We start from the raw sequence: 115,343 nt of genomic DNA on the forward strand, positions 1-115,343 counted from the left end.
GCCGTCGATGTCGTGCCCCCACTTCAGGGCGCGGAAGAACCACGCGTCGGGATCGAAGTAGTAGCGGCTGCCGCCGACCGTCTGCCAGCCGCTCACGGCGGCGCCGTCCGGCCCGAAGTAGGACTTCCCGCCGTCGGAGGCCCACGTGAGCAGACCGGTGAACATGGAGCAGTCGGAGTTGAAGTAGTAGAACTTCCCGCCGATCTGGACGTTCCACCTCGCACCGTGGCACGCGTTCGCCGGGTCGAAGTAGTATCGCTTGCCGCCGACCGTCTGCCAGCCCGAGAGCGCCACGCCGTCATCGCCGAAGTAGCTTCTCGTTCCGTCGGAGTTCCACGTCACCCATCCGGTGACCATGCGGGACTGCTCGTCGAAGTAGTAGCGCTTGCCGTCGATGTCGTGCCCCCACTTCAGGGCGCGGAAGAACCACGCGTCGGGATCGAAGTAGTAGCGGCTGCCGCCGACCGTCTGCCAGCCGCTCACGGCGGCGCCGTCCGGCCCGAAGTAGGACTTCCCGCCGTCGGAGGCCCACGTGAGCAGACCGGTGAACATGGAGCAGTCGGAGTTGAAGTAGTAGAACTTCCCGCCGATTTGGTGGCCCCATTTGAACGCGTAACCATCTTCTCCGAAGTAATAGCGCTTATCTTCTACATCTTTCCAAGAATTTATCAGCAAGGAGCCATCATCCAGAATGTACTTATAATTAGAACCCTCCTGGATCAACCCCGTTGCTTCTAAAGAGTCACCGAACCAAAAATTAATATCAATATTGCCAGAGATGCCATCGACTCCACCATTGGACATGCATTGCCACATTGAGTATTCGCCCGTATAGTCACACTGAGCGTTGTACTGAGCAACCCAGCGATCCCATTGGTTATATTCCGAGCTCGTAAGATAGTTATTCCACCAATTAAGATTTGCATATACGCCAACATCATAGCCGGCCGACTCGATAATGCTTGCAAATGCTTTCGTCATGGCAAGCAAATCACTATTAGAAGCGAGCTTTTCATTGCCCTGATCATCAATTCCACAAGGACCCTTGCCGCTCTTGCTCTCCTGCTCAAGGTCGTAATACACCGGATACGCCAAATCAGAAGGACTCAAGCCAGCGGATCGCAGCAATCTTAGAACATGCTCCGCTTCAGACCTTCCAGTCGCAGCATCCCATCCATATGAGTAAATATATACGCCTATATCAAGCCCAGCAGCTCGCGCACCGTTCACGTATTCATAGAAATACGGGTCGTCCTGAGAAGGATCATCGCCGCCGTATCCTATACGAATAATCGCATAATCAACGCCCGACGCTTTCACCCTGGACCAATCGATGTCACCATTCCATTGCGAAACATCTATGCCAAATGCGCTCGCGCCCTCAACGCGCATGCCATTGCTTCCAATATAAACGCCATCCTCTTCGGACCAAGTAACGGTCGAGGCTTTCGCAAATGCAGAAATCGCATTCGCTGGCACGCCATCGCTGAATCGCCAGCTATTGGCAAATTGCGCTAAATCAATATCCTCATCGGAATCATCCGGCTCGATGACTTCTTCTTTATCGTTCGCTGGTTGAGATTCAGGCGCAGCCGACTCTTCACCTTCAGAACCAGACGAAAGCTCATTTTCCCCTTGAGTAGAGGAATCCTCCACGATCACCTCGTCGCCCTCTTCGGAAAAATCCATCGCATTCTCTTCAGAGTTTTCAGCGCCCGAAGAACTAGATCCAACACCAGCGTCGTTAATGGCAGGCACGTCTTCTGATGGGTTCCCCATTTGCACGTTATCGACGCTGACGCCATCAGCCGCTTCTGCGGCATAAGCAATAGCAACCGGAGGCATCAGCTGGATAGTCAGCAATGATGCGACAAAGCAAGCTAGAACTTTAGAGCCAAATGACTTCTTCATGCTGCACCCTCAAAATGAGACTAGGACTTGAGCTCACGTTTCACATCGGTCGTGGAAATGCCTTCGGTACGATCAAGATAGACAACCTCGCAGTAGTCTTTGAGCGCTTCAAAGCGAGGATCGCCAGCCCAGTCGCCACCCATAACCACAACATCGATATTGTATTTTCGGATGTCATCAACTTTTTGTTCCCAGGTTTGCTCGGGTATTACGAGGTCAACGTAGCGAACAGCCTCGAGCATCTCTTTACGAACACCGTAAGAATAAAAACTCGACTTTCCTTTCGAGGCATTGAACTCATCAGTCGAAAGAGCGACAACGAGATAATCGCCCAATTGCGCAGCACGACGGAGCAAGCGTATATGTCCGTAGTGCAGCAAATCATACGTCCCGTACGTCAGAACGCGACGCAAACCTTTATAGTCATCCCCCGACGCAAAGCGAACCTGAGGTTCGGCGGTATTCAAATCGGTCATTCCATCTCCTTACAAACGGATGGTTTTACACGAATTTGATATTGTAGCCGATGAAGTCAATTAAATGCAGACATTCAGGCCCTCTTTAAGAAATACGGATGCAATCAACCCGTAGATACATGAAAGGATTATCAGAAACCAGCAATTCGATACCTCACGCGAATCCAAAACGGGAGGGAGCGAAAAAGAATCTCCTGTTTACGGCTGGCATCGAAATCCTTCTTTATCCGCTTTTTTAGCCCTTTTACCCAACTATCTCTGAAATACTTCTCGAAAATGAGGATGAAGTCTTTTTTGAACTGCTTCAAAATTGGAGAAGACATCTCAACGCTGCTGCATTTTCTTAGGTAGTAGCCCAAAAGAACATAGAGCAGCTGCTGCCTCGTTGACTCAAAAATGCCATTTTCCTGATATAGATGAATCACCTTTAAGCAGGCCTGAGGAATGTCAATTATCGTACTGTTTGCGCCAGAAATGGAATCAGGATTGCCAATGTAGTAATGATAGAGCGGCTCTCCAACCGCAGAAACACAAGAGGTATACAATTTGCATCTGCTGAGGAACAAAAAATCTTCCGCATGAGAGAAGTTGGTATCAAGACGGATGCCGTGCCCTTCGATTAATTGCCGTCTGATTATTTTGTCGCACATAAGCGGCCCGACACGTTTAACGATGCTCGGATTTGAGAAAGCGTTTCCATCCAACACATCATACTTAGGAACATGAGAACGCAGCTCAACGCCAGAGCTGGCATCCAAATACAAACGACCGCAAGACACAATATCCGAATTGTACTTATCACCGCTAGCAACCATTTTCTCAAGCATAGTGGCATCGATCGTGTCATCGGAGTCCACAAATGCAATATACCTGCCAGTCGAATTCAGGAGCCCTAGATTCCTTGCAGAGGATGGGCCGCCATTTTCCTGATGGAAAACCCGACACGTCTTTTTGCAGCCCGAGGCGTAATTCTTGGCAATTTGCAGGCCCCCATCCGTCGACCCGTCGTCAACCAGAACTATTTCAATATCCTGGAGCGTTTGGTTCTCTACGCTCTTGAGACACCTTAACAATGTCTCAGAAGAGTTAAAAAATGGGATGATCACAGAAACGCTCGGTTGTCTGGCTGTTTCCATAGTCTCAATACCTTTCGAAAGAACAGCGAGTCGGATAGCGTCAATTCAAATACACGCAGCCGATCGATTGTATGCCCGGTTATCAGAATAGCACCCGTCATCATGACGGCGATAGCCATCGATGTAAATCCGCCCATATCGCATTACCCAAGAATCTAAGCCGACGAAAAACCCTCCTTGTGGGAGATGACTCCAAGAATGGATTGTTTATGCTTCGTAACTATATTTACTGTTTCTTTGATATTCAAACCTTCAATACCGCATCAGTCAAAAGGTGGAAACGGAATGGCGATGAAAGAATGCATTCATTTCTTTGACTATCTTAAGGACATTCTTATCTTCCTTGTAGTGTTTAGGCACTACGCACTGCCAATCACGCATCGAGCCCAGCAATGGATGAACTATATGAGTATATTTACCTGTTCCATATGCCTCTATTCGTGTGTGTGTCGGGCTTTTTTGCAAAATCAACCGTCAAGAATGGCTGCCTTCGTGCCGAGTTGATTTCCTCAATCGTAGCATTGGCGATTTCGTTCCAGCTTGTGCTCATCACAATTGAGCATCATGGCGGCCCCATCACCAAAACGCCCCTGTCTTTCGAATCGGCTCCCTGGTACTTGATCGCGCTTGCCGTCTGGCACCAGCTCACTCCACTCTTCTCGTAGAAGCGTCCCATCGCAGCAATCGCTATATCCGTTTTCGCAGCGCTCGAAATCAACCGTTTGACTCAACAGGAAATTGTCTTGCTATTCTTGCTATCTTTCGTTCCGTAGTATTCCCTCTTTTTCCTGCTTAGCCATTACTTCCTGAGACCGAAAAGGCAGGATGCCTAGCACCCTGCCTCAGGCGCGCGAATGGCCAGCCTACTAACGTTATCGCCCGCTTATGACTATCGAGGCATAATCCTGACTTTGGTGGAAAATGTGCGAAATAACAATGCTATCGTCCTCTTTGAAATAGAGCACAATGCAATTCTTCATGATAACGGCCCTATACCCAAGTCGAGCCAGCACGTCAAATCTCGAAAGACCATGCTCCACGATACCGTCTTCGAGCTCCTGAAGGAGACCCTCCCATTCATCCAAGAAGGCCCCTGCGGTATTGGGGCCAAAAATTAGCAGATACGCAACGATAGATTCGAGTTCTTTCAGCGCAGTAGGCTGAATGCGCACTTTATAAACCATATTTATCCCTCAGGGATTTCGTAGCCTCTAGAGCATCGGAATGAAGTCCCTCGGCACGTTCGTGCTCAGAAATCATAATGCGCTCAAGCAGACGGGCACGTGCATCCGCCTGCTCCCAGCGACTGAAATCCGAGCTCTTGACGCACACGAAGCGATCGTATCCGTTTTTTGTCACCGTTACTGGAGTGGGGCTTTCTGCAACCATTTTGTCAAATGCGGCAGTATCTCTGAGATCTTTAATCGGAACGCAAAGGGACATGTCTCGCTCCTTTCAAGAGGCATAAATTAGTACATTATTATTGCACAATAATGACCATTTTGCCACTCTACCGCTCTTTTGTAAGCTCTCGTCCCATGAGACCCGCAGCAGCCTCTTCGATGGTCACATCTTTATTGAGAAGCTTCTTAACCATCTCCATAATGGGCAGCTCCACGCCCTTTTCATGGCCGAGTCGCAGCAGGGGCTCGAGCGCATGCGCGCCCTCCACAACCATGTGACGACGCTTCTCATAGTCCTCGACGCTAACGCCCTCGCGAGCAAACGCTTCGCCGTACATTCCATTACGCGAATGGAGGGAGTTGCATGTCGCATTCAAGTCGCCAACGCCCGCGAGCCCCATACACGTACTCAGCTTGCCTCCGCACGCTTCAGCAAGACGCACAATCTCTGCGAGGCCACGCGTAATGAGCACCGACACCGCATTGTCGCCAAACCCAGCACCGCGCGTGATGCCGCAGGCGATAGCAATAACGTTCTTGGAGGCGCCGCACAGGCTCACGCCCACCGGATCATTCGACACATACACGCGAAAGAAGTCGTTGGAAATCAGGTTCTGGAAGTACTCGGCAACCGACTCATTGGAACATGCAACCGTCGCTCCCGCATAAGCACCCCTGGACAGCTCCTCGGCATGATTGGGACCGGAGAGTACGGCAACTCTATCGCGATTGCCGATTTCCTCCACCACGGCATCGAGAAGAAGCTTGCCGCCCGAAAGATCGATACCCTTGGAAAGAATGACCACGGGGGTTTCGCTTGAAATAACGTCGGCAATGCCTAGCGCTGCATCGACCACCGCAAAAGAAGGCGTCACGATAATTACCGACTGACAGTTTTTTACTGCCTCAGCGACAACGCTCGTCGCTCGAACACCCGCAAGGTCGCAATCGCTCAAGAAGGAAGGGTTGTGAGCGGTCTCATTAATCGCCCGTGCGTCATCGGGATCGTAGCACCAGAGGTTGACCTCATATCCGGACTGGCGCAGCATCCACGAAACGGCGGTGCCGAACGACCCCGCCCCAATAACAGCAACGGGGGCAGAAGCATCAATAGAAGTCATGTGAAATTCCCTTCGCAGATATCACGCGTACACAGCAAAGCACAATGCAATGCGCTTGGCGCCAGCACAACCGATATAGCAAGCGATTGGAGCGAGAGCGGCCCCGGAGGCTACCGATTCTCCTTCTTACTTTCACCCGCGGTTTCACCTCGCCCCTCCCCCTTCAAGGGCTCGTTTGCGCGACGGACTGCTCGCGGGGAGCGCTTACTGTAGTGATGGCGCAACACCGGTTCAAAGATGCCCAGCTTAAGCAGCACAGCAAACGACACCACAGCCAGCAGCAGGAACACCAAAAACACCTTTACGCCCGAGGTATTGGAAATCATATACGCGCCCAATGCCAAAAACGCCGTCCACGCATACACAATCAGCACCGATTTACGCGGCGTGAAGCCCTCGCGCAAAAGCTTGTGGTGCAGATGCTTCGCATCGGCCTGCTGGATGGGCTGGTGGTTCTTCAGGCGCCGCACGATGGCAACGAAGGTGTCCATGATAGGAATGGCGGCAATGATGAGCGACGCCGCCAGCACCACGATAGTCGGCGATCGGATCACGCCTAAAAGCGAGATGACGCCGAGCATGGCTCCCAAAAACAGCGAGCCCGAGTCGCCCATGAAGATGCTCGCCGGGGCAAAGTTGTAACGCAAGAATGCAAGCGTCGCGCCCAAAAGCACGATGGCGAACATGGCCGTCTCGGCGCGGAACTTGCCGATGGCAATCATAAACAGCGCGAACGACGCAATAGCCGTAATGCCCGCCGCAAGCCCGTCCAAACCGTCTACCAGGTTGATCACATTCATGAACGCCACCAGGTAGAACACCGTGAGCGGATACGCAAACCAACCGAACTCGATGAAACCCGGCGCAAACGGGTTCTTGATGGACGCCAGCAAAACGCCGCTCGCCACGATGATGCAAGCACCCACGATCTGTCCGAGGAGCTTCATGCGCGGCTTGAGCGATTTCACGTCATCGATTGCGCCCACAAGGCACACCACCGTAAGACCCGCCAGCACCCCCACGTAATTCACCTGAAGGAAGCGCGCGGAACGATACAGCTCGTGCCAATCGAACACCACTTCGCCCACGAGCTCGAAGATCAATGCGGCCATAACGCCCATGAACATGGCGATGCCGCCCATGCGGGGCATGGGGGTCTTGTTCACGCGCCGCGCCGAAGGGTAGTCAATCGCATTGAACTTAAACGCGATGCGCTTTGCCAGCGGCACGCAGAGATACGTGACGACAAAAGCAATGCCGCCCAGGCACAGCAGGTGGATAATCTGTGGCGAGATGCTCATCTACGAATTCCGCTTCTCATAGAACTCGATGGCGCTCTTGATATCGCCCTCATAGATGTCCTTGCCGTGCTCAAGCACGATTCCGCGCTTGCAGAACTCCTTGGCGGATGCCGAGGAATGCGTTACGAACAGGACCGTCACGTGCGAGTCGGACATAATCTCATGCACGCGCTTTAAGCACTTCTTGGAAAAACGTCGATCGCCCACAGACAGCGCTTCGTCCACGACAAGAATATCGGGCTTGATCGAACTCGCAAACGCGAATCCAAGACGAGCCTTCATGCCGCTCGAATAGGTGCGCATAGGCTGATCGATGTAATCACCCAGCTCTGCGAATTCGATGATATCCGGCTCAAGCTCTTTGATTTCCTGATTAGAAAGGCCCCATAGCTGCCCGCGGAACGCGATATTCTCACGCCCGGAAAGCTGCGGATCGAAGCCGGCAGAAAGCTCGAGCAGCGCGCTCACGCGCCCATGGACCGTCACGCGCCCTTGCGTCGGATACGACACCCCTGTAATGATTTTGAGTGCGGTGGATTTGCCTGCGCCGTTGTTACCCAAAAACGCCACGGCCTCACCGCGTTTGATAGTAAACGAAAGGTCGTCATTGGCATTGACCCTCTTGAATGGAACCTTTTTCAAAAACGTTGCCAAAAAACGTGCACGATCGCTCTTAAACAGCTTGTACGTCTTAGTAACATGCTCAAATTGAATTGCCACTTCGGCATTGGAATCATTATCGCGCACCACCGAGGGGCGCGCAAACTCCTGCGGAATGGAGGCGGCAATGTTGGTATCGCTAGATGACATCGGCCACATCCTTCCTCAACTTGTGATAATTACGCAACGCCGCAACGGCGGTCAGCACGAACACGAGCAAAAACGGCACGAAAATACCCGGATTATCCCAAATCCAAAAGTGATCGCACAGCGCAGCGCGTTGAGCCGTGCAGAAAAAAGTAATCGGGTTGAACGCCATAATCTGGTGAATCAGGGGGATATTCATGTTTGCCACATTGTAGATAATGCCAGAAATCCAGAACAACGGCGTAGAAAGTGCCTTCAGAAGGTTGCTGAAATCCTTCGAGAGTGCCGAAAGCGGGGACACCATCACAGAGAAGCACACCCAGAAGAAATACATGAGCACCCAGATAAGCGGGAGTTGCAGGGCGTAAATCGTCAAGTGCACACCCGCAATGAGGCATAACACCAAAAGACCCGCCATCAAACAGAGGAAGATGATGAACTCGGCAAGCGCATAAAAGTTGGAGATGGCCGACAGCGGGAAATGTATGCGATTGACTAAGAAAGGATACCGCCGATACACATTGGCACCCGTGCCGAGCATGCTCTGCATAAAGAACCACGGAATAAGACCCGCTGAGAGCCAGAGAATATACGGATAGTCGCCACCCGTTGAATCACCTGCACGCAGGCCCAAATCCAAAGCAAACCAGAACACGGCAATATAGGTGAGAGGCTTTATGAACAGCCATGCCCAGCCTAGCACGGCACCACGCACCGTCTTATGCAAGTCGATAACCGCCAAATTCAGAATCTGACGGCGCCACTCCCAGTTCTCCTGGAATATCTCGCGAAGTGTGGCTAGCATGCCGCACCTCGATTCAATTCGAAATCAGACACGTGAGACGTCTCCTTGCTATAGGCATTCGCACATCGCGAAGCTTCGGTCATGTCACGGCGTTTGCACGCGGCGAAGAAAACCGGCGAATTCGTCAGTTTTTGCCTTTTCCGTTTCCGAATGTATCAAGATAGCATTCTTCGACGAATTCGGCCAACTTTGACGTGGCTCCCAGCTCCACATCACCGAAATAACGGATTATATACTCGGTGAACTTACGGGGCATCTTACCGCACCCTATTGCCGAGGCAAGCTCATCCGGATCGTCGAATGCGCCGTCGGGGAACTCCTTCAATGGATCAATGTTGAGACCAGGAGACTGACGATACTGTTCGACATCGGGAGCATAGAACCACACCGGCTTGCCCGCCAAGCCCGCCTCAAACGCAATGGCAGAATAATCCGTTACCACGCAGTCGGAGCTCGCAATAAGGTCGATGCTTGCGACTCCGGGAATCGCGGCCACGTTCGAAAGCTTCTCAAGCGTACCTGAATCGCATCCTTCATCAAGCGGATGGCCCGCCACGATAACGCGGCATCGATAAGGTCTAAACGCCCTCGAGAGCCGCTCGACCTCGCGCGTCATCCAGCCATGGGCGCCCTCCCCCTTGCGCAATGTGGGAACGTACAGGACACGCATAACACCATCGCCCAAGCAGCTAAAGCGCTCACGCAAATCGCTCGCTTTCGCCAATCGCTTGGATGCGGACGAATTGTCGAGAAGGTAGTCCATGCGGGGCATACCCAAAGGGCGAATGGCATCCCGAGAATAGCCGAACGCCTCAGCATAGGCCGAAACAGCCCCCGGACCAGCCGCGATAATCCAGTCATAATTCTTATGCATGCGAAGCGCCGTCGCTTCGTCAAGAGAGCGCCCGGCGGGAGTATCGATGGATTGGTATCCGAACTTCTTAATGGCGCCCAGCGCATGCCAGAGCTGAATCACGCGCGTTTGGGAATCGAGTTTTGGGATAGAGATGGCGGGAATATAGCCTTCGAGTACGCAGACACGGGATGTTGCTGCATGGTACAGCATCGAAGGCATAGACAGGATGAACGCCTTCTTATCTACATTCTCAGGGTCCGTCGCACAAATGCGAACGTCTATTTGAGGACACTTCTCACGAACGGCATCTGCCAGCATGCGAAAATCGAGTGAGCCACGTTTGCCTTGGCGCGAGAAAAAGGTAATGCGATTGCGCTTGGGAAAAAGGCGGCAAACCGCGTAGAAAAGCGCCACACATCGGGCAATAAGCTTGTACACAGTGCCTCCTTGTTTTCCCAAATGCCCTCTAGACGAACAACCGGATAATTATATGACAACGTATATCCCGATTCGTCAGAATGCTACAATGCTTCAGTTCTCATTTTTTTTTGACAGAATTTTACATTCGTTGTTCAGAATGCAAAAGAGACCATGGTTTGGTAGCACTGCCTCGCGAGCAACTTGTTGACAAGAAAGGAATGCGATGTCACTCGGCAGCATCTATAGAAAATTCCGCAAGCCAATTCTCGGCGTCATGCGCCATCTTCCCGGTGTTCGCCAGCGCTCTCGTGCAATGTACTACCGCAAGCGCGGCGAAAGCTACAACGCAATGGCCGTCGACGTCCCCACCGATTCCCAGATGGTCATATTTCAATGCTTCGGCGGACGTCAATTCGGATGTTCCCCACGTGCCATCTATGAGCGCATGCTAGAAGACTCTCGATTTGACGATTTCACGTTCGTGTGGACTTTTAAAGGCAAAAAGATGGAGCAATTCGCCGATGAGCCCCTTCTCCAACGCGCTCAGTTCGTGAAGGTCGGCTCCGACGAATACCTAGAAACCTGCGCACGCGCCAAATACTGGGTGTTTAACACGCGCGTTGCCGAGTACATTACGCCCAAACCCGATCAGGTATATGTTCAATGCTGGCACGGCACTCCGCTCAAGCGCCTGGGCTACGACGTGACTATCGAGACGCAGAACGCCCTCAACACCACCGACGAGCTGGCAGAACGCTTTGGCATGGACTCCAAGAAATGGACCTACCTGCTCTCCCCCTCCGCCTATACCTCCCAGCACCTGGCAGACGCCTTTGGCCTCAAGGAGGAGCGGCGCGCGAGCGTGGTGCTCGAAGAAGGCTATCCGCGCAACGACCGCATCGTGCGTGTTTGCGAGAACCCCGAAGCGCTGGATGCGTTCACCGGGGCTTTTCGCGAGGAACTGGGCATCCCCGCCGAGAAGAAAATCCTGCTGTATGCCCCCACCTGGCGCGATGACTCGTATCAAGCGGGCACGGGCTACGTGATGGAAGATACTCTGCTCGATTTCGACGCAATGCAAACCGCTTTGGGCGACGAATGGGTGGTGTTGTTCCGTGCGCATTACTACATTGCGAACCATTTCGATTTCAACGCATACGAAGGATTCGTGTATGACGTATCGAAACAGGCGGATATCAACGACCTCTACATTGTTGCCGACGCGCTCTTGACCGACTACTCCAGCGTGTTCTTCGACTACGCGAACACCGCGCGTCCCATCATGTTCTTCTGGCCCGATTACCAGCATTACGCCAACGACATCCGCGGATTCTACTTTGGATTGGACGAGCTACCGGGGCCGCACTGCTTCACCAATGACGAAGTAATCGCCGCCGTGAAAGACCTGCCCAACTATGACGAGAAATACGGCAAAGATTACGCCGCATTCCGGCAAACGTTCTGTCCCAAAGACGATGGGCATGCCGCAGAGCGCGTGATTGAGAAGGTATTTTTCGAGTAAATCCTGCCTCACTCCTCAATAATACGCGTCAGCTAAAGGCCGTCGCAGTTCAGCTCCGCGACGGCCTTTTTGACGGCAAAATTACAGCATTCCTTCTACGTGCCTGATACGGCGCTCTATGCCTTCGCAGATGAAATCAACACGTGATTCCAAGGCCGCGTTTTGCGACAGGATCTCCCTCGCTTGTTCGACAAACCCATCCAATGCCGCAGGATTGAACCAAGAATAGTCATTCACGAGTCGCAACTGCCTGTTTGCGTCCTCGAAAAACGGCTTCGTCCTAAAGGCGAAGTTCTTCGTTCTCACGGCGTTTTCCGTAGCCTCGTACCACAGACCGTTTCCCGAGTCGAACAATGGCGCCGGTCGGCATTCGAGCGTCTCCACGTTGCGAATCAACCCGAAATTGCGCCAATGCCTATCAGTGTTCGCAATGATGTCGTCGCAAACGATCATCTTCGAGAGCGCAAGCTCCGCATCTTCTACGCCTAAGGAAGCACAGCACTCGATATAGTGCTGGTAATCGTTCCGATGATTGGGCTTGCGCATTACGTTGCGCACATAATATGCAGGGATGAACTCCTCGTCAGAGCGCACGAAGCATTCCGATGCGCACACAACGTTCCCGCCAACAGAAGAGAGGAGATACGGCACGAACTCTCCTGCTCCAAGAAGCCTCACATGCAGCGCCGTGGCAATCGCCTCGTTATAAGGCTCCTGCCCCAACACGGTACCGCCCTTTAGAAGCGTCCGCACCCCATCGACGCACACCCATCGTTTTGAAAGCATGCCTTCAGACGTATTATCGGGCGAATCGAGGCCCACCTCTGCCAGCCAATCGGCTGAATCTATCGGGCCAGACAGCTCATCAAAATCATTCTCAAAATAGTTCACGTCCGACCAACAGACATCCGAGCCGAACTCCGGCCTAATCCAATATTGGTCGGAAAGCGAAAGCCCTAGGCTTTTAAAAGGAATCTGCGACGGTTCATCAAAACCCAGCTCATTCAACTTCTTAGCGATGCCGTCTCGATAATCGGGAATTGAACGGTGAGCCCACCAAAACGCCAAAGCGCTCCTGGAGACCGATTTCCCCCGCGGCGAAATGAGACCAAGAGGGGCGCGTGATGCGTCCTGGATGTCACCAGCTTCAATGAAGGCATTTCGCGCCACGTCGTATTTGAATGACAGAACCGGGTGATTACGGTTCATCAGGGTGTATTCCTGTATGTCGGCACAGTGCGCCTGACGCTTCGAAGGACGCCCAGCTCGAGGCGCGCTTTTCATGCGAGCGTGAACGCTTGCGTCGTCCACAAGCCACACGCTGCCCACCTTTTCTGCGGCAATGGCACCCGAGTGGATCAATTGATATATTCTGGTTCGTCCAACCCCCAAAAGCCTCATTGCCTCTTCAACGGTGAGATTGAACATTCGCGTCACCTCCCCCTACGTAATGCATTTAACCTGCGAATAAAAACAGTATTTATTATAGTATCGAAGAAAGAAAAAACCTGCGAGTAAACGCAGGTTTTCTTAGGTGATATGCAGCTTGTCGGCGAAATCAGCTCGCAGGGGCTACCCGCGGACGCCCCTACCACGCATCCGCAAGACATCCTCGAATCATCGGCTGTAAGCGAAAACGCTTTGCTTTCGCTTACGACGCTCCCTACAGCTCTACGCCAAGCTCGGTCTTCACCAGGTCAAATGCGGCGGCAATAGCCTTGTCCATGTCGTAGTACTTGTAGCCGCCCAAGCGTCCGGCGAACACCACGTCGCCCTCCTGAGCGGCAAGATCGGCGTACTTGGCATAGAGCGCCTCGTTTTTGGCATCGTTGAGCGGGTAGTACGGCTCGTCGCCCGGCTTCCAATCGGCGGGATATTCACGCGTAATCACGGTCTTGGGGAGCGGCTGGCCGTCAGCGCCCAAACCGAATTCGAAGTGCTTGTGTTCGATGATGCGCGTCCAGGGCACTTCTCGCTCGTTGTAGTTCACAACGGCCACGCCCTGGTGGTCGGCCTCGTCCAGGAGCTCGCTCTCAAAGCGCAGGCTCCTCCACTCCAGCTCGCCCAGCTTGAAATCGTAGAACGCGTCGATCGGTCCGCAGTAGATGGTGCGCGCAGCGATATCGGGCTCGCCCGCTACCAGCTCCTTGTACTCAACGCCCAGACGCACTTCCACGCCCTCCAGCATGCGCTCCACCATCTTGGTGTAACCGCCCACGGGAATGCCCTGGTAGCGATCGTTGAAATAATTGTTGTCGTACGTGAAGCGGCACGGCAGACGCTTGATGATGGACGCCGGCAGCTCCTTGCAGTCGCGACCCCATTGCTTTTCGGTGTACCCCTTGACGAGCTTCTCGAAGATGTCGCGCCCCACAAGCGAGAGCGCCTGCTCCTCGAGGTTGCTCGGCTCGCCGATGCCTTCGGCGGCAATCTGCTCGGCGATCTTGGCACGTGCCTGCTCGGGCGTCACCACCTCGGGCCATATCTTGGCAAACGTGTTCATATTGAACGGCATGTTGTACACCTCGCCCTTGTAATAGGCGATGGGGCTGTTCACGAAGTTGTTGAACTCGGCGAATTCGTTCACGTAATTCCATACGTTCGCAAGCGAGGTGTGGAAGATGTGCGCCCCGTATTTATGCACGTTGATGCCTTCGACCTCTTGGGTGTAAATGTTGCCTGCAACATGATCGCGACGGTCGATGACCAGGCATTTCTTGCCAGCCTTGGTGGCCTCGTGTGCAAAAACGGCACCCGTGAGTCCGGCGCCGACGATCAGATAATCATACTGGGGCATGCTTTCCTCCGTATCCGAGAACCCGCACTCGCTCCCGCGCATCCGGCGTGCGTTGCGATGCGACGCGTTTGCCGAGCGCCCGAATGCGGCACAACGCATATATCTTAGCGAATTTCGCAAGGCGCTTCTTGCGCGAATGACGCGGCACGGCGCGCTTTTAGAAGAAACTTTACACGAATTTGGCGTCCGAGAAACACGGAGACGCGCCCTTCGCAAACGCCCATATGCTTTCCCGATAAACGTCTTCAAATGCACACGAGCCCATCCGTCCAAACGCGGTAGAATCTTCTGATGCATTTTTCGCCTGCCCTGCGCGCGCGACATTCGCCGACCCACTCGGCCGGCTTTTCGAATGGCTCGCACAGCGTTTCGCCCATCGGCCGGTGCTCAGCGCCGCAGAGGCGCCGCGCGCCCCGCATCGCACGCGACAAGGCAGCCAGAAGCCGCCCGAAAGATTGGAGCAGCATCGTGACGAATGATTCCGGCATTACCGCCCCCGCGCCGCACGACATCGAGCACGATCCCGTGTTCGACCAGGAGCAGGCGCATCTCGACGAAACCTATGCGGCGCTCGAAGAACTTGAGCGCGTCCTGCTCGCCAAAATCGCCAAAACCCACGCGGCCGTCGCAGCCGACAAAGAGGCTATGGCCGACGAGTTCGGCGTCAACCTGGAAACCGACGACGATGCCTCGGAAACTTACGCCGACATCGCAGCCGCCAACCGCATCATCGACATGTACAACATGTCCGAAAACATCAACTTCCAGCGCCTGAACGACGCACGCCTCTTGCTGCATCAGCCGTATTTCGCCAAAGTGGTCCTGCAATTCAAAGAGGGGCAACCGCCCAAGGAGCTCTATATCGGCGCCGCCGGCGCGTCCGATGAATCGTACAAGCGTCTGGTGGTGGACTGGCGCAGCCCCGTTGCCGAGGTGTATTACAACCAGGACCTAGGTCCCACCACATACCGAGCCAACGGGCGCGACATCCACGTGGATATGCAGCTACGCCGGCAGTTCGACATCGACCATGCCACACTCAACGCCTATTTTGACACCGACGTGGCCATTCAGGACTCCCTGCTCCTGGCGTCGCTCTCGCGCCAGCGCGACGGGCGCATGCAGGCCATCACCGCCACCATCCAGAAGGAGCAGAACACGGTGGTGCGCCACGAGGACGTGCCCGTGCTGCTGGTGAGCGGCATCGCGGGCAGCGGCAAGACCAGCGTGCTTCTGCAGCGCATCGCGTACCTGTTCTATCAGCGCCGCGGCGAGCTCGACCCAAGCCAGGTGTTCTTGATCACGCCCAACCCGGTGTTCCGCCGCTATATCGACAATGTGCTACCCGACATGGGCGAGAAGAACCCCGAGTGCATCACCTGGGACGAATTCGCGGCCACGCTCATGCCCAAGGGGCGTGCAGGCGGCGAGCTCAACGTGCCCATTGAAGAGCTTTTGCGCATAGACGATCTGGTGCGCAACGTAGAATTCGAACAGCACGATTTCAAGGATATCGAAAGCTGCGGCGTGCGCCTGATTCCTGCGGCGCAGATTGCGCAGCTCGCCGCGAAATACCGTCGCATTCCCGCCGGCCCGCGCCTTGTGGCGCTCATGCGCGAGGAGCTCGAGATTCGCCTGGAGGCGCGCCTGAAGCAGATGGCAGCCACCGATGCCGCCCAGATGGAGGTCGAAGAGCTCTCTATCCCCGAGCAGGTGGAAATATTCCACGAAACCATTGCCCCCCAGACCGATGCCGAGGTGCGCTCCTACACGCTCGCCTACCTTCGCCAAAAACATGCAGACGCCTACGATACGGTCGCGCGCGACGAATGGCTGCGCGTCGACCGCATCGGCATGCGCCTGACCGGCCAGAAGAGCATCGAAACCGTCACATGGCTCTATCTGAAGATGGCCCTCACCGGCATGGGCAACGCTGACGCCAAGTACGTGATGATCGACGAAGTGCAGGACTACACCTGCGCCCAGCTTGCCGTGCTCGCGCGATTTTTCCGCCGAGCGCATTTCCTGCTGCTGGGTGACGAGAACCAGGCGATCAAGCCCAACACCGCCTCGTTTGCCGAGGTGCGCGCCGCGTTCGAAGCCATGCGCGGCGAGGTGGAAGAATGTCGCCTCATGACCAGCTATCGCTCGGCTCCCGGCATCACCGCGCTGTTCACGCGTCTCATGCCGCCCGACGATCGCGTGCGCGTGCAGTCCATCCAGCGCGCCGAAGAGGAGCCCGAGCTTATTGAATGCCCTGACGAGCAAAGGCTTTTGGCCGAACTGCGCAATGCGATCGAACGAACGCGCGAGGACGAGGGGCTTACCGCGATCATAGTGCCGTGGAAGCAGGAAGCACGCAAGCTGATCGCCGCGCTGGGCGACGATGCGCCGCTGCTGGTGGACGGAAGGCATTCCATGCCCGACGAGGGCGTGTTCGTGATCACGCTTCCGCTCGCCAAGGGACTGGAATTCGACCATGTGATCATTCCCGATGCGAGCGTGAAAACGTTCGGCGAAAACGACCTTGCTCGACGCCGCCTCTACACCACCATCTCGCGCGCCACGCGGAAAATCACCATCCTCGCCCAGGGTTCAATTACGCCCCTGCTTAAAGGCTGATATCTGCAAGAGAGCGTCCGGGCGCCAGCTGACCTGCCAGATGACGCCCAGCGCCCACAAGCCGGCCAATCTGCCAGGTGGCGCCCCGTGCCACAAGCCAGCCGACTTGCCAGGTGGCGCCCTGGAGACTTTTGCCTGCCGATGGGCGCCACTCCAAACACCCCTGAAGCCTCCTCGCCCACCGCGAAGCCTCGGGGGTCGCTTTTCCCTTTAACAAATTACGCGAATCCACTCTTCTTTTGTGGAATGTGCTTCAAATCACGATGTGCTTCTCGCCCTCGCGAAACGCTCTGGCCTTAACAAAACACGACCTACAATTCACCCTACGCTTCTGAAGCGCAAATCGCGCTCCGTTGCCTCACCCTGCCTCGCAAAACACGCCTCTCTCTTCACCCGCCGAACGCATCCCGCGAAACAAGCGGCACAAGCGGCGATATGCCGCAGCATAAACGTCATTCCGCAACCGCGTAAAAGTCACCCTGCAAACAAACGCCGATTTGATGTATCGCAAACGTTGCTCCGCAAACGAACGCCGATTTGCTGCAGCATGAACGTCACCCTGAAAACAAACGGCGATTTGCTGCAGTTTTTGAGGGATGCCCCGAGTACACCGCCGTTCTGCTTCGCGTTTCCCCAGGTCACGGCCTCGCTCCGATTGGGCTACTTCGGGAGGCGCGCGAAAACTGCAGCAAATCGCCGTTTGTTTCAATTGCATCGCCCTCATGGCACTTCCGATGAGGAAATCATGGTGGGAAGCGGCAAGTTGTCGAGATGTTTCAGACACACCCAGCCAAGGCACGGCATGAGAAAGTTGCGGCGCGATGAAATCGCAGGCATGACAAAACATTATACCCGCGAAGGACGACGCACGGCACGAACGAGGCGCAACATTGCGGACGATCGCAGCATGGCGAGAATGCGACGTGCGCAATGTTGTGCCACGAAAAAGCAGGCCGAGCGCAACGGGAAACTCTGCAGGACAAATCAAACCACGACGAGACATTGGAGTCGATTCGCACACCAGCACAATGGGCTTGCGGGGGCGTCTGCCCCAAGCTTATCCAGCCGCAGGGTCGACTAGCGCGCCGACGCAATGGGCTTGTCGGGCTTAGCGACCCCGAACGGCGGCGAGCATCTCGCGGGCGTGAGAAAGAGAGGCTTCGCTCGTATCGCCGGAGAGCATACGGGCGACCTCGGCCACGCGGGCTTCGCCGGCGATAAGCGAGAGCTCGGTCTCGGGGATGCCGTCGGCGCCATCGGGGTTCTTCCGAACCAGATAGTGAGCATCGCCGCGCACCGCCACCTGGGCGAGATGCGTTACCACGATGACCTGGTGCGTTTTCGCCAGGTCGGCAAGCACGCCGGCGAGCGCCACGGCGACCGAGCCGCCCACGCCGGCGTCCACCTCGTCAAACACGAGCGTCTCACGCTCGTCGGCCGCACCCAGAACCACCTTGCACGCAAGCATGACGCGGCTCACCTCGCCGCCCGATGCGATGCGCGCAAGCGGGCGTGCAGTCATGCCCGATGAGGCGCGATAGAGAAGCTCGACCTTCGACGCGCCGGTCCGCGTCCATTGCGCGCGGTCAAGCGCCTCAAGGTGGCACACCAGCTCGGCAGACCCCATTTCGAGACGGGCCATTTGGGCATTCACGAGCTCCGCGAACCTGGGGGCAGCCTCTGCGCGAGCATCGTCAAGCGCCTTCGCCGCATGCTGCAGCGCCTGTTCGGCCTCGTCGCACGCCCGCTGCGCCGCAGCCACCAGCCGATCGGCATCGTCAACCGCGGCGACGGTTCGCGCCGCCTCCTCGCGCTTAGCGAGCACGTCCTCCATCCGGGGGCCGTAAGAACGCATAAGACCCTGCAGCGCACTCGCGCGCTCCTGCATGCGCGCCAAAGCCGCAGGATCGTGGTCGATGCCATCGCGGTACACGCGCACCTCGCGCTCCGCATCCTCGAGAGCATACGACGCGTCGGTCAACGTTTCCACAAGGGGCGCCAGCGACGAGTCCATCTCGCCCGCCGACTCCAAGTGGCGCAACGCCGATCGAACCGCATCCACGGCACCGCCCTCGTGCGAAAGCTCCCAATAGGCGGCATCCGCCTCCTGCGCGAGCGCCTCGGCGTTCTCTACGCGTGGCAGCTCGCGCATGATGTCTTCGTACTCTTCGAGCGACGGAGCCGCCTCATCGATGCGCGCCAGCACGAATCGCGCCTGCTCGAGCTGTTCGGTCGAGGTGCGCGCGGCCTCTTTGATGCGTTCGAGTTCGCGCGCGGCCTCCGACTGCGCGTCAAACGCCGCTCGATAGGCATCCAAGACGGGCGCGATCGAATCGGCCGCCCACGCATCGAGCATTGCCACATGGTTCGCCGGCTTCAGGAGATGCTGGTGTTCGTGCTGTCCGCACAGATCGACGCTTTTGCCCACCGTTGCAGCAAGCTGTCCAACCGTGGCCATGGAACCATCCATCGTTACGCGGCTTCTCCCGTCGGCGCTCACCTTGCGCATGGCGACATGACCGCCGTCCTCGCCCGCATCGACTCCCTCGCCATCGGCCGAACCGGCAAAGAACCTACCTTCCACCAGGGCCGATGCCGCACCTTCGCGCACCGTTGCCGCATCGGCGCGATCGCCGACGATCAGCTTGAGCGCCGAGAGCAGCGCCGTTTTGCCCGCGCCGGTTTCGCCCGTGATGACGGTCAGGCCGGACGCCGGAGCAAATGATGCGTCGCGGATGAGTGCGACGTTTTGGACGTGAAGTTCATCGAGCATGGTGCACCTCTTCAGTTGCGTTTTGTGGCATTATCGCGCACCTTGGCCTCTCACCGTCCGGCAAATCGCTCGCGATGATAAAACTTCCGTGAAGCGAAAAGACGTCAATCGACGTAGTGCCCCGACGTACGTGCATTGGTAGAATGCTCGCAATCGTCAGGCAATCAGCGGCTGCGCGCCCGATCAAAGACCCGCAGGCCGAACACCAGCTCCGTTCTAGCGAGAACCCCGAAAGGAGTCCTCATGCTCAATCCCGTCCTGTTCGTATGCGCCTGGATCGCTTTAGGAATCGGCGCGCTGGGCGTATTCGTTCCCGTGCTGCCCACCACGCCTCTCGTGCTCCTTGCCACGTTTCTTTTTGCCAAGAGCTCTCCGCGCTGCCACGCCTGGCTGTGCAAGACGCGCATCTATCGATCCTACGTGCTCCCATTTCAGCAGCAAGGCGGCATCCCGTTCAAGCGCAAGCTGCATATCCTGGGCGTTTCGTTTGTCGTGATGGGCGTGAGCGCGGTGCTCGTGCAAAAACCTATCGTATGGGTCATTCTGGGCGCCGTCGCGCTGTTTTTGCTGTGGCTCATGTGCGTGCGCATCCCCACCGTTGGCGAGGCGCCCTCCGCACAGCCAATGGCGGCCGAGGAAGAGTAGGGGTCGGTCGCGCATACGGGAACGCTCGTGCGTGAGATGGGTTGTACCCAGCTAGATCGTCTTCATCGAAGTCCATTCGGGAATACTCGCGTGCGAGATGGGCGGTACTCAGCGCTAGGACATCTTCGTCGAAATCCATCCGGGAATGGTTGCGTGCGATGGGCGGCACGAACACTTCGCCAACACGAGCATTGCGCAACCAACGTGCTACCATAGGATGGTTGGCGCCTGCCCTGCGCTTCGCGCCCTATTAGCCGCAGACCCCCGAACGAAGGTGCACGATGATCCCCACCCATGTCGACCATGCCATCGATCCGGTTTTCGACGAGCACTCTCGCGTGCTCATGTTGGGCACTATGCCTTCACCCGCCTCACGCGCGGCGGGCTTTTTCTACGGGCATCCGCAAAACCGGTTCTGGCGCGTATTGGCGGCCGTTTTCGACGAGCCCGTGCCCGAATCCATCGAGGACAAGCGCGACCTGCTGCTTCGCCGGAGAATCGCGCTGTGGGACGTGCTTGCCTCGTGCGACATCGAGGGCGCAAGCGACGCGAGCATCCGCAATGCGCATCCGAACGATCTCTCGCGCGTCTTTGAGGCGGCAGACATCCAAGCCGTGTTCGCCACGGGGGCGAAAGCCGGACAGCTGTATGCAAGGTTCTGCCAAAAGGCATACGGCGTCCCATGCGTAACGCTGCCTTCCACGAGCCCCGCGAACGCGAAAGCACGGCTCGGCGACTTGGTCGAGGCGTATCGAGCGGCGCTTGCTCCCTATGCGCCAAGGGAGGAACCCATCACGCTGAGCGTGCCGCAGGTTGTGGCGCTTGAGCAGGCAATCGCCGCCTCGGGAACGCCGCTTTCCGCGCTTATGCGCCGAGCTGGACGGGCTCTGGCGAAATGCGCATTGGATGAGTTCGAAGCACGACGCGAGGCATCGACGAAAAGGCCCGTTCGCAGCAACGCGACCGGCGGAAACAACGAGCCGCCCGCCGAGACGGCGCCTTCGACGGCCGCGAACCTCCCCGAGGCCGATCGCCGCGCGCTCCCGCATGTCGTCGTGCTCTGCGGGTCGGGAAACAACGGCGGCGACGGCTGGGTGGCGGCGGAATACCTCGCACAGCGCGGGTGCGACGTGTGCGTGATCACGCCGCGCGCCCCCGAGGACATCGACGCCGAGCCCGCCCATGAAGCGGCGCTGCACGCGGCCGCGCAGCTCTCCCCCGCAAGCATTCTCGTGACGCCTGCGCATCGCGAACTCGCCCAAGCGCTCGATGCGGCGGATATCATCATCGACGCGATTCTGGGAACCGGCTTCTCAGGCAATACGGTGCGCGAGCCGTATGGCGCATGGATCGAGGCCGCAAACGCACGCAGGGCCAAAGGGGCTCTTGCGGTTGCCGCCGACGTGCCCAGCGGGCTTTCGGCGCAAACGGGCAAAGCCGCCGAACCCTGCATGAAAGCCGACCTCACCGTAACCATGATGACGCTCAAGCCCGGCCTTTCCACACCCTATGCGTTCGCCTTCTGCGGCGACGTGCGCATAGCTCCCATCGCCTACATCGAGCCCCATCTTCCGCATGTTCTCGAAGAGGGTGGCGCGAGCGGAAGGCGCGCCGAAAATTCCCAGCGTTCCGCCTCCGCGAAAGCGCACGGATGCGAGAACGCCAACGGCCACGCTGCGATAAAGCCCGCGTCCCCCGATTGCAAGCCCGCGGCGGCGCAAAAGGCAAACGCCGAGTTCATACGTGCAGAAGCCGAGGACGACGATGGGTACGACCCCTACTCCGACCGTCGTCCCGAACCCGAACCCCTCTTCGAGCGCGACCCGTGGGCCTAAAAGCCACGCACCATGCCTAAAACGCAAAAGCGCGGCACGATGCAACCCGCACTGTGCCGCGCTTCGACAATGCTTCCGACAGGCCCCAGACCTTGCCGCTAGTCCTCAGGCGCTAGCGTTACGGCGGTGCCGCTTGCGGTCACCATCAGCATGCTGCCGTCGGCACCCAGCACCTCGTAATCAAGGTCGACGCCCACAATGGCATGCGCGCCCATCTCTCCTGCGCGACGCTGCATCTCGCTCAACGCTTCGTCGCGTGCGCTCAGCAGCTCGTTCTCATAGCCGGCAGAGCGTCCGCCAATGAAGTTGCGAATGCCTGCGCCGATATCGCGCAGGAAGTTCACGCCGGTAATGACCTCGCCGAACACGATGCCATAATAGCCCGTAATACGATAGCCTTCGACCTCTTGGGTGGTAGTAACGATCATGGCCATTCCTTTCGTCGATTCGATGGCGATGCGCCTATCATACGGCTCATATGACAAGATTTCGTCAACAAAGCCGCAACATATCGATGAGATTGCCGTGGATGACAGAAATGCCGAACGACACCCGCAACGAACCTGCCGGATCGCAAGCGTCCCGCCTTCCCTATAGGACGTCGGTATCCAGCCACACGGTAAAGGGGCCATCGTTCACAAGCGCGACCTGCATCAGCGCGCCAAACGAGCCCGTCTCGACGTGCCCAAGGTCGCGGTGCACAAGCCCCGCGAAATACTCGTACAAGCGATTGGCCTCGTCGGGCGCGCCCGCATCGGTGAACGAGGGACGGTTGCCCTTCTTGCAGTTCGCATACAGCGTGAACTGGCTTACCACCAGCACCTCGCCTTCCACGTCGGCCAAGCTCAGGTTGGTCTTGCCGTTCTCATCCTCGAAGATGCGCATCTTGGAGATTTTCGCCCACAGCTTTTGCGCCTGCTCCTCGGTATCGTCATGCCCCACGCCGAGCAGGACGAGAAAACCTTTCCCGATTTTCCCGATGACCTCGCCCTCCACCGTAACGCTCGCCTGGGTCACGCGTTGCACCAGTGCCCTCATGATGTCCTCCTTGCTTGCTGCGACGCAACATATGTTGAATATGTCCGCAGCATCTTCCATACCGTAGAATTCGAAAAGCATCTTACGATACGATGCGGGCTCGGAGGGCGTGAAGCACCGCTTTTCGCGGAGAGCCCACGCGGCCCTCACGAGTGGCCGAGATGCCGCCTGCGTCCCACGCGAATCGCACGCAGCGCATCAAACACGGCGCCCCATGCGCATGAGACAAGCCGCACACGACGCGACCAGGCAGGAGCGGCCAGGAAAGAAAGGGTTCCCATGACAGACACGAACGAATCAACCGCCGTGCGAGCAATCCTTTTTGACAACGACGGCACGCTCGTCGACACCCACGACCTGCTGTTGGCGTCGTTTCGGCACGCAACGCACAAGGTGCTGGGGTCCGCGCTGCCCGACGAAGTGCTGATGGCGAAGGTGGGGCAGCCGCTTGCGGTGCAGATGCGTGATTTCTCCGATGACCCCGCCGTACAAAACGAGCTTTTACGCGTGTACCGCGAGTTCAATCATGCGCACCACGACGAGGCGGTGACGCTGTTCCCCGGCGTACGCGACGGCCTGGAACGCCTGCGCGAAGCGGGGTTCTCGATGGGCGTGGTCACGTCTAAAATGAGCCCGCTCGCGAAACACGGCCTTGAGATATTAGGCGTCGCCGAATACTTCGACTGCCTGGTGGGAGCCAATTCCTGCGAGCACCACAAGCCGCACCCCGAACCCGTTGAGCTTGGCGCAAAGCTATTGGGGATGAGCGCCTCCGAGTGCGCATTCGTGGGCGATAGCCCCTTTGACATGGAGGCGGGGCGCGAGGCGGGATGCATAACCGCCGCAGTCCTTTGGGGGATGTTCCCCGAAACCCGTCTGGCCGCCGAACGCCCCACCCATGCGTGCGGCACCTTCGACGAGCTGGTGGATGCGCTCTTGTCGCATCGCGAGCCCCGAAGAGCCCGCTGAAGAGCTCGATAGAATCGACCCCATAGGTACGCGAGTCCACGTTGACTCCCGACTACGCCATCAACGCGCACGAGGTCGACTCCGTAGGCGCATGGGTCCACGACGCCTCGTCCACGGCGTCGAACCGCTCGCCCGTCGACCCCGCGGGCACATGGGTCCATAGCGGGCGCCAGCTCGCGCCAGAGCGCTTATGCGATCGTCCCCACGGGCACATGGGGCCATGGCGAGATTCAATAGAAGTTTTGAGAACATATGTTTGTATTTTTATTGACATGCCGCCTTGCTCTGCGATAATGAAAGCATCAAACGAGCGCTCCCGTGGGACATGTGCACCATCATCCAAGGAGGGATTCCTATGCCTTCTCAGCACGAAATCGTTTTATTTCAGTCGTCGGATCAAACGATAAGCCTCCCCGTTGACTTCGACGGAGAAACGGCCTGGCTCAGTCAGGCTCAAATGGCGGAGCTGTTCGAGAAAGATCAATCGGTTATCTCCCGCCATATCCGCAATGCCTTCTCGGAAGGAGAAATCGACAGGGAGAGCAATATGCAATTTATGCATATTGCCAGCTCAGATAAGCCAATTACACTCTATAGCCTCGATGTGGTAATCTCCGTTGGATATCGCGTGAAATCGCAAAGAGGCGTTGAATTCAGGCGCTGGGCAACAAGCGTCCTGAAGCAATACGTCATAAAAGGCTACGCCGCCAACGAGAAGCGATTGGCGCAGCTCGGCCAAATCGTCAACGTCATGGACAGGCTTCCAGGCCGCCTCGATGCGCAGCAAGTGCTCGATGTGGTCAAGTGCTACACACGAGCACTTGACCTCTTGGATGACTATGATCATCAAACGCTCGCGCGCCCTCGGGGGAGCAAAAACGCCTATGTGCTCACATACGAAGAATGCCGCACATTCATCGATTCCATGCGCTTCGGTGAAGAAAGCAGCCTGTTTGGCAACGAGAAAGACGATTCGTTCAAAGGCACGCTGGGCGCTATCTACCAGGGGTTCGGCGGCGTGGAAATCTATCCTTCAATTGAGGAGAAAGCGGCGAACCTGCTGTATTTCATCGTGAAGAACCATTCGTTCTCCGATGGGAACAAGCGAATCGCAGCCGCCTTGTTCTTGTATTTCCTGGATAAAAACGGCGTGCTCTTCGGCGAAAGCGGAGAGAAGCGGCTTGCCGATAGCACGCTCGTCGCCGTAACGATCATGATTGCGGAATCGAAGCCCGAGGAGAAGGAAGCCATGATTTCGCTTGTGATGAACTTCCTAGTTCCGTAAAAGAGGATGCATCGCATGCCGGGGGCATACCTAGGCGTGGACGCGCCCGGCTGCTACGGCAAAGATGCATCGCATACAGAGGGGGCATAACCTGCCCCCTCGTGCCGTCTTTTTCTTGTTAGTGAAGAACGCTCAGCTGCGATTCTAGGCCTAATACACCATGCCCATCGCTTCGCGCACCTCGTCAAGCGTCGCGTTGGCGATTTCGTTGGCGCGCTTGTTGCCTTCGTGGAGCACGTCCTTGATGTAATCAAGGTCACGCTCGAGCTCGCGACGGCGCTCGCGATGCGGCGCGAGGAACGCATTCACGCTCTCGGTCACATACTTCTTGAGCGCGCCGGCACCGGCATCGCCGATTTCCTCGGCTATCTCAATCTCAGTGCGGCCCGTGCACAAAGCCGCAGTGGTCAGCAAGGCGGATACTCCCGGGCGGTTCTCCCTGTCGAAGGTAATGCGGCGCTCGCCGTCGGTCTTGCTTTTCTTGATGAGCTTGGCCGTCTCCTCCTCGGTGGCGCCGAGCATGATGGAGTTGCCGTAGCTCTTCGACATCTTACGCCCGTCAAGGCCGGGAATCTCGATGGCGTCGGACAGAATCCCCTCGGGCTCAGGAAACACCTGACCGTAGCGGTTGTTGAACGTGCGCGCAATCTTGCGCGTGACCTCAATGTGCGGAAGCTGGTCCTTACCTACCGGCACCACGTTGGCCTTGCAGAACAGAATGTCGCAGGCCTGATGCACGGGATACGTGAGCAAAAGACCGGTAAGCTCGTGTCCGCTGGCCTCCATCTCGGCCTTCACGGTTGGGTTGCGCAAAAGCTCCGCCTCGGTAACAAGACTCAAGAACGGAAGCATCAGCTGATTGCATGCGGGCACGGCGGAATGCGTGTATATGACGGTCTTTTCGGGGTCGATGCCCGCAGCAATGTAGTCCATCACCATGTTGTACACGTTGTCCTGAATGTTGGCCGTGGTGTCGCGATCGGTAATCACCTGGTAATCGGCGATAAGCACCATGCTATCGATGCCGGCGTTTTGCATCTGAACGCGATGCATGATGCTGCCGAAGTAATGGCCCAGATGCAGCCTGCCCGTGGGGCGGTCGCCCGTAAGCATGCGGTATTTGCCGGGATTCTCCGCGAAGTCGGCGCGAATGGCGTTCGAACGCTTGAGGCTGGCCTCAAAGCTTCCTTCATTAGGCATGGGAAGACCTCTCTATCTTGCGGAATACGCGTTTCACACAATAACGAGCGCTATGGTACCACGAACGAGCGCGGCGGCGCGCAAGGGCAAGAGCCGTACGACCAAAACGGCATCCCGCCAGACGCGATGCCCCGCACGTCCAGCACGCCACGCTCCGTTATCACGCCCCGCTCTGCTATAGTGGGCACCATGAATTCTTACACCACCATAGAAGGCCGCACGCAGGCCGAAATCATAGAGAAAAAGAGCCGCTTCATCGCAAGCCTCGCCCACGTGGAGACCGAGGACGCCGCGCTCGGCTTCCTCGAGGAGATCCGCACCGCGAATCGTATGGCGCGTCACAACGTGTACGCCTACGTGCTGCGCGAAGGCGGAGCCGGCGCTGTGGGGCGCGTCCGCTATTCTGACGACGGCGAGCCGCAGAAAACCGCAGGCCTTCCCACGCTGGAGGCCATTCAGCACGCCGGCCTCACGGACGTGGCCTGCGTGGTCACGCGTTATTTCGGCGGCGTGCTCCTGGGCACGGGCGGCCTGGTGCGCGCCTATACCCAAGCAACGCAGGCCGCCATCGAAGCGGCACAGATCGTGGTTGTTTCCCGCTGCGTTGACATTCGGGTACGCACGCCGTACGCACTCTACGAACAAACGGCGCGCTTGGCGGACGACTGCGGCGCGAAGACGCTCGATACCTCCTACGCCGAAGACGTGACGATCACGCTGCGCATGCTCGACGGCACGCAGGAACCCTTGCTCGCCAAGCTCACCGAGCTCTTCCGCGGCAAGGAGGATGTGCTCGTGAGCGGTCCCGTGGAAGCAGCGTTTTAGCCCCTCTCACAAACGACCGCACTATCGCCGCCCGCCGCTTTATCATCCCCCACTCCAGCGTTGCCCGTTTTGCCAACGCCGCCCAGCCGTCACGTCCCTCGCTTTCACGCCTTCGCCGCCGCATATGTGCGCCATCGCGCGCCTCTCTCACTGCCCGCCGCTCAGCCATCGCCCATTCGGCTACCGGCCGTTTCGCTATCGTCCGCCCCGCCACCATGCGCTCCAGCACCGCCCGTTCGGCTGCCGTGCGTACGTGCCCACCTATATACGCCTCAGGTTTTGCGCAAAAGCGCCGTGGAATGGCGGAAGCCCTACCCCATACGTAGGATTTCTTCGAACGGAATCAGAGATGCGTCGGAATCAATCCGATAGCACTATGAAGCGAAAACGAGGGCGAACCATGAGCGGACCGAAAACCAGCGATTTGAGTGTCGAGCGGCAAATCAAGGAGCGCCTCCAGCGCGCTCGCGACCGCGTGACAACCGCCGAGACAAATGCCCTCATCAGGGTTGAGGCCTTGGAGTCCGAGCTGCGCGCCTATGCAAGAACCCACGACGGGCTCGGTGAAGCATCTCGCCAACTTGAGCGCATCGCTTCGGAAGCGGTGGATTCCATCCATGCGGCAGCCGCCTTCGACATAGGAGACAGCCCCGATACGGCAGAGAGGCACGCACGGCACATCGCCGCAGACCTCGACGCCATCGTTTCCCAGGCGCATGAGAAGATGGCGCCCGTCATCGAGCATATCAGGCGCGCCCAAACGAGCGCCGCCGAAAACGAGAGCGTCTCGTCATTCGCCCACGCGATGAAGCGGGGCGATTCCTCCGACGAAGTAGCCGCAGCGTTGGACGCGTTGACCGCCGCGGCAGCCCGCGCCGAAACCGCAAAGACTTTGATCTCCGCTCGGCAGCCCGGGTCGCGCGCTTCCCTCGCCTCGAACGAGACCGACGTATCGCCCACGGCGTCCGCCTCGGCCGACGAGGTGGCATGCCTCATGGGCATCCTCGACGAAGCTCGCGCGATCATCACGCGTGCCGAGACGCTCGAAGCCGACCGCGCGGCGCTCGCATCCATTGCCCGATGCGCATCCAAGGCGGCGGAGAACGCCGCGGCTCACGGCGCGCCCCTCTCTTCGGCGGAGATCGCGGGGCTCACCGCCCAAGCGCGCATCATCCAATCCCGCATGGCATCGCAGGAAAAGCCGCTGGCGCAAGCGCTCGCACGCATCCGCGTGCTCGAGGCCCAGCTCGGCTCGGCCGCCGGTACAAGACCTCCCGCATTCAAAAATGCCGATGCCGTGTTCTCCCGGCTTGACGCATTGGAAGCCGTCGTACACGAGCGCGACGAGCAGCGCTATATCCGCACCTGCATCGATGAGGTCATGCGCGAACATGGCTATGACGTGGTACGTTCCGTGGATTTCTCCGGCACCGCACGCGGCGAACACCTGATGTTCACAAGCTCTGCCTCGAACGGCGATTCTGCCCCTACAGGCATCCATGCGTTTTTCACCAATGACGGCGACATGATGCTCGAGGTGGTGGGCGTGCGCGGCGAATCGGGGGCTTTAAGCCACGACCGCATGGATGCCGCAGCGAACGCGCCGGATGCGAAGGATCTGCTTGCCGCCCAGACGCGCTTCTGCGCGGTGTATGCGGAAATAGCCGACGACCTCGCGAAACGCGGCGTCGTGAACAAAGTGGTTCACCGTGCCGCGCCCAACGTGCGTCATTGCAAGGCCATCACCTTCGCGTCAGGCAAAACGCATGGCGCAGCGCCCGCCACCAAACGCATGGATCCAAAGGCAAAAGTGCGCGCAAACGCGCCGGGAAGCGGCACGGGCAAAGCGCGCGGATCAGCCAAGAAGAGCAGCACGGGCACGAAATACGTCACCGTTCCCGCACAACCTTCCGGCAGCCGTCGACGCCCCGCCCAAAAGCCGCGCACGAGAGAGATGAGGTAGGCCATGTGGGAATGCGGATGCGGATTCGCCAACAACGATAGCGCCGCCGTCTGCGCAGCGTGCGGCGCGCAAGCCCCCTCGCACAGCGAACACGCGGGCAGCCTCGTGCTGGTGAACCTGAGAACCAAGCAGCGTATAGAGGTCGCCCGACCCGGCGGCATCATCGGCCGCGCTGGCGATTTCTGCCCCGAAAGCTTTTCGCCGCGCGTATCGCGCGTGCATCTCGTTGCTGAAGCGCATGAGAACGGCACCTGGACGCTCGAGTTCGTGGGACGCCACAAGACCGAAATCGATGCCGCCGGAGTTTGGGCGCCGCTTGAGCCGGACATGCCGCGCGAGGTGATGGGCGGCGAGAAGCTCCGCATGGCCGACATGCTGTTTCGCATCGAGGTGGTGCCAGGTGCTCCGGCCACGCCCCCCGCGGCAACAGTCTACGCGCCGCGCGAAGCCGACCCCCCGCTCAACGTCTCGCGACGCTTCGAGAACGAAGCGGCAGACGACACCGAGGCACGCGAAGCCGTTACCGACCCCGAATACCCTGCAGAGCCGTGGGAAGACGAGTCTTACGAGCCCGATGCGGCTGCAGCGGGTTCTTGCGGCGAAGGGCATTCCACAGGCGACGCCCCGAATCCCGAGGAGGAGTCCGATGCGCCCAGGCAAATCGGGTGGGTGGTGCGATGCCCCGTGTGCGGCGCCGCTTATCCCATGGACGCGCCCGATGACCGCATCGATGCGTGTCCCGCATGCTTCGACCCCCTCGACGCCGCCAGCATCTCGCGCTGCGCTCCCCAACCGCTATACGCATAGCAAAAGCTCCGGCCGTTTTGCGTATAGCAACATTGCGCGGGCGCGAAACGCAGGCATCCGCCTTCCATGCCCGTCCGTAGCGCCTGAGGGAGTTGCCACAGGCATCTCCCTCAGGCGCCCCAAACCATCCAACCGCCTTCCACGTCAAGCTTCTTGCCACCCCAGGTGGGTTTTTGTTTGCATCCACCGCCAAGACCTCAGGAGAGAACCTCTCATGCTTATCGATCGCGCATACGCACCCGTCGAAACGCTAGGCCCCGGCACACGCATTGCCGTATGGACCGTTGGTTGCTCCAAGCGATGCGAAGGATGCGCGAATCCAGAGCTGTGGCGCAACGACCCGGCCAAAGACATCGACGATGCACGGCTTTCCGAGGCGCTCATCGGCATGGCGCGACAAGCCGGCATCCAACGCATCACATTCACGGGCGGCGACCCCTTCGAGCAGCCCGAATCGCTCGTGCGCGTGCTCGCCGCCATTCGCCCCCACTTCAAAGACATTCTCGTTTACACCGGCTACACGCTCGACAACCTGCGCGCCTTTGCCGATGGGTCCAAACGCGAACTCCAGGGAATGCCTCATGCCGCCGTACCTTGCGACACGCCGATTCACGCGCCATACGACAGCGAACCCCTCCGCACGCCATGCGCGCACGAGCCGAGCCGCACATCGAGCGACCGCGAGCGCCTCAGCGCGCTATACGAACGTGAATCCTGCTGCACGCCATGCGAACATGAATCCCGCGATGAGCCCGGCGCGAACGGACGACAGCAGTCCGACCGGATCGAGGACGCGCGCGTACGCGCCGCGGTAAAGGAGGCTCTCGATTGCGTTGACGCCCTTATCGACGGACCCTATGTCGAATCGCTCAACGACGGGGCGTGCCCCCTTCGCGGCTCTTCAAACCAAATCGTGCACGTGTTCTCCGAAAGCCTGCAGGGCGATTACGACGTCGCGCTTAAGCAGCCGCGCCGCATCCAGAACGTTCACTTCGGCGACACGTTCATGTCTATCGGCATCCACGGACGCCCAACCACAACGCAGCCGGCATAGAGCGGCGAAAACACCGAGTGCGAACGCTCGGCGCACCCCAATACGCCCCAATGTGCTCCATTGTGCACCCCATTAGGCACCCCATTAGGAACCCCGCTTGAAACAAACGACGATTTGCTGCAGTTTTCGGATACCCCTTCGAGTAGCCCAATTCGTGCGAGGCCGTGAACTGGGGAAACGCGAAGTCCAACGGCGGTGTACTCAGGGCACCTCGCGAAAACTGCAGCAAATCGCTGTTTGTTTGCGGGACGACTTTTACGCGGTTGCGAAGCGAAGTTTATGCGGCAGCAAATCGCCGTTTGTTTATCTGGCAATACCGCATAGCAAGCCTTTTTGCTGCAAGCGCGCTCCGAAATCCCGGTTTCAGCGTCGCGGAATGACCCCGCGCGCCCAACCTCAGCAGAGCCAGCCCGATTGGGCCGTGGAAAGGGTCCCAAGGCTCCAATCCGGCATCGTCCAGCCAGCCTTTGCCCGATGATCCAAATTGTCCACGAGGCAGTTGGCCTGCCGCACCCCCAGTTCCATCCCATTGCATCCTCACAACAACCGTCCTCATGGCTTAAGCGTCCGCCGAACTGCCTCCGCCGCGATTGGCGCGCGCCTGATAGCGCGCAGCCGAAAGAGAACCGCTGGTCAAGCTCCCGCGGACGACTTTCCCTCGCTCCGCTTGCTTTCGCCCGCGGACTGCGGTTTTGCACAAAAGGACGGAGGATTTCCGCCAACCCCAGCACGCCCCTAAGATGATCGCGACCGGATTATTTAGCGTCGAAGCACAGTCGAGCTCAAGAAGACGAACAGGGAGGTCACCATGGCACTCACCCCTCCGTGGCAGAAGGAAATCGAGAATTTTGTAGGCATCAAATCGGCGTTCATCATCGAGGGAAACGTTCACGATCGATACCCGTTTTACGAGACCGAAGCGCCCGGCGCCACGCCTGCGTTCCTCGAGCTCGAAGAGCTGCTGCCCCGCCTGTTCGAGCGCGGAGCGGCCCGCAAGCGCCCGCCACGAGACGGCAGCGGCATCGATCGGGACATGAGCGCCCCGACCTCCCGCCGAGGCACGTACGACCCAGGCGCTAACCAGGACGATACCGCTTCTGTCCTCCGCCAAAATCAAATCGACGCGCCCGCAAATCAAGGCATCCGCCAGAGCAGTGCGCTCAACGGCCAGAACCGAGTCGATGCGCCTGCCTATCGGTTTCTCTACTGCGACCCCCTACGTGGCATGACCAACCCCCTGGGCGACCCCGCGCTGCCCGATCTGCTGGAATCCGCCAGCCGCGAGGCCGATCGCCTGCGTAAAGAAACCGAGGCCCTCAACCCGTCGCGCCGCCAAGAATCCTATGCCGACAACCGCCTGGTTCACAACTCCCTCATCGTACGCGCCGCGCTCACGCGCCGCCTCGAGGAGCAACGAGGGATTGCGAGCCGCCTTCCCTTCGCGGGGCGCCCAGGCGGTACGGGGTCGGCGCCGCAAGCATCGCAGAGCGACCTCGGCACAACGCCGCAGGCCTCGCAGCCTGGCCGTCCGATTACAGAGTCCTCCCCCGCGGCTTCCAAGACGAACGAAACCCCCGCACAGCCCCAGTCCATCGCATGCGTGTTCTCGTTCGCCTCGCGTCTCTCGGCGCGCCCGAGCGACCTTTCGACCGAGGAAAACGCCGTATTCATGAACTTGATGCTGGGCGTCATGGACTCCATCCGCGGCGATGGCGCCAACAGAAACACGCTCATCCTCGTGGTGAACAAGGTTGCCGACGTACCCCCTTGGTTCTTCGCCGGCAACCCCGACGTACGCACCATAGCGCTCCCCAATCCCGATCGCGCCTGCCGCGCCGCCTTCGTTGCCGCGAGCTTCCCCGCCCTGCAGCCCTCCGCCATGGACAAGCAGCGCGAGAAGTTCATCGATGTGACCGACTCCATGAAGCTCGCTGAGGTTGACGAGCTGCGCCGCCTTGCGCTCAAAAGCAACACGATACCCGCCGACATGCCGCAGCTTGTTGACGTATACAAATACGGCATCAAGGAAAACCGTTGGGCCGATGTGGCAGACAAGCTGCGCGAGGACCCCGAAGAGGCGCTTCGCCGCCGCGTGAAAGGCCAGGACCGCGCCATCGAGAAGATCGTCACCGTGCTCAAGCGCTCGGTCATGGGGTTCTCCGGCATGCAGCATTCCTCGGGCACCAAGCCCAAAGGCGTACTGTTTCTTGCGGGCCCCACCGGCACCGGCAAGACCGAGGTGGTCAAAGCCGTAACCGAGCTTCTGTTCGGCGACGAGCGAAGCTATCTGCGATTCGACATGAGCGAGTACTCATCCGAAAACTCCGACCAGAAGCTTTTTGGCGCACCTCCGGGATACGTGGGCTATGAGCAGGGAGGACAGCTTACCAATGCCGTGAAATCCAACCCGTTCTCGGTGCTGCTGTTCGATGAGATCGAAAAAGCGCACCCCTCTATCATGGACAAATTCCTGCAGATCCTTGAAGACGGCCGCATGACCGACGGCCAGGGCAACACCGTGTACTTCAGCGAGACGATCATCTTCTTCACCAGCAACGTGGGCATTTCCGAGGAGGTGCTCGACGAGCACGGCCGCGCCGTGGGGCGCCGCAACATCGTGCAGCCCGGCGAGCCCTACGACCAGATTGAGCAGAAGGTCAAAGATGCCATGGCGGTGCACTTCAAACCCGAGGTGCTGAATCGCATCGGCGAGAACATCGTGGTGTTCGATTACATCAGCGAGGAGGCAAGCGGGCTCATCGTGCGCGCGCAGCTGGGCAAAATCGCGACCAACGTGGCGGCTCGCAGCGGCATCCGCGTAGATGTGGCCGATTCCTGCATCGCATGGTTCTGCCGCGAGGCCCTCGCGCCCGAAGTGCGAGAGAAGGGCGGGCGCGGCATTGGCAACCTGGTGGAGGCGCGGTTCCTCAACCCCCTTGCGAGCTTCGTATTCGATCGTGCATGCCGTCAAGGCGACACCGTGCGCGCCGAGGCATCGAACGACGGCGTGTCGTTCACGAAAGCGTAGCAATCGCAAGCAGCCGCATACACGCAGCGCGTCGATGCATAAATCGGCATGAATGCAGAACGGCGCGAGACGACATGACACGGCCGCCCCGCAAAACGAACCCATGCATGAGCCTACCAGCAGGAAGGACATCCCGATGAAACTCCAGTATGCAGCAATCAGCCTGCGCGGCACCCACCACGAGGCGAACGAAGACCGCGCGCTCGTTGGCATGCGATCGCTGCCGCCCGAGAGCGACGCCGTGGTATGCGGCGAAGACGAGGCGTCGCGAGCGTTCATCGTGTTCGACGGCGTAGGAGGGCACGGCGGCGGCGCGCAGGCGGCCGGCGCGGCCCTCGCCGGATTCAGCCTCGCGTGCGCCCAGGCGGGCCTGCAGCCGGGCAATGCGATGCGAACACCGCCTTCGGCGCAGCAGCAGGGCAAGCCGATGGAAGAATCCGAGAGCACGCCGCATGCCGATCGACGTTTGAGCCCCGAAGACGAGTGCGGCTACGCGAACGCGCGCGAGTCCCGTGCCTTCGCCTCGGGAAAGTGCGATCCGGCGGCGCCCGCCGAAGAAGAGCGTGCATCCGAGCAGGAAACCGAATGGCTAGGCGGACTAGCCTGCGCCCTTCGAGCGGCGAACGATATCGTCCTCGAAGCGAGGCACCGCGGCGAACGCATCGGGTTTTGCGCGGCAGCGGGAGTGGCCTTCGACGAGCAGGGCCGAGCGCACACGTTCCACTCGGGCGATGTGCGCGCCTACCGATACCGCGCCCCCTATGCGATGCGCCTGACCCACGATCACTCCCTCGCCGAGCAGTGGCGCGACGAGCATCCCGGCCATCCCGTGCCGGATGATATAGCGCACACGATAACCCGCAGCCTCGGACACCCTATTCCCAGCGCCCATATCAATGATCGCGCCTGGCCGTTTGACCTGGCCAACCCCATGCCGATCGCAAACGGCGACATCTATGCCGTTTGCTCAGACGGCATCTGGGAATACATAGAGGAAGAAGATCTTGAGCAGGCCCTCGACGGCGTAGCTTCGCCCGCCGGCCTGGCCGACGCCTTAAGCGCCATCGCGATAGAGGCGCGCGAGCGAGGCTCATACGACGATGCGACCATCATCGCCGTACGCGTCGCCGAGCAGTGCGACGAATGACGCATGCGGTCGACATACGCCAACTGGAGTGCGCCCAAGCAGCGCCTCAAACGCATGCGCCGCGCTCACTGCAATCGGCATACGCGCCAGCCGTGGCGCATCCGTGCTTCGACGCCTGCTCCGATACCTTCAGGCCCGAGGTTTTGCGCAAAAGAGGGCGAAACATGAGCACGAAAGGCTCGTTTTTTAGAATCGGTAGCCAGAACATGACGCACGACGCCGCAGCCATGCCCTGCCCGACGGGGCGGCAAGGGGAAAGGGGATCACGATGGCAATCGACCGAACGCCACGCAGAACGGCATCGGATACGCTGCTCGACATGCCGGACGAAACGCTGCTCACCATGCCGGGCGACACGCTTATGAACATGCCCGGCGAAACGCTGCTCGATTCGCCCGCTGCGATTTCTGCGCCATTTGCACACACCTGTCTGAATGACGAAAAAAGTCGCACGAGCAACCGCTTCGCCAACCGAAGCAATATGAGCAGCAGCGTGACCGGAGGCCCATCGAGCACATTCGCCCCCACGCGCCCGCCTCGATCCGACGCCGCGACAACGCTCGACATGCCCGCCGAAACCGTGGACGAGATGGGCGATTCGCCATACCTTTCGGGGTCCGACATCACGTTCGTAAGCGCCGACGGAGCAACCTATCAGCTGCACACGGACGACGTTCTGGGATCGGGAGCGCAGGGCACCGTGGTGCGCGCGACCGATGAAAGCGGCGCGCAGTTCGCCGCCAAAATCAGTTGGACGCCCCGCAGCGCAAAGGACCGCATGAATCGCAGCGCCGTGCTGTCGTTTTTGCGCAGCCTTATGACCGAGCACCCCCTGCGCGAGCGACACTTCACGCAAACCCACCTGATGCCCATCTATGCAACAGGCCAGGTGCGCGACGAGGTGGCAGGCATCGGCGAGACCCTCTACGACGTGGCCATCATGCCCATCTGCGACCCGTCGCTGGGCCACCGTACCGATGTGACCTTCGAGGAGATCCGCACGCTCATCCTTCCGCAGGCGGCAGGCGGCCTTCATCTGCTCCATGAGAACCGCATCGTGCATCGCGATGTAAAGCCAAAAAACCTCTATATGCTCGACGGCAGCCTGGTGCTGGGCGACTACGGCATCTCGAGCGTGCTCGACGCCGGACGCGACACGGGCTCCACCAAAATCGACCGCCGCACGCCGGGCTATTCGCCCCACTCGTCGGTGGTGCAGCGCGAGAACGACTGGTATTCTCTGGGCTACACCATCTGGACGCTCTACAACGGCGGACACCACCCCCATCAGGCGCTTATCGACGCCGATGACCTCTCGTCGGTGCTCGCCGGCGGACGCCCCGTTTCCTTCGCCGCGAAGGAGCCGGCGCACGAGAGCCTGGGCGAGCTGATATTCGGCCTCACCTACGCGTTCGCAGCGGGGCGCCTAGGTTACGACGACGTGGTGCGCTGGTGCGAGGACCCCACGGCATTCCATTATGCCGACCCCGTGCTCGACGGCACCGCGCGACCGCGCACGCATCGCGGCTACCAGTTCGAAGGAACCGAATACTTCGACCGCGCGTCGCTGGCCGGCGCGCTGTGCTCGCAATGGCAGCGCGCCCAGCGCCACCTGTACACGCATGCCCTCGAGGAGTACTTCCGCAACGTAGGCGAAACCGACCTTGCCGTGGCGCTCAACGATATCGTGGAGATGGACAAGGCGACCATTGCCAACCATGACCTGGGACTGGCACGCGCCATCGCGCTCATCGATCCGACGGGACCGGCCTTTCGCTGGAAGGGGCGCTCCTTCGAGCTCAACGGGTTTGCCGAATTCGCCGAAACGATGGGCGACGAAGGGGCGCTTGCGTTTATCGCCTCGGGCGCGATGTCGCGCTGGGCGCAGGAGAACGACGCCGAGGGCACCGCGATAGACGTGCTGCGTTCCGTAGAATCCGACGTGAAAAGCCAGCCCGAGTTCGTGCTGAGCTTCTGCCGCCAGAAGTTCTCGAACACGCCCGCCAATTTCCACGGAGCGTGCTCCGCCGACGAATGCTTTGAGGGAATCTCCTCTTCGCCGGCGGCCTTCTACGAGCTGATGGGCAATCCGTCCATCATGCATGAGCTCGCAGGATTCCTGGCAGCCATCGGCCTGTTCTCCCAGGCGGAGATGTTCGATTGCACGCTCGGCGAAGGCGGAACCATGGCGCGCGTCGGACGCCTGCTGGTTCTATTCGATGAAGCATGCGGCGATAAGGATGCCGTGCGCGCGTTCAATGCGCGATTCGGCCCCATGGGGCACGTGACCTGGATGGCACGCAATGCGGCGCTTTACGAGGCGCGCAGCGAAACCGCGCGCGATTTGCTCGCAAGAACCACCTCCGTGCCAGATTGCTCGCACGCCCCCGTGGCGCAGGCGCTCGACACCTTGACCTCGGCCGAGCATGCGGTGCTCGATGTGCAGGCGCACATGGCCGAAAGCCCCTATATGGCGCGCCTCGGTCTGACGCGCGAGAACGAGGACGTGTTCGCGCGCAATGCCGATGCGTATTTCACGGCGAATTTTTACGGGCACCTTGTGCCGCGCGGCTACATGCGCGAAATGGCGAACGCCTCGGCGTCAAACCCTATCGCCGCCGCAGCGCTGATGGCGAGCCACGTGAACACCCCCATGAAAGGACTCCGCTCCAAGGCCACCAAGGCGGCCAACGACGCGGTAGACCGCCTGCGCAAAGAAGCCGCGAAGCAGGCGGAAGCGCGAACCTCTGACGGCCGCCGCGCCCCCATGGCTATTGCGGCCGTTGGCCTGACCGTGCTCTTCATCCTGGCACTGGCCATGATCTGGCCCCATCTGACCATGGTTCTTCACGTTGGCAACCTGGAGTTCAACATGGGCGGGTTCCTCTCAGAGCCCTTGGCGAGCACTTCGACGCTGAGCGTGCTCGCATTCGCGGGCTTTCTGGCGGCGGCATGCGCGTCGATGAGCTACCGCATCGCCGACATCGCCACCCTCGGACGCGAACGAAGCATGGGGAATGCCACCGAGCAGCTCGCGGAGCGCGTCGCCCAAGAGGCGCAGGAAATCAACGCCGGCCTCGATGCGGTGACCTCGATGCTCGTCCGCGGCGAAACGCAGATGCCCTCCACGCTGGACATCGACGCGCACCTGCGCTCCTGCGATTCGTACACGCAGGGCGCCTCGCGCGTGCGACGCGGCCCCTGCGCCGTGCTCTTCTGGGCAGGAGCGGCGCTCTCGGCCGTATGCATATTCGCGCTCACCGTGACGTGGCTTCCCGCCTCTGCCGCCATTGAGCTGGGCCTTCAGAACTTCGACCCCTCTGTTGTGCAGGGGATCTACCTCGCCGCGGCCGTCGTGGCGTTCGCCGTCGCGGCCTGCTGGGCAAGCAGGAGCAAGGGCATTCCCGGCACCTGCGCGATGTGCCTGACGCCCACGGCGGGCGTAGTGGCGGCCTACGTGATCGTGCTGGCCGTGACGATTGCGCTGTTCGCTCTCGCCCTGATGCTGGTCATCGGCATCCTCTATGCGATTTTCAACTAAGGCATCGGCGTGCGCCGCAGGACCAATCGATGCGCACGCTCTGCCCGATAGTCCCGCAAAACGATTCCATGGGCCGCTTTCGAGAAAGGACTGAACCGCCATGGCTTCCGAGAACACCACCAACGAGCCCCCTGTAACCGTGTCGTTCGCAGGCGACGTGCTAGCAGCGCGTATCGTTCCCCTCGTCATCGCGGCAATGGTGGCGCTGATCGGAGCGCTCACGGCAACGGGGGCGTTCTCCGACGTGCGCGATGCCATCCAGAACACCCCGAGCAACAGCGATGCCGGCTTCTACGAGGCCGTATACGAAATCGACCCCACGCTATGGGACGACTGCTTCAAAGGACCGCTCGAGGCCTTCATGCCCGGCGCCATAGACACCTCGAAGGCTTCGCTGCCCACGCCGGAAGAGACCGACGCGCGCAACGACCCCGCAGCCGATACGGCATCGGATCCCGCAGAATCGACGGCAGACGAAACCGCCGCACCAACGGATGAAGCCGCCGCATAGCCCAACGAAGCGTAGCAAGGAGAAACCATGTTCGAACCCATCACCATAGACGACGGCCGCGAGGAGCAGGACGTCTCGACTTCCTATCGGCGCGATGACGACGAGGGGCGTCCCGAAATCGAGGTTCTGGGCGTTGCGGCCGTCGTGCTGGCGGCAATCGCGTTCTTTGTCTGTTGGCAGTTTCTCAGGGGCCTTCTCGACTACCTGGATTGGCAATGGAGCTGGGAGGCGCTGGAATTCGATATGCCCCTCGACATACCCGGATTCATGGACCTCGCCCTCATCGGCCTTATCGTATGCATGCTCGCAGCCGTCCAACCTTATTTCGCGCGCCTGATGCGCCGCCCGTGGAACGGCTGGAGCGATACGTCTCTCGGGCTGTACTGGCTCGGCAGCGCCGTGTGCGCATGGTGCCTCATGTCGGCCAGCAACCTTGGGCTTCCGCTGGAAATCATCTCCCACCTGGGAATCTCCATAGATGACTGGGGTGTGGCGGCGCAGCTTTCCTATATCGTTTTGAGCGTCGTTGTCTACGTGCTCATAGCCTCGTTCACCAAGAACAACCCCGGCCCGCTCGCCGCTTTGGGGCTGTGCCTTTCGCCCTTGGTGGCAGCGGCAAGCGGCATCATCCTCCTCGCGATAGGAATCGCCTATCTGACAACGATCGCGCTCAAGAAGATCGGCGCCGCTCTGAACGCCGAAGACGAGGAAGAGGACGAATGGACTGACGAAGATGACGAGCTGCTCGGCGACCTTATTTTCAAATGGCATCGCACCCGCAAAGAGGACGTCTGCGAGCAAGAGAGGCCCTCGACGAGGGACGATGAGAGCATGCGCCCGACGAGCAATCCGTTCGAGGCCGACAGCCGGCATAAGACTGTCGCCGAGCGGCAGGATGAAGCGCAGCCCGACGGAGCCGATTGCGACCTCTCGCAAAACGAAGCCAGCCACGCCACCCCTGCGCCCTTGACAGACGCCAACGCCGACGAAGCGCCGGAACGGGATAGCGGGCTGCAGGCCGATTCCTCCGACGCCGAACAGAACGATGATCGCAGCACGCGAAGCTAGCGAAGGGCTACACCTCGCCTAGCGCGTCGGCGACCTCAAGCCATTCGTCCTCGAGCGCCTCTTTGGCGGCCCTGAGCTCAATCAGCTCTCCCTGGAGGCGACCAAGCTCGACAAAATCGGTGGGGTCGGCGGCCGCCATCTCTGCCTGGTTCTCGTCCACGCGCTTCCCCGCCGTGGCGATGCGCTTCTCCAAGCTGCCGCGGCGCTTCTTGAGCTCGCGCAGCTCGGCGTTTGAAAGCGTCGGGGAGGCAGAGGCGGCGGCATCCTTGCCGCCCGGCGCGGAACCATTCGCCCCATCCGCGTTCGTCTGCCCCGTTACTTCGGCAAACGAACGTTCCGAGGCATCGCGCTCGTCGAGCAGCTCCAGATACTCGTCAACGCCACGAGGCACGTGGCGCAGCTTGCCGTCGATAAGCGCGAATTGGTCGTCGGTCACGCGCTCCATCAGATAGCGATCGTGCGTCACCATCACGAGCGTGCCCGCCCACGTGTCCAGCAGGTCCTCCAGGACGGCGAGCATGTCGGTGTCCAGGTCATTGCCGGGCTCGTCGAGGATGAGCACGTTGGGCTCCTCCAGCAGGATGAGCAGCAGCTGCAGACGGCGCTTTTGCCCGCCGGAGAGGTCGCAGATACGCGTGTACAGGTGCTTTGAGGAAAAGCCCAGACGCTCGAGGAGCTTCGCGGGCGTGGTCTCTTTGCCGTCTACCACCACGCGCGCCTTGTGGCGCGAAAGCACCTCGGTGACACGGTACTTCCCCATCTCCTCGAGCTCATCGAGACGCTGCGAAAGCACCGCGAATTTGACCGTTTTCCCTATTTTCACAAAGCCCGACGTAGGCTGGATGGCGCCTTGGATGATTTTGAGCAGCGTGGTTTTACCGGCGCCGTTCTCTCCCAGGATGCCGTAGCGGTCGCCCGGCCCGATCATCCAGTCGATGCCGTCCAGAACCGTCTTCCCTCCGAATTTCTCGGTCACACGCGTAAGCTCCACCACGCGCTTGCCCAAGCGCTGCATGGCCGTGGCACGCAGTTCGAGCGTATTGCGCGCAGGCGGCTCGCCCTCGATGAGCTCAATGGCGCGCTCCATGTGGAACTTCGGCTTGGTGGCACGCGCCCTCGCCCCGCGCGAGAGCCAGGCGAGCTCTTTGCGGGCCAGGCTTTTGCGACGCTGCTCGGCAACCTGCGCCACGCGCTCACGCTCCACGCGCTGCAGGATATAGGCGGAATAGCCTCCCTCGAACGGGTCGACCCGACCGTCATGGACCTCCCACATGCTCGTAGCCACCTCGTCGAGAAACCATCTGTCGTGGGTAACCACGAGAAGCGCGCCCTGACCCTTGGGCCAGCGCGACGAAAGATGGCGCGCGAGCCACGCGATCGCGCGCATATCCAGATGGTTCGTGGGCTCGTCGAGCATGAGAACGTCCCAGTCGCCGATGAGCAGACGAGTGAGGTCGACGCGACGGCGCTGGCCGCCCGACAGCGTGCCCACCTGCGCATCCCACGGAATATCGGCGATGAGCGCGGCTATGATCTCGCGGATGCGCGCATCGCCCGCCCACAGATATTCGGGCATATCGCCCACCACGGCGCGCTCCACCGTCTCGTCGTCGGCGAGCGAATCCATCTGCCCTAAAAGCCCCACGGTCAGGCCCCGCGTGCGGCGCACGAGGCCCCCTTCGAGCTCCACGGTGTCGGCGAGCACGCCCAAAAGGGTGGATTTGCCGTCGCCGTTCTGGCCCACGATACCAATGCGGTCGCCCTCGTGGACCCCAAGGGTCACTTCGTCCAAAACCTTCTTGGTCGGATATTCCAAACAGGCGCCTTCGCACCCAAACATAAACGCCACGTATGTTCCTTCTCTCGCATGCGAGACGCGCGGAAAGTAGCGCGCCGACATGAACACTCATGTATTGCCGTCGTGAAACCCATCCATTATAGAGCCTTGCGCAAACCCATCCGCAAACTTCAGACCCTATCCCGTTATTTCGGCGTTGAAAGCGCCTCCCCGAACGGAGGGTCGGCGCCAGAATGACGGACCTCCTCAATGCCGCAGGCATCAAGGCCTCCGGCGTCAATGTCGCTCGCACAACGCCGACTGCGTCAATGCCGCCTACGCAACGCTGCCTGCGCCGATGCTTCCTGCGCCAATGCTGCCTGCGCCGATGCCGGTATAAAAAACGCGTTATCTGCTACGTTTCGAGGGGCGCGGTATAAAAACAGCGTTATTTGCGCGAGCAAACGGAGCCTGATCCGCCGAAAACCCGGATCAAGATCATGGCCGATCTGTAAACCCCCAGGTCAGAATCGTGCTTCCATCCACGAAACCTCTTCAAAGGCCGATGCGCTCCCACATATAACGCTGTTTTTGGAAATGACCCCGGAAAGTTCGCAGATAACGCGATTTTTCTACCGGGCGCATGCCGATGAGGCGGCGGTGACGCCGCCGACCACCGGGCGCATGCCGATGAGGCGGCTGCAGAAATGTCCGCAAAACCCGTTGCAACACTTGTAGGAACATCCCCGCCTGAGGCGCGCCGTGACCAAACCGTCACAAAGCGTCACCGTGCTGAAACCTGCCCGTCAACGCCCCGCAAGCGCCGTGCTGTATACAGAGTATGGGCGAACGTTACGGGTGGCACCGACTGAGATGTCAGCGCGCACCCGTCCAAACGCTGCGGACGATGCCGACGCAGATGACCACGGCGCCATACGCCAAACGCTGCGGGCGATGCCGCTGGGACCGCAAACCGCGGCACCAACCCGAGTGATTTGGCAGGCAGAGCGCTTCCCTACCCGCCGATTCGCGTCGCCGCCACCCGCAGCGCATCCGCCCTTGAACCAATGCTTTTTCGAAAGGGGGCAGCCATGAGAAAGCCCGTGTATACCAACGATATATCACGCAAAAGAACGGCCGGCAGCGTCTTCGGGCGCATCGTGAAATGGGCGCTTATCCTCGTGCTGCTCGCCTGCGCCGGAGCGGCCGCATATTTCGGCGTACGCGGATGGGCGCTTTACGCTCACGCATCGCAAGAAAAAAGCGTCGAACAGATGGCAGAGAACATTCGCTCTAAGGCCGAATACGTGACGCTCGATCAGCTTCCGACCATCTACACCAACGCCGTGGTGGCCGTTGAGGACCACCGTTTTTGGCAGCACCCCGGCTTTGATGCGCTTGCCACCGGACGCGCTCTCGTAAACGACATCCGCGCAGGCGAAATCGTCGAAGGCGGATCGACCATCACCCAACAGCTAGCCAAAAACGAATTCTTTACGCAGGAGCAGGTCATCGAGCGCAAGGTGGCAGAGGTGTTTATGGCGTTCGATATCGAATCGAAGCTTTCCAAAAGCGAGATCTTGGAATTGTATGTGAACTCCATCTATTTCGGAGACGGATACGAGGGCATCGGCGCGGCGTGCGAAGGATACCTGGGGAAGCATGCGTCCGAAATGACCGATTGCGAAGCGACGCTCATGGCCGGAATTCCCAATGCGCCCAGTGCCTACGCTCCCACAGAAAACCCTGAACTCGCTCGCCAGCGCCAAATGCAAGTGCTGCGCGCCATGGTGAAATACGGCGCCCTCACGCAAGGGCAAGCCGATACGATCGCCGTCAATCCCTGCGAGATCGATGCTTAGCCTTCGGATTTTCAGACGACGCCAGCCCCTCCATGATGACGGCTGGCGGAGCCAATGAGAGTCTTTCTCGCTCGCAATCTAAGACTCAAAATCAAGCCATGCCTGCCAAATCCCTACGCACCAGAGCACGAAGATACTCAGACCTGCTCAAACCCAGACTAGCCGCCCGAGCATCCATTGCGGCAATCTCACTTGCCGTATCTTTATAGGTAATGGATTTGAGCGCCTCCCCAAAAAGATGAGGCCTTCCGCGAACAATGCGAGTTTCCCCCTCGGGCCATTCCCCGTGTTCAAACCGCTCAGCGATGTGCTCCAACTGCTCATCGGATAGTACCACGCCATTTTTCGTTTTGACGCCCATTCTCTCACCTGACCCATCTCATCTCTTTCATGGTCTTTTTCGAGGGAGGCGTCATCGCATGAAACACGTGAACTGAATCGATACCGGTCGAAACGGCCACCATTTCCAACAGCCTTCCTCTCGAATCAAAGCCAACGGCAACCAGAAGAGAATCCGGAGCCTCATCTGCACTACGCTCAACGAGCATAATCGCATTGCGCCATGCATGAAGGACATCATCGGCGCGGATCTCTGGATGCCGTCTTGCAATACGAGGATTAACTTCCACCCTATCCACGAAATTCACCTCCGCGAATTTCGTCTTACTTAATTATAAGACGAAATGTACGATTCATCCATCGATTTCATGTGCGATACGCGTTTTATCGTAGCTTGATAAGCTTGCCGAAACCTTCCCGCCAGCTTCTTTGCTTTTGGCTCAAAAACTGGCAGATTCAGTCGACGACCGTGGGTCAGACCTTGCGATAAACCCCTAGGTTCGCACTCTTGCAATGCGGCAACTCCACTCCTTTTCTCTTCGAAACCTTGCCGATTTCTCACCGAATTCTTGCGCCTCGCTTGTTTCCAGGGGCCGTCCTTTGATACACTCCCCGGCAGATTGGTTTGCGCGAGCCCATATGCCAAGCTTGCGCCTCGAGAAAGGTCAAGGTTCGGTGAAGTTCTAGACGATGCGTCCCATTCGGCTCGCCGCATTATGGCGCAGCCTTGCGCAGATTGCGCCCGGCCCTGCTACGCCGCGCATGCGGCATATATGGCTGTGCGCGGTTGCATCGTCTCCGAAATCCTAGCCGTTTGACTTTTGAGTCACGATTCGTCCGAGCTTCGCCCTTTTCGTGACCTGTCCGGATCCGGCCAGTTGGGCTCGGCCCCGCCGTCTGACGCCCCCCGCTATCCCGCTTTTCGGACAAACCCGGCACGCCCCGGTCTGACGACTCAGCCGCATCGCACAGCCTCCCGTCTTGATCGGAGGCACCATGTCAAAAAGTCAAACGCTCACGCTTTCGCATATCACCTACTCATACCCCGATTCGCCCACGGCAGCGCTCAACGATGTCTCGGCAACGTTCTGCTCCGGCTGGACCGGCATCGTAGGCGACAACGGCTGCGGCAAATCCACCCTCGCACGAATTGCGTGCGGACTTATCGCGCCCGACGCAGGAATCGTGACGCCGCGCCTCACGTTCGCCTTCTGCGCGCAGGACGCAGGGCTCGAGCCCGACATGCTCTACGATTTCGCCTGCGACTACTCCCCCGATGCCGCACGCTTGCGCCGCATGCTCAACATAGATGACGACATGCCGTGGCGCTTTGCGGAGCTCTCAGGCGGCGAGCAGAAGAAGATCCAGGTTGCTGTCGCCTTATGGAGCAAACCCGAACTCTTGGTCATCGACGAACCCACCAATCACGTGGACGCCGCCTGCCGCGAGCAGATCCGTATCGCGCTTGCGAGCTACAAAGGCATAGGCCTGCTTGTGTCCCACGACCGCACGCTGCTTGACGTCTTGGTCGCTCGCTGCCTTTGCTTCGAGGCGGGACGCGCGGTCATGCGCCCGGGCACGTATTCGCAGGCGCATGCGCAGGCGGAGCTCGAGCGAGAGAGCACCGCCCATGCTCGCGCTGTCGCAAAATCGGAGGAGAAGCGTCTTCGGGCGGAATACGTCAAACGGGCAGAAGAGGCCTCGCGCGCAGCGGCGAAACGAAGCGCCCGACACCTCGATCCGAAAGACCATGACGGCAAAGGGCGCATCCAACTCGCCATCTTCACTGGAAAAGACGGCGTGGCGGGCAAACTCGCCACCCGCATGGAGGCGCGCGTCAGCCGAGCACAAGCCGCAACCTCTTCGCTTCACGTCGAAAAACGCTACGAGGGCGATCTATGGCTGGAGTCCGTTCCCAGCCCGCGCAAAACATTGCTTCATCTAGAGCCAGGCGAGATCCCCTGCGGCCCCAACCGCACGCTGAAACTGCCTGACTTGTTTCTGGGCAGCATCGACCACCTGGGAATACGCGGGCCAAACGGAGCAGGCAAGTCAACGCTTTTGCGCCACGTCATGGCGCTGCTCTCCCGGCGTGAGGCAGCCGGTGTCGGCACGCGCACGCTCTTCATGCCGCAAGAGATCGATGAGACAGAAGCCCGCGCCATTCTCGCCGACGTGCAATCGATGCCTCAAGCCGAGCGAGGCAAGCTGCTCTCCATTGTGGCGCAGCTTGATTCGAGCCCCGACCGCATCCTTGCAGGCGACGTCGTAAGCTCTGGCGAACTGCGCAAACTGATGCTCGCGCGCGGCATCCTGACCTCGCCCGAGCTCATCGTGATGGACGAGCCCACCAACCACCTTGACATACATTCGGTCGAGGCGCTCGAACGCGCGCTTGCGGCGTTCCCCGGAGCACTTGTGCTGGTGAGCCACGACGACGCCTTTCTCACCGCTTGCTGCACGCGGATCCTCGAGCTTGTCCCCGGTCCATCGCGTACGGAATGCCGCCTCCTATAGGCAGCCCCAAGCTCACCAACGGCACCGATTCCGCCATCGGTCTGAGGCCCCATCGATTCGACCCCGTCGGTCCGGCCCCATCGGTCCGAGACCCCATCGGTCCTGTCCCATCGGTCCGGCCCCCATCAGTCCTGCCCCATCGGTCCTGCCTTTGCGCCTTGGCACGTCATTTTGAGGTTGATCTGCCTTCTATAGGTCATTTTCAGCGTCAAAATGACGTGCTAACTATCGATGGCCGCAGGCGACGCCGCGAGAGAAGGTAACGGATCGAAGGCGCGGCGAAAGAGCTGCTCGGCGTCTTTTCGCATGTATGTTCTACGAAGCTCCCGTTTCGTGGATTTTACTTTGGTTGTCTAAATAATAGAATGACTAAGCATTAATAACCCGTGAAGAAAGTCGCCCCATGAACCCTGTTCGCAAAGCGTATTGCCGCATCTACCAGACCTGTTTCCGCATCGCATTGCCCGTGCTCCCCTATCGCGAGCCCGAGCCGCTGGCTTCGTTCGAAGACGCCGCCGCGCTGCTCGCCGACAAAGGCATAAAGCGCCCGCTCGTCGTGACCGATGCCACGATCGAAAAGCTCGGTCTCACCTCCGAACTCAAGAGGTCCCTTGAAGCGCACGGCATCGAGTATCGCGTGTTCGCCGACGTGGTGCCCAACCCCACCGTGTCCAACGTAGAGGCGGCGCGGACGCAGTACCTTGACGAAGGCTGCGACGCCATCATCGCGTTCGGCGGCGGCAGCGCCATGGACTGCGCGAAGGCCATGGGAGCGCGCATCGTGCGCCCCAACAAGCCTGTATCCAAGATGCGCGGCCTGCTGAAAATCCTGCACCGCCTGCCGCTGTTCATCGCCGTGCCCACCACCGCCGGCACCGGGTCGGAAACCACGCTGGCCGCCGTCATCACCGACGACGCCACGCACTACAAATACCCCATCAATGATTTTAGCCTCATCCCCCACTACGCGGTGCTGGACTACCGCACCACGCTGGGCCTGCCCAAGCACGTGACCTCCACCACCGGCATGGACGCGCTCGTGCACGCGGTGGAGGCGTTCATCGGCCGCTCCACCACCGCCGACACGCGCGCCCGCGCCATCGAGGCCACCACGCTCATCCGCCGTTACCTGCGCCGAGCATACGAGAACGGCCAAGACGCCGAGGCACGCGAGGGCATGCTGCGTGCCGCCTATGCGGCAGGCCTCGCGTTCACCAAGTCCTATGTGGGCTACGTGCACGGCGTGGCGCACTCGCTGGGAGGTCAGTACGGCATCGCGCACGGCCTCGCCAATGCGGTGCTCTTGCCGTATTTCCTGGAGGAATACGGAGAGGCCGCCCAGGCGAAGCTCGCGCGCCTCGCCCGCGAAAGCGGCGTCGCAACCGAGATGCTGGGAGACGATGTACGAGATGCCGATGACGAAACCTGCGCCCGTGCGTTCATCGGCTGGGTGAAGCAGATGAATAAGACAATGGACATTCCTACCAAACTCGAAGGGATCCGCGAAGAGGACATACCCATGATGGCAGCCCGCGCCGATGCGGAGAGCAACCCGCTCTACCCCGTGCCCAAGCTGATGGACGCCCACGAGCTAGAGAAAATGTACCGCCTCGTGATGGCGTAGCGACCCCGCCGGTCCGGGCGCATGGGAGGGCAGCAAGGAACACACGTTCGGCTACCGCCCTCTTCGAGGGCTATGCGCCTCACTAGGCTTTCCAGCCACTAAAAAGAATAAGTGAGAAAGCCGAGTGATTCCTAGCAGCCCTCCCATGCGCCCGGACCTGAACCCTTCCCCTTGTCCATCATCCCAGTCCCATCGCCGGAACCACCGCGTCGGAACACAACATCATTCCGAAAGGACCGCCATGACCGATATCGAACAAATCGTCGCCGAGCAGCGCGCGTATTTCGCCACCGGCGCCACCATCCCCGTCGAAGCCCGCATCTCGGCGTTGCGCCGCCTGGAGCGCGCCATCCTCGACCACGAGGACGAAATCAACGCCGCCCTCAAGGAAGACCTGGGTAAATCCCCAACCGAGAGCTATATGTGCGAAGTTGGCCTCACGCTTGCCGAACTGCGCTACCAAATCAAACACGTGCGCGGCTGGGCAAAACGTCACGGGGCATGGGTAGGGCTTGCCAACTTTCCCTCGCGCGGATTCACCGTTGCCGAGCCCTACGGCGTCACGCTTATCATGAGCCCGTGGAACTATCCGTTCATGCTCACCATGGAACCCCTGGCTGGCGCAATCGCCGCCGGCAACTGCTGCGTGCTCAAGCCCAGCGCCTACTCCCCCGCCACAAGCACCGCCATTCGCCACGTCGTCGAAGCCGCATTCGACGACGGCCACGTAAAAGTGGTCGAAGGCGGGCGTGCCGAAAACACCGCCTTGCTTGACCAGCGCTTTGACTACATCTTCTTCACCGGAGGCGTCACCGTTGGGCGTTTGGTCATGGAAAAGGCATCGGCCAACCTCACGCCCATCACGCTCGAGCTTGGCGGCAAAAGCCCCTGCGTCATCGCCGCCGACGCGAACCTCAAGGTCGCCGCGGCACGCGTGGTATTCGGCAAGTACCTCAACTGCGGACAGACATGCGTGGCACCTGACTATATTCTGGTGGACGAAAAGGTGCACGACCGCTTCGTCGATTTGGTGAAAGAGCAGATCACCGCCATGTTCGGCGAGAAGCCGCTGGACAACCCGGACTATGGCAAAATCATCAACCGCAAACATTACGAGCGCATCATGGGACTCATCGATCCCGCCAAGGTAGCGGCAGGCGGCGCCGGCCGCGAAGACGAGCTGCGCATCGAGCCCACCGTTCTCGATAGTGTGACGGCCGACGACGCCGTTATGGGTGAGGAGATCTTTGGGCCCGTGATGCCCGTTATCACCTACAAAACCGTCGAGGAAGCCGAGGCCTTCATCAAAGAACGCCCCAAACCGCTCGCGCTGTATCTGTTTACGAACAGCTCCACGCTGCAGGAGCGTTTCCTGCGCCACGTGCCCTTCGGCGGCGGATGCATAAACGACACCATCGTTCACCTCTCTACGCCCAACATGGGCTTTGGCGGCGTAGGCAACTCGGGCATGGGAAGCTACCACGGCATTAGAAGCTTCAAGACGTTCAGCCACGAGAAATCCATCCTGAAAAAGGCGAACTGGCTGGATTTGCCCATGCGTTATCAGCCCTTCGCCGATTGGAAGGACAAAGCCATCAGAATGTTTTTGCGATAAAGGCGACCGAGAAGGGGGCTTCTGCCGCAATGCCCCCTTCCATTGGGATCTTCTTCTGCGCAGACGCCCGTCAATGGAAACACCCGCCCATCATTAAGGATGAAAAAGGGCGTCCGTCACGTGCAACTTGACCGGCGTGCACCTTTTGTTGTACAAGAAGTTCATAAATCGTTTTATTTGCCGCGTGGCCTTACGAGTCGGCTCACGAAGCCATATGGACAGCGAGCGGTCGGCATACGCTACACAAAGTGCCTCCGGAGGCATTTCCCCCGAAGGCACTTACATGAACGATAATCCCCGTAGGATATCCTGGTCGATAAGGGAATTCGCTGCGCGAAGCGCCCCTACTCGCGCCATCTACTCTTCAGTCTCGCATGCCTTTTGATACGCTTCGTACAAATCGGGCGCCACTTTCTTTTGGCTTACCGGTCTGAAATCGTCGGAGCGCACCAAGCAATGCACCGACGCACCCGTTACGCACGGCCTGTCAACACCCGGTGTCTGCCCCTCTTTATACACCTCATAGGTATACGTCGTTTTGACGGGCGTCACTTTGGTCACCTTTGCACGCACTACGGCAACATCGCCATAGGTGAGCGATTCGCCATATGAAAGCTGCACGTCCAGCACAGGACTCATAAAGCCCGCCTCTTCGAGCTTGGCATAAGGAAATCCGAGCTTTTCAAGAAACGCCGTGCGCGCCTCCTCGAAATACAGCAGGTAATTCGCGTGATACACCACGCCCATCTTGTCGGTTTCGGCATATCGAACCTTAATCCTGGTCTCTCCTACCATCATGCTCCCTCCCGCGATGCCGTTACGATTGCGCCGGCTTCTCGCCGTTCGTTTTGCTCGTGTGATACATGCTCGATGATAGCATTCGCCACGGAGTCGAATCCAAAACGCCACGAATTTCATTGCGCGAGCCTCCGTACAAGACATCAACTCTACGAATGCCACCGGTTCTTTCTCGAGTTGCAGGATGCGAGGCAAGCATAAAACTGCTAAATCAAAACGCGCCTACCGATCTGGAGGGAATCGAGAACGCGATAGCCCGAACGCGCTGGCCGTAAGCTCGCCGAGAACCCAATCAAACGACCCGCCCCACTGCTCCAAGCGAGTACAATTTGCTTTGCGCGCAACCCGATAGGCCAACCGAAGGCTACTGCCCCAATAAGGCCAACGCCATCGATTTGCTTTGCGCGCAACCCGATAAACCAACCGTCATACGATGGACTCAGGAGAGCCATATGCCAGCTTTTGAGCGACCAAAATCAACAAGCACCGGCGCACGAGGCGCAAAGAAGCAGCGCAGACGGTGGCCGAAAAGGCTCGCCATCGGCATTGTCGTTGCCTTAGCCCTTTGCGCTGGCGGATTCGCTCTGTACGTGTCCGATTATTACCACGCCTCTGAAACCGAGACATACCTGCCCGCAAGCAGCGGTCTTTCTGTCGTCGAGAACGACCGCTACATCGCCGTAAGCTCACCGGACGGCACGGAGGATGCAGCGAACGCTCCGGGTGACGGGACGGACGCGGTTGGCGCTCCGGACAACAACGCCGACGCGGCGAACGCTACGGATGCCGTAGAAAACGCATCGGACGAGCAGGATAGCGCTGAAGATGCAGCGGGCGAAGCGGCGGCGCATCCGGACGATTCCGCAGTCCAAACACCCGCCAGGGTCGGCATCGTGCTCTACCCCGGCGCCAAGGTGGATCCGCACGCATACGTGCCCCTCGTCGTAGACCTCGCCGAGCGCGGAATGCTTTGCGCCATAATCAAGGCTCCGTTCAATCTTGCATTCTTCGATATCGACGCCGCTCAAGCGGTGATGGCCGATCATCCCGAGGTCCAAACATGGTGGGTCGGCGGGCATTCGCTCGGAGGCGTCGCGGCGTCTCAGTTCGCCGCCAATCACGCCGACGAGCTCGAAGGCGTAATCCTCCTTGCATCATATGCTGCCACCGACCTCTCGGACACACATCTTCAGGTACTGCAGGTTTATGGCACGAATGATTTGGTCCTGAACCGCGAGAGCATGGAGAAAAACGCCGTCAACCTATCCAGCGTCTCGACAACCCTCGCCATTGAAGGCGGCAACCATGCAGGATTTGGCGCCTATGGCCCGCAGGCAGGCGATGGGGGGGCGGAAATATCTGCCGAAGAGCAGCGGAAGGAAACAGCCGACGCGATAGCGGCGTTCGTCTCACCCGACAACAAGCCTCTTGAGAACGACGAATCTGCCGTGCTCTCCCAAGGCGACTCCTATGAGCTTGCGCAGAACCCCAACGCATAGCCCCAAAACCCGCGCAGAGCGCCATGCGAAAGCCATCACCCCGAAGTGACGCGCATCTTGCACATGTAAAATGCTCGTCACTTCTGACATTTAGCGCCCGTTCGACGCTCGCTCAAGGCTATCATTTGGGAAAATGCCCGCGACGCATGAAGCGCAGTTGATCGCGCCCGCGTCAGCACGTTTTATCAGACCGGACACGAAAGACGCCCATGCCCCGACGAGCCGCGAAGGAAGCCCATGCCTCAGCTTGTTGATTGCCACACCCATACGTTGTTCTCAGACGGAAAGTCCACGTTCAGGCAAAACATGCGCGCCGCCGTCGCCGCCGGCCTCTCGACCGTCGCATGCACCGATCACCTGGCGCACCCTGTCTACATGGACTGCGCGATCGACGAGTCGCGCCTCGACGAATATGCCGCCGAGATTCGCCACGTGCGCGAGGAGTTTCCCCGGCTCGAAATCATCTACGGGTTCGAGGCTGATTGGTATCCCGGCTGCGAGGCCGATATCGCCGCCGCACGAGGCGGGGCCACGTTCCTGCTCGGCTCCATCCACTACCTCGACGAATACGCCATCGACTGGGACGAAGACATGCGCGCCTGGGAAGAATGGGGCGCAGACGGCGTATGGGAGCGCTATGCGGAATCCTGGTGCGAGGCATGCTTTAGCTCCGCGCGCTTCGACTCCATGGCCCACCCCGATCTTCCGCGCCTGATGGGCCCAGCAGGCCACACGCCCACCATCGCCCTTGAGCCCCTATGGGACCGCATGGCAGAAGCGGCGCGCGAAGCGGGCGTGCATGTGGAGCTTTCCACTGCCGCGCTGCGAAAGAACCTGGGCGACTACTATCCCGCCGAAGGGCTGCTGCGCCGGTTCTGCCAGGCAGACGTACCGCTTACCGTAGGGTCGGATTCGCACGAGTCATCCTCCATGGGCTTTCGCATCGCCGACGCCTATGCCCATGCCGCCCGCATCGGCTACCGCAGCATCGATGCGCCCACCATCGACGGCGATTGGCGCACTGTCGCACTCGCTGACTAGAAATCCTGTCCAAGCAAGCGCCCAGCGCGAGGTGGAATGCTCGCCCCGGTCGCGTAATGCCCCAATCAATCGCGCAATGCTCGCCCCGATCGCGCAACACGATCCGCAATGTCCTCCGCAGGCGCCCAATGCAAGACACGACGTCCGCTTCGATCGCACAACGCGAGCACGACGACCGTCCCAATCGCGCAACGCAGAGCGCAATGCCCATCTCGGACGCACATTGAGCGACGTGGCGCCTGCCTCTGTCGCCCAGCGCATGGCATAATGTCCGTCTCGGGCACATACGAGTTCAATACTCAACCTAAATAAAGTCGATTGTCGAATAGCTCGAGTATTGAACTCCCATAGCGCATCTCGAACCCGATTTACGAATTCACAAATTGCGTGACCTGGTGTTTTTACGTTTGAGAAATCAACGGGACGTTCGTAATGAATCAAGAATCGTTCAATACTCGACCCATTCGTCAAGCGACTTCGAATAAAACGAGTATTGAACTCTAGCAGTCGGGCAGTGGGCAGTCGCCGGTTTGGACGGCAGTCGGGTAACTTGAAAGGTAGCCGGACGGCTTAAACGATGGTCTGCCAGCTTGAGCGCGAGACGCCATGACACGCGCGAATGACCTCGTGAGTGCTGTTTGATCCGTATGGGGTCGAGCAGATTGAACGGTAGTGAGCCAGCTTGAGCGCGAGACGCTATGACGCGCTTCCAGAAAAAACAATGCCGGCGCGCACCCAGCTCTCCAGTAACTTCGTGAGCTCAATGAACTAGACCTGCGCTTACTCGAGAAATCAATGTCTGCGCGCGTCCAACTCGCCGGCCAGCTCATCGATGCCCACGCCGTAGCGCTCGAGGACCACCATCAGGTGATACACCAAGTCGGCAGCCTCGTATCGAATATGGTCGTGATCGTTGTCTTTGCACGCAAGCGCCACCTCGACCGCCTCTTCGCACACCTTCTTGAGCACATAATCCTCGCCGCCCTGCAGAAGGCGTGCGGTGTAGCTTTTCTCGGGGCTCGCGTCGCGGCGCGCAGCGATGACCTGCGCCAATCCCGTGATGGTCTCGCCGATATTGCCCGGCTGCACGTTGGCGGTTCTCTCTCCCATGGTCACATTCTCCTTATCCACGCCATGACGCCGCACCTCTTGCCGTTGCCCAATCGAACCAAGACGGTGGACAGCAGATGCACGACGCTGTAACGGCCGATAGCACGTCAAGCCAGCCGCGCGCCTGCCGCCTTCCCATTCCTCGCGCGGCAGATGCACGACGCCGTAACGGCCGATAGCACTCCACAGACGATACGAGCGCCCTACTTTGCAAGCTCGTTGAAAAAGCAGCTGCGCGCGCCCGTGTGGCATGCGGGCCCCGGCGAATCCACCCGCACCAGCAGGCAGTCCGCGTCGCAATCGGCCGCCACGGCGACCACGCGCTGCATGTTTCCGCTGGTGGCTCCTTTGTTCCATAGCTCCTGGCGCGAGCGCGACCAGAACCACGTGGTGCCCGTCTCGAACGTGAGCCGCAGCGACTCTGCGCTCATCCACGCCATCATCAGCACCTCGCCGGTGTCGTGCTGCTGCACGATGGCGGGAATAAGCCCTCGCTCGTCGAAGGTCAGCTCGTCTATATTCATGCGATTCCTTCCTAAACCGGCGTGGCCGCAATTAGAAATCCAGACGCACGGGAATCCCCTGCGATGCCATATACTCTTTCACCTGGCGGATGCTGAATGTGCCGAAGTGGAACACGCTCGCCGCCAACACCGCATCGGCCTCGCCCTCGATGATGCCTTCGGCGAAGTGCTCGAGCGTTCCCACGCCGCCTGACGCGATGACCGGGATGGGCACGGCGCGCGCCACCGCGCGGGTGAGCGCCAAATCGAAGCCGTCCTTGGTGCCGTCGCGATCCATGCTCGTAAGCAAGATTTCGCCCGCCCCTCGGCGAGCCGCCTCGCGCGCCCATTCAACGGCATCGAGGCCCGTGGCCACGCGGCCGCCCGCCACATAAACCTCCCACCGGTCGGCACCGGGCGCACCCGGCTCGCCTACGCGCTTGGCGTCGATGGCGCACACCACGGCCTGCGTGCCGAACGCCGATGCCGCAAGCGTGATGAGCGCCGGATCCTTCACCGCAGCCGAATTGAGCGACACCTTGTCGGCGCCCGCTGCCACCATGGCCCGCATCCCCGCCAAGTCGCGGAAACCGCCGCCCACGGTGTACGGGATGGAAAGCTCCTCGGAAGCATGCGACGCCATGTCGATGGTGGTACCGCGATTGTCGCTTGTGGCCGTGATGTCAAGGAACACCACCTCATCGGCGCCCGCGCGGTCGTACGCCGCGGCAAGTTCAACGGGATCGCCCGCATCGCGCAACCCCACGAAATTCACGCCCTTGACCACGCGCCCGTCTTTGACGTCGAGGCAGGGAATAACGCGTTTGGTGAGCATGTCACTTCCCCTCCCTTTCGCCCGCGGAAAAAGCGGCATCAACGGAGGCTCCGCCGCTCGTGGCGCCTTCGATTGCGGCAGCAGATTCTGAAGTCGGAGCTCCGCCAGCCGCAGCGGCCTCGCCCGAATCACGAGCAGGCCCCTCGCCCGCGCCACCCTGCGCCGCCGCCAACGCGTCAGCCAGCGCGAACGCGCCCTCGTAAAGCGCCCGGCCCGTTATGGCGCCCTCCACAATCTCTGGCCCCAGCGCCGCAAGAGCGCGGATGTCGTCGAGCGCGGAAACGCCGCCGCTTGCCACCACGGGGAAACCCGCCAGGCGTGCCACCTGGGCATACGCTCGCACGTCCACGCCGGTTTGCATTCCGTCGCGCGCGATATCGGTGAACACCAGGTGCCTGAAGCCCAGCGCGGCGAGCTCGCCCACCACGTCTTCCAGGCTGCGCGCCACACCCTCGCGCCACCCGTTCACTTTCACCTGGCCATCGCGCGCCGCCACGTCGGCCACCAAAAGCTCGCCGAACTCCGCCGCGGCCGCACGGGCAAACTCAGGATCGCGCACCAGCGCCGTGCCCAGCGCAATGCGCGCGCAGCCCAAATCGGCAAGCTCCTGAATGCGCGCAAGCGTGCGCACGCCGCCGCCCACGTCAACCCGCATGCCTTCCACCTGGCATATCGCACGGATGGCCTCATCGTTCGCCGCGCGGGCCTTGGCGTCTTCCTCGAAGGCGGCGGAAAGATCCACCACATGAATCCACTGCGCGCCCTGCGCCACGAACTCGCGCGCCACAGCCGCCGGATCATCCGAATACACCTTCATACGCGAGCGGTCGCCACGCTCAAGGCGCACCACCTTGCCCGCAACCAGATCGATCGCCGGGAACAGAATCATCGCGCGCCCCCTTCCACATGCGTCTCCACGATATGTACGAAGTTGCGCAGGATCTCGAGCCCGTGCGCGGAGGATTTCTCCGGATGGAACTGGCAGCCGAACACATTGCCGCGCTGCACCACCGAGGCGAACTCGCGCGCGTAGAACGTCTTGGCCGCAATATCACGCTCCTGGACATCCGCATCAAGCGCGAAGGAGTGCGTGAAGTACACGTTCACGCCCTCAGCCACGCCCTCGAGCAACGGGCATGCGGCGCCGACGGCTGTTTTATGGAGTTGATCCCAGCCCACGTGCGGCACCTTCACGCGGCGCCCGGGCAGAAGCGTGCACGATCCGGGCAAAACGCCCAGGCCGCGCACCCAGCGCTTGCCCTGCACCTCAAACACATCTCCCGGCTCAAGGCCGCCGCCGTGCTCGTCGGCCGATTGGGCAAGCGGCGCGCCCTCCGGCACGTTCTCGTCGCCGCGCTCGAACAGAAGCTGCATGCCTAAACAGATGCCAAGAAACGGCGTACCGGCGCCGGCGGCCACCGCTCCCACAACCGCACGGTCTTGGCCGCTTTCGCGCATGAAAGCGATGGCGTCATAGAACGCGCCCACGCCCGGCAGCACGATGCCGTCGGCCGCGGCGATCTGCGCCGGGTCATCGGTCACCAGCGCCTGCGCCCCGGCGCGCGCCAGTCCCCGCGCCACGCTGGAAAGGTTGCCCTTGTGGTAATCGACCACCGCTATGGTAGGTGCATACGACATTCGTCCTCCGATACCAAAAACAATCAGGTCTCCGAAAAGTCAGCGAGAGCTAATCTGACGAGTCAAGTTGCCCCGCTTGGGGCCAAGCGGCCTTCGTGCCGCGCCGTGTCCCAAACAGTTGATATGCCGGCGGCATATCAACTCCCCGTCTTCCGCGTCCGAGAGAACGCCGGCCGTCAGATTAACTCGCAGCGTCGAGTCTTTCGCTGTTCGGTAGAACAGCGAAACTCACAACACACCCTTGGTAGAAGGGATTCCCGACTCCCGCGGGTCCATCTCCACAGCTTCGCGCATCGCGCGACCCACCGCCTTGAAGGCCGCCTCGATGATATGGTGCGAGTTCTCGCCGTAGATCAGGCGCACGTGCAACGTCACACCCGCCTCACGGGCAAAGGCGATGAAAAACTCCTTGGCAAGCTGCGTGTCGAATGCGCCCACCCACTCGGAGGTGGGCTTTACCTCGTAAAACGCCTGACCACGCCCAGAGATATCCACCGCCGCCATCACCAGCGCCTCATCCATCGGTACGAATGCATGGCCGAACCGCCTGATGCCCGCCTTGTCGCCCAGCGCCCGCGCGAACGCCTGGCCCAGCACGATGCCCGTGTCCTCCACGGTGTGATGGCCGTCCACCTGGCGGTCACCCTCAAGCACGTCCGCATCCAGCCCGAACTTGCCGTGCCGCGCGAACGCATCCAGCATGTGGTCGAAAAACCCGATGCCCGTATCCACATCGCGCATGCCGTCGTCATCCAGATTCAACCGCACGCGAATGGTGGTCTCGTTGGTATCTCGCAGGCAATCGGCAACACGGCCCGCGCCCTGATTGCGTGTTTCCATGGTCAGCCCCTTTCGTCGCAGCCGTCGCATTCCATGATAGCGCGCAAGGCATCGAGCACCGCAGTGTTTTCCGCGGGCGTGCCCACGGTGATACGCAGGCAGTCCTCCAACCCCGGCGCGTAGGAAAAATCGCGCACCAGGATAGAGAACTCGTCGCGCAGTCGTGCGCGCACATCGCTTGCGTGCGGCAGGCGCACCAGCACGAAGTTGCCGTGGCTGGGCCACACCGCCGCCTGGGACGCAAGCGGCTCGACCAGCGCGGAAAGCTCTTGCACCATGCGCTCGCGCTGGGCGCGAATCTCGTCGACCACCGGCGCGAACGTCCTGCGGTTGCGCACCGCCGCGAACGCCACCGCCTGCGTGAGCACGTTCACCGAGTAAATCTGGCGAATCGCCGCAAACGCATCGATGACGTCGGACGCTGCCAGCACGTAGCCGCAGCGGATGCCCGCCTCGCCGAACGCCTTGGAAAGCGTGTGAAGCACCACCAGATTGTCGCATTCGTCCAGCAGGCACTCGGCCGTGGTGCACGCGTCGGCAAACTCGCCATAGGCTTCATCCACCATAACCAGACCCGGACACACGCGACACACCTCACGCGCCAAATCGATGGGCACAAGGTTGCCCGTGGGATTGTTGGGCGAGGTGAGGATCACCAGATCGGCACGCGACGCCGCATCGAGCAGCTCATCGCGGGGCACATCGAACGTTGCCGGATCGCGCCACACGCGTTCCACGCCGGTCTGCGTGAGCGAGGCGAAGAATGCGTACTCGCTGAAATCGGGCGGGCAGGTGAGCAATGTGCGCCCGACCCCGCCGAACGCCAAAAGGAAGTTGTACAAAAGCTCGTCGCCGCCGTTGCCCACGCAAATCCGCCCGCGCTCCACGCCGCGCCATGCGGCGATCTGATCGCGCAGATCGTTCGACATCGGATCGGGGTAACGGTTGAGCGGCGTGGCCGCAAGGGCCGCATCGATGGCCTCGCGCACGCCTTCGGGTAACGGGTACGTGTTCTCGTTCGCCGAGAGGTTGATCTTGCACGGCGTGAACGCGGGGTCATAGGGCTCGATGTCGGCCAGGTGCGGCTGCACGAGCGTGCGCATGCGACTTGAAAGCTGCGCCATTCCTTACGCCCCCTTCACCTGAACGCCCGCAGACACGACGGCCTCCTCGTCGCCCGGCCACGCGATGCCGGTAAGGTCGGCCGCAGCAAGCGCGCCGTAGCTCACGGAATCTTCTCCCTGCTCAAGCGCGCGACGACGCAGCGCAGCGGAAAGCGCATGCGCCCACAGCCCTTCGCCTTGGGCGAGCGTCTGCGTTGCGGGCGCATCCTTGAGCAGGCCGGCAGGCGTGTAGCACACCACCGAGGAACGCTTGACGAAATCCTCCACCGAAAGCGGGTTGGAGAAGAGCGCCGTGCCTCCCGTAGGAAGCGTGTGGTTGGGGCCTGCCACGTAATCCCCCAGCGGCTCGGAGCTCCACTTGCCCACGAAGATCGCGCCCGCGTTCTCGATTTTGCCCAGTAGCCCCATTGCGTCCTCGCAGTGCAGCTCCAGATGCTCCGGTGCGATGGTGTTCACCGCCGCCACCGCCTGATCGAGACTGTTCGCCAGCACGATGACGCCCTCGTTGGCAAGCGAAGTGCGGGTGATCTCTTCGCGCGGGCTTTGAGAGACCAACAGCTCTATGCCTCGCTCCACGTCGCGCGCAAAGCTTTCGCTGTAGGTGACCAGATAGCATGCCGCCAGCGGATCGTGCTCGGCCTGCGCCATCAGGTCTGCCGCCACCACCATAGGGTTTGCGCTCTCATCGGCCAGCACGCACACCTCGCTAGGACCAGCCACCATATCGATGCCCACATCGCCCGACACCAGACGCTTCGCCGCAGCCACGAACGCGTTGCCGGGGCCGGTAACCTTGGCAACCTTGGGAATGGATTCGGTGCCAAACGCGAGAGCCGCCACCGCCTGGGCGCCGCCCACCATATAAATCTCGTCCACGCCGGCTACCTTGGCCGCTGCGAGCGTGTACGGCGAGATGCCGCCTTCCTTCTGCGGAGGCGTCACCATTACGATGCGCTTCACGCCTGCTACTTTAGCGGGGATGGCGTTCATGAGCACCGTTGAAGGATACTGCGCACGGCCGCCCGGCACGTAGATGCCCACGGCAGGAAGCGGCGTGACCCTGCAGCCGAGCATGGTGCCATCGGCGCGCGTAGTGAACCAGGACTGTTCGACTTCGCGCTGGTGGAAATCGCGGATCTGCGCGGCGGCCTTCTCGAGCGCGGCGCGGAATGCCGGGCCCACCTGCTCGAGCGCATCGTCCATCACGGACGGGTCAACGGCAAAGTCAGAGATGTCTACGCCGTCGAACTTCTTACAATACTCGCGCAGCGCCTTGTCGCCCCGCTCGCGCACATCGGCCACGATGGAAGCGGCGGAATCCATGACGGCCTGGGGCAGCACGCCCTGACGCGGAAGCTGGCCTGCTTCAAGGTTTTTATCGAAAAGCTGGATATATCGCATTGTGTTCACTCCTTTGCCAAAAGCCGGCCCATTCAACGGACCGCAACTCATGCGAAACTGTCTGCCGGTGGAATCGAAGCGTCCTGTGGGGCATCTCACTTCAGGCGCAGGCCCTTACACGCTCTCGTGCAGATGCCCTGTGCCGCCCGGATGGACCACAGCTGGGGCGTTCGACGCGCGAACGCCCCAACAGGGCGAGTGCGTTGCACGCTGTACGACACCTCGCTGAATCGCGCGTGGGCCGATGATTTCGAAGCGCTAATGTCGCGCGGTTCCCCCCGCCGAAAGAGCGGCGGCCAAACGACGGATGCGCTCGTCGCACCGCACGCCTGCAGGGCTGGCGAAGAAGCGCGCCGTGCAGGCCATGACCTCATCAACCACCACCAGATTGTTCTCGCGCAACGTGGTGCCCGTGGCGGTGATGTCTACGATGCGGTCAGACATGCCCACCATGGGCCCCAGCTCGATGTTGCCGTGCAGCGTGACGATATCAACCTGCTGGCCAATGCGGTCGTAATACATCTGGGTGATACGCGGATACTTCGTGCTCACGCGGATGCTGCCGCGACGTGCCAGCGCCGCCTGCGCGCGACCGGCCGCGTCGGCGGGCTCGGCCACCACAAAGCGGCACGCCCCGAAACCCAAGTCGAGCATCTGCACCAAGTCAAAGCCGGCTTCCACAAGCGAATCGCGCCCGCAAATGCCGCAGTCGGCCCCGCCTGAGGCTACGAAGGCCGGCGCATCGGTGGGGCGCACAATCACGTACTCCACGTCCTCGGCGCGCACGATAAGGTGACGCCCCAAATCGCGCAGAGGCTCCACATCCAAGCCTGCCGCCTCGAACGCGGCAACCGAGTCCTCGAAAAGCGACCCCTTGGGAACCGCGATGCGCAGCGGACGGCAGGCGCACCCCTCGGCCGCCTCGACAGCCGCGCCCGCTTCAAGGGCCTCCTCGACCGCCTCAAGCGTGAGGGCGAAGCCGGCTGCTGGCATGGATGCGCCGCCAAATCGGCACAGCGCCTCGTCGTAGCGCCCGCCAGACGCGACGGGAGTCGCCAGGCCGCCCACGTAGACCGCGAACACGAGGCCCGTGTAGTAGTCGAACGAATTGAGCACCGAGAAATCAACCGACAGGCGATCGGCGAACCCGGCGTCACGCGCCGCGTCGAACAGCGCGCGTAGCTCATCGATGCCGCCGTCGCCCACCACATAGGGTTCCAGCAGCGCCGCCGCCTGGTCGAGCGCATCCGCACCGCCCCAGATGCGCGGCAGTGTGCGGATGGCCTCGCGCGCCTGACGCGGGATGGAAAGCCCTGCCACGCATTCGTCCAGACCTACGAAATCCGAGGCGTGCACGAGGCCCAGCACCGCACGACGATCGGATGCGTCGGGCACGCAGGCATTGAGCAGCTCCTTCAAGGGCTTCACGCTCCCACATACCATGCGCCAGACGGCCACACCCACCGCATCGAGCGCCTCGGCGGCAAGCGACACCACTTCGGCATCGGCCGCAGAGCCCGCATCGCCTATGAGCTCGATGCCGAGCTGCGTAAACTGGCGGGAGCGCCCCGTGAATTCCGCCTGCTCCCGCACGACGGGAGCCACGTAACGCAGGCGGAACGGACCGGAGGCGGGGTCGAGTCGCGTGGATGCCATGCGCGCGATGGGCATGGTGAGATCCGAGCGCATCATGAGAAGACGCCCGCCGCCGTCGAACAGCTGGAATGCCGCATCGTCAACACGTGCGCCGCGCGAGAGCGATGCGCGATCCTCAAGCAAAGGAGTTTCCACAGGAATGTACCCATGAGCCGCAAAGCCGTCGCTTACGGTGCGGCAGATGCGCTCTCGCGCAGCCGCCTCCTCGGGCATGATATCCCTGAATCCTCGCGGCGTAATCGGTCTCACGATGCCAGGCTCCTTTCAGCAGTGCGTTTTCCGGAATCGCGCTGCGAAGCACAGCCGAATCCGACCACCGGGCGCACGATTCCCCTGCGCCATCTCTCGAATGACGATACTTTAGCACAGTAGATTACTAAAGCAAGCAGAAGGGGCATGGTTTTGCACGCATTTTGCCCGCAAGCACACCACAGGGCTGGTTACACAGGGTCGATTCGCACACAGCAACGTCCATTCCGCATGCGCCAAGCGAGCCCTTCCATTCGCCCGAGGAGCCCATTGACCGAATGTGTCCCATTGACCGAGTAGATCTCAGCCTCATTGCCAAGTGAGCCCCATTCGCCCGAGGGGCCCATTGGCCGAATAGGTTCTATTGCCGAGTGAGCCCAGCCCCCATTGCCGAGCGAGCCCCATTCGCCGAGTGAGTCCCAGCCTCATTGCCGAGTGGGCCCATTGGCCGAGTAGGTCCCATTGGCCGAGTAGGTCCCATTGGCCGAGCGAGCCCAGCCTCATTGCTCTATTCCTCGCCTTTATGGCATCCCCTGCCCAAGAAAGCGGAAATAGAGCAGCCTTGGGCCCTCCCCGCTTACCTCCAACATTGCCGAACAGGCAAAACGTTCGCTCTTGCAAGTCGAACAGAAGCCAGTGGCGCAATTCGCTGCTCTATTCCCCACATTTGATGCCGTGGAATCCCGAAATGCGAAGAATAGAGCAGACGCATGGAAAACCAGCGCCATTCGATGGCCATTCGATGGCCATTCACTGCTCACTCCATTCGCTCGGCTCCTCATGCGCATCAAGTCGACGAAGGGCACGGAACAGACGAATCCGCCGATGAGATATTCGAATACGCAAAGGACGGTGGCATCTTCAACGGGTCAACCGATAAGGACAAGCGCGATCGCATCGAAAACGCTGCGGAGCTGTTCTCGTGGGTTGAGGAAAACTGCGGATTCAAACAAACGGTATACACGGCGCTCTGCGGATTCAAATAAACGGCATGCGGTGCTCTGCGGATTCAAGCAAACGGTATGTGCGGTGCTCGGAAGTTGCCGCAACTGTCCTGGCGCAAATCAACTTGGCCGAACGCTCATCCATACGGACGATAGCAACGGGCGCTCGCTGGCAACACGCTGTGCCCCCAGCGCATCGAGCCACGGGCACATGCTAGGTAACGTCGACCCCGCCGACGGCCCTACCCTCAGCGCATCGAGCCACCGGAGGGCTGCATTTTGCAGCAAAACGCCCCGTCCGATGTGGACTGCCTCCCGTTTCTCGTGTCCAGGAAACGGGAGGCAGTTCAATTGAGGACGGGGCGTTGTCGTTAGTGGCGGATTTCTACAGCGATCCCAGGTCGTAGGGCGTGGTCTGATAGACGTAGTAATTCAGCCAATTCGTGTAGATGAGCTGGCCCTCCGCGCGCCAACTCACGATGGGCGTCTTGGTGGGGTCGTCGTCGGGATAGTAATTCACCGGCACCTTGATGGCCTTGCCTTTTGCCACATCGCGGTCATATTCCAGCTTGAGCGTGTCGCGGTCGTACTCGGGGTGGCCGAACACGAAGAAATGCTTGGAATCGGTGCTCTTGGCGATAGACACGCCGCATTCGTCGGAATAGGCGATGACCTCGAGCTTCAGGTTGGCCACGATGTCCTCGTAACGCGTTTCAGAATGGCGCGAGTGCGGCATCATGGACACGTCGTTGAAGCCGCGCACGAGCGGCGAGGACGGCTTGAGCAGACGGCTTTCGAACACGCCGAAGCACTTCTCGTCCAAATTATGCTTGGGCACGCCGTAGTGATGGTAGAGCGCGGCCTGAGCACCCCAGCACACGTGGAACACGCTGTGTACGTTGGTGAGCGTCCAATCCATGATCTCCACCAGCTCGGGCCAATAGTCCACCTGCTCGAATTCGAGCGTCTCCACCGGCGCGCCCGTGATGATCATGCCGTCGTAGCGCTGGTCGCGCACCTCGTCGAACGTGCGGTAGAACGTCTCCAGATGGTCGGCTGAGACGTTCTTGGATTGATGGCTCGCGATGCGCAGCAGCTCCACCTCGATCTGCAGAGGCGTGTTGGACAGCTTGCGCATGATCTGCGTCTCGGTGACGATCTTGGTGGGCATGAGATTGAGCAGCAGCACGCGAAGCGGACGAATGTCCTGATGCATGGCGCGATGCTCGGTCATAACGAAAATGTTTTCGCCCTCGAGGATGGAGGTCGCAGGCAGCGCGTCGGGAATACGAATGGGCATTTGAGGCTCCTTGCCGATGTGCGGTTTTAGTCGTGCGTATTGTAACGCGAATTCACACGAGCACGCCTGAAAGCACATTTTCGCTCCTCATGAGCTTGCCGTGCCCCATGGACGCATCCCGGAGCGCACGGGGATGCGAACTCCCAGCAATCCACCCACTCCAAAAGCCACCGCGTGAAAAACAGAGCAGCTCCAGGAATCCACGACCGACACAGCACACAGCACTCTCGCGCGTTTTTGCAGTATCATGCGCCATGCGAACAATTGCTGGCTTCGGCACGGGAGGCACCATGATCGATTTCAATGAGGAATGGAAGCAACTCCAGCTCACACGCGCGCCGCTCAAAAATTCCGCGCACTGGACGAAAAAATCCGCCCGCTACGACAGCAAAGACAAACGCAACCTGTACGCCGAAGCGTTCCTCGATCTCGCAAACGTGCAGCCCGGAGACGTGATATTCGACATGGGCTGCGGCACCGGAGCCCTCGCCGTCCCGCTGGCGAAGGCCGGACACGAGGTTTACGCAGCCGACTTCAGCGACGGCATGCTGGCGAAACTCGGCGAGAACATGGCGATCAACAACGTCGACTCCATAACCCCCATCAAGATGAGCTGGGGAGACGATTGGGGCGCGTACGGCATCGAAGACAATATGGCCGACATCGCCATCGCATCTCGCTCAATCGCCGTCGCCGACCTCGAAGGCGCGCTTGTCAAGCTCACCCGCACAGCCCGACGCCGCTGCTGCATCACGCTCACCACTGGCACTTCGCCCAACGTGGACCCGCGCCTCCTGAAGGCGATCGGCGTGCCCGTCTCCCCTACCCGCGATTACCTCTACGCGTTCGGCATCCTCGCGCAACAAGGGTTCGAGCCCACGGTGGATTACATCCACTCCACGCGCAAGGACACGTTCGACACCCAGGCGGAGGCGCTTGAGGATTTCACGCGGATGATCGACGCCTCTAACCCTTCGATGCCCGCCCCCGAGCGCGAGGCCGCCGTGGCACGACTCGACGCGTGGCTATCCGAGCACATCGTGGAGAACCCCGACGCGGGAATGCCCGACAAGAAGGGCGTTCCCGAAGGACTTTTATGTCTGGACGTTTTGCGTGTGGTGTCGTGGGCGTTCATCGCCTGGGATACCCAAATCGATTCGCCCTACTGATTCCTGCAAGCACCTCGCATGCGTCCCACGCATACGCTCGCGCCCGCGCATGGCATGGCGACGGCAGCCACGGCGGCAAACCTCGTCGGGCCACATGCTCGCGCCCGCGCATGACATGGACGCCCACGTGATTCCTGCAAGCATCTCGCATGCGTCCCACACATGCTCTGTATATGCGCCTTGATGCGATATATACTTTATAGGAAACAATTCGCCCGTTCGAAAGGATCGATATGGCAGAACCATCTCCCTCAATGATTTCGCTCGAAGAGGCCCAGGCGCTCGTGCGCTCGCACGTGAGCCCGCTCGAGACGGAAATCGTACCCTTGCTCGATGCTGCGGGCCGCGTTGCCGCAGCGGACCTGATGAGCGACATGGACGTAAGCCCCTTCGCTCATGCGGCGATGGACGGCTTCGCTTTGCATGTCGCGGATATTGCGCAGGCGTCTCCCGAATCGCCCGTCGACCTTGACGTTATCGCCGAAGTCCCTGCGGGCGGCGCCTTTGAGGGCACGATTGAGCCCGGCCAGTGCGTGCGTATCATGACCGGCGCGGCGCTGCCCTCCGACGCCGACGCCGTGGTCAAATACGAAATCGTGGACTACCTCGGCTCCAACGGCATGCCCGGCAGCCGCGTGCGTTTCACCGCCCCCGCCAAGCCTCGAGCGAACATCCGCGAAGCCGGCGAAGAGGCCAAGCAGGGCGAAGTGGTCGTGCGCGCCGGCGAGGTCATCAAATCTGCCGGCGTAGGCTTTCTCGCAGGATGCGGCGTAACGGAGGTGCCCACCTACCGCGCCCCCCGCGTCGCCATCATCTCTATCGGCAGCGAGCTCGTGCCTCCCACGGAGCGCCCGGGCATAGGCCACATTCGCAATTCCAACGGATACGCGCTTGCGGCATGCGCGCGCGAGGCAGGCGCGGTGCCCACGATGCTGCCCATCGTTCCCGACGACCTGGACGAACTCACGCGCATGGTGAAAGATGCCTGCTCGAAGTTCGACTTCGTGGTCACCTCGGGCGGCGCATCCAACGGCGACTTCGACTTCATAAAACCCGTGGTAGAAACCCTCGGCGAGCTGTACATGACCACCGTGAACATGCGACCGGGCAAAGCGCAGACCTTCGGAGTGGTGGACGGCACGCCGGTGTTCGGGCTGCCCGGCAATCCCGCCGCCGCCTACATGGGATTCGAACTGATTATCCGCCCCGCACTGCTGGCTATGCAGGGATATACCCAGCTTGAGCGCCCGCACATCCAAGCGCGCCTCACCGCCGACAAGAAGAAGAAAGACCCGCGCCGCCTGCTCATGCGAGCCACCATCACCCGCGGCGAGAGCGGCGACCTTGAAGTGACGCCCGCGGCCAACCAGAGCTCGGGGCTGTTCGGCGTGATTCAGCGCAGCAACTGCGTGGCCGTCATCCCCGAAGGAGTTACCCAGGTGCATGCGGGCGACGAGATCGAATGCATCCTCTTGGACGTCGATGAAGGGGTGGTGCTGTAATGCCGCACAATCACGAGCATACGCATGAAGGTGCGGGCGAACACATGCACGAGCACGGTCACAAGCACGAAGAGCCCAAGCCTACGTTTGCGATCATCACCTGCTCGGACACGCGCTCCGAGAAAGAAGACACCGCCGGCGCCGCCCTCGAGGCGCTCATCGCCGAACGCGGCTGGGCATGCGTCGAGCGCGTTGTGGTGAAGGACGACCGCCCGACCATCGCCGAGAACATCGCGCGCCTGGCCGACAATCCGCAGGTGGACGTAGTTCTCACCTGCGGTGGCAGCGGCCTATCCCCCCGCGATGTGACCCCCGAGGCCACGCGCGACGCATGCGAACGCGAGGTGCCCGGCATCGCCGAAGGCATGCGCGCCTACAGCATGCAGTTCACTCCGCGCGCCATGCTCTCGCGTGCCATCTGCATGCAGCGCGGCAACACGCTGGTGATCAACATGCCCGGCAGCGAAAAGGCAGCACGGGAGAACTGGGCGGGCGTCGCCGACGTACTCCCCCATGCCGTAAGCATGATGGCCGGAGGCGGACACTAATTGTTCCGCCGTTCTACCGAACGGAGGAACCACTCCATGAGACGCTGCGACGTTACGCGCGACGAGAGGCCGAATCTGGCCCCTTGTGCATGGCGCTTCACGTACCTTAAACCCTCAGGTCCGCTATAGAAACAGCGAGGCCCGCTCTCGTGCCGGAGATTCGGTGCGAGAGCGGGCCGCAACGTCGCAGCGTCTCAAGCGTCGTTGCGCTGTTCGTCAGAACGGCGCAACTATTGGCGTAGCCACAACCCGGTTTTCCCGCCGTCTTTCTTCAGCAGACGCACATCCATGATCTCCATGCCGCGGTCGACCGCCTTGCACATGTCGTACACGGTGAGGCAGGCCACGCTTGCCGCGGTAAGCGCCTCCATCTCAATGCCCGTTTTGCCGGTGACGCCGCAGGTGGTGGTCACGCGAATACCCACGCGGCCGTCTTCGCGCTCACCTTCGAACACAGGCTCGCATTCCACCTTGGCCTTGGTGATATTGAGCGGGTGGCACATCGGGATAAGCTCGCTCGTCTTTTTGGCGGCCATCACGCCCGCCACGCGCGCGCACGCCAGCACGTCACCCTTGGCGGCCTTGCCCTCCACGATCAAATCAAGCGTCTCGCGATGCATGCCGATGAATCCTTCGGCCACCGCCACGCGCTCGGTATCGGGCTTGGCGGAAACATCCACCATCCGCACCTCGCCCTTTTCATCAATATGCGTAAGCTCACCCATGATTCCTCCTGTAAATAACTTCTAGGTCGCCGTAAAGTCAGCGAGGGCGAATCTGGCGAGTCGGATTGGCTTGAGCAAGGAGCGAAGCGTAGCAGCGCTACGTGAGCGACGCGTGAAAGCCAAGCCGGCCGCCAGATTCAGCCGCAGCGGCGGATGGTCCGCCGTTCGGCAGAACGGCGGAACCTTTAGCCGCCTATCTGAGACATGTTACGTTCAGTGCCAACTTTGTTGTGATGCTCGTCAGGTTTGATGCGCAGGGCTTCGGCGAATGCGGCACGCACCCCCTCATCGTCGCCCCTACGCAGCGCATCGCGCACATCAAGCTCCACGTCGGAGAACAGGCACGGACGCAGTTTGCCGTCGGCCGTGAGGCGCACGCGGTTGCACTGCGAGCAGAAATGATTCGACATGGCCGAGATGAACCCAACCGTACCCTTCGCCCCCGGGAACTCCCAATAGCGCGCCGGGCCCCAGCCAAGCGGGCTGTCGCCGCCGGCGGGAACGAGCTCAGGCAGCCCCGCCTCGCGCGCCTGCGCGTTAATCGTTTCCAGCACTTCTTCGTTGGGCACCACGTCATCCGGGCCCCAACCGCAGCCTGCAACGCCGGCGGAATCCCCCACCGGCATGTATTCGATGAAACGCACATGCAGCGGCCGGTCCATCGACAGCCGCGCGAACGCAAGATAGTCCTGATTCAAGCTGCGCACGGTGACGGCGTTGATCTTCACGGGGTCGAACCCCGCCTCAAGAGCCGCGGCAATGCCATCAAGCGTCTCGTGGAGATGGCCGCGGCGCGTGATGTAGGCAAACTGATCCTCTTCAAGCGTATCGAGCGAAATGTTCACGCGCGAAAGCCCCGCACGTTTCAAATCGCTCGCCATCTTGGGCAAGAGCACCCCATTGGTTGTCAGCGACACGTTCTCTATGCCGGGCGTGTTCGCCACGTCGCGCACAAGGTCGACAACGCCTTTGCGTACGAGCGGCTCGCCGCCGGTCAAACGTACGCTCTTGATGCCCAGGTCGGCCGCGATGCGCACCAGATGCGCAATCTCCTCGATGCGCAGGATTTGCTCATGCGGAAGGCTGACCACGCCCTCCTCGGGCATGCAGTAAATGCAGCGATAGTTGCAGCGATCGGTTAGCGAGATGCGCAGATATTCAATCGTACGCCCCAGATGGTCTTTCATGGAACCCCTTTCGAAACGCTCGCATAGTACCACGAACGAGAATAACTGTGAACGTGCAATGCATGAAGAAGAGGGGTGAAGCGTCCGCCCGCTACCTCGTCACAAGATACACCGCCTCAGAAGGGATGCGAATAAGCAGCTCGTCGCCCTCCTCGGGCAGTTCCCCCGACTCCACCTTGAGCTTATCCACGCGCCACTGCAGATGCGTGCGGAGGAACTTCATCGTCTCATCCTCCTCGGCAACATCATGCAAGCGCTGCGGCGATTGCTCGGCATCGAGAAAGCCCAGCATGACGGTGCGCTCAAAGCGCGAATCGCTCACGCGGTCGGCACGCATGCGAAACACGTTCTCGCCCGGCTTATCGGCGCGCTGGAGGTAAAACGCGCGCACGCCGAAATAGCGCACGTCGCGCGGCACCTCATGTGCGCACGTTACGCGAATGCCCCACTGAGGCAGTCGCACCGTGGAAGCGTTCACGAACTCCGCCTCCGTGGTGTTCTTGCAGCCCGAAAGCTTGATGGCGGCAAGCGAGCCAGGATTATCCACAATGGCCTGGTTCGACCCGATTTCATCGATATGCCCGCCATCCACCACCGCAATGCGATCGCAGAACCGAAACGCCTCGTCGATATCGTGGCTCACATAGAGCACCGTGCCTTCGAATTCTTTGAACAATCCGATGAGGTTTTGCTCGAGCGAGCTTTTCAGATGGGAATCGAGCGCCGAGAAAGGCTCGTCGAGCATCAGGATACCGGGGCGCGCCGCGAGCATGCGGGCAAGCGCTACACGCTGCTGTTGACCGCCAGAGAGCTGCGCCGGGTAGCGCGCTTCCAGGCCCTCGAGCCCAAAACGACGCATCTGCGACGCCACCATGCTTTCCCGATCGGCCGTCGATACATCCTTCCCGATGCCCGCCGCAACGTTCTGAACGACCGTCAGATTGGGAAACAGCATGTAGTTCTGGAATAGGAGCGCGGTCTTGCGCTGCTGGGGCGTCAGATCGACCTTCGCGCGCTTGCCTGGCGCGCGGTCGAAGAACACCTTGCCGTTCACCTCGATGCGCCCCTCATCGGGCCGCTCTATGCCGGCGATGCAGCGCATGGTGAGCGACTTGCCGCAGCCCGAGGCGCCAAGAAAGCCGAGAACCTCATTGTCCGCCTCAAACGCAACGTCCAGCTGGAAGCCGCCCATATTCTTTTTGATATCAACTTTCAGGCTCATGCGAACCCCTCGCTATTCCTCGATTGCCTGGCGGCGATACTTCGTCGTACGTTTGCTCCAAAGATTGATGAACAGGATGACCAGGAAGCTGAACACGATGACCACGCAGGTCCAGAACAACGCCGTGTCCATATCGCCGCCCATCCATTCGAAGTAGATGGCGATGGGGATGGTGCGCGTGATGCCCGCATAGTTGCCCGCCAGAAACAGCGTGGCGCCGAATTCGCCCAGCGCGCGGGCGAAGGCAAGCACCGTGCCGGCGGCAATGGAGCTCCACGCCAGCGGCAGCATCAGCCTGAAGAAAATGCGCCCATTGCTCCAACCAAGCGTGCGCGCCGCATCGAGCATGGTGGGGTCGATTCCCTCGAACGCGCCGCGCGCACTGCGATACATCAGAGGAAACGCTACCACCACTGCCGCGATAACCGTAGCCGGCCAGCTGAATACGAGCGAGAAGCCGTGGTCGATGAACCAGCGCCCCACAGGGGAGTTGTTGCCCAAGGCAAGCAGCAGCACGAAGCCGCACACCGTAGGGGGCAGTACCATGGGAATGGTGAAAATCGTGTCGGCGATATCTTGGGCTCGTTTGGGAATACGCAAGCTGAAATACGCCGCCGCGAGCCCCAGAATGAAGATGAATACGATCGCCACGCCGGTGGTCTTAAGCGTCACCCACAGCGGGCTCCAATCCAAATTCGCCAAGAACTCGCCGAACGCGGCGAGCCCCGTAGCGGGAGGCACAATGTTCACGGCAGAGGGATCGACCACATGGGCGAAGTCGACATACTCGGGTCGCGCCTCGTTGTTGGTGTCGGCGACTATATCGCTTCCATCGGCGCCCATGACCGTCACGTAGTAGCGCTCTTCGCCAGCGCTCACGCCGAAAGAATACACGATGCCGTCTTGCTCCACACTCTGCCCCGTCGTGAACGTCCAGGGCACCTCATCGCTCAGCACCACGCCCCCGTTAACCGCAGCGCTATCGAGCGCAATGAGATAGCTCTGCACCAGGCTCAAGTCATCGGGGTCTTTCGTGTCGATGAAATCGGTCGCCTGCTGGGGAATGCGCACGATCACGCCGCCTTCGACAGCGACGGCCACCAGATAATCATCGCTTGCGCCCTGGTAGTACGCGTATCCGATGTAGGTGCCGTCCACATCGCGGTTGGAGCCCTTCTGGGCGCGCGAAAAATCGTCAAACGCAAACGAAGCGCCGGATGCAAGCGCCGCCTCGCCCTCCTCGGACACCGCCACATCCACCCCATTCGCTGACCCCTGGGACACATCCCCCTCTCGCGGCTCATCGACCCACGCGCACAGGGGAAGCGCCGCAAGCACGAGAACGCTTGCAAGAATCATTGCTGCGATACGTTTTCTCATACAGACCCCTTCAGAAACCCTGCGCGAAAGCCAAAGCGACCGCACGCCACCCGCGCTCCCTGAATCGCACGTGCGGCCTCGTGCAACGCTCGCCAGACCGCCATTCAAGCGCAGATGGCCCGACGTGCAATGCGCCGGGCCATACGGCGGCACAGAATCCGCCTATCTGTTCGAATCGGACTGCCCCAAGCTCATGCTATGCGAGCTCGAAGCCCCATTCCTGCCAGATCTTCAGCGCGTCTTCATCGCTTACGGCCCAATCGAGGAAGGCCTGGGCGGCATCGGCGTTCTCGGTGTTCGCGCACACGGCGGCAGGATACACGATGGCCTTGCAGGCATCGGCGGGAACGGTGCCCACGATCTTCACGTTGCCGAAGCGATACACGTCGGAGCTGTACACGAAGGCCAGGTCGACGTCACCGGTGTTGGCGTAAGAGCACACATCGCCCACCGACTTGCCCTCGGTCACCTTGCCCTCAAGCGGAGTGCCGTCAAAAGTGCCGCCCTTGCCGTCGGATTCGGCGCCCACGGTGCCTTCCTCATCAACCCAGGCGCCCACGGTGGACAGAGCCTGCTTGGCGTAGTTGCCGGCGGGCACGTTGTCATCGCCCACGGCGATCTTGTAGTCGCCGGATGCAGCCTCTTCAAGCGTGATCTCATCGATGTCGGAATCGGTACCGGCCACGATCACCAGGTCGTTGGTAAACATGTCGAAGCGGGTGGACTCATCCACATAGCCCTCTTCCACGGCGGTATCCATGGTGCCCTTGGAAGCGGTGATCTCGATGTCGGCAGTAGCGCCGCCGCCCAGCATCTCGTTCAGCGTGCCGGAAGCCTCGTACTGCGTATCGGCGAAGGTCACGCCGGTCTGCTCGGTATAGAGCGCCTGCACCTCATCGAGCGCCTTCTCCAGCGAGTTGGCGGCGAAAATCTGCAGCTGCACCTGCTCCTGAGGCTCGGCGGTCTGCTCAGCGGCCTGGCCCTCCGCAGGCTGAGCCTCCTCGGCGCTGTTGGACGAGCAGCCAAACAGCCCGAAAGAGCCTACCATGATGGCGGCCATGGCGGTAGCGCCGGCAAGCTTGAACTTGCGCGTATTAAGCATATTCCCTCCCTGCTCAAAAAACGGATATGCGCTGCGAAAAATACGCACATATATTACTCGATAAAGTATATTCCTGTTGAAGGATAATTCAAGATGATATTTTCATTCGGGGCAAGTGGGAGGGGGGACGGATGCTTATCGGGCATCCCGACCAGCGGCATGCCCGATGGCGGTGAGCGCGAAGGAAGGGGCGGATAGTTAACGCACGTCCCGGCCCCGTCCGACGCAACGCTCGACGGCCATTCCGCCTCGATTGCACCATGCCGCCACACCGCGAGGCCGCAAGATGGTATGATTAAATGGATTTCGCAGGACAGGCGTGAGTTTTGCGCACCATGCGAATGAACGGTACTCAACGAGGAGGAACGTATGGCAAGCACGTTCTCGGATATGACGCCTCAAATCAAGCTGAGCTTCGTGGGCACCGCGGCCGAGGACGCGGTGTTCGGACGCGGCGTGGCGGCCTTGTGCCGCGGCGTGCGCGAATACGGCTCGCTTAACAAGGCCGCAAAAAACATGAGCATGGCCTACAGCAAGGCGTGGCGCATTATGAAAACCACGGAGGAGGCCTTCGGGGTGCAGCTGCTCGAGCGCGACGGCGCCCATGGCTCCACCCTCACTCCCGAAGGCGATCGCCTGCTCGACGCCTACGAAGAGGTGCAGCGTCGCACATCCGCCTACGCGGCGGCCGCGCTGAAGGAGCTTCTCGCCGAATAGCCCGCCCTTAAGCATCTTAAAACGAAACGGCTCGCCGAAGGCGCCACCGCGCCTCAGCGAGCCGTTTTGCATGTTCGGTTAAGAAGAGAACGGTTCGGCGCAAGCCCTAGCTTCGCCAGGCGCCTCCGATGCCGCGCTTCCGTTTGGCGCCGCGCATCGACACCGGCTCAAGCTCCAAAACCCGCGACGCTTCGATGTCGTGCGACACGGTGATCGCACGCCCTATGCACACGTCGGCGCACGTGCCGCATCCCACGCAATCCGACAGGCGGAATTCCAGGCACTCGAGCTCCTTCGCACCTTTTGCTGCGGGGCGCCCGGGTTTTTTCGGAGCATCGCGCAACACCTTGGAAAGCGCCCCCGTAGGGCAGAACGTCGCGCACACGCCGCAGTTATCGCATTTTTCGGGATCCATGGTCACGCTGCCCCACTGGTGCGACGCAATCGTCACGTTGTCGGGCTCCCCCATCTCGAACAGGCTCTCTAAAAGATCCTCATGACGAGGGATGGGGCCATGGGGCAGGCAGCCGTCCTCGCCCACCTTGAGCGTGTCGCGCAGCGTCGCATGCTCCTTGGCGATACCAAGCTCCTTCTCGATGCCGTAGGTCGCGGCCTCCGTGGCAAGATTTTTAGCCTGCGATTTCACGCCCGTGAAAAAGCCGCGACGCGAAACGCCGCCCGTTGCCTGCTCGCGGTCATGCGCCGCAAGCTCCTGCGGCACAGCGTCCAGCCGCGAAACGCGCACATCGCTTCCCCATGCCTCAAGCAGCGCATTGGCCTCATCCGCCGTCGCATCGATGTGCGGCACGGCGGCGCGGAATTTGCAGGTGGAGCATCCGCCGTCGATAAGCGCAATGCTCTGAGCCCCGCGTGCGGCCGCACCGACAAGCGAAGGCACGTCCACGCGCCCCAGGCACAGCACCTCCGCCACGCGATCCACGTCGGCCGTCTTGCGCGCCGCCACACGACCGCAGATCACGGCGGCCATGCCTCCGTTGGCATCCATGGAGCGCGCCAGGCCTTCTGCCAGCTGCTCGTCGGACGGCTTGTCGCACACGATGGCCTGCGTGGGGCATGCCGCCGTGCAGGTGCCGCAACCCGTGCATTTCTCGCCGTCGATATCGATGGAATTGCCCTCAACCGTGATGGCGCCCGACGTGCAGGCATCGGCGCACCTCGTGCAGGAGGCGTTGCGGTTGCGCACCTTCACGCAGCGCGCTGGCTCGATATGGAGCGCCTTGCTTTCCAGCCGCTCCAGTATGTCAACCATATCCACGATAGACGGCATAGGCTATCGATCTCCGTTCTCCTGAATCATCTGTTCGGCGTGCGCAAGCTCTTCGGGCGTATTCACGTTCACGAAGCACCCGCCGAAAGGCGCGGCGTCTTTCACCTCGTCGCGCGTGAACTCGCGTATGCGTATGTCGCCGAAGAAATCCTTGGCGCGCGAATCGCCACGCTTGAGCGCCTCCTCCGCAGCGGGCAGGCACGCGTCCACCCGATAGAGCGCATGGAACGGCTCGTAGCCATTGGCGTTGCGGGGAATCACGGCGTCGACGCCTTCGCGCTGGGCGATACGCGCCTGGCTGTAAACGAGGGCCGGCGAGGCGAACACCATGTCGCATGCCACCAGCGCAACCAGCGGATAGGTGGCCGATGAGAGCGCCGTGCAGATGCCGCGCAGCGCGCCGCGCACGTCATAGACGTCGGTCGCAAGGCGCACGGGGCAGCCCAGGTCGAGATCGTCCAGAAAGCCAAGATTCTGCGGCTCGTTGGTGGTTATGAGAAGTTCATCCGCCACCGGGGCCAAACGCATGGCGATGCGCTCGAGCAGGGGTCTACCCAGGAAGGGCACGGTCGCCTTCGACCTTCCCATGCGGCGCGATTCCCCGCCCGCCTGAATTGCCACGGTCACCTTGGGGCGAACGTAGCGCTCCTGGAGGTACGCCGCGATGCTCGGCACGTCGTCAAGCCCGAACGCCGCAATGCCGCGCCTCCGCGCCGCCTGCGCCGCGCGTTCGTTGTCCGTCGCCACCGCTACGGGAACGCCGCCGCGCACCGTGCCACGGCTCACGAACTCCTCGATGGCCTCGGAATCGCGCTCGTTGGCCGAACGCATCACCTCGATGGTATCCAGCCCGCTTTGTCTATACCCTTCCACGATCACGATGTCGTGCCCGGGCATGCTGGCAACCACCTCGTCGCACTCCGGCTCGCGGTCAAGCTCGGTCACGCGCGCCATCAAATCGGGGGCCACGATCACCACGTCGTGCGATCCGGCGCGACGATGACGGTACGAATCCTTTCCGGGGTAATCGATGTCGAACCCGCAGTGGCCGTGATGCTTGACGCTGCCCACGTCGACGCCCTGGGCAGCAAGATGCGCGATGACCTTCTCTATAAGCGTGGTCTTGCCGGAATTGTGCCGCCCCACGAACGCGACCGCGGGACTCGGCCTGGTATAGATAAGCGTCATGCGGGTCCTCCCCTTTGCTCTTCCGCATGCCGGGCGCAAAGGCGCGCCCCATCCTGTAAGAAGAGCGGCCCACAAGACCGCTCCCCTTGAACTCCAGTCGTGCATATACTACGCGTACAACACAGACGATGCCAGTGCTAAATCGGCCGCCTCGGCCGGCCCCATGCACCAATCGCCCCGCTGCGTTTAGGCGTAGATCTCGCGCTCTTCCACGAGATCGTTTTTGATATGCCCCACCAAACGCTGCAACGCGTCGATGGCATGGGGGCGAATATCGGCCCCGATAAGCACATACATAAGCGATTCGCCCACCGGCACCTCGCCCTCGTTGAGCCACACGCGCACATAGTACACGCCCGGCCAGGTGAGCGCCTCGGCCACAGCAGCGTCCAGGCCTTCGGCATCGTAGGAAAAGTCGACCGCCGTGACGCTTCCCAGCGCCTCGCCAGCCGCGCGTTCCTCATCGTTTTGCGCACGGACCTGCGCCTTGGGCGTTGCCCGCACGATCCCGTTATGCGTGAGATACATTCCCACCTGGCTGGCTTGCGGATCTTGCTTCGCTTCTGCCAGCCAAGCGTCGATTGAAGGATACGGCTTCATTGTCACCCTTTCTCCTCGTTCGTGTGACCGCGCTATCCTAGCACAAGAATAGTAGCGAGGCAGCAACCCTTGGCGCGGAATGACAACGAACGCATTTCTTCGAGAAGAACCCGAGAGGGCATCGCGAGGCACCTTGGCCGTGCCGGGACGACTGAGCGCAGCGGCACCTAGACCGTCGCAGACAAAGGCCGTTGCTCCGTGCGCACGATCGAAAGCACCCGCGCGTCTTGGACGCCGCTCTCCTTGACCATGGCGTCGAGCAGGACATCGGGACGGAGGCTTCCGGTTTTTTTGGCCTCCAGCTCAAAAGCCAGAACGCATTCGCCGCCTTGGCCATCTTCCGCCCCGAACCGCATCGAGCGAATGAACTCGGCAGGATGCAGCACCTTCTCCTTCTTCTTGCGCACCACCACGATCTGCTCGGGCACACGCAGCGCGTTCGCCGGCACGCTGAGGCGCACTTCGTAGCGCGAAATGGGAAATGCCACGCTAGCCGCCGCCTCGCCCGTCTGCAGGTAGCGAGCAGCGCGCGGCATCAAATCGGGCGCGCTGGCCCGCTGCAGCCGCTCAAGCGCCTCCTGCGCCGGCACGTACTCCGTAAGCGACACATCGAAGATCTCGCAGATGCTTTCCACCCCCACCGGAAGAGCTGCGCCGAATGCGATCTTCATATGGGGCGAGAATCCCTGCGTCACAGCGTACGGCAAATCGGCCCTGCGCACGGCGCGCTCAAGGGCGCGGGCGAGCTCGAGGTGAGAGAGCATCCCCAAGCGACCTGACTTGTTGAACGTCACGCGAAGGCGAAAATCAGCCATGGCGCACCTCCTGGGTCTGGATGCCGGAATACGGCGTAGGGCAGATTCCGCACACCGAGCATGCGCCCATCGTGCAGTCGGGCGTGGTCTTTTCCTTGAACGCCAGCTTGCGTTCGCGCTCGAGAAACTTTCTCGTCACGCCCGCGGAAAGATGCGCCCACGGAACCGCATACGAGGTGTCCCATTGCGTTTGCGCCACGCCTTCCATCGACACGCCGCACTCTTCACATGCGCGCCGCCATGTTTCAAGGCTGAAAAACTCGGTCCATGCGTCAAAGCGCGCTCCGCCACGCCATGCCTCCTCGACGACACGAGCGACCGCACGGCCGCCGCGGCTCATCATGGCCTCCACGAGCGACACATCGGGCTCATGCCAATGCACATCCACCGCCTTATACTTCACGCTGCGGCGCAGAAGATCGATCCTGCGCTGCGCCTCCTCCGGCGCGATCTGCCCGTCCCACTGGAACGGAGTGGCGGCCTTGGGCACGAACAGCGCGCAGCTCACGCTCATGCGCACGTTGCCGCGCTGATTCTCGGGCACGGCCCGCTTTGCGCGGTCATAAGCACGCTGGGCGAGGCTCGCGATGCCTTTGATATCATCGTCGGTCTCGGTGGGAAGCCCGATCATGAAGTAGAGCTTGCAGCGTCGCCAGCCGGCGGAAAACGCCGCATCGATGGCGCCGAACAGATCGTCCTCGGTCACGTTCTTGTTGATCACATCGCGCAGACGCTGCGTACCCGCCTCGGGGGCGAAGGTGAGACCGCCGCGCTTGCCGCCAGCCACAAGCTCCGCCATCTCCACGCCGAAGGAATCGAGGCGCTGGCTGGGAATAGACACCGAGATGCCGCGTCCGTCGAGCGCGTGGTTCAATCGACGCAGAATCTCTTCGATCTGGCTGTGGTCGGTGGAAGAGAGCGACATCAGGCTCACCTCGTCGTAGCCTGTCTCCGCAAGGCCCCGGCACACGGCCGACACGATGTTGTCGGCGCTGCGCTCACGTACGGGGCGATACATCATGCCGGCCTGGCAGAACCGGCAGCCGCGCGTGCAGCCGCGCAGGATTTCCACGTTCAGGCGGTCATGCACCACCTCGGTGAACGGCACGATGGTGGGCTCGTAGGCATCCGATTCCGCAAAACCCTCCCAGATGCGCTTCTCGATGGTTTGCGGGATGTCGTCGAAAACGGGGCGCACCCAAAAGCCCGTCCTTTGCGCCTCCTCTTCGGATACCTCCTCGTAGAGCGAGGGAACATAGGTGCCCGGCACCTTCGCCATCTCATGGAGGATGTCGGCGCGAGAGGCCCCCGCCGCCTTCATGGAGCGATGCAGCTGCAGAAGCTCGGGCAGGGCCTCCTCGCCCTCGCCCAGCATGATCACGTCGAAGAACGGCGCATAGGGCTCGGCGTTGAAAGCGCACGGGCCGCCCGCCATGATGAGCGGGTGCGCATCGTCGCGCTCAGATGAGTGCAGCGGAATGCCCGCCAGATCGAGGAATTCCAGCACGTTGGTGGCGGCGAGCTCGTGCGGCAGCGTGATGCCCACCGCATCGAACTCGGCGACGGGCGCACAGCTCTCGAGCGAGAACGCAGGGATGCCGCACTCGCGCATAAGGTCGCACATGTCGGCCGCGGGCAAAAACGCGCGCTCGGCCGCCATGCCCTCCACCGCGTTCACGCAGTTGCACAGGATGCGCACCGCCTGGTTGGCTTGACCGAGCTCGTAGGTATCGGGATAGGTCATGCAGAAGCGGTAGGCAGCCTCGGGCTTGTATGTGCAGCCCCATTCGTGGTTGATGTAGCGCGCGGGCCGTTCGATACCGCGGCCAGCCTCGCGAATGAGCCCCTCGATGCGGGGCCAAAGATCGGTCATGGTTCCCTCGTTTCCTGCGAGCGCCCCGCGAAACCGGGGCGCTCGATTCTTATCCTGCGATGCAAAGCACGTGCGAGGGGCGCTCGACATGCGCCGGGAACGCTCCCCGGCGCGTCCAAACGCCGCTAGCGCGTGCGGGATGCGCCCGCCGCCTGCCCTGCGGCACTCGCCGCCGCCTGAGCAACGCGCGTGATTTTCTCGGGGGCGGTACGCACGGCGTCCTTGGCTTTCGCGCGCAGCGCGCTTGCCGCCTGACGGCCCAGCTCCTGAGCCGCGCCTTTCGCCGCGCGCCCGGCGCTCGTGTTCTCGGCGGCCTGCATCGCGGCATCGCGCGCCTCGGCCACCACCGCGGCGATGCCCGCCACACTGCCGCCGTGCTCGAAGTACTCGATGGCCGCGCGGCCCATCGCCGCCGTGCCCGCATAGCCGATACCGGCCTTGATGGCCCAGCCCAACGCAGGCACCACGCCCACCAGCTGGCGCGCAGCCGCGCGGCAGGCAAAGCCCCCGCCTACCACTGCAGCAAGCTCGCGGGCCCGCTCCACGGTGAGCGGCTGTCCATACGCCGCGGCAATCTGCAGCACCATCTTGGCCTGGTTGAGCGTCATGATGGGAAGGTCGGCGCCGGGGATGAACGCGACGAAGCCCACGCCCGCGTTTTGCATGGAGGTGGAGCGCACCGATTCCATAGAAAGCGGTTTGCGCACGAAATCAAACGCCTGGGCGAACGCGAGACGCTTCGTGCGGAAGCACGCCACCACCCACTCGCCCATACGCTCCGAAAGCTGCTCGGCAACCTGAGGGGTCAACGCGTACGGCTCAAGCGACAGCGGATCGTCAGGCTGCCAGCCGGGAATGGGCGGCACGTCGTAGGAGACCTCCCCCGCCCCGTCGCTCGACACAACCACGGGCTCGGCGAGCGTCACCACGTCGCCGTCCTCGATCACAGGGGCCACCAGGTCGCCCTCGGGGATGGGATAGCCCTGCTCGATGGCCGTTTGCTCGACCACCTGCGGAAGCGTGGTCACAACGAGCGCAGGAATGCCAGCGTCGCGAACCCTGCGCGCGACAAGGCCCACCTCGCGCGTCACGCCGGCGGCGATTACCGCCATGTCGCTTTTGGCATCGAACACCGCGGATGCATCGGAAAAGTAATTCACAGACACGCGCGCCTGGGGGCTCGCGCTCGCGAAGCCCGAGCGTACGAACGCCACCAGATCGGCGGGAGCCGCCTCGTCAAGCAGAACCGATACCGTGATGGGCACCGACCGCGCCGCCTCGACGTCCATAGCCTCCTGGAAGACGGCCATCAAGTCTATGGGAATCTTCATGCGCACTCCTTTACTTATGAGCGTACACTGAGCCGATCAGGCCCAGCAACGCAAAATTCACCACCATGAACGACGAGCCATAGCTCATGAACGGCAGAGGGATGCCCGTGATGGGCATGAGTCCGATATCCATGCCGATGTTCTCCATGATCTGGAACAGCCACATGCCGATCACGCCGCACACCACAAGCGTGCCGAACAGCGTGGACGCACCCCGGGCTATGCGGCAGCATATCAGGATGAGCGCCAGATACAAGCCGAGCAGCACCATGACCCCCAGAAAACCGAACTGCTCCGCCAGAACGCAGAAGATGAAGTCGGTGGGAGCCTCGGGCAGAAAGCCCAAGGACGACTGGGTTGCGTTGCCGAGCCCCTTTCCGAACAACCCTCCGCTACCGATTGCGATCATGGCCTGCTGCAGGTTGTAGCCGCTGTCAGAGGTGTCGGCGGAAGGGTCCAAGAACACGAGCAGGCGGTTACGCTGATACTGCTGGAGCAGTTTGTATTCGCCCGTCGCCTGCTTGATGACCTCGTCCACCGCGAACACCGCGGCGATTGCCGCAACGAACGCTCCGAGCGTGATGAGCAGGTACTTCAAGCGCGCTCCGCCCATCACGAGCGCCACGGCGCCGATGACCAGATACACCAGGCCCGTGCCCAGGTCGGGCTGGGTCATGATGGCGAGAAACGGAATGGCGATATAGACGAGCGCCTTGATGTAGGCACGGGGGTCGTCCAGCCTGCCGCCGTAGCGCGCCATAACGCTCGCGTCCAGCAGGATCACCGTGACCTTGGCGAACTCGCCCGGCTGAATCTGCATGCCCACGTTGATCCACGAGGTGGCGCCCATGGTGGTCACGCCGATCACCGGCAGATGCGGAGAGAGGATGAGCGCGACGTTGATCACCAAGAGCACCGTGGTGAACCCCGCCAGCTGGCGATAGTCGATGCGGTACATGATGAGCATGGCGATAACGCCCAGCCCCACGCCCATGAGCTGGCGAGAGAAGGAGTAATCGGGATCGCCCTGGATAGCCGACCAAACCGTTACCAGGCCGTACGCCAAAAGGACGAGCGTAACCAGCACGAGCGGCACGGGTATGGCGGAAAGGATCCCCCGTCTGGCGCTCGCAGGCTTGCCGTCGGACCCCGGCATGGTGGAGCCCACATAGGAACCCTGCGGCGTGCGAACGCGATCGATTTCGTTATATCCTGCCATCTAGTCAACCCTTCCGGCGCCGGTGCCCTTGTATTCGACGGACTCGGTGATCTCGGCCGTAGGCGTGACCTCCTGCTCGAGCTTGCCCTCGCCCAGCTTGATGCAGGCGTCCATCACCTTGGCGGCAATGGGGCCGGCCACGCTTCCGCCCGAGCCGCCCTCCTGAATCACGCATGTGACAACGTATTTCGGGTTGTCGTAGGGCGCATACATCGCGAACCATGCGTAACCGTCGTGATCGGCCCATTCGCCGGTACCCGTCTTACAGGCGCATTCGTAGCCGTAATCGGTGAACAGGTCGGGCACATCGGCGTCTTCGGTGGCAACGCCGCGCAAGGCGTCGCGCATCACGTCGAGCTCTCCCTTCACGGCATCGGCGATCTCGCGCATGGCGGAACTGCCGGTGATGACCGTCTCGCCGGAGGAGTTACGCGCCTCCTTGAACAGCGTAGGGGTAGGCAGGCTGCCCGTAGCGATGCCCGCATATCCCACCGCGAGCTGCAGCGGGGTGATCTGCACGTCGCCCTGGCCGATGACCAGGTTGGTCATGTCGCCCGGCTGCCATTGGCCCGATTCCGGCACGTTGCTCCAATACTCGCGCTTCCATTCGGGCGTGGGCACAACGCCGTCGATCTCGCCGATGAGCTCAATGCCGGTCTTGCTGCCAAAGCCGTATTCTTTGATGTAGTCCTGCATGGCGGTTTCGCCTATGCTTGAACTGGCGTTATAGAAATCAGCCGCTATCTGGTAGAACACCGTATCGCACGACACCACCACGGCATCGCGCAGGCCGATGTCGCCATGGCCCGTGGTAAGCCAGCAGTTCTGCGCATACGAATCGCCCCAGCCCGTCCATGTGCCCGTGCAGTTCCAGGTGCGGCTCGTATCGGCGAACCCGTAATGCAGGCCCGCCATGCCGGTGAACGCCTTGAACGTGGAGGCGGCGGGGAAGCCGCCCGCGATGCAGCGGTTGAGCAGCGGGTCGTGCGAATCCTTGTCTTCGTAGGCGCCTTGATTGGTATAGCGATCCCAATCGTCGGTGGACACGCCGCCCACGAAATGCGTAGGGTCGAACGTGGGGAAATTCGCCATGGCGATGATATTGCCCGTATCAACCTCCATGGCCACGAGCGCCGCCTCGGTGCCCGTGCCGCCGCCGATGACGCCATCGGGGGCGATGAGCTTCTCGAACTCCTCCTCGGCGATCTTTTGCACCTTAGCGGAAAGCGTCAGATAGACGTCGTTGCCCTGGGTTGCCGCCGTTTCGCTGCGCACCTCGCGCACCGTGCCGTCGGCATCGGCCACCACTACGCGCTCGCCATGCGTTCCGGCAAGCAGGCTCTCATAGGCCTGCTCCACGCCGCTCGACCCCACCTCGTCGCCGCTTTCGTACTCGAGGCCCTCGGGCGGATTGGCAATAGCCTCCTCGGATGCGCTCGAGGTATAGCCCAAAACCGCGCCCGCCAGCGCGGCGTACGGGTATACGCGCTTCGTGCGCTGTTCGATGGTAACGCCCGGAAACGCATCGGGATGCTCCTCGATGAACGAGATGTCGCGGAAACGAGGGTTGGACATCACCTCGCGCTGAGCCTGGGCGCCGCCCGTGGAGTCTTGGATGCGCTGACGAATGACCGCATGGGGCACCCCAAGAAGCGCCGAAAGGCGCAGGGTCACATTGCGGTTGTCGGCCACATCGGCGTCGGCGAGGATGGTGGGAGCCGTCTCGTTGTCCACCAGCACGATGCCCTCGGTGTCAAAGATGCGACCGCGTGGCGCCGGCGTTTTCACCGTGGTGAACTGGTTGCCCTGCGCCGCCGTCACGTACTGCTCGGAGGAGAGCACCTGCATGCTCCAAAGCTTGGCGGTGAGACTGCCGAACACTGCCGCGATGAGCACGCCCAGCGCGATGAAGCGCGACCTGAGCCCGCCCTGCGCGCGCCCCTTCGACGCGGCGGCAGGCGAGGTGCCTTCGCTTACCGAAGCACCCGCCTTGCGGGTTTGGAACGGCGTGCCCGACCCGATGGACGACACCGATTTGGGAACGGAACTCTGCGGCTTCACGCTGCGCGACCGCATGAACAGGGCGAGCGCGATACCCGCCACGATGATGACCACGAGCGCGGTGATGATTGCTTCTACCATGACATCACCGACCTAACGCAGACGAACGGTGGACGACGTGGGCGCGTTGTGCGATGGGGCGCTGCGCGCGAGCACGAACGACAGAAGCGGCATGATGATGAGCACTATGGCGCAGTCGTAGAGGGCGCATGGCAAGGCGCGCAAAAGCAGCGCATCGACCGCAGGCACCCCCGCCGTAGCAATATAGAAAAATGCGTAAATAGCCTCCACGATGAGCGAAGCCGCCATAGATATGAGGAGCGACGCGGTAACGGTTTCATTGCCGAAGAGCGACGAGGCGCGAGAGGCGATGAGAGCCGCAAGCGTGAGCAGGGCAGCCATAGAGCCCACCGTGCCGCCGTTCGACAGATCGCTTACCAAGCCCAGAACGAACGCGATCACCACGATAGCGTCGGACTGGCGCAGCATGGCCGCCGTGGCCACGAAGGCCAGCGCGAAATTGGGCATGGCGCCCAGAACGGCAATATTGGGCGCGAGCACGCATTGCAGCACGAACGCGGCAATGCCCCCGACTATCAGGACCACGGTCTCGCGCATAGGCTATTCGCCTTCCCCGGATTCATCGACAGAGCCCTCGCCATCGGTGCTCGAAGCGTCGGCGTTCGTGTCGCCCGAATCGCCGGCGTCTTGCGACCCCGACTGGCTATCGGAACCCTCGGACGAGGAGGAGAACACTACCGTGACCTCCTCCAGCGCGCTTACGGTGGAGAGAGGCGACACGATGATGGTACGGTCGGAGGTGCCGGCCTGGTTGACCACATTGGTCACGGTGCCGATGGTGATACCGGCGGGATAGCTTCCGCCCATGCCCGAGGTGACCACCACATCGCCCACTTCCACCTGGACCGAATCGTCGAGATATTCGAGGTAGAGAAGCCCGTCGACGGCGCCCTTGACCACGCATTCGTCGCGCGAGGACTGCAGATACGCCGAAACGCCGCTCTGGGGATCGGTGATGAGACGCACGCGGCACGTGAGCGGCGAGACTTCGGTCACCTGGCCCACCAGACCGCTCGGGCCCACCACGGCCTGGCCGGGCTCCACTCCGCTGTTGCTCCCCACGTTCACCGTAATCTCACGCGAGTATGCATCCGACCCCGTACCGATCACGCGTCCCGTGGCGCCGCTGATCTGGTATTGGCTCTGGATATCGAGGAGCGCGGTCAGGCGCTCGTTTTCCTGGCGCAGCTCCTCCATCTGCACAAGCTGGTCGCGCAGCTGGGCGTTTTCCTGTTGAAGCGCGGTGTAGGAAGAATCGGAAACGGTGGCGTTTTCCACCGCATCGCCCGCGCCGTCTGCCGCATACGCCACACCCGCGCCGGCAAGCTGCAGAGGAGCGGTCACCATGCCGGCGATGCTCTGGACCCTATGGAGAGGACCGTCCTGCCCCTCGCGCGCGTATACGGTAGCGAGCGCCACAGACACGACAAGCAGCACGATGACCAATGCGGTGCCGCTTAAGGGAGCCGCCTTCTTTTTGGCGGTCGAATGCTTGTTGATTATAGGCATATAACCTCCTCGCCTCATCCGGGCGCTCCGTCTGCCGCAGCAGCCCGCATGCATCGAGCGAAACGCCGCATCGGGGCATTGAGCGAGCGCGCCGCTCATATGGCGGCGCGCGGCAAAGGATTGATTGTTTACTTAGAGCGCATCAATGTCTGTTTGAGCGCCGAAGGGGTCTCGAGCACCTTCAGGCAGCCCATGGCCACATTAGTAAGCGCCGTCTCGCTGGTCCATACAGGAATCTCCAGACGTTGCGTGAGAAAGCGATCAAGGCCCGAAAGCAGGCCACCGCCGCCCGTGAGCAGGATGCCGTTGGAGATGATATCGCTGGCCAGGTCGGGGTTGGTCTTTTTGAACGTCTCCTTGATGTGGACGACCATCTCCTCGATGGGCGGCTGGAGCGCAGCACGCACATCCTCGGACTGGATGGTAACCTCGCGCGGCTGCTCGGTCACCACGTCCTGACCGGAGATGATCATGTCCTTCTCGCGGCCGTCTTCGAACGGCAGGATGGAGCCGATCTTGATCTTGATGATCTCGGCCGTGCGCTCGCCCACCTTGATGCCCAGAAGGTCGCGCAGATACATCGCGATGGCCTCGTCCATCTTGTTGCCCGCGAGGCGCAAAGACGAGCTGGTAACGATGCCGCCGAGAGAGATGACCGCGACCTCCGTGGTGCCGCCGCCGATATCCACGACCATGGAGCCGGTGGGCTCGGTCACGGGGAGATCGGCGCCCATTGCCGCCGCCATGGGCTCCTCGATCAGATACGCCTGGCGAGCGCCCGACTGGATGGCCGCCTCGAACACGGCTCGTTTCTCGACAGAGGTGGCTCCGCAGGGGATGCAGATAACGATGCGCGGCTTTGCCTGCCAGGGATAACGGCGCTCGATGGCCTTGTTGATAAAGGCCGAGAGCATGGCCTCGGTCACATCGTAGTCGGCGATAACGCCGTCGCGCAACGGATGCTCCGCCGAAAACGCATCGGGCGTGTGGTTGATCATCTGCTTGGCCTCGTGGCCTACGGCCAGAACGCGATGGGTGCTGCGCTCGATGGCCACGACGGAAGGCTCATTCAAAACCACGCCTTCGCCGGTGACGGCCACAAGCGTGTTCGCCGTGCCCAAATCGATTGCCAGATCGCACGAAGATGCCCCGCCGAAGCCTCCGGTAAGGTTATGGATGAAATCCATGAACGACATAGAGATGGGTCCTTTTCCGTTTCGTTTCTCTATCTTGCGTCAAGTGGTGCAACGCGAAATCGGTTCTGGCGGAACGGAACGCGCCGTTTGCCGAAACGATGCCGCGCGATATTGCGGTATACGCAAGCAGACATTCTAACACACCGAAAAAAAGGCCCCGCACACCGCGGAGCCATGCACACAATAAGTAAACGCGCGCGATCGCCAGAGCAAAAACACGACGTGCGCTCGCCTCTTGCCCGCGCCGCGACCTCGATGTCGAGAGCAAAAGGCAACGTTACCGGGGAGCACGCGCAACGAGCACACGAGGACGCCCGGCGAGGTCGTCTACGATGCGCACGTCGGTAAAGCCGGCTTCGCGCGCGATTGCCGCCGCGGCCTCGAGGCATGTCTCATGGAGCTCCACCGCATACCCGCCGCCGGGCTTAAGCGCATGACGCGCCCACGCGGTAAGAGGCCGGAACAGGTCGAGGCCATCGGCTCCCCCGTCGAGCGCAAGAGCGGGTTCGAAGGCGCCCACCTCGCGCGGCAACCGGGCCATCACGTCCGTCGGGATATAGGGCGGGTTCGACACAACCAGATCGAGCTTGCCAACGAAACGAGGAGGGACGGAATCTCCCAGGTTGCTGTTTAAGACGTAGACGCGCTCTTTAAGGCCCAGCGCCTCGACGTTTTCTCGCGCCAGGGCAAGAGCCTCGGGCGCGATGTCGGTCGCCAGCACGCGCGCATCGGGGTGCTCATAGGCTATGGAGCAGGCGATGCAGCCCGAGCCGGTGCAGATGTCGGCAATATAGAGCGGAGCATCATCCGAAGCGACGGGGCTTGCAGCGCCCGTCCGCTCGAAATCATCCTCAGTCCCCTCGGCTACGCCAACCTCCCCGGCACCGCCTGCCATCGTGGCGTCGACGAAGGAGCCGTCTTGCGCGTCGGCTCCCTCGGCGCTCGACACGGCTGCCGTATCAGACGGCACGGTCGCACCGTCCCCGTCGAGGCCCTCCGCCGCAGCCTTCTGCGCTGCCTCCCTCAGCAGCAGCTCCTGCGCCTCATTCTCGGTCAGGACCGAATCGGTGGCGTGACGCCTGCGGGGCGCCGGCAGAAGGGCGAGAGCCTCGCTCACCAGCACCTCGGTCTCGGGGCGCGGAATGAGCACGCCGGGGCGTACCTTCACCGCTATGTGCCGAAACGCCACCTCGCCCGTGATGTACTGGAGCGGCTCCCCTGCCCCACGGCGCGCCACATAATCGCGCAGCACCTCGCGCTCCTCCGGAGCAAGCGGGCGCTCGAAGTTCACATAGAGCTCGACGCGGCGCAGGCCGCATGCCTCGGCAAGCAGCCACTCGGCAGAAAGGCGCGGGTTGTCGTCGCCCTTGCGCTCCAAATACCCCCGGCACCAATCCAGCGCCGCCTTGATTGTCCAAATTTCAGACATTATTCGGTAGCGGCCTCGAGCTTCCTTGCGCGGTCGGCGGCCTGGAGCGCGGTGATCACGTCGCCCAGGGAATCGCCCATCAGCACGCCGTTGTAGGTGGAGTTGAAGCCGATGCGATGATCGGTCACGCGATCCTGAGGCGCGTTGTAGGTTCTGATCTTCTCGGAGCGATCGCCCGAGCCGATCTGTGCCAAGCGTTCGGCGCCCTCGGCCGCCTGCTGCTCGGCGAGCATCTTTTCGTACAGGCGCGCACGCAGAACCGCCATGGCCGCGATCTTGTTCTGAAGCTGGCTTTTCTGGTCCTGCGACTGCACCACCAAACCGGTGGGAAGATGCGTGATACGCACAGCGGAGTCGGTGGTGTTCACGCACTGGCCGCCGGGGCCGCCCGCACGGTACACGTCGATACGCAAATCGTTCTCGTTGATCTCCACGTCGATTTCGTCGGCCTCGGGCAGCACGGCAACGGTGGCCGTGGAGGTGTGAATGCGCCCCTGGCTTTCGGTCTTGGGCACGCGCTGCACGCGGTGCACGCCCGATTCGAACTTCATGACCGAATACACGTGATCGCCCTTGACCTTGAACTGAATCTCTTTATAGCCGCCGGCCTCAGAAGGAGAAACGTCCATGGTCTCTACCTTCCAGCGGTTGGACTCGCAGAAACGCATGTACATCTTGTACAGATCGCCCGCGAAGATGGCCGCCTCGTCGCCGCCGGCGGCGGCACGAATCTCAACGATGATGTTCTTCTCATCGGCGGGATCCGAGGGGATGAGCATGAACTTGATATCTTCCTCGAGCTGCGGGAGCTTCGCCTCGGCCGCCGCAATGGTCTCTTGGGCGAATTCCTTCATGTCGGGATCGGCGAGCATCTCTTTGGCGTCATCGATATCGTCGCACGCCTGGATATACTCGCGAGCCTTGGCCACAAGCGGGCCCTGGTTGGCGTATTCCTTGGACAGGCGGGCGTATTCCTTCTGGTCCGCGAGTACCGCGGGGTCGCCCAGCTTCCCCTGAAGCTCGGCGTAGCCTTCAATGATCTTTTCGAGTTTATCGCGCATGATAGTCCTTTTATCGCATGCCGCCGGCTGTGCGCGGACGGCTTCCTGGTGAGTGTCAGCGGAATATAATACCACGCCCTCGGGCATATCACCCAGCTCAAGCACCGCACGCACGCTCGCTTCACGCGCCCTCCACGGCACGCCGGCCACCGAAAGCTACTCCGTCTTACCGCGATCGTCTACGATGCGTCCAGCTCGCACGAGCCCCGCGCCCTGCGCATTCGAAGCAATGGCGGCCCGCGTAGGCGACGTGTCGCCATTGAACCACGCGTCTATGCGATCGAGCGCCCTGCCGCATGCGCCCCCATCGACAAGAGCCATCACGGGCCGCTCGAACGCGTGCTGCCTCACGAGGTCGATAGCCGCACACGTCAGATAGACCCCTGCAGCTATGCCCACCGCCACAACGTAGAGCGCGGGCGCCGGAAGCCCTTCGAGCAGATAATTATGCTGCCATAGCTCATGGCATACCATGGGATTCTCATGGATGAGGTACACGCCAAAGGCGCACGATGCCAAAACGTTCACCCAGCGAACGGAGAACGGGCGCGCCGACATGAACAGCATGAACAGCCCCACGGCAGCAGCCAGGGGCGGCGCCTGATTAAGCCCTGCCAGGCGCTGGGAATCAGTCCATACGTCATTCACCCCCAGCGTCACGCTCAACGCCAAATCGACCACCACCCACAGAATGGCTACCGCCCACACCGCATGGGAGCGTCGCATACGCCACATGAGCACCGTGCAACCGACAAGGGCGGCGATGCATACGAGCCGAGGCGCAACAGAGGCCGCAGCATGCTGGGGAATGAGCGACCCCCACACGTTGACCATGGCCGAATTCGCCATCATTGCGCCTACGCCTACCGCAAGCATACCCACAGCCTTGGCGGGCCGCTCAAAAACGTTATAAAGGCGCCAGTATGCGGCGAGGACGTAAAGGAACAGGAACCACAGGACCCCGCTTTCCAAAAAAGTCGCCGAGAACGCGGTGGGAAGCATGCACAGGATCGCGAACGCAACCAAGACAAGACGGCGATGCTCCTCACGTGAGATGGAGAGCAGAAAGCGGTTCACGAACGGAGAGAGCAGCACCATGACCACATAGGAGGAAACGAACCAATACAGATAGGACGACAGAGGCGTACATGCCTGCTCGATGGATTGGGTCGTCACCTGCGAAGGGTCGATGAAGCACATCGCCGCAAGAATTCCAAGAGAGTAGAAGAGCGTTTCCAGGACAACGCGAACGAGCGAGCGAATCTTGAACCGCGACCGGATGAGGAAATACGCCGAGATGAAAATGAAGCAATCGACGCCCACCTTGCCGCCCATGCTAATCCAGTCGATGAACACGCGTGGAATGTCGCCCGTCCATTCGCCGTGCAGCGCGAAATGGTGCAGAACGATGAGCATCATGCATACGATGCGAAGAAGCTCGAACCGGGAATCCCTCTCCTTCTTTCTTGCACTGGACCGATCCGAGAATCGCCCGACTGAATGCGAGGCTTCCCCTTCGATACACCTGCAGGCCCGCATTTTTAAGCACCCTCTTTCCGCCTCATCGTACCCTAGGCGGCTATACTGCGGCCGTCGACGATGCGGATGATACCGCGCATCGCATGCGGCTGTAGAATTCGACAAAGTGCCTCCACGCGCAAGCGCCCCTATACGGCAGATGACGCAAAACAAAAAGCCGGATCGCTCCGGCTTTTCGCAACACGCGCCATGAGGCACGTTATCGGGCTTGCGCCAGGCCTACTGAGCGGCGAGCGCTCCCTTCATGGCGTCGTAGGACACGTCGGCGGTCAGGTAGCCTTTGGCCTTCATCCATTCGAGAACGGGGTCGACCATCTCGGAAGTCGGCAGCGCCGCCTCGGGATACGTTGAGATGGGATAGGTGTCGGCCACCAGCTCGGGCAAGCTCGCCTTTTCCACGAGCAACGCACGGAAGCTCTCCGGATCGGCGTTGACCGCCTCGACCGCTGCATCCCACGCCCGACGCACGGCATCGAGCGCCGCCTGACCGCCGCCATCGATCCACGATTGGTTCACCGCGAACACCGACTGGCTGATATTGTCGCCCTGGGTGTCATCGGCCAAAAGCACCATGCCGCTTGCCTCGCCCAGCGCAAGCAGGCTGCCCGGCAGCGCCGCAGCGGCGACCTGATTGTTCGCCATGGATTCGTAGCGCACGGGCAGCTTCTTGATCTCCTCGCCCACGATCTGGTCATCCGGCACGCCGGCCGCCTCCATCAGGCGGTCCATCACGTACTCGGGCACGGTGTTAGAGCCCACGCCAATGCCCTTTCCCGCCAGATCAGACAGACTCGTGATGCCGGATTCGGGGCTGGTCATAATGCCGAAGCGACCTTGGTCCGGCGTGGCGCCCAACGTGACCCATGCAAGGTTCACGGCGGTGCCGCTCGCCGCCAAAGCCGCCGAAACCTGCGCATCGGTCATCGCGCCGTCGATCTCGCCGGCAGCGAATGCGGTGGAAAGCTCCTGGGCGCTCTGGAACGTGATGATTTCGACGGTATCAAGGCCGGCATCGGCGTACATGCCGTTCGCCTCGGCGATCCAGAACGGAAGCGAATCCTCGGTCTGAAGCGTGCCTATTTTCATCGAAAGCGTCTGCGCCTCACCGTCTTGAGCGGGGCTTTCGTCCCCGGAAGACGAGCATCCGGCGATGCCGAACGCTCCCAGCGCCGCGACGGACGCCGCTGCGAACTGCGTGAATTTCCTGCGAGTGAGCATATCGTGCCTTTCTCTCTCGTTTATGCCGCCCTCATGCATACGGCCTCAAGACGTGCCTCGGGGCGGCAGTCCCTCCCCTGGAAGCTGAGCCTGCGCCCTAAAGACAGCAGACGCCCGAGATGGCGTGCGCGCTAGCGAAGGGCGCCTTGGCCACTCGAACGGCTTCCCAGTGCATTCGCGCGATTGTAAAGTCACCATTTGAAGGGAGCATGAAGAAGCCCGTAGTTGCACAAATTATTGAGATTGGGGTACGGCCAAAACCGTAACGCGGCTTACGCCGCCGAAAGGCAGGCTGGGTCGGATCAGCCCGCCCAGCCTGCCGCCAGCACGCTTTGCCCCGAGCCGATCCGCCGCCCGCCCGCCTCGCGCCCGACCAGACCGGCGGCCAGCACCAGCACGACCAGGCCCGCGGCTCACGTTAGCGCAGCGAAAGATACTCGAATGCAGCGGTAGCCGCATTCGCCCCGTCGCCCACCGCAGTGGATACCTGACGCAGCGCCTTGGTTCGCACGTCGCCCGCCGCAAACACGCCCGCAAGGTTGGTTTGCCCCGTTTCGCCAGCGACCACATAGCCTGCAGAGTCGAGCTCTATGCCCGTACCTTCGAGAACGCCCGTGCGCGGACGCGTTCCCACCGCTACGAAGAGGGCCGACGTGGGCACTTCGCTCGTCTCCCCCGTCTTTACGTTGCGCACAGACACCGCCGAAAGCGCACCATCCTGCTCATGCAGCGCATCTACCACGCAATCGAGGTGCATGGTCAGATTGGGAAGGGCGGCGAGGGGCTGCGCGTACACCGCGTCGGCACGCAGGGTGTTGCGACGGTGGATCAAATGGACCTGCGAGCAGATGCGAGAGAGGTAGAGCGCGTCGCCCGCCGCCGTGTTGCCGCCGCCCACCACAACGGCCACTTTGTCTTTGAAGAACCCGCCGTCGCAGGTGGCGCAGTACGACACGCCGCGACCGGCAAGCTCCGACTCGCGCTCCACGCCCAGCGGACGCGGCTCGGCGCCCATGGCCAGAATGACCGCATCGGCGGTGTAGACGTTTCCGAACGCGGTAGTGATACGCTTGGTTGGCGCGTCAAGCTCGAGCGATGCCACCTCCTCGCCCACAGATACCGCGCCGAAACGCGCCGCCTGCGCGCTCATCGCAAACGCCAGCTCAAACGCATCGACGCCCTCGGCGAAGCCGGGGTAATTGTCCAGGCGTTCGGTATCGGTCATCTGCCCGCCCGGCCCCATCCGCTCAAATGTCGCCGCGGAAAGCCCGGCGCGCGCCGCATACAGAGCGGCCGTCATGCCGGCAGGCCCCTGTCCGATGATAGCCACGTCGAAATGCGCATTATCAACCATGTCAGGTCCAATCTCTCAAATATACCCATGCGCTCCGTCCCCAATGCCCCAATGCAACACGAACGTGGAGCATGAAGAAAAAAGCGCAATCCGCTGGCGGAGTTCACATCGGCGCCTTGTCATCTGTCGTTTCGCCCGGGCTGTCCCATGACAAACCCGAACAGCAAGATGCGAATGCCGCACAACGCTCATGATACAGAAAAGGCCCGCCAAACTGACGGGCCCGACGAAACGGATTTACGCAAGCAGCGCCAGGAGGCTCTGCTTGGGCTGGGCGCCCATGGTAGAACGCTTGATCTGGCCGTTTTCAAATACGATCAGCGTGGGCACGCTCATGACGTTATAGCGCTGCGCCAGATCGGGGGATGCATCCACGTCGACCTTGTATACCGCAGCCTTGCCCTGGACCTCTGCCGCCACCTCGTCGAGGATGGGAGCGAGCATCTTGCACGGGCCGCACCACGTTGCAAAGAAGTCCACCAACACGGGCCCCTGAGCGCCGAGAACCTTGGAATCGAATTCGGAAGAGCTGATAACCTGCGCCATGATGACACCTTTCTCGTTGCCGGATAACGAGACGGCCGAACCCCGACTGGCCCCGCTCTCCGGCGGCTTATTTGATAGTCAAATAGTATCATATATTGCTCCGCATGCATACGACGCGAGGTTCCTGCACGGTTTCGGCACATTGCGGGCGGCAAACGGCTAGATTCCGAGAAAAGTGAAGTTTGGGGTGGATAACTGCCATATGGTCAAAATGCTTCCAATGGGCGCGTAGAACGTTTATTTTCAGCCGGCTGGTCAAAAACGACCCGAATGGGCGGCGAGCAAGTTCGCTGTGACCCTTCCAGCCCTTGAAATAAAGCTCAGAAGACAAAGGATCGAACGCTGTTCCAGATTTCCGAGCATTTTCGGATGTCCGTACCGCCGCTACGCCGGAATCGGACGATATCCGCGACTTCGCGAACAGTCGAATCGCCCATCTGGGTCGTTTTTGACCACGGCATCGTTCAGGAACGTATGAATCGCCCAGATGAGACAATTTTGACCACTCGCAACTCAGCACTCCCTGCGCGACCCACGAATGCCATTCCAACCCCATTCTGACTACGCTCGCGGCTCGACGCTCCCAGCGCGACCCCTCATGGACGTTTCGTAACGCTTTCGAATCGTCGAGCGCTTCGCGCCCCGATAGCCTCCTCTCTCGCCTACCATACGGTGAGGAAGCAAAGGAGAAGGCATGAGAGCATCGTATTCCCCCACCGACACGAATCGTACGCCCGCCTGGACCGGACAGGACATCCTCGACGTAAACCTGGTACTTGAGGGCGGAGCGATGCGCGCTCAGTTTACCGCCGGAGTGCTGGATTTCTTCATGGACCACGGCGTATGGTGCAAAAACGTGATCGGCACGAGCGCGGGATCGCTCTGCGGATACAACTATGTCGCCGGAGAAGTGGGTCGCACGTGCTTCCTCAACACCAAGTACTGCGCCGACCCTCGATACCTCTCCATGCGCAATTTCGCCACGGCGGGCAATGCCATCGGCACGCAGTTCATGTTCGAAGAGATCCCCGACAGGCTCGACCCCTTCAACTACGACGGATTCGACCGCTCCCCCATGAAACTGACCGCCGTATCGAGCGACCTGGAGCTTGGCGAGGCCGATTACCACGTGCTGGAAAACGGCCACGACACGCAGTATCTCCTTGCCTCGTCGAGCATGCCGCTCGTGTGCAAAATCGTCGAGGTGGACGGCAAGAAGCTCCTCGACGGCGGCCCGTGCGATAGCGTGCCGTTGCTTCACTCAATGCTCATGGGCACCGCGCGCAAGCACATCGTTGTGCTCACCCAAGATGAGACTTACCGCAAGAAGCCCAACAAAACCATGCTGCTGGCGCGGCGCGTCTACGCCGACTACCCCCTGTTCTGCGACCGCATGGAATACCGTCATTTCGAATACAACCGCTGCTACCGTTGGGTCGCACGCCTGCACGATGCGGGAGAGGTGTTTATGATTCGCCCACCTGAACCCGTGACCGTGGGCAGCATGGAGCGCGACCCCGAAAAGCTGTTCGTGCTGTACGAGCAAGGTTACGCCCAGGCGGCAGCGCAGTGGGATGACCTGCAGCGTTACCTGGAGAAATAACTCAAACCCGCCTATACCATCTTTCGAACGCGCATGGCTATGCCCTTAGGCAAAAGGCGCGGGCCGAACGCAGCGATAGCGGTGCCGATGCGGTATGCGGTCGATTCCGACATCACACGGGCCTTGTCGCGGCTCGCTACCGTCTCGCGACGCAGGTACTGCTCGTAGCTCATCGACGCCAAGCGTTGAAGCTTGCGATACGACTCGGCGTTGATGAAATGCGCGCTCGGCAGATTCAAGGCGCTCTTCATGTTGCCGAATGTTCCCTTCAATAGCTCGAAGTAACGGCGCTCGTCCTCCAAATCGCCCATCTCGGAAAGGTCGGCGAGCATCGCCTCAACGATATAACAGTGAATCCCGCGCGCCACCTCCTTGTTGTGCTGGGACCCCTCGAACTCACGCAGCTTGCCGAACACCGCGCTACGGGCCTCGGCAAGCGCAGGGCGTTTCTCGATATAGGCGAGAGGGCTGCGCACGCTGCGATAGCTCTGCCGTTTGGGAGCGCACCCGTTCATCAGCGCAACACGATTCGCCGCCGCGATGGCCTTCGTGGAAAACAGCGTGCACCCCGCGTTTTCCTCCGCGTCAAACGCGAGTCCCGCGCCTTGGATGAACCCGCGGCGAAATGCCTTCGACGCCACCCCGTTGGGCGCGGCGAGCATCAGGCGGTCGCGCATGCCGGCCGCCTCCACCTCAACGCCGTTTTTCTCGGGAACGTCAACCGCATCCAGATAGGCAAGCTTCTTGCCGAACACCACCATGTCGGCCCGCGGGCATGCATCCAACGCACGCACGATCTTGGCGAGAAATTTCTTGCCGAACGCATTGCGCGGATCGGCGAAATACACCACCTCTCCTCGCGCCCGCGCAAGCCCCGCCGCGAACCCTTGCGGAATGGAGACCTCTCCCGCCTCGATGACCGAGAAGCGCTTGTCGCGCCCCGGAAAATACGAGGCCACGTCACGCGTGCGGTCGGAAGATGCGCAATCGACGCATATCACTTCGAGGCTCTTATGCGCCTGCTTCGCCAAACTGTCCAGGCAGCCCCACACATACGGACGCACATCCTTCATCGAAACAACGACGCTCACGCGAGGAGACCCCGCAGCCGCCCGCGGCTTCACGCGCTCGGCGAGCACCCCCATAACGTCTTCGTAGTACTCGATCTGATCGCGCCTGATGCCGCGCTTGGCCCCGTAGAGCACCTCCGGATCCATGGCCGCAAGCGCCTCTTTGATAAGGCCGAACACCTCGGGATCGCTTTCGGGGAACCCGAATTTCTCCAGCACCGATTTGATGTAGCTGAACGTACGATTATAGAAGCATACGAGCACGTGCGGGTCGCGCTCGCCGATTCGGTCGAGCAGCGCGCGGATGTCGCGCAGGCGGTCGAACGGCAGGTGGAAATCCTTCAGATAGCTCGACGCATGAGGATTGGTCTGGCGGTAATGGTAGTAAGCGCCCGGCATCCATACGATAGACTGCGCCTGGCACAGCGTCTCGAAGAAGAAGGGGTTGTCGGCCCAGCCCGCGCCCTTCGGCTCGATCATGCGGATGCCGCGCTCCTCCAGGAACGCTCGGCGGTAGATGGCCGACCAAATGGAGGGGTGGTGGTAGAGCACCTCCCAATGCGTGTGCACCGTGAACGAAAAAGGCACATCGGGCATCTTGTTCATCAGATTCGAGGGTTCGATGTAGGGATCGGAGCCGTCCTCGAGGTCGTAATAGTTCCAATACGAGGATTTCACAATGTCCGCCGGATGGTCGCGATCGACGCGCACCTTCATCCGCTTGCGCGATACGCCCTCGCCGAACGCCGCAGCATACAGGTCGGCAAGCATGTCGGGCGCAATGAAGTCGTCGGGCTCGACAACGGCCACGTACTCGCCGCGCGCCTCGGACAGGCCGCGGTTGACCGAGTGGCCGTAGCCGCCGTTGGGCTTGTCCACCACGCGCACGCGGGGGTCGCGAGCCTCGTACTCGCGCATGATGGAGAGCGAGGAGTCGGTCGAGCCGTCGTTCACGCACAGAACCTCGATGCCGCGAAGCGTCTGCGCGAGCACGCTCTCCAGGCACTCGCGCAGGTAGCGCTGCACGTTATACACAGGGATGATGACGCTGACCGCGGGCGAAGCGCCGCCATCGTGGGATGAATGCGCCTCGGCGCCATGCTGCGCATTATCGGACACAGCATCCGATGCGGCAGAATGAGCGCCGCCCACGGCGCCCTTGCACGATTTGGAAGCATCTTGCGAAACGGTTGCGGTCTTTTTCGCCATACGCGGCACGGTCCCCTCTGGTTGTTGTTGAGCATCGGGGAAACGATACGGCTCACGCGGCCGTCAAGGTATGTCGTTCGGCGAATTTGACGCGCGGTTGACCGAAGGTTTGCACGGTCTTGGCAAAACCATCGCCAACGATTTGAATGGCTACGCCTGGTTGCGACGCTGCTGCTCGAGCACCTCGTACACTTTGAGCTCCCACTGGCGCCGGTCGGCCTTGGCCACCGTGTCGAGGATGGCGCCGGAGGCGAGCGACAGCACGCCGCAGAACACGAGCGCCACGGCGAGCACCGTGGAGGGCAGGCGCGGCACGAGGCCCGTGGCGAAGAACTCCGCGACGACGGGCACGCCCACGACGAGGCCGAGGGCGATGAACACGAGCGCGATCCAGCTGAAGAACGCCAGCGGGCGGTAGTCCTTGAACAGGGCGCCGATGGCCATGAGCACCTTGGCGCCGTCGCCGAACGTGGAGAGCTTCGACTCGCTGCCCTCGGGGCGGTCGCGGTAGTCGATGGGCACGTCGGCGATCCGCCAGCGCTTGTCCACCGCGTGGATGGAGATCTCGGTCTCGATCTGGAAGCCGGCCGAGAGCACGGGCATGGTCTTGACGAAGGCGCGGGTGAAGGCGCGGTACCCGGTCATCACGTCCTCGAACGCGAAGCCGTAGATGCGCCTGATCAGCCAGCGCACCAGGTCGTTGCCGAAGCCGTGGAAGGCGCGGTCGTTCTCCTCGCCGTAGGTGCCGTTGGAGAGGCGGTCGCCCACCGTCATGTCGGCCTCCCCCGCCGCGAGCGGGGCGATCAGCGCGGGCGCCGCCTCGGCCGGGTAGGTGTCGTCGCCGTCCACCATCACGTAGTAGTCGGCCTCCACGTCGCGGAACATCGAGCGCACCACGTTGCCCTTGCCCTGGCGGGGCTCGCGCACCACGATCGCGCCGTGCTCGCGCGCGATCTCGGCCGTGCCGTCGGAGGAGTTGTTGTCGTAGACGTAGATGTCGGCCTCGGGCAGCACGCGGCGGAAGTCGTCCACCACCTTGGCGATGGTGATGGCCTCGTTGTAGCAGGGTATGAGAACCGCGACTTTACCGTCCATGGGCGGATCCTTCTCAGAATAGGTGACAATGAAAGCGGGCCCGTACGACCCGCAGCCTTGGATTATAAAACATACCCGCTATCTATAGTGATGGTTTTCGCGTGTAGCAGCACGCCATTCGTGGGCACCTGTTTGGCCGACATGCCACAGGGTTTGCAAAAGAGGCGTCGGCGCACGGAGAAAACGCGCGCGTCGCACCATATCGGCACCGAAACGCACCTCATCCACGAGCCAGCACGCTAGTGCAGAAGATTGTTCTCTACAACCGTGTACGCGCGATACGTTGGCACCATCTTGTGCGAGAACAAGGCGTCTTTAAGCCACCGGCGCGAAAACGCACGCTCGCGTTCCAGGCGCGCATTCGCCGATGCGTAATCGACCTCCTCGCCAAGAAGCCTAACGGTGTCCCCTACGTTGCCGTGCAACCCATCCACTCGACGGCTTTCCAGACCGAGCACGCCCATCACGTCAATGAAGCGTCCCGCGCCCCTTTTGGCATTGGGAAACGCCACGAAGCGCTTCTCGAAGGCGAACGAGAACAGCATGCCGTGGAATGAGTCGGTGAGCGTGGCATCGGCGTGCTCGATGGCATAGAGCCACTGCTCAACACGGGGCTCGTCCAGCACATAGACGCCTCGCGTCTCGCCGCCTGCGAAACGCGCGACATTGCCCTTACGCGTCTTGGGGCTCATATCAACCGACACCACAACGGGAATCCCCGCCTTGTTTGCGATTTCCGCGAGGTCATCAAGTGTGGTATCGTCCGGATCAAGGATGTAGGCGAACAGATAGCCGCCCCCCTCCAGACGCGGCATCTCGCCCGCCACGCACGACGGCTCATCCGCCTGTGCCGCCAGCGCGTGAAAATGCGAGGCATCGCAGAGAATGGCGGGGTCGAGCACTTTCACGGCATCGTGGCCGTACTCGTTTCTCACCAGGTCACGCGAAAAGTCGTCGCGCGCCGATACCGCATCGAATTTGGCGAATTCGTAGCGCATGCGGTTTTTTGTAACCTCGTCGATCGCATGCGTCGCCTTGCCAAAACTCGTACCGTACGCTATGCGCTTACGGTCGGGGTTCACGAAGCTCAAGAAATACGTGTAGCCATAAGGCCTGAACAGCCCCGGGTTCCACAGCTGGTCAGACCCCAACACAAACGAGTCGCAGAACTCATTGAGCTCGCCCATGCGAGTAAGAGGCCGTCGCGTAGAGACCGAATACCCCTGCCTGCGGGCGAACTGCGTGGGCTCAAGCGTGTCGCCGCGAGCGGACCCCAAGGGATTCGCGATCATGAGAGCCGAAAGCCCCATGGATTCCAAAACCTTCACCAAGCCGTAGTATGTAAGCACGCTCCCATAATTCTCGCCGTACCACAGGCCATACACGCCCACATCGAAGTGGTTCTCGAGGCCATAACGAACCGCCTTCGCAAAGGGGTACTGGCCGAGAAGCCTGAAGAACCGAGCGCGATGCACATGAGCCTTGAACGGACGGTCAATCGTGTAGTTGCGCGGGCGCGCCTGCGAGAGCGGAAGCGTTTCGCATCGGGCCATACCATCTTCGATCGCCTCGAACGCCGCCCTGCCTTTCGCGTTGTTCACCAGCGCGAGCGACGTACCTTTGCCGTCGTTGAGGGAGCGGTCGTATTTCTCTACGCCCCACCAGTCGCCGATGGAAAGATCGGCCACGCGCGGCAGCCTGGTGAACTTGCAGATGGAACAAAACGGGCGCTGGGCGAGGCAGCGCAAAAACATCAGATAGAAAGGGTCGTCGGTGCATCTCTCGCGACGAACGCTCCCATCCTTCATATACGCATTCATATGGGTCGACCATCCGAATGCGCTCTTGTCGCGGAAATTGATCTCGGACACGCCATTCTCGGGATACGTCTCTTTCAGATACCGACGGAACAGGCCCGGCGAAGGCACGCCGTGGCAGATCAGGTCCACCGTGAGAAGATTGTCGTAATCGCGACCCAGATATGCATAAAGCCCCGCGATTTGGCAAGGGCAGCCGGAGTAGAGCACCTGCCGCCCGGCATCGAGTGCGCGCTTGGCCTGGGAGAACGTATCTCCCGTGCTGCTCTGCACGTACTTCGAGCGCCGCAGCGCATCCAAATCGGCCACGGATTCCACCCCGCGATGGTGCACAGCATCCACCCCGTCGTACGCAGCGCCGAACACGATGCCGCCCGCCTCGAGCGTCTTTACCGCAAGCTGCGAGAACAGACCGCCAGAACTGCTGCGTGCGCGCATCCCGTCATCGGAAGCGATGGTGGCATAGCACATGGTGACCACGTCATTGGCTGGCTGGTCATTATAGATGGGACATTTTTTGATGCAGATGCCGCAATCGATGCATGCATCATGGTTCACCCGCGGATACAAGAAGCCCTCTTCGTCCTCGACCATCGCGATGGCGCCCTTAGGGCAGGCGTTGCGACACGATTCGCATCCGCAGCAGTGCTCCTTCTTCATCTGATCCACGATGGTCGGGTTGCCCGGATCCTGCATCTTCCAAGGATGAATATAGGGCCCCTGGAGTTTCGTGCCAGAGGCGAGCCCGAGCCTTCGCTTCATGCCGCGCTCGACTCGCATCTCAACCTTCTTCACAGAGCGCAGCCCCTTGATGATGGCGCGCTTCGCGGTCTTTTTGACAGACATCGGCCCCTAGCCTTTCTTCACCTTGGCGATAACGGATTTAGGAAGCATCTTTCTCGCCATCTTGGACACCGCGCGCCCAAAGCGGTACGACCCCGAATCCTTGATGGAGCGGTTGCGGTTGCGCAGCTCGATTACATTGTTGCTCGCCAGCATAAGCTCGCGCTGCACGAACTGCTGGTACCCCATAAGCGCCGCGCGCTGCAAATGCCGATACGCGCCCTGGTTGAGAAAGTACATGCCGCCCTGATGAGCCAGGCCGAAGCGTCCCTTAAGCGCCTCGAGCACGCGCTGGAACACCTCCTCGCCATCGGCAGTGCTGCAATAGAGGTGGACGTCACGGTCAAGCTGAGAGACCGCGCAGCATCGAAAAGCTCGGACGGCCTCCTCGTCGCCTATCGCCGAAACGTACGCCTCCAAAGCGTCGAGCATATCCATGCGCGCCGCAAACCGCTCTCCTGCGTCTTTGCGGCCGCGTTCCTGCAGGTGAAGTCGCTCGTCGTCGATGCGCGCCTTGCGCTGGACGAGCACCGCATCGGCCCCGCGCAGCGCTTTGAGGCTGAAAAGCAGGCCCTCTTCGGTCTCGCGGGCATCAAAGCGAATGCCTTGCTCATCCAGAAACGCCTTACGGAAAAGCTTAGAGGACGCGCCCAGCACCCCGCCGTCGGCAAGCATGAGGGCGCATAGATTGCCCTCTGAATTCATGGCGGCGCAGCGAGACCCCTTGGGCAGAAAATCCCCTATGAAACGAGGCGATTTGGCGAACACCGAGCACGACGCGTCGGGATGCTCATCCAGCGCAAGCACGATACTGGCGAGGAATCCCTCCGGCATCTCCATGCCGGGAAGCAAAACATAGACGAACTCTCCGCGCGCCGCGTCGATCCCCGCATTGCAGCCCTGGGCGATGCCGCCGGAATCGCACGGCACCACGCGGAATCGCCCATCGCTACTCGCCGCGTCGCACGCCACGGCATACGATCGATCGGTCGAGGCACAGTCGACGCACACCACCTCAAAGCTTTCCAGGTCCTGCGCCATCACGCTCTTGAACGTATCCCACAAAAGCGGGCGAGCGTCTTTCATGGGCACGATGATGCTCACCGAAGGGTGCTCGACCGGCTCGTGCTCGGGCACGCGCGATCGCGTAATGCCCATGACATCCTCGTAGTAGGCGAGCCGCTCCCTCTGAATGCCACGTTTTGCGGAATACAGCACGTCCTGATCGATCGCGGCGAATTCCTCGCGGATGCGCCCCATGATCTCGGGATCGGATTCCGGGAACCCGAACTCGCCTATGACGGAGTTCACGTAGCTGAACACACGGTTGTAGAGGCAGATGAGCACGTGCGGATCGCGCTCATCCAAGCGGTCGAACAGCGTGCGGATGTCGCGCAGGCGATCGAACGGCAGATGGAAATCCTTGAGGTTGCTGGATGAGTCGGGGTTGGTCTGGCGATAGTAGTAATACGCCGCGGGCACCCATACGATCGAGCGCGCCTGAAGCAGCGTCTCGAAGAAGAAGGGGTTGTCGGCCCAGCCCGCGCCCTTCGGCTCGATCATGCGGATGCCGCGCTCCTCCAGAAACGCGCGGCGGTAGATGGCCGACCAGATGGAGGGGTGGTGGTAGAGCACCTCCCAATGCGTGTGCGCCGTGAACCGAAATTGCTCGGCGGGCATGCAGTTCATCAGATTGGGCGCTTCGATGTGGGGCGGTTCGCCCTCCACGTCATAGTAGTTCCAGTAGGCCGATTTCACCACGTCGGCCGCGGTGCCATCGGCAAGACATGCGGCCGCCATGAGGTCCTCGTACATGTGGGCATCGATGAAATCGTCGGGCTCGACCACGGCCACGTACTCGCCGCGCGCCTCGCACAGGCCGCGGTTGACCGAGTGGCCGTAGCCGCCGTTGGGCTTGTCCACCACGCGCACGCGGGGGTCGCGAGCCTCGTACTCGCGCATGATGGAGAGCGAGGAGTCGGTCGAGCCGTCGTTCACGCACACGACCTCGATGCCGCGAAGCGTCTGCGCGAGCACGCTCTCCAGGCACTCGCGCAGGTAGCGCTCCGTATTGTAGATGGGAATGATGACGCTTAAGGAGGGTGTGTCGCCCACGGGTCCCGCCTTCCAGATCGTAATGTGCCAACGCCGCGGCGCGACAGACCCAGAAGACGCCTCCGGTCCAAGCGCCACGAGACGGACTCGTCCAAAGCCCGCAGCGCTTAACTTTAATGTAAAGAGGTATGCCCCGCGTCCCGTCCTGGTTGAATTGACCCGCATTTGACGCGGATGCGACGTGGGTTTTGCATAACGCCCTGATTGACTTTCCGCAATCATCCACTACAATGAAACATCCTCGAACGAAGGTTCGAGGGCACATTGAGAATGCGATATCGGTGGATGCTTTCTTCGGCACAACGCCATCGCAGGCGCCTTTCGGGGGCGACTGGTTTCGACATGGTACGTTTGATCTGAGGAGCAGGCCGTGGTCTCCTCGCCACGATAAACAGGGGTACCGTCAAGTTAATTGGCAAGAACAACACTCAGAGCGCTCCGGCGCTCGCCATGGCTGCTTAATTTAGCTGGCCCGTCAAACCCGGATTGTCTCCGCTCCGGGGGCGACGTCATTTCAGGGGGCTGCATCGAAGCACGTAGCCTGTATGGCTTCGATTAAGACCGAACGGGCTAGGGCGCTCAACGCGTGTCCGTGAGCCGCGAACGTCCGAAACCTGACCACGGAATAAGCTTGTAGAGCCTGAGGGAGAATGTAGTATGGACCGGAGTTCGATTCTCCGCGCCTCCACCATAACGCTCAAGCGCCCGACTTGCGACGTTATCGCAGGTCGGGCGCTTTTTTCATGCATTGCAGCAGACTGCTATTTCGTCAGGTTCTTTAAATCGAACCCGCCCAGAATGTCATCCATGGCCTCTTTGAGCTCTTTTGCGGCCATGGCGCCCTCGCGGGCGAGCTCCACGCTGCCCTTTGCGGCTTTTTTCACATCTCCCTGCGTAATGCCCTTGAACAGCACCTTGTCATCGGGGTCCTCTTCGCCCTCCTCTTCGGCAGGGCACCAGTCGTAGTGCTCGCACGTTTCGCACTCGCCGTCGCAGCCGGCCTCATAGTATGCCTCTGCTGCCTCCTTAGCGGCACGCTCCTCTTCGGTCAGCTCGCGCTCGGGTTCGGGCTCCTCCTCGGGCTCTGCCGCCTCGGCGGCATCCTCCTCAACCGCTTCTTCGACCTGAGGCTCCTCCGCCCCGTCGGACTCTTCGTCCACGAAATCATCAGGGCACCAGTCGTAGTACTCGCACGTCTCGCACTCGCCGTCGCAGGAGGTCTTGTAGTATTCCTCCCACTTCGCGCGCATCACGGCATCGTACTTCTCCTTGAGCGCCTCGTATTCTGCATCGGTGTGCTGAGGCGCGTCCTGCGCCGCATTCTTTGCCTCGGATGACTGGGCCTTGTCCGAATCATCCTGCGGCAGAATCACCTGCTTGGCCACGTTTTTCGCCACGCGACCGACCTTGCGGCTCGTCCTTCTAAACAGACCCATCTGCGACCTGCGCCCCCTTTTCCTATGATGCTACCGCGAATCGGCGAACCGCCCACGATGGCGCGAGCGTCCGCGACCGCATTGCTACCTATACCGTTCTTTCATAGCGCGCTCGATCTCGCGCTTGGCATCGCGTTTTGCCATATCCGCACGCTTGTCGTAGAGCTTCTTACCGCGCGCGATGGCAAGCTCCATCTTCACCAGGCCGTTTGCGGCAAAGTAGATGTTGAGAGGCACCAGGGCCATGCCCTTCTCGCGCGTCTTCTCCTCCATATAACGAATCTGCTTGCGATGTAGCAGCAGCTTGCGTTTCCGATCGGGATCGGGATTGGCCAGATTGCCGTGAGAATACGGCGGAATATGAAGACCGTGGAGCCATACTTCGCCATGGCGCACGAGCGCAAAGCAATCGGTGAGCTGGCAGTTGTTCTCGCGCAACGAGCACACTTCGGTGCCCGACAGCACAATGCCGGCTTCGAACGTCTCGAGTATCTCGTACTCATGAGTCGCCTTGCGGTTCTTCGCTATCTGTTTTTTCTCTTTCGCCACGAAAAAGCGTCACCTTTCCCGAATCGTGCATCGCGCCGCCGCGGACCCTTGTCCGCCTTATGCAGCATCGGACATTATACAAGTTCCTCGAGGATGCGCCAGCGAGCCGCAATGCGCCGCCCACAATCATCGCAGCAACAGCGGCGCACTATCTCTTCAGCTTGAGCCCGATGCCCCGTCCCGCGCTCACAAGAATGAAATCTGCGCGACGTTCCAGCGGGCGCACGTCTTTGATGCGCACGCGCACGCGCATGCCGAGCCTGATCACACCGCCCGAATCCGAGCCCGTGAGCGTGCGGCGCTGGGCGTCGAGCATCCAGTACTCCCCTGCCGCGCGCAGCGCGACGAATCCCTCGGTAGTATCGGCCAGGCGCACGAAGAACCCGGCAGAAACCACGCCCGAAACGATTCCGTCGGCCTCCTCGCCCACATGCTGTTCGAGCAGCTCGTAGAGCTTGAGCTCCTGGCTTTCGCGCGCTGCAGCTTCGGCGGTTCGCTCGGCCTCGGAGGAATGCTGGGCGATCTGGTTCATCGCCGCTTCAATGGCAGAGGTTTCCTCGGAGCGACCGAAGAGCGCGCACTTCAGCATCCGATGCACCATAAGATCGGGATAGCGCCTGATGGGGCTCGTAAAATGCGTGTAGGCCTCGCTCGCAAGCCCGAAATGGGGGCCGTAGGCGTCACGATACACCGCTCGGCGCATCGCCCGCACGATGAGCGACGAGACCAGATATTCCTCGCGCCTACCCTGCGCCGCCGCAAGCACCTCCTGAATCGCGAACGGATCGCCCGAGCAGAAGCGTGTCATCGAAACGCGCTTATCATAGCCGAACTCTTGCAAGATAGGCTTCAGGTCTACCAAGTCCGTTGAGCTGGGCGCATCGTGCACGCGATAGATGGAAGAAACCTTGGCATCGCGAAGATAGCGCGCCACCGCTTCGTTGGCGGCGATCATGGCCTCCTCCACAAGCGACGTCGCATCCGTTTTCACCCGCACGTCCACCGACACCGGTCGCCCCTGCGCGTCAAGGCGCACTTTTGCCTCTTCGCTTTCGAAATCCATGCCGCCGCGCGCGATGCGAGCCGCATGGAGCTTATGCGCGATTTCATCGAGATGCACGAGGCGCTCAAGAACCGCCTCGCTTGCAGGTCCAGCGGCCTCTTTGATGCAGGCAAGGGCCGCATCATGCTCCCCTTCGCGCTGAGCCTCAAGCGCGTGTTGCACCCATCCGTACGCGAGACGTGCGCGCGACCGGATGACCGAAGGAGAGGCGTCCATGTCTACCACACGCCCCTGTGCGTCGAGAAAGAGGTCGACGCTCACGGCGCGACGCTCCTCGTGCGGCTTAAGCGAGCATACATCGTTGGAAAGCTTCTCGGGCAGCATGGGAAGCACGCGGTCCACCAGATAGACGCTCGTGGCGCGACGGCGCGCGTTCAGATCAACCGAAGCGCCCCACGGCACGTAATGCGACACGTCGGCGATATGCACGCCCAGGCGCCACAGGGCATCGCCCCGCGCCACCAGTTTCGCGCCGTCAGCAAGGCTCCCTGCGAACACGCGGCCAAAACCGTTATGTTCCGTCGCCTCCGCTGAACAACGCCGCCTTTTAGGATCCTCCCCCGCGAGGGATTCTTGAGCGCCGCAGGCAGAAGCTGCGTCGTCCGAAGAAGCGTGGGTCGTCGTAGAGCCAGCTAAAGCAGCGCCCGGCAAGATGACGCAATCCAAAGACAGCGCATCGTCGAAGTCCTTCGCGTCATCTGGGTCGACCGTGAACACCACGCGGTCGGAATAATCCCGATAGCGGCCGCTGACAAGTGCGCCCTGCGCGTCAACCCGAGCGTCGCTCACCTCCTCGAGGGCGGCATCGGGGAAACGCGTCTCGAGCTTGTGCCGTGCGATGACCAGCTCCACGTCCACGCCCGAATCGCCCGAGTGCCCCAGCACCTCCTCGACCACGCCTTGAGCCGGCTCTCGGCGCGAAGGGTACACGGTCATACGCACGCGCACGATATCCCCGTCCTGCACATGGGGTGCGTCGCGACGCAGTGTGAAGATGTCGTGCTTGATGCGAGGGTCTTCGGGTACCACCACACCGAAAGGCTCGGCAACCTCGTATCGCCCCACCACGGTCTCATGAGCCCTAGCGAGCACGCGCACCACCCGCGCCGGGGGCCGACCGCCCGAAACCGCGAATGCGCGTCCGCCTTCGTGACCATGAGGGAGATGGCTCACCTCCACCAGATCGCCGTCAAACGCATCGGCGGTCTTGGAGGCGGGGATGAAGAACTCGCCCTCGGACGTTTGAACAAACCCGTAGCCGGCGCCAGTGAGCTCCAACACGCCGCGCGGATGCGCCTTGGGCGTGCGACGAGCCTTTGACTTTCGGGTGCGGGAATGAGGCATGTATCCTCCTCTAAAAACGAAACGCGCGCCTTGTGCGGCGCGCGTGCTTACGATTGCTGGATCAGCGAGGCGGCCGTATCAACCGCAAGGTCGAGCTGCTCATCGGCATCGTTCCCCTCGCGCTGCGAGACCGTGATGGAGGGCGTGACCCCCACCTGGTCGATGGAGTAGCCATCTGGGCTTTTGTAGCGCGCAGCGGTATAACGCAGCGCTCCGCCGAACGAAAGCGCCTTAGTCACCTGCACGGAACCCTTCCCCATCGTGGTGGTTCCCACGATGGTGGCTCGCTCGGTGTCGCGCAAGGCGGCAGCCAAGACCTCCGCCGCACCGGCCGTGTTCTCGTTCACGATAACCACAAGCGGGGCGTCGGTTGCAACCTCGCCCGACACCTGCTTGGTGGTGCTCGCGTCCACCGTGACGATCTCCACCACCACGCCGCTGCGTATGAAGAGAGACGCCACGTCCACCGCCTTGGTCAAATAGCCGCCCGGGTTGTCGCGCAAATCCAGCACGAAAGACTGGGCGCCCTGCCCCCTCAGCTGCTCGATCGCCTGTCGCACAAGCGTATCGGAATTCTGCGTGAACTGGGAGAGCTTGATGTATCCCACCGATTCTTCGAGCAGATCGATGCTCACGTTGGGCTCTTCGTAGTCGGCGCACTCGAGCGACGTGGAGAACTCGCTGCCCGCGGATGGGTCGTCATTCTCGGGGCGCATCCATGTGATGACCACGGTCGAACCCGCCTGGCGCTGCACGGCGTTGATCGCCTCGGTGGCGGACCACTCCTGAGAGCGGTCGCCGTCGATGGCCACCACGAAATCGCCCGGCTCAACCCCCGCCTCTGCGGCGGAAGAGCCCTCAAACACGTCGAGCGCATAGGCGCGACCGTCCGATTCGGCGAACAGAACCCCAACGCCCGGATACTCCTCCGTGGTCGACTGCACGTAGGACGAATAGCGCGCGTCGCTGTAGTAGCGCGTGAATGGATCGTTCGTGCTTTCGAGGAAGGCCTCCACCGAAGCCGACGTGGAAGCGTCCAAATCGTAGGAGTCGAGGCTTTCGCTCTGCAGAATGCTCTCGACCTCGGCGATGCGGGACGCAAGCCCATCGGATGAAGCCGACGAGGCGTCTGCCGCGGCGGAGTCGGATGACGACACCACGCCCAGACGCTGCATCAGGCCGTCGTCGTTGCGCACGAGGAATCCAGCGCAGAAAAGCAGGCACGCGCCAATGACGAGGGTGAGCGCCTTGACCACCCTCGCATTGTGCGCGCCTGGCTTCTTTTGATTTTTGGAACGCGGTCTCATGATGAAATGCGCATTACACCTTCAGGTAGCGGCGCATCGCGAAGAACGCGCCCACGGCGGCAATGAACAGGCCCGCAACGATGAGCGTCACGTAGATCTGCAGGTACACGGTGCCGGAAAGATCCACGGGCAGCCACATGAACGCATCGGAAACGCGAGAGAGCGCGAAGCGACGCAGGAGCTCAAGCGAGCCGATGGCCAAAAGCGAGCCGATAATCGCATGCAGCGCGGCCTCCATCAGGAAGGGCCCGCGGATGAACCCGTTGGACGCACCCACGAGGCGCATGATGGAAATCTCCTTGCGGCGAGCAAGAATCGCCAGACGGATGGTGTTGTTGATGAACACCAACGCCACGAAAATCAGCAGCGCGATAAGGGCCACGCCGATATAGCGCACGTAGTTGGTGACCTCGAACAAGCGCTCGACGCTCGAGGCGCCGTACTTCACGCTGTCAGTGGGGTCATCGGGGTTGTCACAGATGGACTGGAACGTGGAATCCTCAGCCAGACGCTGCGCCACCGATTCGACCATCTGCGGGTCAGAAAGCTCTATGTCGATGGAGGCCGGGAGCGGGTTCTGGCCGTCGAGCTGGGCCACGATCTCGCTGGAGCTCATGGACTGCTCGAAGTTCTCAAGCGCCTGATCCTTGGTGGTGAAGCCGACGCTTGCCACCTCGGACCACGACTGCACGGTGCTCATGACCGAATCGATCGTGGCCTGATCGGCGTCATCGGCCACGTAGGCGGTGATGGACACCTTCTGCTCGACCGATGCCATGACGTTGTTCACGATGCCGCCACCCACCAAGAAGATGCCGATGATGAGCAGAGAGAGAAAGATCGTGACGATAGAGCCCAGAGCCGTGCCCAGATTGCGGGAAAAGCCCGTGAGCGATTCTTTGAAGAAGTAGAACAGGCTAGACATCGAAGCCGTACACCCCCCTGTCTTGGTCGCGGGTCAGCTGGCCGTTGTCCAGCGCGATGACGCGACGACGCATGTTGTCCACCATCTCGCGGTCATGCGTGGCCACGAGCACCGTGGTGCCGGTGCGATTGATGCGCTCGAGCAGATCCATAATGCCGCGCGAGGTCTGGGGGTCGAGGTTGCCGGTGGGCTCGTCGCACACCAGAAGCGGCGGGCGATTCACGATGGCGCGGGCGATGGACACGCGCTGCTGCTCGCCGCCGGAGAGCTGGTCGGGGCGTTTGTCGAGCTTATCCTGCAGGCCCACCAGGCGCAACACCTCAGGCACCTGCGTCTTAATGACGTGACGGCTCTTGCCGATAACCTCAAGGGCAAACGCGACGTTCTCGAAAACGGTCTTGTTGGGAAGCAGCTTGAAGTCCTGGAACACGCATCCGATATTGCGGCGCAGATAGGGCACGCGCCAGTTGCGCATGGTGGTCAGATCCTCATCGGCGATATAGATCTTGCCGTCGGTGGGCTTGATCTCGCGAATGATCAGGCGGATGAATGTGGATTTGCCCGATCCGGAATGGCCCACCAAAAACACGAACTCGCCCGCGTAGATCTGCACCGAGATGTCGTGCAGCGAGGGACGGTTGGGCTGGGCGGGATACACCTTGGTCACGTGGTCGAACGTGATAACGGGGGCGCCCATGGGCTGCTGCTGCACGTCTTCCACGGAAAGCGTAGGCAGCGACGCCGAAAGATCAGGGAGTGTTCCCGTGGCATTAGCGGGACGGCCATGTGCGCCCTGCGGGCGGACGCCGCCTTGTGCGGGAACGGGAGGCATGGCCCCGGTGGCCTGCGATGCGGCCCGGGGAGCACCGGCGCGAGCCGGATGCGCAGGAGCAGCATCGCGAGCCGGCGCGGCATGACGCCCCATGGGAGCGGCACCCGTTGCCTGGCGAGCGCGGCGCTGCGCGTCGTTGGTGTTCGTCACAGAATGCTCCGTTCAAATCATGATTACTGGACTTAGCCTGGATATTGTAGCAAGACCGCCGCGAACAGGCGCGGCGGTCACAGAATGTTCATCGCATGCCGAAAATGCATGCATATAATGGGCCGAGCTTTCGCCGAAGCGCACGCCGAATGGCGCCGTCGCGCGAATGAGAAGGCCGTTTTAGCCCCTCTTGCGCTTAGTCACGCGAACCGCCGCATCGCAAATCCCAACCGCGTCGAGGTTGAATTCGCGCACGAGATCGTCCAGCTCGCCCGACGTGCCGAAGGTATCGCGCATGCCCACGCGCTCGAGCGGAGCAGGAAGCTGCTCGCCCAGAAGCTCCGCAACCGCGCCGCCCAGGCCGCCAATGATGGAATGCTCTTCGGCGGTAACGACGCAGCCGGTTTTGCGCACGGAGGCAAGGATGGTGTCGGCATCGAGCGGCTTGATGGAAAACGCATCGATGACCTCGGCGGAAATGCCCTCCGCCGCCAGGATGTCGGCGGCCTTGAGCGCGTAGTCGATCTCGATGCCGCAGGCGATGATGGTCACGTCAGAGCCTTCGCGCAGCACATGCGCCTTGCCCATCTCAAATTGCACGCCCTCATCGTACACGCACGGCACCGATGCGCGGCCCATGCGCACATACACCGGACCCGGGGTTTCCGCCGCGAGCTTGATTGCCGCTTTGGCGGCGGCGTAGTCGGCGGGAACCAGCACGCGCATGTTGGGAAGCACGCGCATGAGGGCGATATCCTCCACCATCTGATGGCTGCCGCCGTCGGGGCCCACGCTCACGCCCGCATGCGTGGGGGCGATTTTCACGTTGAGGTTCGCGTAGCACACGGTGTTGCGAATCTGGTCGTACACGCGCCCGGTGCCGAACACGGCGAACGATCCGGTGAACGCCACGTGCCCTGTAAGCGCCAGGCCTGCGGCCACGCCCACCATGTCCTGCTCCGCGATGCCCACGTTGAACAGGCGGTCGGGATAGGCGTCGCCCAGCTTTTTAGTGGTGGTGGAGCCGGAAAGGTCGGCCTCTACGGCCACCACGGGCATGCCGGCGTTCGCGAGCTCCACAAGCGTCTCGCCGTATGCGGCGCGCGTCGCTTTCTTTTCTGCCATAGGTGTTTCTCCTTCGTGGGGACGAGCATCCGCTCGCCCGTTAATGCCGCACGACCCCTGCGCGCGGCGGCGAAAACGTCAAACAAGAGCGGCCTTACGCGCCAAGCTCCTCAAGCGCCTGTTCGGTCTGCTCCGCATTAGGAGCCTTGCCGTGCCAGCCGGCCTGCCCCTCCATGAACGACACGCCCTTGCCCTTGGTGGTTTCGGCGATGATCACCTTGGGGGCGCCGTTGCGAGAGCCCTTTGCCGCCTTGAGCGTGGCGAGCACCGCCTCCATATCGTTGCCGTCGCAGGTGAACACGGCCCAGCCGAAAGCATCGAACTTCGTGATCAGGCTCTCGGGCGAGCACACGTCCTCGATGCTGCCATCAATCTGCAGATGGTTGTGGTCGACGATGGCCACCAGGTTATCCAGCCCGCGGTGCGCGGCGAACATGGCCGCCTCCCACACCTGGCCCTCCTGGCACTCGCCGTCGCCCAGCAGGGCGAACACGTTCGCGTCGGAGCCGTCGAGCTTCAGCCCGCATGCCATGCCGGACGCAATGGAGAGGCCCTGGCCCAGCGAACCGGTGGACGCCTCGACGCCGGGAAGCTTGCGGCAGTCAGGATGGCCCTGAAGACGGCTATGCAGCTTGCGCAGCGTGAGCGTTTCTTCAACCGGGAAATAGCCCGCCTCGGCCAGCGTCGCGTACAGCGCGGGCGCCGCATGGCCCTTGGACAGAATGAAGCGGTCACGCGCAGGATCCTGAGGGTTCGTGGGATCGTGCTTCAGCACGCCGCCGAAATACAGAGCGCACATGATGTCCGCCGCCGAAAGCGATCCGCCCGGATGTCCGCTTCCCGCCTCGGCCACCATCTTGACGATATCCACGCGGATGTCGTTGGCCTTGCCTTTGAGCTCTTCGAGGTTCAAGGGAGTGCCCTTTCTCTTCTTGTCTTCTCGCCTTATGTCGTACGCCATTTGAGGCGTCTAACATCTCAATCAAGCCGCATGCGGCTTATGCGACGAAGCCCCTGCCTCATCGCCAAAAGCCTTGGCTCCCGCCGGCGTCAGCCGGCCTCGGCAACGCGCCAGCGGTGGTACCCGATGACGAAATCCTCGATATCGCCGTCGAGCACCGCATCGACGTTGCCCGTTTCAATATTACTACGAAGGTCCTTCACCAGCTGGTAGGGATAGAGGACGTAATTGCGAATTTGGCTGCCAAAGCTATTGTCGCGCTTCTCGCCGCGCAAGGCATCCATCTCCTCCTCGCGCTTTTGGCATTCGAGCTCGTAGAGCTTGGCGCGCAGCACCCTAAACGCCGCCTCCTTGTTCTGGAGCTGGCTCTTCTCGTTTTGGCAGGTGACCACAATGCCGGTGGGAATATGCGTGAGGCGTACGGCGGAATCGGTGGTGTTCACGCATTGGCCGCCCGGACCGCTTGAGCGGTATACGTCCACGCGCACGTCGGCGGGATTG

At 61.2% G+C, this 115,343-nt stretch carries 94 protein-coding genes and 1 other RNA gene (1 of these 95 running past the window's edge); 30 read left to right on the forward strand and 65 right to left on the reverse strand.

The window, feature by feature from the left end:
* The 3 genes from DMP06_RS01880 to DMP06_RS01890 all read right to left on the reverse strand — a co-directional run.
* A partial coding sequence (locus DMP06_RS01880) for a GH25 family lysozyme (protein WP_220092527.1) occupies window positions 1-1,911 on the reverse strand: 1,911 nt, incomplete at its 3' end.
* A 20-nt stretch (window positions 1,912-1,931) separates the two neighbouring features.
* Entirely contained in the window at window positions 1,932-2,387 is a 456-nt protein-coding gene (tagD, locus tag DMP06_RS01885; protein WP_338056783.1) for a glycerol-3-phosphate cytidylyltransferase, read from the reverse strand.
* A 131-nt stretch (window positions 2,388-2,518) separates the two neighbouring features.
* Window positions 2,519-3,523, reverse strand: a complete 1,005-nt coding sequence (locus DMP06_RS01890; RefSeq protein WP_123208061.1) for a glycosyltransferase family 2 protein — start codon at window positions 3,521-3,523, stop codon at window positions 2,519-2,521.
* 392 nt (window positions 3,524-3,915) lie between these two features.
* Between DMP06_RS01890 and DMP06_RS01895 the strand changes: the two genes are divergently transcribed.
* Window positions 3,916-4,188, forward strand: coding sequence for a hypothetical protein (locus DMP06_RS01895; RefSeq protein ID WP_123208062.1), 273 nt, complete (start codon window positions 3,916-3,918; stop codon window positions 4,186-4,188).
* 207 nt (window positions 4,189-4,395) lie between these two features.
* Here the strand turns inward: DMP06_RS01895 and DMP06_RS01900 are convergent, their stop codons facing one another.
* The 7 genes from DMP06_RS01900 to DMP06_RS01930 all read right to left on the reverse strand — a co-directional run bounded on the left by DMP06_RS01900 (window position 4,396) and on the right by DMP06_RS01930 (window position 10,254).
* On the reverse strand, window positions 4,396-4,707 hold the full coding sequence (locus DMP06_RS01900; RefSeq protein ID WP_123208063.1) for a type II toxin-antitoxin system RelE/ParE family toxin: 312 nt from the start codon (window positions 4,705-4,707) through the stop codon (window positions 4,396-4,398).
* Window positions 4,697-4,966, reverse strand: coding sequence for a type II toxin-antitoxin system Phd/YefM family antitoxin (locus DMP06_RS01905; RefSeq protein WP_123208064.1), 270 nt, complete (start codon window positions 4,964-4,966; stop codon window positions 4,697-4,699). Before DMP06_RS01905 ends, DMP06_RS01900 begins: the two co-directional genes overlap by 11 nt.
* A gap of 67 nt (window positions 4,967-5,033) precedes the next feature.
* Window positions 5,034-6,047, reverse strand: a complete 1,014-nt coding sequence (locus DMP06_RS01910) for an NAD(P)H-dependent glycerol-3-phosphate dehydrogenase (RefSeq protein WP_123208065.1) — start codon at window positions 6,045-6,047, stop codon at window positions 5,034-5,036.
* Between the two features lie 110 nt (window positions 6,048-6,157).
* Window positions 6,158-7,348, reverse strand: coding sequence for a glycosyltransferase family 4 protein (locus DMP06_RS01915; protein ID WP_123208066.1), 1,191 nt, complete (start codon window positions 7,346-7,348; stop codon window positions 6,158-6,160).
* Complete coding sequence (locus DMP06_RS01920) at window positions 7,349-8,158, reverse strand: ABC transporter ATP-binding protein (RefSeq protein WP_123208067.1); 810 nt, start codon at window positions 8,156-8,158, stop codon at window positions 7,349-7,351.
* Window positions 8,148-8,960 carry an ABC transporter permease gene (locus DMP06_RS01925; protein ID WP_123208068.1) on the reverse strand — a complete coding sequence of 271 codons (813 nt, stop codon included), beginning with the start codon at window positions 8,958-8,960 and terminating at the stop codon, window positions 8,148-8,150. The genes DMP06_RS01920 and DMP06_RS01925 overlap by 11 nt, the downstream gene beginning before the upstream one ends.
* Window positions 8,961-9,084: 124 nt before the next feature.
* A complete protein-coding gene (locus DMP06_RS01930) occupies window positions 9,085-10,254 on the reverse strand; it encodes a CDP-glycerol glycerophosphotransferase family protein (RefSeq protein ID WP_161957793.1) in 1,170 nt (389 codons plus the stop codon).
* A 205-nt stretch (window positions 10,255-10,459) separates the two neighbouring features.
* On the opposite strand from DMP06_RS01930, the gene DMP06_RS01935 reads away from it, so the two are divergent.
* Window positions 10,460-11,758 carry a CDP-glycerol glycerophosphotransferase family protein gene (locus DMP06_RS01935; protein WP_123208070.1) on the forward strand — a complete coding sequence of 433 codons (1,299 nt, stop codon included), beginning with the start codon at window positions 10,460-10,462 and terminating at the stop codon, window positions 11,756-11,758.
* Between the two features lie 81 nt (window positions 11,759-11,839).
* On the opposite strand, the gene DMP06_RS01940 is transcribed toward DMP06_RS01935, so the two are convergent.
* Together DMP06_RS01940 and glf are read right to left on the reverse strand one after the other, a co-directional pair.
* On the reverse strand, window positions 11,840-13,186 hold the full coding sequence (locus DMP06_RS01940) for an excisionase family DNA-binding protein (RefSeq protein WP_123208071.1): 1,347 nt from the start codon (window positions 13,184-13,186) through the stop codon (window positions 11,840-11,842).
* A gap of 235 nt (window positions 13,187-13,421) precedes the next feature.
* A complete protein-coding gene (gene glf, locus DMP06_RS01945; RefSeq protein ID WP_123208229.1) occupies window positions 13,422-14,555 on the reverse strand; it encodes a UDP-galactopyranose mutase in 1,134 nt (377 codons plus the stop codon).
* 468 nt (window positions 14,556-15,023) lie between these two features.
* On the opposite strand from glf, the gene DMP06_RS01950 reads away from it, so the two are divergent.
* A complete protein-coding gene (locus tag DMP06_RS01950) occupies window positions 15,024-17,177 on the forward strand; it encodes a HelD family protein (protein ID WP_245962328.1) in 2,154 nt (717 codons plus the stop codon).
* 1,108 nt (window positions 17,178-18,285) lie between these two features.
* Here the strand turns inward: DMP06_RS01950 and recN are convergent.
* The gene (gene recN, locus DMP06_RS01955; RefSeq protein WP_123208073.1) at window positions 18,286-19,950 is read right to left on the reverse strand and encodes a DNA repair protein RecN; all 1,665 of its coding nucleotides are present in this window, start codon (window positions 19,948-19,950) and stop codon (window positions 18,286-18,288) included.
* Window positions 19,951-20,193: 243 nt separating this feature from the next.
* Between recN and DMP06_RS01960 the strand changes: the two genes are divergently transcribed.
* Complete coding sequence (locus DMP06_RS01960; RefSeq protein ID WP_123208074.1) at window positions 20,194-20,595, forward strand: YbaN family protein; 402 nt, start codon at window positions 20,194-20,196, stop codon at window positions 20,593-20,595.
* 281 nt (window positions 20,596-20,876) lie between these two features.
* A complete protein-coding gene (locus DMP06_RS01965) occupies window positions 20,877-22,430 on the forward strand; it encodes a DNA-deoxyinosine glycosylase (protein ID WP_123208075.1) in 1,554 nt (517 codons plus the stop codon).
* A 98-nt stretch (window positions 22,431-22,528) separates the two neighbouring features.
* Here the strand turns inward: DMP06_RS01965 and DMP06_RS01970 are convergent, their stop codons facing one another.
* On the reverse strand, window positions 22,529-22,858 hold the full coding sequence (locus tag DMP06_RS01970) for a putative heavy metal-binding protein (RefSeq protein WP_123208076.1): 330 nt from the start codon (window positions 22,856-22,858) through the stop codon (window positions 22,529-22,531).
* Between the two features lie 163 nt (window positions 22,859-23,021).
* Window positions 23,022-23,468, reverse strand: a complete 447-nt coding sequence (gene dtd, locus DMP06_RS01975) for a D-aminoacyl-tRNA deacylase (protein ID WP_123208230.1) — start codon at window positions 23,466-23,468, stop codon at window positions 23,022-23,024.
* 279 nt (window positions 23,469-23,747) lie between these two features.
* Here dtd and DMP06_RS01980 point away from each other — a divergent pair, with 279 nt between their 5' ends.
* Window positions 23,748-24,437 carry an HAD family hydrolase gene (locus DMP06_RS01980; protein WP_123208077.1) on the forward strand — a complete coding sequence of 230 codons (690 nt, stop codon included), beginning with the start codon at window positions 23,748-23,750 and terminating at the stop codon, window positions 24,435-24,437.
* A gap of 52 nt (window positions 24,438-24,489) precedes the next feature.
* Here DMP06_RS01980 and DMP06_RS11290 read toward each other — a convergent pair whose 3' ends face one another.
* Window positions 24,490-24,711 carry a hypothetical protein gene (locus DMP06_RS11290; RefSeq protein WP_148042476.1) on the reverse strand — a complete coding sequence of 74 codons (222 nt, stop codon included), beginning with the start codon at window positions 24,709-24,711 and terminating at the stop codon, window positions 24,490-24,492.
* Between the two features lie 81 nt (window positions 24,712-24,792).
* Between DMP06_RS11290 and DMP06_RS01985 the strand changes: the two genes are divergently transcribed.
* Window positions 24,793-25,722 carry a virulence RhuM family protein/type II toxin-antitoxin system death-on-curing family toxin gene (locus tag DMP06_RS01985; protein ID WP_123208078.1) on the forward strand — a complete coding sequence of 310 codons (930 nt, stop codon included), beginning with the start codon at window positions 24,793-24,795 and terminating at the stop codon, window positions 25,720-25,722.
* Between the two features lie 150 nt (window positions 25,723-25,872).
* Here DMP06_RS01985 and trpS read toward each other — a convergent pair whose 3' ends face one another.
* Window positions 25,873-26,922 carry a tryptophan--tRNA ligase gene (trpS, locus tag DMP06_RS01990; protein ID WP_123208079.1) on the reverse strand — a complete coding sequence of 350 codons (1,050 nt, stop codon included), beginning with the start codon at window positions 26,920-26,922 and terminating at the stop codon, window positions 25,873-25,875.
* A 189-nt stretch (window positions 26,923-27,111) separates the two neighbouring features.
* Here trpS and DMP06_RS01995 point away from each other — a divergent pair, with 189 nt between their 5' ends.
* From DMP06_RS01995 to DMP06_RS02035, 9 genes are all read left to right on the forward strand, one after another.
* Window positions 27,112-27,747 (forward strand): IMPACT family protein, encoded by a 636-nt coding sequence (locus tag DMP06_RS01995; protein WP_123208231.1) that lies wholly within the window; start codon window positions 27,112-27,114, stop codon window positions 27,745-27,747.
* A 400-nt stretch (window positions 27,748-28,147) separates the two neighbouring features.
* On the forward strand, window positions 28,148-29,710 hold the full coding sequence (locus DMP06_RS02000) for a hypothetical protein (protein WP_123208080.1): 1,563 nt from the start codon (window positions 28,148-28,150) through the stop codon (window positions 29,708-29,710).
* A gap of 3 nt (window positions 29,711-29,713) precedes the next feature.
* Window positions 29,714-30,517 (forward strand): hypothetical protein, encoded by an 804-nt coding sequence (locus DMP06_RS11400; protein WP_161957794.1) that lies wholly within the window; start codon window positions 29,714-29,716, stop codon window positions 30,515-30,517.
* Window positions 30,518-30,731: 214 nt separating this feature from the next.
* Window positions 30,732-31,571: a 4Fe-4S single cluster domain-containing protein gene (locus DMP06_RS02005; protein WP_161957795.1), complete on the forward strand. Its 840-nt coding sequence runs from the start codon at window positions 30,732-30,734 to the stop codon at window positions 31,569-31,571.
* Between the two features lie 808 nt (window positions 31,572-32,379).
* The gene (locus tag DMP06_RS02010) at window positions 32,380-34,599 is read left to right on the forward strand and encodes an AAA family ATPase (protein WP_123208082.1); all 2,220 of its coding nucleotides are present in this window, start codon (window positions 32,380-32,382) and stop codon (window positions 34,597-34,599) included.
* 136 nt (window positions 34,600-34,735) lie between these two features.
* Window positions 34,736-35,746, forward strand: coding sequence for a PP2C family protein-serine/threonine phosphatase (locus tag DMP06_RS02015; RefSeq protein WP_123208083.1), 1,011 nt, complete (start codon window positions 34,736-34,738; stop codon window positions 35,744-35,746).
* A 268-nt stretch (window positions 35,747-36,014) separates the two neighbouring features.
* Window positions 36,015-39,287 (forward strand): protein kinase domain-containing protein, encoded by a 3,273-nt coding sequence (locus DMP06_RS02025; protein ID WP_123208085.1) that lies wholly within the window; start codon window positions 36,015-36,017, stop codon window positions 39,285-39,287.
* A 100-nt stretch (window positions 39,288-39,387) separates the two neighbouring features.
* Window positions 39,388-39,798 (forward strand): hypothetical protein, encoded by a 411-nt coding sequence (locus DMP06_RS02030; protein ID WP_123208086.1) that lies wholly within the window; start codon window positions 39,388-39,390, stop codon window positions 39,796-39,798.
* Window positions 39,799-39,825: 27 nt separating this feature from the next.
* The gene (locus DMP06_RS02035; RefSeq protein WP_123208087.1) at window positions 39,826-40,866 is read left to right on the forward strand and encodes a hypothetical protein; all 1,041 of its coding nucleotides are present in this window, start codon (window positions 39,826-39,828) and stop codon (window positions 40,864-40,866) included.
* 7 nt (window positions 40,867-40,873) lie between these two features.
* Here DMP06_RS02035 and DMP06_RS02040 read toward each other — a convergent pair whose 3' ends face one another.
* Entirely contained in the window at window positions 40,874-42,706 is a 1,833-nt protein-coding gene (locus DMP06_RS02040) for an ABC-F family ATP-binding cassette domain-containing protein (RefSeq protein ID WP_181443013.1), read from the reverse strand.
* Between the two features lie 237 nt (window positions 42,707-42,943).
* Here DMP06_RS02040 and DMP06_RS11295 point away from each other — a divergent pair, with 237 nt between their 5' ends.
* Complete coding sequence (locus tag DMP06_RS11295) at window positions 42,944-43,381, forward strand: hypothetical protein (RefSeq protein ID WP_148042477.1); 438 nt, start codon at window positions 42,944-42,946, stop codon at window positions 43,379-43,381.
* A 353-nt stretch (window positions 43,382-43,734) separates the two neighbouring features.
* Complete coding sequence (locus DMP06_RS02045) at window positions 43,735-44,505, forward strand: transglycosylase domain-containing protein (protein ID WP_123208089.1); 771 nt, start codon at window positions 43,735-43,737, stop codon at window positions 44,503-44,505.
* Between the two features lie 365 nt (window positions 44,506-44,870).
* On the opposite strand, the gene DMP06_RS11300 is transcribed toward DMP06_RS02045, so the two are convergent.
* Complete coding sequence (locus tag DMP06_RS11300) at window positions 44,871-45,143, reverse strand: hypothetical protein (RefSeq protein WP_148042478.1); 273 nt, start codon at window positions 45,141-45,143, stop codon at window positions 44,871-44,873.
* 697 nt (window positions 45,144-45,840) lie between these two features.
* Between DMP06_RS11300 and DMP06_RS02055 the strand changes: the two genes are divergently transcribed.
* The 3 genes from DMP06_RS02055 (at window position 45,841) to DMP06_RS02065 (ending at window position 50,600) form a co-directional block, all read left to right on the forward strand.
* The gene (locus tag DMP06_RS02055; RefSeq protein ID WP_123208091.1) at window positions 45,841-47,361 is read left to right on the forward strand and encodes an ATP-binding cassette domain-containing protein; all 1,521 of its coding nucleotides are present in this window, start codon (window positions 45,841-45,843) and stop codon (window positions 47,359-47,361) included.
* Window positions 47,362-47,764: 403 nt separating this feature from the next.
* A complete protein-coding gene (locus tag DMP06_RS02060) occupies window positions 47,765-48,985 on the forward strand; it encodes an iron-containing alcohol dehydrogenase (RefSeq protein WP_123208092.1) in 1,221 nt (406 codons plus the stop codon).
* Between the two features lie 241 nt (window positions 48,986-49,226).
* Window positions 49,227-50,600 (forward strand): aldehyde dehydrogenase, encoded by a 1,374-nt coding sequence (locus DMP06_RS02065; protein WP_123208093.1) that lies wholly within the window; start codon window positions 49,227-49,229, stop codon window positions 50,598-50,600.
* Between the two features lie 357 nt (window positions 50,601-50,957).
* Here DMP06_RS02065 and DMP06_RS02070 read toward each other — a convergent pair whose 3' ends face one another.
* Entirely contained in the window at window positions 50,958-51,398 is a 441-nt protein-coding gene (locus tag DMP06_RS02070; protein ID WP_245962329.1) for an acyl-CoA thioesterase, read from the reverse strand.
* Between the two features lie 590 nt (window positions 51,399-51,988).
* Between DMP06_RS02070 and DMP06_RS02080 the strand changes: the two genes are divergently transcribed.
* Window positions 51,989-52,897: an alpha/beta hydrolase gene (locus DMP06_RS02080; RefSeq protein WP_161957796.1), complete on the forward strand. Its 909-nt coding sequence runs from the start codon at window positions 51,989-51,991 to the stop codon at window positions 52,895-52,897.
* Between the two features lie 237 nt (window positions 52,898-53,134).
* Window positions 53,135-53,938, forward strand: a complete 804-nt coding sequence (locus DMP06_RS02085) for a histidinol-phosphatase HisJ family protein (protein WP_123208097.1) — start codon at window positions 53,135-53,137, stop codon at window positions 53,936-53,938.
* Between the two features lie 792 nt (window positions 53,939-54,730).
* Here DMP06_RS02085 and hisE read toward each other — a convergent pair.
* The 9 genes from hisE to hisG all read right to left on the reverse strand — a co-directional run bounded on the left by hisE (window position 54,731) and on the right by hisG (window position 63,294).
* Window positions 54,731-55,069 carry a phosphoribosyl-ATP diphosphatase gene (gene hisE / locus DMP06_RS02090; RefSeq protein ID WP_245962330.1) on the reverse strand — a complete coding sequence of 113 codons (339 nt, stop codon included), beginning with the start codon at window positions 55,067-55,069 and terminating at the stop codon, window positions 54,731-54,733.
* A 182-nt stretch (window positions 55,070-55,251) separates the two neighbouring features.
* Window positions 55,252-55,572 carry a phosphoribosyl-AMP cyclohydrolase gene (hisI, locus tag DMP06_RS02095; protein WP_123208098.1) on the reverse strand — a complete coding sequence of 107 codons (321 nt, stop codon included), beginning with the start codon at window positions 55,570-55,572 and terminating at the stop codon, window positions 55,252-55,254.
* Between the two features lie 31 nt (window positions 55,573-55,603).
* The gene (gene hisF, locus DMP06_RS02100) at window positions 55,604-56,386 is read right to left on the reverse strand and encodes an imidazole glycerol phosphate synthase subunit HisF (protein ID WP_123208099.1); all 783 of its coding nucleotides are present in this window, start codon (window positions 56,384-56,386) and stop codon (window positions 55,604-55,606) included.
* Between the two features lies 1 nt (window position 56,387).
* Window positions 56,388-57,275, reverse strand: coding sequence for a 1-(5-phosphoribosyl)-5-[(5-phosphoribosylamino)methylideneamino]imidazole-4-carboxamide isomerase (locus DMP06_RS02105; RefSeq protein WP_123208100.1), 888 nt, complete (start codon window positions 57,273-57,275; stop codon window positions 56,388-56,390).
* Window positions 57,272-58,024 (reverse strand): imidazole glycerol phosphate synthase subunit HisH, encoded by a 753-nt coding sequence (locus tag DMP06_RS02110; protein WP_123208101.1) that lies wholly within the window; start codon window positions 58,022-58,024, stop codon window positions 57,272-57,274. The genes DMP06_RS02105 and DMP06_RS02110 overlap by 4 nt, the downstream gene beginning before the upstream one ends.
* 228 nt (window positions 58,025-58,252) lie before the next feature.
* Window positions 58,253-58,864 carry an imidazoleglycerol-phosphate dehydratase HisB gene (hisB, locus tag DMP06_RS02115; protein WP_123208102.1) on the reverse strand — a complete coding sequence of 204 codons (612 nt, stop codon included), beginning with the start codon at window positions 58,862-58,864 and terminating at the stop codon, window positions 58,253-58,255.
* A gap of 2 nt (window positions 58,865-58,866) precedes the next feature.
* Window positions 58,867-59,988: a histidinol-phosphate transaminase gene (gene hisC / locus DMP06_RS02120; RefSeq protein WP_123208103.1), complete on the reverse strand. Its 1,122-nt coding sequence runs from the start codon at window positions 59,986-59,988 to the stop codon at window positions 58,867-58,869.
* 3 nt (window positions 59,989-59,991) lie between these two features.
* Window positions 59,992-61,389: a histidinol dehydrogenase gene (hisD, locus tag DMP06_RS02125; RefSeq protein ID WP_123208104.1), complete on the reverse strand. Its 1,398-nt coding sequence runs from the start codon at window positions 61,387-61,389 to the stop codon at window positions 59,992-59,994.
* 258 nt (window positions 61,390-61,647) lie between these two features.
* Complete coding sequence (gene hisG / locus DMP06_RS02130) at window positions 61,648-63,294, reverse strand: ATP phosphoribosyltransferase (RefSeq protein WP_181443008.1); 1,647 nt, start codon at window positions 63,292-63,294, stop codon at window positions 61,648-61,650.
* A 710-nt stretch (window positions 63,295-64,004) separates the two neighbouring features.
* Between hisG and DMP06_RS02135 the strand changes: the two genes are divergently transcribed.
* Window positions 64,005-64,280 (forward strand): hypothetical protein, encoded by a 276-nt coding sequence (locus DMP06_RS02135; RefSeq protein WP_123208106.1) that lies wholly within the window; start codon window positions 64,005-64,007, stop codon window positions 64,278-64,280.
* 343 nt (window positions 64,281-64,623) lie between these two features.
* Here the strand turns inward: DMP06_RS02135 and metA are convergent, their stop codons facing one another.
* Complete coding sequence (metA, locus tag DMP06_RS02140) at window positions 64,624-65,538, reverse strand: homoserine O-acetyltransferase MetA (protein WP_123208107.1); 915 nt, start codon at window positions 65,536-65,538, stop codon at window positions 64,624-64,626.
* A gap of 290 nt (window positions 65,539-65,828) precedes the next feature.
* Here metA and DMP06_RS02145 point away from each other — a divergent pair, with 290 nt between their 5' ends.
* The 3 genes from DMP06_RS02145 (at window position 65,829) to DMP06_RS02155 (ending at window position 68,757) form a co-directional block, all read left to right on the forward strand.
* Window positions 65,829-66,707: a class I SAM-dependent methyltransferase gene (locus tag DMP06_RS02145; RefSeq protein ID WP_245962331.1), complete on the forward strand. Its 879-nt coding sequence runs from the start codon at window positions 65,829-65,831 to the stop codon at window positions 66,705-66,707.
* A 233-nt stretch (window positions 66,708-66,940) separates the two neighbouring features.
* Window positions 66,941-68,209 carry a molybdopterin molybdotransferase MoeA gene (locus DMP06_RS02150; protein ID WP_123208109.1) on the forward strand — a complete coding sequence of 423 codons (1,269 nt, stop codon included), beginning with the start codon at window positions 66,941-66,943 and terminating at the stop codon, window positions 68,207-68,209.
* 44 nt (window positions 68,210-68,253) lie between these two features.
* Window positions 68,254-68,757 (forward strand): MogA/MoaB family molybdenum cofactor biosynthesis protein, encoded by a 504-nt coding sequence (locus DMP06_RS02155; protein WP_123208233.1) that lies wholly within the window; start codon window positions 68,254-68,256, stop codon window positions 68,755-68,757.
* A gap of 230 nt (window positions 68,758-68,987) precedes the next feature.
* Here DMP06_RS02155 and moaC read toward each other — a convergent pair whose 3' ends face one another.
* From moaC to modA, 5 genes are all read right to left on the reverse strand, one after another.
* On the reverse strand, window positions 68,988-69,482 hold the full coding sequence (gene moaC, locus DMP06_RS02160) for a cyclic pyranopterin monophosphate synthase MoaC (RefSeq protein WP_123208110.1): 495 nt from the start codon (window positions 69,480-69,482) through the stop codon (window positions 68,988-68,990).
* Between the two features lie 185 nt (window positions 69,483-69,667).
* Window positions 69,668-70,669 (reverse strand): GTP 3',8-cyclase MoaA, encoded by a 1,002-nt coding sequence (gene moaA, locus DMP06_RS02165; protein ID WP_123208111.1) that lies wholly within the window; start codon window positions 70,667-70,669, stop codon window positions 69,668-69,670.
* 91 nt (window positions 70,670-70,760) lie between these two features.
* Entirely contained in the window at window positions 70,761-71,891 is a 1,131-nt protein-coding gene (locus tag DMP06_RS02170) for a sulfate/molybdate ABC transporter ATP-binding protein (protein WP_123208112.1), read from the reverse strand.
* Between the two features lie 12 nt (window positions 71,892-71,903).
* Window positions 71,904-73,271 carry a molybdate ABC transporter permease subunit gene (gene modB / locus DMP06_RS02175; RefSeq protein ID WP_123208113.1) on the reverse strand — a complete coding sequence of 456 codons (1,368 nt, stop codon included), beginning with the start codon at window positions 73,269-73,271 and terminating at the stop codon, window positions 71,904-71,906.
* A gap of 196 nt (window positions 73,272-73,467) precedes the next feature.
* On the reverse strand, window positions 73,468-74,373 hold the full coding sequence (gene modA, locus DMP06_RS02180; protein WP_123208114.1) for a molybdate ABC transporter substrate-binding protein: 906 nt from the start codon (window positions 74,371-74,373) through the stop codon (window positions 73,468-73,470).
* 369 nt (window positions 74,374-74,742) lie between these two features.
* On the opposite strand from modA, the gene DMP06_RS02185 reads away from it, so the two are divergent.
* Window positions 74,743-75,090 carry a winged helix-turn-helix domain-containing protein gene (locus DMP06_RS02185; protein ID WP_123208115.1) on the forward strand — a complete coding sequence of 116 codons (348 nt, stop codon included), beginning with the start codon at window positions 74,743-74,745 and terminating at the stop codon, window positions 75,088-75,090.
* Window positions 75,091-75,196: 106 nt separating this feature from the next.
* Here DMP06_RS02185 and DMP06_RS02190 read toward each other — a convergent pair whose 3' ends face one another.
* The 17 genes from DMP06_RS02190 to trxA all read right to left on the reverse strand — a co-directional run bounded on the left by DMP06_RS02190 (window position 75,197) and on the right by trxA (window position 95,398).
* On the reverse strand, window positions 75,197-76,378 hold the full coding sequence (locus tag DMP06_RS02190) for a 4Fe-4S binding protein (protein WP_123208116.1): 1,182 nt from the start codon (window positions 76,376-76,378) through the stop codon (window positions 75,197-75,199).
* Window positions 76,379-76,381: 3 nt separating this feature from the next.
* On the reverse strand, window positions 76,382-77,566 hold the full coding sequence (mobB, locus tag DMP06_RS02195) for a molybdopterin-guanine dinucleotide biosynthesis protein B (RefSeq protein WP_181443009.1): 1,185 nt from the start codon (window positions 77,564-77,566) through the stop codon (window positions 76,382-76,384).
* 186 nt (window positions 77,567-77,752) lie between these two features.
* Entirely contained in the window at window positions 77,753-78,166 is a 414-nt protein-coding gene (locus DMP06_RS02200; RefSeq protein ID WP_123208117.1) for a molybdenum cofactor biosynthesis protein MoaE, read from the reverse strand.
* Window positions 78,167-78,333: 167 nt separating this feature from the next.
* Complete coding sequence (locus tag DMP06_RS02205; protein WP_123208118.1) at window positions 78,334-78,981, reverse strand: TIGR03936 family radical SAM-associated protein; 648 nt, start codon at window positions 78,979-78,981, stop codon at window positions 78,334-78,336.
* The gene (locus DMP06_RS02210) at window positions 78,974-80,854 is read right to left on the reverse strand and encodes a TIGR03960 family B12-binding radical SAM protein (RefSeq protein ID WP_123208119.1); all 1,881 of its coding nucleotides are present in this window, start codon (window positions 80,852-80,854) and stop codon (window positions 78,974-78,976) included. The genes DMP06_RS02205 and DMP06_RS02210 overlap by 8 nt, the downstream gene beginning before the upstream one ends.
* A gap of 125 nt (window positions 80,855-80,979) precedes the next feature.
* Window positions 80,980-82,185, reverse strand: a complete 1,206-nt coding sequence (locus DMP06_RS02215; protein WP_123208120.1) for a YcjF family protein — start codon at window positions 82,183-82,185, stop codon at window positions 80,980-80,982.
* Window positions 82,186-82,195: 10 nt separating this feature from the next.
* Window positions 82,196-83,404 (reverse strand): rod shape-determining protein RodA, encoded by a 1,209-nt coding sequence (rodA, locus tag DMP06_RS02220; protein ID WP_123208121.1) that lies wholly within the window; start codon window positions 83,402-83,404, stop codon window positions 82,196-82,198.
* Window positions 83,405-85,546: a penicillin-binding protein 2 gene (gene mrdA / locus DMP06_RS02225; RefSeq protein ID WP_123208122.1), complete on the reverse strand. Its 2,142-nt coding sequence runs from the start codon at window positions 85,544-85,546 to the stop codon at window positions 83,405-83,407.
* A gap of 12 nt (window positions 85,547-85,558) precedes the next feature.
* Window positions 85,559-86,083 carry a rod shape-determining protein MreD gene (gene mreD / locus DMP06_RS02230; RefSeq protein ID WP_123208123.1) on the reverse strand — a complete coding sequence of 175 codons (525 nt, stop codon included), beginning with the start codon at window positions 86,081-86,083 and terminating at the stop codon, window positions 85,559-85,561.
* Between the two features lie 3 nt (window positions 86,084-86,086).
* Window positions 86,087-87,055, reverse strand: coding sequence for a rod shape-determining protein MreC (mreC, locus tag DMP06_RS02235; RefSeq protein WP_123208124.1), 969 nt, complete (start codon window positions 87,053-87,055; stop codon window positions 86,087-86,089).
* A gap of 128 nt (window positions 87,056-87,183) precedes the next feature.
* Entirely contained in the window at window positions 87,184-88,251 is a 1,068-nt protein-coding gene (mreB, locus tag DMP06_RS02240; RefSeq protein ID WP_123208125.1) for a rod shape-determining protein, read from the reverse strand.
* A 277-nt stretch (window positions 88,252-88,528) separates the two neighbouring features.
* Complete coding sequence (locus tag DMP06_RS02245) at window positions 88,529-89,680, reverse strand: N5-glutamine methyltransferase family protein (RefSeq protein ID WP_123208126.1); 1,152 nt, start codon at window positions 89,678-89,680, stop codon at window positions 88,529-88,531.
* Window positions 89,680-90,741: a peptide chain release factor 1 gene (prfA, locus tag DMP06_RS02250; RefSeq protein WP_123208235.1), complete on the reverse strand. Its 1,062-nt coding sequence runs from the start codon at window positions 90,739-90,741 to the stop codon at window positions 89,680-89,682. The genes DMP06_RS02245 and prfA overlap by 1 nt, the downstream gene beginning before the upstream one ends.
* 156 nt (window positions 90,742-90,897) lie before the next feature.
* Window positions 90,898-92,280 carry an acyltransferase family protein gene (locus tag DMP06_RS02255; RefSeq protein WP_123208127.1) on the reverse strand — a complete coding sequence of 461 codons (1,383 nt, stop codon included), beginning with the start codon at window positions 92,278-92,280 and terminating at the stop codon, window positions 90,898-90,900.
* A 219-nt stretch (window positions 92,281-92,499) separates the two neighbouring features.
* Window positions 92,500-93,498 carry an ABC transporter substrate-binding protein gene (locus tag DMP06_RS02260; protein ID WP_123208128.1) on the reverse strand — a complete coding sequence of 333 codons (999 nt, stop codon included), beginning with the start codon at window positions 93,496-93,498 and terminating at the stop codon, window positions 92,500-92,502.
* Window positions 93,499-93,916: 418 nt separating this feature from the next.
* Window positions 93,917-94,852 (reverse strand): NAD(P)/FAD-dependent oxidoreductase, encoded by a 936-nt coding sequence (locus tag DMP06_RS02265; RefSeq protein WP_123208129.1) that lies wholly within the window; start codon window positions 94,850-94,852, stop codon window positions 93,917-93,919.
* Between the two features lie 237 nt (window positions 94,853-95,089).
* Window positions 95,090-95,398 (reverse strand): thioredoxin, encoded by a 309-nt coding sequence (gene trxA / locus DMP06_RS02270; RefSeq protein ID WP_123208130.1) that lies wholly within the window; start codon window positions 95,396-95,398, stop codon window positions 95,090-95,092.
* A gap of 694 nt (window positions 95,399-96,092) precedes the next feature.
* Here trxA and DMP06_RS02275 point away from each other — a divergent pair.
* Window positions 96,093-97,001 (forward strand): patatin-like phospholipase family protein, encoded by a 909-nt coding sequence (locus DMP06_RS02275; RefSeq protein ID WP_123208131.1) that lies wholly within the window; start codon window positions 96,093-96,095, stop codon window positions 96,999-97,001.
* 11 nt (window positions 97,002-97,012) lie between these two features.
* Here DMP06_RS02275 and DMP06_RS02280 read toward each other — a convergent pair whose 3' ends face one another.
* From DMP06_RS02280 to DMP06_RS02295, 4 genes are all read right to left on the reverse strand, one after another.
* The gene (locus DMP06_RS02280; RefSeq protein WP_123208132.1) at window positions 97,013-99,280 is read right to left on the reverse strand and encodes a glycosyltransferase family 2 protein; all 2,268 of its coding nucleotides are present in this window, start codon (window positions 99,278-99,280) and stop codon (window positions 97,013-97,015) included.
* 150 nt (window positions 99,281-99,430) lie between these two features.
* A complete protein-coding gene (locus tag DMP06_RS02285; RefSeq protein WP_123208133.1) occupies window positions 99,431-100,375 on the reverse strand; it encodes a glycosyltransferase family 2 protein in 945 nt (314 codons plus the stop codon).
* A 239-nt stretch (window positions 100,376-100,614) separates the two neighbouring features.
* Window positions 100,615-103,038, reverse strand: coding sequence for a polysaccharide pyruvyl transferase family protein (locus DMP06_RS02290; RefSeq protein WP_123208134.1), 2,424 nt, complete (start codon window positions 103,036-103,038; stop codon window positions 100,615-100,617).
* A 6-nt stretch (window positions 103,039-103,044) separates the two neighbouring features.
* Window positions 103,045-105,150: a glycosyltransferase family 2 protein gene (locus DMP06_RS02295; RefSeq protein WP_161957798.1), complete on the reverse strand. Its 2,106-nt coding sequence runs from the start codon at window positions 105,148-105,150 to the stop codon at window positions 103,045-103,047.
* 323 nt (window positions 105,151-105,473) lie between these two features.
* Between DMP06_RS02295 and ssrA the strand changes: the two genes are divergently transcribed.
* Window positions 105,474-105,841: a transfer-messenger RNA gene (ssrA, locus tag DMP06_RS02300) on the forward strand.
* A gap of 70 nt (window positions 105,842-105,911) precedes the next feature.
* Here ssrA and DMP06_RS02305 read toward each other — a convergent pair.
* The 9 genes from DMP06_RS02305 to prfB form a co-directional block, all read right to left on the reverse strand.
* Entirely contained in the window at window positions 105,912-106,547 is a 636-nt protein-coding gene (locus tag DMP06_RS02305) for a hypothetical protein (protein ID WP_245962332.1), read from the reverse strand.
* Between the two features lie 123 nt (window positions 106,548-106,670).
* Window positions 106,671-107,135, reverse strand: coding sequence for an SsrA-binding protein SmpB (smpB, locus tag DMP06_RS02310; protein ID WP_123208137.1), 465 nt, complete (start codon window positions 107,133-107,135; stop codon window positions 106,671-106,673).
* A gap of 148 nt (window positions 107,136-107,283) precedes the next feature.
* Complete coding sequence (locus tag DMP06_RS02315; protein WP_123208138.1) at window positions 107,284-109,542, reverse strand: ribonuclease R family protein; 2,259 nt, start codon at window positions 109,540-109,542, stop codon at window positions 107,284-107,286.
* Between the two features lie 47 nt (window positions 109,543-109,589).
* Window positions 109,590-110,798 carry a S41 family peptidase gene (locus DMP06_RS02320; protein ID WP_245962333.1) on the reverse strand — a complete coding sequence of 403 codons (1,209 nt, stop codon included), beginning with the start codon at window positions 110,796-110,798 and terminating at the stop codon, window positions 109,590-109,592.
* Window positions 110,799-110,862: 64 nt separating this feature from the next.
* On the reverse strand, window positions 110,863-111,774 hold the full coding sequence (gene ftsX / locus DMP06_RS02325; protein ID WP_123208140.1) for a permease-like cell division protein FtsX: 912 nt from the start codon (window positions 111,772-111,774) through the stop codon (window positions 110,863-110,865).
* The gene (gene ftsE, locus DMP06_RS02330) at window positions 111,767-112,756 is read right to left on the reverse strand and encodes a cell division ATP-binding protein FtsE (RefSeq protein ID WP_123208141.1); all 990 of its coding nucleotides are present in this window, start codon (window positions 112,754-112,756) and stop codon (window positions 111,767-111,769) included. Before ftsE ends, ftsX begins: the two co-directional genes overlap by 8 nt.
* A 180-nt stretch (window positions 112,757-112,936) precedes the next feature.
* Window positions 112,937-113,881 (reverse strand): transketolase family protein, encoded by a 945-nt coding sequence (locus tag DMP06_RS02335; RefSeq protein ID WP_123208142.1) that lies wholly within the window; start codon window positions 113,879-113,881, stop codon window positions 112,937-112,939.
* Between the two features lie 94 nt (window positions 113,882-113,975).
* Complete coding sequence (locus DMP06_RS02340; protein WP_245962334.1) at window positions 113,976-114,794, reverse strand: transketolase; 819 nt, start codon at window positions 114,792-114,794, stop codon at window positions 113,976-113,978.
* Between the two features lie 137 nt (window positions 114,795-114,931).
* A protein-coding gene (gene prfB, locus DMP06_RS02345) for a peptide chain release factor 2 (protein ID WP_123208144.1) crosses the window boundary here: on the reverse strand, window positions 114,932-115,343 show its end. 686 nt of this gene lie beyond the right edge of the window; 412 of the gene's 1,098 nt are visible here — the last part of the coding sequence; its start codon lies beyond the right edge, outside the window — the gene reads right to left on this strand; the stop codon is at window positions 114,932-114,934.

The sequence above is a fragment of the Slackia equolifaciens genome, assembly GCF_003725995.1.
GTDB lineage: Bacteria > Actinomycetota > Coriobacteriia > Coriobacteriales > Eggerthellaceae > Slackia > Slackia equolifaciens.

What these genes read in the sequence shown, in the direction of transcription:
- DMP06_RS02035 (WP_123208087.1), top strand. Translation starts at nt 39,826, where the DNA reads ATGTTCGAACCCATCACCATAGACGACGGCCGCGAGGAGCAGGACGTC.
- DMP06_RS01900 (WP_123208063.1), bottom strand. Translation starts at nt 4,707, where the DNA reads ATGGTTTATAAAGTGCGCATTCAGCCTACTGCGCTGAAAGAACTCGAA.
- DMP06_RS02170 (WP_123208112.1), bottom strand. Translation starts at nt 71,891, where the DNA reads ATGAGCCTGAAAGTTGATATCAAAAAGAATATGGGCGGCTTCCAGCTG.
- mreB (WP_123208125.1), bottom strand. Translation starts at nt 88,251, where the DNA reads ATGTCGTTCATGGATTTCATCCATAACCTTACCGGAGGCTTCGGCGGG.
- DMP06_RS02135 (WP_123208106.1), top strand. Translation starts at nt 64,005, where the DNA reads ATGGAAAACCAGCGCCATTCGATGGCCATTCGATGGCCATTCACTGCT.
- DMP06_RS02190 (WP_123208116.1), bottom strand. Translation starts at nt 76,378, where the DNA reads ATGCCGTCTATCGTGGATATGGTTGACATACTGGAGCGGCTGGAAAGC.
- DMP06_RS02255 (WP_123208127.1), bottom strand. Translation starts at nt 92,280, where the DNA reads ATGCGGGCCTGCAGGTGTATCGAAGGGGAAGCCTCGCATTCAGTCGGG.
- DMP06_RS11290 (WP_148042476.1), bottom strand. Translation starts at nt 24,711, where the DNA reads ATGTCAATAAAAATACAAACATATGTTCTCAAAACTTCTATTGAATCT.
- hisC (WP_123208103.1), bottom strand. Translation starts at nt 59,988, where the DNA reads ATGGCGCAGCTTTCAAGTCGCATGCGCACGCTCGTGCAGCCGCACCTG.
- modA (WP_123208114.1), bottom strand. Translation starts at nt 74,373, where the DNA reads ATGCTTAATACGCGCAAGTTCAAGCTTGCCGGCGCTACCGCCATGGCC.
- DMP06_RS02145 (WP_245962331.1), top strand. Translation starts at nt 65,829, where the DNA reads ATGATCGATTTCAATGAGGAATGGAAGCAACTCCAGCTCACACGCGCG.
- trxA (WP_123208130.1), bottom strand. Translation starts at nt 95,398, where the DNA reads ATGGCGCAGGTTATCAGCTCTTCCGAATTCGATTCCAAGGTTCTCGGC.
- DMP06_RS02200 (WP_123208117.1), bottom strand. Translation starts at nt 78,166, where the DNA reads ATGAAGCCGTATCCTTCAATCGACGCTTGGCTGGCAGAAGCGAAGCAA.
- mreC (WP_123208124.1), bottom strand. Translation starts at nt 87,055, where the DNA reads ATGCCTATAATCAACAAGCATTCGACCGCCAAAAAGAAGGCGGCTCCC.
- hisB (WP_123208102.1), bottom strand. Translation starts at nt 58,864, where the DNA reads ATGGAAACACGCAATCAGGGCGCGGGCCGTGTTGCCGATTGCCTGCGA.
- DMP06_RS02335 (WP_123208142.1), bottom strand. Translation starts at nt 113,881, where the DNA reads ATGGCAGAAAAGAAAGCGACGCGCGCCGCATACGGCGAGACGCTTGTG.
- DMP06_RS01980 (WP_123208077.1), top strand. Translation starts at nt 23,748, where the DNA reads ATGACAGACACGAACGAATCAACCGCCGTGCGAGCAATCCTTTTTGAC.
- DMP06_RS02085 (WP_123208097.1), top strand. Translation starts at nt 53,135, where the DNA reads ATGCCTCAGCTTGTTGATTGCCACACCCATACGTTGTTCTCAGACGGA.
- DMP06_RS02105 (WP_123208100.1), bottom strand. Translation starts at nt 57,275, where the DNA reads ATGATTCTGTTCCCGGCGATCGATCTGGTTGCGGGCAAGGTGGTGCGC.
- DMP06_RS01895 (WP_123208062.1), top strand. Translation starts at nt 3,916, where the DNA reads ATGGATGAACTATATGAGTATATTTACCTGTTCCATATGCCTCTATTC.
- mrdA (WP_123208122.1), bottom strand. Translation starts at nt 85,546, where the DNA reads ATGGTAGAAGCAATCATCACCGCGCTCGTGGTCATCATCGTGGCGGGT.
- glf (WP_123208229.1), bottom strand. Translation starts at nt 14,555, where the DNA reads ATGCCCCAGTATGATTATCTGATCGTCGGCGCCGGACTCACGGGTGCC.
- mreD (WP_123208123.1), bottom strand. Translation starts at nt 86,083, where the DNA reads ATGCGCGAGACCGTGGTCCTGATAGTCGGGGGCATTGCCGCGTTCGTG.
- DMP06_RS02030 (WP_123208086.1), top strand. Translation starts at nt 39,388, where the DNA reads ATGGCTTCCGAGAACACCACCAACGAGCCCCCTGTAACCGTGTCGTTC.
- DMP06_RS02280 (WP_123208132.1), bottom strand. Translation starts at nt 99,280, where the DNA reads ATGGCGAAAAAGACCGCAACCGTTTCGCAAGATGCTTCCAAATCGTGC.
- DMP06_RS02275 (WP_123208131.1), top strand. Translation starts at nt 96,093, where the DNA reads ATGAGAGCATCGTATTCCCCCACCGACACGAATCGTACGCCCGCCTGG.
- DMP06_RS02290 (WP_123208134.1), bottom strand. Translation starts at nt 103,038, where the DNA reads ATGTCTGTCAAAAAGACCGCGAAGCGCGCCATCATCAAGGGGCTGCGC.
- DMP06_RS02060 (WP_123208092.1), top strand. Translation starts at nt 47,765, where the DNA reads ATGAACCCTGTTCGCAAAGCGTATTGCCGCATCTACCAGACCTGTTTC.
- DMP06_RS02005 (WP_161957795.1), top strand. Translation starts at nt 30,732, where the DNA reads ATGCTTATCGATCGCGCATACGCACCCGTCGAAACGCTAGGCCCCGGC.
- trpS (WP_123208079.1), bottom strand. Translation starts at nt 26,922, where the DNA reads ATGCCTAATGAAGGAAGCTTTGAGGCCAGCCTCAAGCGTTCGAACGCC.
- DMP06_RS01910 (WP_123208065.1), bottom strand. Translation starts at nt 6,047, where the DNA reads ATGACTTCTATTGATGCTTCTGCCCCCGTTGCTGTTATTGGGGCGGGG.
- moaC (WP_123208110.1), bottom strand. Translation starts at nt 69,482, where the DNA reads ATGGGTGAGCTTACGCATATTGATGAAAAGGGCGAGGTGCGGATGGTG.
- DMP06_RS01995 (WP_123208231.1), top strand. Translation starts at nt 27,112, where the DNA reads ATGAATTCTTACACCACCATAGAAGGCCGCACGCAGGCCGAAATCATA.
- metA (WP_123208107.1), bottom strand. Translation starts at nt 65,538, where the DNA reads ATGCCCATTCGTATTCCCGACGCGCTGCCTGCGACCTCCATCCTCGAG.
- DMP06_RS02315 (WP_123208138.1), bottom strand. Translation starts at nt 109,542, where the DNA reads ATGCCTCATTCCCGCACCCGAAAGTCAAAGGCTCGTCGCACGCCCAAG.
- prfA (WP_123208235.1), bottom strand. Translation starts at nt 90,741, where the DNA reads ATGCGCGATAAACTCGAAAAGATCATTGAAGGCTACGCCGAGCTTCAG.
- DMP06_RS01940 (WP_123208071.1), bottom strand. Translation starts at nt 13,186, where the DNA reads ATGTTCAATCTCACCGTTGAAGAGGCAATGAGGCTTTTGGGGGTTGGA.
- DMP06_RS01890 (WP_123208061.1), bottom strand. Translation starts at nt 3,523, where the DNA reads ATGGAAACAGCCAGACAACCGAGCGTTTCTGTGATCATCCCATTTTTT.
- DMP06_RS02210 (WP_123208119.1), bottom strand. Translation starts at nt 80,854, where the DNA reads ATGACCGATCTTTGGCCCCGCATCGAGGGGCTCATTCGCGAGGCTGGC.
- DMP06_RS02185 (WP_123208115.1), top strand. Translation starts at nt 74,743, where the DNA reads ATGGCAAGCACGTTCTCGGATATGACGCCTCAAATCAAGCTGAGCTTC.
- ftsX (WP_123208140.1), bottom strand. Translation starts at nt 111,774, where the DNA reads ATGTCTAGCCTGTTCTACTTCTTCAAAGAATCGCTCACGGGCTTTTCC.
- dtd (WP_123208230.1), bottom strand. Translation starts at nt 23,468, where the DNA reads ATGAGGGCACTGGTGCAACGCGTGACCCAGGCGAGCGTTACGGTGGAG.
- DMP06_RS02205 (WP_123208118.1), bottom strand. Translation starts at nt 78,981, where the DNA reads ATGGCTGATTTTCGCCTTCGCGTGACGTTCAACAAGTCAGGTCGCTTG.
- DMP06_RS02070 (WP_245962329.1), bottom strand. Translation starts at nt 51,398, where the DNA reads ATGATGGTAGGAGAGACCAGGATTAAGGTTCGATATGCCGAAACCGAC.
- moaA (WP_123208111.1), bottom strand. Translation starts at nt 70,669, where the DNA reads ATGAAAGACCATCTGGGGCGTACGATTGAATATCTGCGCATCTCGCTA.
- DMP06_RS11400 (WP_161957794.1), top strand. Translation starts at nt 29,714, where the DNA reads ATGTGGGAATGCGGATGCGGATTCGCCAACAACGATAGCGCCGCCGTC.
- DMP06_RS02110 (WP_123208101.1), bottom strand. Translation starts at nt 58,024, where the DNA reads ATGTCGTATGCACCTACCATAGCGGTGGTCGATTACCACAAGGGCAAC.
- DMP06_RS02055 (WP_123208091.1), top strand. Translation starts at nt 45,841, where the DNA reads ATGTCAAAAAGTCAAACGCTCACGCTTTCGCATATCACCTACTCATAC.
- hisD (WP_123208104.1), bottom strand. Translation starts at nt 61,389, where the DNA reads ATGCGATATATCCAGCTTTTCGATAAAAACCTTGAAGCAGGCCAGCTT.
- DMP06_RS11295 (WP_148042477.1), top strand. Translation starts at nt 42,944, where the DNA reads ATGTCGCTCGCACAACGCCGACTGCGTCAATGCCGCCTACGCAACGCT.
- DMP06_RS02285 (WP_123208133.1), bottom strand. Translation starts at nt 100,375, where the DNA reads ATGGACGGTAAAGTCGCGGTTCTCATACCCTGCTACAACGAGGCCATC.
- DMP06_RS02215 (WP_123208120.1), bottom strand. Translation starts at nt 82,185, where the DNA reads ATGAAGATTCCCATAGACTTGATGGCCGTCTTCCAGGAGGCTATGGAC.
- hisF (WP_123208099.1), bottom strand. Translation starts at nt 56,386, where the DNA reads ATGCTCACCAAACGCGTTATTCCCTGCCTCGACGTCAAAGACGGGCGC.
- DMP06_RS01905 (WP_123208064.1), bottom strand. Translation starts at nt 4,966, where the DNA reads ATGTCCCTTTGCGTTCCGATTAAAGATCTCAGAGATACTGCCGCATTT.
- DMP06_RS02065 (WP_123208093.1), top strand. Translation starts at nt 49,227, where the DNA reads ATGACCGATATCGAACAAATCGTCGCCGAGCAGCGCGCGTATTTCGCC.
- rodA (WP_123208121.1), bottom strand. Translation starts at nt 83,404, where the DNA reads ATGGCAGGATATAACGAAATCGATCGCGTTCGCACGCCGCAGGGTTCC.
- DMP06_RS02010 (WP_123208082.1), top strand. Translation starts at nt 32,380, where the DNA reads ATGGCACTCACCCCTCCGTGGCAGAAGGAAATCGAGAATTTTGTAGGC.
- DMP06_RS02000 (WP_123208080.1), top strand. Translation starts at nt 28,148, where the DNA reads ATGAGCGGACCGAAAACCAGCGATTTGAGTGTCGAGCGGCAAATCAAG.
- DMP06_RS01970 (WP_123208076.1), bottom strand. Translation starts at nt 22,858, where the DNA reads ATGATCGTTACTACCACCCAAGAGGTCGAAGGCTATCGTATTACGGGC.
- DMP06_RS02245 (WP_123208126.1), bottom strand. Translation starts at nt 89,680, where the DNA reads ATGTCTGAAATTTGGACAATCAAGGCGGCGCTGGATTGGTGCCGGGGG.
- DMP06_RS02155 (WP_123208233.1), top strand. Translation starts at nt 68,254, where the DNA reads ATGCACGAGCACGGTCACAAGCACGAAGAGCCCAAGCCTACGTTTGCG.
- DMP06_RS01965 (WP_123208075.1), top strand. Translation starts at nt 20,877, where the DNA reads ATGATCCCCACCCATGTCGACCATGCCATCGATCCGGTTTTCGACGAG.
- DMP06_RS01985 (WP_123208078.1), top strand. Translation starts at nt 24,793, where the DNA reads ATGCCTTCTCAGCACGAAATCGTTTTATTTCAGTCGTCGGATCAAACG.
- modB (WP_123208113.1), bottom strand. Translation starts at nt 73,271, where the DNA reads ATGAGAAAACGTATCGCAGCAATGATTCTTGCAAGCGTTCTCGTGCTT.
- DMP06_RS02025 (WP_123208085.1), top strand. Translation starts at nt 36,015, where the DNA reads ATGGCAATCGACCGAACGCCACGCAGAACGGCATCGGATACGCTGCTC.
- DMP06_RS02015 (WP_123208083.1), top strand. Translation starts at nt 34,736, where the DNA reads ATGAAACTCCAGTATGCAGCAATCAGCCTGCGCGGCACCCACCACGAG.
- DMP06_RS02265 (WP_123208129.1), bottom strand. Translation starts at nt 94,852, where the DNA reads ATGGTTGATAATGCGCATTTCGACGTGGCTATCATCGGACAGGGGCCT.
- DMP06_RS01915 (WP_123208066.1), bottom strand. Translation starts at nt 7,348, where the DNA reads ATGAGCATCTCGCCACAGATTATCCACCTGCTGTGCCTGGGCGGCATT.
- DMP06_RS02150 (WP_123208109.1), top strand. Translation starts at nt 66,941, where the DNA reads ATGGCAGAACCATCTCCCTCAATGATTTCGCTCGAAGAGGCCCAGGCG.
- DMP06_RS01920 (WP_123208067.1), bottom strand. Translation starts at nt 8,158, where the DNA reads ATGTCATCTAGCGATACCAACATTGCCGCCTCCATTCCGCAGGAGTTT.
- hisI (WP_123208098.1), bottom strand. Translation starts at nt 55,572, where the DNA reads ATGAATATAGACGAGCTGACCTTCGACGAGCGAGGGCTTATTCCCGCC.
- mobB (WP_181443009.1), bottom strand. Translation starts at nt 77,566, where the DNA reads ATGACGCTTATCTATACCAGGCCGAGTCCCGCGGTCGCGTTCGTGGGG.
- DMP06_RS02045 (WP_123208089.1), top strand. Translation starts at nt 43,735, where the DNA reads ATGAGAAAGCCCGTGTATACCAACGATATATCACGCAAAAGAACGGCC.
- DMP06_RS02260 (WP_123208128.1), bottom strand. Translation starts at nt 93,498, where the DNA reads ATGCTCACTCGCAGGAAATTCACGCAGTTCGCAGCGGCGTCCGTCGCG.
- DMP06_RS02040 (WP_181443013.1), bottom strand. Translation starts at nt 42,706, where the DNA reads ATGTTTGGGTGCGAAGGCGCCTGTTTGGAATATCCGACCAAGAAGGTT.
- DMP06_RS01925 (WP_123208068.1), bottom strand. Translation starts at nt 8,960, where the DNA reads ATGCTAGCCACACTTCGCGAGATATTCCAGGAGAACTGGGAGTGGCGC.
- DMP06_RS01960 (WP_123208074.1), top strand. Translation starts at nt 20,194, where the DNA reads ATGCTCAATCCCGTCCTGTTCGTATGCGCCTGGATCGCTTTAGGAATC.
- recN (WP_123208073.1), bottom strand. Translation starts at nt 19,950, where the DNA reads ATGCTCGATGAACTTCACGTCCAAAACGTCGCACTCATCCGCGACGCA.
- DMP06_RS01935 (WP_123208070.1), top strand. Translation starts at nt 10,460, where the DNA reads ATGTCACTCGGCAGCATCTATAGAAAATTCCGCAAGCCAATTCTCGGC.
- tagD (WP_338056783.1), bottom strand. Translation starts at nt 2,387, where the DNA reads ATGACCGATTTGAATACCGCCGAACCTCAGGTTCGCTTTGCGTCGGGG.